Raw genomic sequence first — 115,343 nt, 5'->3', positions numbered from 1 at the left:
GGAGCTGCATGTAGGTCATTACCGCGCCAAACGCGGCGGCAAAGCCTATCAGGATCATCACGATGGTGACGGTTTTCACCGTGCGGCACATCAGCTTCGGCAGCTCGCTCCATTTGTAGTCACGGTAGATAAACATGGTGACGAAGAATGCCCACAGGCAGGCCACTGCCGCAGACTCGGTGGCGGTAAATATCCCGGAGAGAATGCCGCCGAGGATAATCACCACCGTCATCAGCCCCCACAGCGCGTCGAGAAGAATTTTAGCCGCCTGCTTAAACGGAATGCGCTCGCCTTTCGGATAACCGCGACGATGCGCAAATGCCAGACACATTACCATCAGGCACAGCCCCATCAGCAGCCCCGGCAGCACCCCGGCGATAAACAGCGAGGCAATGGAAACAGTGCCGCCCGCCGCTAAGGAGTAAATGACCGAGTTATGACTGGGAGGGATGAGAATTGCCTGCACCGAGCCGCTGGCGGTCACCGCCGCCGCATATTCCCGCGGATAGCCCTTCTTTTCCATCTCCGGGATCATCACTGTGCCGATGGACGCGGTATCCGCCACCGACGAGCCGGAAATAGCACCAAAGAAAGTGGAGGCCACGATATTCACCAGCGACAGCCCGCCGCGGATAAAGCCAACAAACACATAGGCGAAGTTCACCAGCCGACGGGCAATGCCCCCTTCAGCCATGATCGCCCCGGCGAGAATAAAGAACGGGATCGCCAGCAGAGTAAATTTATTCACCCCGCTGGTGATCTGAATCATCAGCGCTTCAAGCGGCAACTCTATCCACAGCGCCCCTACCACCGCACTTAACCCGACGGCAAACGCCACCGGCATCCCCAGCGCCAGCAGAATGGCGAGGGTGAAAAGCAAAATAAACGCGTCCATCTTTCACCCCTTAACTGTGATTACCAATCATCACCACCGGACGGCTCTCTTGCGAACCGAACAGCAGGCGTTCCACCACGAACAGGATCAGCAGCGCCGAACCCACCGGCAGCGGCAGATAGCTCTCCCCCGAGGTTAGTAACGGGAACTCCGCTACCGGCTGCTCCCACAGCTCCAGGCACAGGTGATAGCTGTACCAGAACATCAGCGCGGAAATAAGCAGCATCAGCAGGTCAACGATGCGGGCGCACAGCTGCTGCATTGCGGCAGGCAGGCGGTCGGTGAGCATGTTTACCGCGATATGCGACCCGGCGCGATAACTTACCGCCGCGCCAATAAAGGTGAAGGTCACCATGCAAATGATGGCGATGGGCTCCGGCCATGACTCACCGCGGTTCAGCACGTAGCGCGAGAAAATACCGATGGGGATCACCACCGTCATCACCAGCAGCGCCAGGCCAGCAATGGTCATGGCGAGCAGGTACAGCTTATCCATCCATCTCAGATACCAATGGGACATACATCCTCCAGGGAGCGTGCGCCGGGAAAGCCCGGCGCGGAGCGTTGCGTTACTGGACGGCAGCGATGGCGTTCATCAGATCCTGATGCTTGTCGCCAAACTGTTTACGGACGGGTTCGGTGGCTTTGATAAAGTACGCTTTATCGATCTCGTGGAACTGCACGCCGCCGGCTTTCATTTTGGCCAGCGCGTCAGTGTTGTAAGCGTTCCACAGCGTGCGCTGTTCGGCCTGGGCTTCACGGGCCAGCGTCAGGATTTTCTGCTGCTGGTCAGCGCTCAGTTTGTCCCACTTCACTTTGGAATAGAGCAGCATTTCCGGGGTGATAAAGTGGCCGCTGAGGGTGTAGTTTTTGGCAACCGGCAGGTAGTTATGCGCTACGAAGGTCGGCGGGTTGTTTTCCGCACCGTCGATGACCCCGGTCTGCATGCCGCTGAACACCTCGCTGACGCCCATAGCAATAGAGTTCGCCCCCATCGCTTTCAGCGTGGCGAGGGCCACCGGGCTACCCTGCACGCGGATCTTCTTGCCCTGCAGATCTTCCGGTTTGACGATCGGATCGCGGGTGATCAGGTTGCGGGTGCCGGAATCCATCCAGCCGAGGAACACCAGGCGTGATTTCGGGTTATTGGTCAGCTTCTCGCCGATGGATTTACCGATGTCGCCGTCGATGACCTTATGCATATGGTCTTCATCGCGAAACACATAGGGCAGCGTAAAGACTTCGATATCCGGCAGGATGGCAGCGACCGGTGCCATAGAGACACGAATAATATCTATCGCCCCCATCTGCGCCTGCTCGATCATCTGCTTTTCATCCCCCAGCACGCCACCCGGAAAGACTTTAATCTCCAGATCGCCGTTGGTTTGCTGTTTTAATTTTTCGCCCATGTTTTGCACCGCTACCACGTTCGGGTAGCCCTGCGGATGGACGTCCGCCGCTTTTATTACCTGCGCATTAACCGCAGCGGGGATCAGGAGGGTGGCACCAGACAGGCACAGGCCCGCCAGCGTTGGCAGTAATTTGAATTTCATGTGTCGGCTCCAGCAGGTATAGCGGTACGGTAAGATGTAAAACGTTGTTTTGATTTTCCGTATAAAAAATAGCCTGGCCGTAAAAAAGGCGTGGTGAAGCGCCTCACAAAAGCGATAAATTCTGAAACAGGGGTTTAAAGGGAATGCAAAGGAGGTTCAGGATGAGCGGCGTGGCCAGCCCATCCTGAGCGCCGTCACTGGCGTTTACGCAACAGATAACGGTAGGGAAGCGCGTCGGTTTGCTGGGCGAGTAAATCGTGTTCCATAAAGGTACAAAAACCCGGAATATCGCGAGTGGTTGCCGGATCGTCGGCGATAATCAGCAGCGTTTCGCCCGTCTGCATCATGCGCACCGTTTTGCGCACCATCATCACCGGCTCCGGGCAGCGCAGCCCTTGGGCATCCAGGGTGTGGTCGGGGTGTGAAAACTGGTCGGTCATTTTTCTCTCAGCTCAGTCAGAAACCGCGCTAGTTTACCCCCGCCAGGGCGTGACGCAAGCACGTTAACGGTTGCGCGTTAATTAACCATTGCAATAGCAACGTAAAGCAGTATCATGCTGCGGTTTTCGACGCTTGCGCGGTGGATTCTCCCATTGCGCAATCATGGTTTCACTGGGTTCCCTCACCCCATCGTTCAAAAAGGTTACATTATGCTGCCCTTATCGCTTCGCCAGCGCCGCACCGCGCTCGTCTGGCTGTCGCTGTTTCACTTGCTGGTGATCATCTCCAGTAACTATCTGGTTCAACTGCCGGTCTCCATCTTTGGTTTCCACACTACCTGGGGCGCGTTCAGTTTCCCGTTTATTTTCCTCGCCACCGATTTGACGGTGCGCTTCTTCGGCGCTCCGCTGGCACGACGCATTATTTTTGCCGTGATGCTGCCCGCGCTGCTGGTCTCCTACGTCATTTCGTCCCTGTTCTACATGGGAAGCTGGCAGGGGTTTGACGCACTGGCGCACTTCAACCTTTTCGTCGCGCGCATCGCCTCAGCAAGCTTTATGGCTTATGCGCTGGGACAGATCCTCGACGTGCACGTGTTTAACCGCCTGCGCCAGAATCGCCGCTGGTGGATTGCGCCCACCGCGTCGCTGTTTGTCGGCAACGCCATCGACACCCTGGCCTTCTTCTTTATTGCCTTCTGGCGCAGTACCGACCCGTTTATGGCGACGCACTGGCAGGAGATCGCGCTGGTGGATTACAGCTTCAAGGTGCTGATCAGCATGCTGTTCTTCCTGCCGATGTATGGCGTGATGCTGAATATGCTGATGCGCAAGCTGGCAGATAAGTCTGAAATGGCGACGTTACAGGCCGGTTGAGAGCACGCCGCAGAAGTTGTGATACCATGAGGAACAGTGCCGTTCCGGCAGTCTTAGGTAAAGGAATAACGCAATGCGCAATCTGGTTAAATATGTCGGTATTGGCCTGCTGGTGATGGGACTGGCGGCCTGTGATAACAATGACAGCAATGCCCCTGCACAGGGTGCAACGGCGGCAGAAAGCACCCCTTCCGGCCAGCCGGTTGAGCTGATGGACGGCAAGCTGAGCTTCTCCCTCCCGGCAGACATGACTGACCAGAGCGGTAAACTGGGTACTCAGGCCAACAATATGCACATCTACTCCGACGCCACCGGTCAGAAAGCGGTGATCGTCATTCTCGGGGATAACACCACCGAAGGGCTGGACGTGCTGGCGAAGCGCCTGGAAGAACAGCAGCGTACGCGTGACCCGCAGCTGCAGGTCGTCACCAATAAATCCATTGAGCTGAAGGGTCAGACCCTGCAGCAGCTCGACAGCATCATCTCTGCCAAAGGGCAGACGGCGTACTCATCGGTACTGCTGGGTAAAGTGGACAACAAGCTGCTGACCCTGCAGATCACGCTCCCGGCTGACAACCAGCAGGAAGCGCAGAGCGCGGCGGAAAACATCATCAACACCGTTGTGATCAAGTAATCACGCCGGCGTTGACGGGGCCTGAGGCGGTTGCGCCTCGGGCCTTTTTTTCATCCGCCATCCCAGCAGAAGCCCGGCAATACACAGCCCCGCCGCCGCCAGATAGATCACCGGAATCCCGGCATACGCCATCACCAGCCCCGCCAGCGGCCCGGTAATACCCAGCGACAGATCCATAAACACCGTGTAGGTGGCCAGCGCGCTGCCCTGGTTCTGCTGCGGCACCGCTTTCACCGCCACCACCCCGAGCGCCGGGAAGATCAGCGAGAAGCCCGCCCCGGTGAGGAAGGTTCCGGCTTTCGCCATCCAGGGATCGACCGCAAAGCCCACCAACAGCAGGCCCAGTGTCTCCACCGCAAAGCAGATCATTGAGACGTTCAACCCGCCGAGGCGATTAATGGCGTTCGGGAAAATGAGTCGCGCCCCGACGAAGGCGCAGCTGAACAGCGTCAGCGCAAAGGCCGCACCGTCCCACCCTTTCGCATCGTAAAACAGCGTAATGAAGGTGGCGATGACGCCAAAACCTGCGGACCCCAGCGCCAGCGCCATGCCGTAAAGCCAGACGCGTCCAAGCACCGCCCGGAACGGCAGCGGCTTGCCTTTGCTGGCTTTTACCGCTGCGCGCGGCAGGGCAAAGAGGATCGCCAGCAGCGCCACTGCCATGATGATCCCCGCCAGGCCCGAGAGGCCGATGGCGTGATAGCAGAGCACGCCCAGCGGCGCGCCGAGCGCCATTGCGCCATAGGTAGCAATCCCGTTCCACGAGATGACGCGACCAATATGCAGCGAGCCCACCACGCCCACGCCCCACAGCGTCGCACCGGTTCCAGCGAAGCTCTGTCCGGCCCCGAGGATCACACGCCCGAGACACAGCAGCGCCAGGCTCAGCAGCGGCCAGCCGGTGGAGAGGCCGGCCAGCAGATAGCACACGCCGCTCAGCAAGCAGCCGCACAGGCCAAACACCACGATTTTTTTCGGGCCAAACAGGTCGGCATAACGCCCGGCGTGCGGGCGCGTCAGCAGCGTGGCGAGATATTGCAGGCTGATCACCAGCCCCGCCCAGAAGGCGCTGAACCCCATCACGTCGTGGACGTAACCGGGAAGTACCGCAAGAGGAAGACCGATGGTCAGGTAGCTGGCGAAGTTAAAGATAACAACGGAGACAATACGCAGGTTGAGGCGCAACCCGCTAAGCGCAGGCTCTTCGGCATGGCCGGACATAACATTCACCACGATTTTAAAACGAGGGTTCAGTATAACGTTTTCCGATCAAAGCGGAAGCCGCACAGTTTCAGACAGCCGCCCTCCGCGTCTGGCCGCGAACGCACTACACTAAACAGGCTTACAATAAAAAGGGACTACACATGACTACACCGCAGAACGACAAGCCTGGCCTGCACATGCTGCAGAAGCTGGCCGCGCTGGTCATTATCCTCGCGGGACTCCACGCGGCGGCGGATATTCTGGTGCCGCTGCTGCTGGCCGCGTTCTTTGCCATTGTTCTTAACCCACTGGTGACCTGGTTTATCCGCCGCGGCGTCAACCGCCCGATGGCAATCACCATCGTGGTGCTGGTGATGCTGGTCGGCCTCACCGCGCTGTTTGGCGTGCTGGCCGCCTCGCTCAACGAGTTTGTCGCCATGCTGCCGAAGTACAACAAAGAGCTGACGCGCAAACTTTATAATTTGCAGGAGTATCTTCCGTTCCTGAATCTGCACGTCTCGCCGGAACGCATGTTGCAGCGCATGGACTCCGACAAGATGATGGCCTTCGCCACCACCCTGATGACCGGGCTGTCCGGCGCGATGGCCAGCATAGGTCTGCTGGTCATGACGGTGGTGTTCATGCTGTTTGAAGTGCGCCACCTGCCCTACAAACTGCGCTTTGCGCTGGCTAATCCGCAGATCCACATCGCCGGTCTGCACCGGGCGCTGAAGGGCGTGAGCCACTATCTGGCGCTGAAAACGCTGATCAGCGTCTGGACCGGGTTGATTATCTGGCTGGGGCTGATGCTGCTCGACGTGCAGTTTGCGCTGATGTGGGGCGTGCTGGGCTTCCTGCTCAACTACATTCCCAACATCGGTTCAGTGCTTTCCGCCATTCCGCCGATGATTCAGGCGCTGCTGTTCAACGGCTTCTACGAGTGTGTGATGGTCGGCGCGCTGTTCCTGGTGGTGCACATGGTGCTCGGCAATATGGTGGAGCCGCGCATGATGGGCCATCGCCTCGGCATGTCCACGCTGGTGGTGTTCCTCTCGCTGCTGTTCTGGGGCTGGCTGCTTGGTCCGGTGGGAATGCTGCTCTCGGTGCCGCTCACCAGCGTGTGCAAAATCTGGATGGAAACCACCCACGGCGGCAGCAAAATTGCCGTGCTACTGGGGCCTGGCCGACCTAAAAGTCGCCTGCCCGGATAGCAAAAAAAAGCCTGCACATGCAGGCTTTTTTATTACCCGATAACCGGGTTTATTTCAGGTTTTCCGGGAAGTTTTCCGGCAGCTCGCTGGCGGCGCAGTCGATAACGCTGTCGTTATTCGCCCCGCAGTCGCGCACAAAGGTAATGGTGGCGAACTCATCAATCACTTCGGTCGGATAGGCCGGGCCCGCATCGCGATATGACTCCATCAGCGGAATATGCTCGTTCTGGAAGCAGACGGTTTTTTCAGGATTGTTGATCACCCAGCGCGGGAAGAAGATGGTGCCGTGGAACAGTTTGTCGCCGAGGTTAGCAATCAGGCTGACGTCGGTCCCGGTCGGTTCGGTCCAGGAAATTTTATAGGTGCTTTCCCCAACGCGAACGATATACGCGTGCTGATCTTTTACCCAGCGATTACCGACGATGCCGCTGTGAATACGGTAGTCGAGGGTGTGTTCGTTTTTAACGTAGATCTCGTAATTCCAGCCGTTATCGTAGGTATAAACCAGATGTTTGCCGACGAAGCCGCTCAAATCATTTTTATCGAATGTACTCATGATGTGCCTCCTTAATCTCGATGCAGGTATGTTAACGCTTCAAAAAACGAATGAATAACGCTACTTTTAGATGAAATTCATTCATTTTTTAGATTGGTATGCATAAAACAACGCTCGAACAGTGGGCTCTTCTGGAAAGGGTAGTGGAACTGGGAAGCTTTGCCCGGGCGGCGGAAGAGACCAACCGCAGCCAGTCGTCGGTAAGCTATAACCTCGGCCTGCTGCAGGAGCGGCTCGGCGTTGCGCTACTGAAGCCCGAAGGCCGGCGCGCGGTGCTCACGCCGGCCGGTGAGCTGCTGTTGAGCCAGGTGCGTCCGCTGCTCAAGGCCTTCACCTGGGTGGAATCCCGCGCCGCCACCCTGCGCAATGGCATGCGCACGCGTCTCGATCTGGTGGTGGACAGCATCTTTCCGCGCGCGCGGCTGTTTGCCATTCTGCGCCAGTTTCAGCAGCGCTACCCACAGACCCAGGTGCACCTGACTGAAGTGCTGGAGAGTGCAGCCCTCGACGCGGCGGTCAGCGCCGGGGCCGATGTGATGGTGCTGACCCGCCGCCAGGATCTCACCGGGCGGGGCGAATGGCTGATGAATATTGATTTTGTTGCTGTCGCCCATCGCGATCACCCGCTGTTCGCTGCCCCGACGCTGGATGACGACACCCTGGCGGCCTGGCCGCTCATCCGCATCGCCGATCGCGATACCGCCAGCGAGTCCGCCAGCGAAGCCTGGACGTTCTCAACCATTGATGCCGCCGTCGACGCGGTGATGTATCAGGTTGGCTATGGCTGGCTGCCGGAGGAGCGCATCCGCCTCCAGCTGGAGTCCGGCGTGCTGCGCCCGCTGCCGCTCGATCACGGCGCACGTCGCGCCACGCCGCTGCACCTGATCGTTAAAAATCACCCCGGACCGCTGGATGAGCAGGTTGAGCTGCTGATCGCCCTGCTCGGCACGTCGTAGCACCTGCTACGCTTAGGGTCAGATGTTTCACCCTTACTGGAGCAGAGCATGAAAATCGATCTATCGGGAAAAGTGGCGCTGGTGACCGCCTCTACGGGCGGTATTGGTTTTGCCATTGCCCGGGGGCTGGCCGAAAGCGGCGCAGAAGTCGTGATCAACGGTCGCAGCGAAGCGACGGTCAACCACGCGATTCAGAAATTGCAGCAGGTCGTACCGGGCGTGGCGGTGCGCGCGACCATCGCCGATCTCAGCAGCGCCCAGGGCGTGGAAACCCTGCTACGAACCGTGCCGCAGGCCGACATTCTGGTGAATAACGCCGGTATTTTTGGCCCGCAGGATTTCTATGGCACCGATGACGAGACATGGGACAGGTACTGGCAAACCAACGTCATGTCGGGCGTGCGCCTCTCCCGCGCCCTGCTGCCGGGCATGATCAGTAGCGGCTGGGGTCGCGTGGTGTTCATCTCCTCCGAGTCGGCGCTGAATATCCCTGCCGATATGATCCATTACGGCGTGACCAAAACTGCCCAGCTGTCGCTGGCGCGCGGGCTGGCGAAGTTTGCCGCCGGTAGCGGCGTCACCGTCAACAGCGTGCTGCCGGGGCCGACCATGTCGGACGGCTTCGCCGCGATGATGCAGGATGAGATGGACAAAACCGGGAAATCGCTGGAGACGGTGGGCAAAGAGTTCGTGATGGCGAATCGCCCCAGCTCGGTGATCCAGCGTGCCGCTACCGTAGAAGAAGTAGCCAACATGGTGGTGTACGTCTGCTCAATGCAGGCCTCTGCGACCTCCGGTGCCGCGCTGCGCGTGGACGGCGGCGTGGTGGATGATATCGTCTGATGCGCCATGAAAAACGCCCCTCGCAGGAGGGGCGCCGTGGTTACTGAATGGCAACCGGCCACTGATTGAGCCGGATGCCGCGCTTCGGCGCGCTCTCCCCGAAATCCACCAGCACCGCTTTTACATCCGGGTCCATATACTCGGCGTTATCGTGCTCGACAATCACCACGCTGTTCTCCGGGATCTCATCCAGCAGATTTTGCAGCCGCGGGTTGTGCATAAAGGTGAGGTTCTGCTGGAAGCGCAGCACATAGTGATCGTCATAGCGCGTCAGCTGCAGCGCGTTACGGTGGCTCTTGTAGACGCTGTAGAGGATCTGCGTCGCGAGGCCGAGCGCGATCCCCGCCAGCATTCCAAACGCGATAATACCGCCGATGGTCACCAGGAACGGTACAAACTGCTGCGGCCCCATGCGCATCTGCTCGACGAACAGGCGCGGCGTCGCCAGCTTGTAGCCGGTCCAGAGCAGCACGGCGGCAAGGCTTGCCAGCGGAATGATGGTCAGCAGCGAGCTGAACCACAGGCCGCATACCAGCAGCAAAATACCGTGAATGAAAATGGAAAGTTTGGTCTGCGCCCCGACGCTGACGTTCACCGAACTGCGCACGATCACTGCGGTGATCGGCATCGCCCCCGCGAGGCCCGCCGTCAGGTTACCGATGCCCTGGGCGAACATCTCTTTATTCGGCGACGGTGCCGGGTGCTGTGGACGCAGCTTCTTGAGCGCCTCCTGACTCAGCAGGGTCTCCAGGCTCGCCACCAGCGCCAGCGTCACCGCCACCATATACACGGTCGGGTTCTGCCAGGCTTGCCAGTCCGGCCTCTCCAGCCCGGCCACCAGCTCGCCAATGCTGTCGAACGCCGGTAACTCAATGCGCGGCAGCTGGGTGGCCCACTGGGGATTCAGATGCGGGATAAGCAGCGTCATCGCTCCACCGGCTGCGACAGCGATCAGCGGGCCGGGGATCCAGTTCAGCGCTTTAATGCGCTTCAGCGCCGGCGTGGTCCAGAGCCAGAGGATAATCAGGCCGCCGCCGGCCACCAGCATCGCCGGCAGCGAGATCTGGGTTTGCCCGGTGAACAGTTCGCGCAGGCTGCTGCTCTCGGCCGCGCCCAGCGCCACCGGCAGCTGCTGCATGATGAGCAGAATACCAATTGCCGCCAGCATGCCTTTGATAACGCTGCCCGGCACCAGTGAGATAAACCGCCCGGCACGTACCAGGCCGAGCACCAGCTGCAGCACCCCGGCCAGCACCAGCGCCAGTAAAAACGCGGAAAATGAACCGAGGCTCTCCACTGAGGCAACGACAATCGTCACCAGCCCGGCCGCCGGGCCGCTGACAGCGAAGCGTGACGGGCTTAACGCCGTCACCAGCAAACCACCGATGACGCCGGTTAACAGCCCGGCAAACGGCGGCAACCCGCTGGCCTGAGCAATACCGAGGCACAGCGGCAGCGCCACCAGAAACACCACCAGACCGGCGGGAATGTCCTGACGCAGGGTTGCAAGATTCATGGTGTTTCTCCCTCTGACGACTGTTCGACCAGGGTTTTCAGATGCCCGGTGGCGAGATCGTACACGCAACCGTACAGACCCAGCTCGCGCCCTTCCTGCCACACCTGACGCACCGGGCCGCTTTGCGCCAGCAGCGCGAACTGCGACATCACGTTCGCCTCCACCAGCTGGTTGAGCGCGGCGGTTTCATCCTCCTCCTCGCAGGTGCGGATCCCGGCAGCGATACTGGCGCGCAGCTGGGTGATACGCCGGGCCAGTGCCGACTCCTCCTCCGCCAGCGGGCTGTCCGGCAGCGCGATGGCGGCCTGCACCCCGCCGCAGCCGTAGTGGCCGCAGAGCACCACGCGCTCAACTTTCAGGTAGTGCAGGGCATACTGCAGCACGCTCATGAAATTGTCGTCGCGGGTGTCCACCATGTTGGCGATATTGCGGTGGACAAACAGCTCGCCGGGATGTGAGCCAGTCAGCACTTCGGCAGGTACGCGGCTGTCGGAACAGCCGATCCACAGGGAATGGGGTTGCTGCTGATGAAGATATTTCTCGAAATATCCGGGGTCCCGCTGGCGACGCTGAAGCGCCCAGCTGCGATTTCTGGCTAATAACGGTTTCAGTGTGGTCACGGTGTGGCTCTCCTTAGGCAACTATTTCCACGCCCCGGCTGACATGCCAGACAAACATATCCCGGCCCGGACATTACGACGGAAAATAAGATGTAGCAGCTTCGGAGAAAAATTATCCCTGAGGAAAATCCGATAAAGAAAATTAATTAATTAGTGTCATGAAGTGTCTGTTTTTATTAAAACGAGGTAAATTCATCAATATGCTATTGCGCCAGTGCGGCATTATTTATTATAAACAAAAACAATACGTTAAATATTTATCAGCCATAAGATTTTCTTATTCGTTACTATAAAAGAGGCATCAGGTAAATTTTTGTCAACGCGCCTGAATTATCAGAACTACTAAATCATTATAGTAACTCAGGTTATTCGCTACATGGTAATTTAACCCGTAATTAAACATCAGTCATTATTTAATTGAGGATTATTCATGTTCAAGAAATATGCCTTTGGGTCGCTGGCCGCGGCAGTGTTATTAACCGGCCAGGCTCACGCTGCCAGCTATGGCGAAAACCTGGAAGGCTTCGATTATCCGTGGCCGCTGCAACATTTTGATTTCACCTCCCAGAAGCAGTCGCTGCGCATGGGCTATATGGATGTGAAACCGCAGAACGCCAACGGCAAAACCGTGGTGCTGATGCATGGCAAGAACTTCTGCGCCGCTACCTGGGAAGGCACCATCCGCGCCCTGACGGAAAAAGGCTATCGCGTGGTGGCCCCGGATCAGATTGGCTTCTGTACCTCGACCAAACCGCAGCAGTATCAGTACACCTTCCAGCAGCTGGCAGATAATACCCATCAGCTGCTGGAGAAGCTGGGCGTGGAGCGCGCCATTGTAATGGGTCACTCTACCGGCGGTATGCTGGCGACGCGCTATGCCCTGATGTTCCCGCAGCAGACCGAGAAGCTGGTGATGGTCAACCCGATCGGGCTTGAGGACTGGAAAGCGAAAGGCGTACCGTGGCGCAGCGTGGATGAGTGGTATGAGCGCGAGCTGAAAACCACGGCCGCAGGCATTAAAGCTTATGAGCAAAAGACCTATTACATGGGCCGCTGGAAGCCGGAGTACGACAAGTGGGTCGACATGCTGGCCGGGATGAACACCGGGCCGGGCAAGGAGATCGTGGCGTGGAACTCGGCGCTGATCTACGACATGATCGCCACCCAGCCGGTAGTGTATGAATTCCCGCAGCTGAAAGTACCGACTACGCTGTTTATCGGCACCGGAGACACCACGGCACCCGGCAGCGATACTGCGCCAGAGGCGGTGAAGAAAGCGGTAGGTAACTACAAAGAGCTGGGTAAAACGACGGCGAAAGCGATTCCGAATGCGACCCTGATTGAGTTTGACGGCATGGGCCATGCGCCACAGATGGAAGAGCCGGAGAAGTTTCATCAGATGCTGATCGACGATCTGGCAAAATAAAAAAAGGCTGGCATTACGCCAGCCAAAATGACTACTCAACACACACAAAAAATTAGCTTATCCGACGGTCCGCCACGCGGCGGGCCGTAATATAGTGATGCTGCCAGTAACGGTTAGATAACATTGAAATCGTTACCCCCTTACTGCTTGAGGCATGAATAAATTCATCCCCACCGATATACACCCCAACGTGGCGATGGTCCGGCCCGGTATTAAAGAACACCAGATCCCCCGGCTTTAATTGCTGCTGGCTGACCGATTTACCACGATGAATTTGCTCACCTGTAGTGCGCGGCAGCGAAAGATTAATCGAATCGCTGAAGATATGCTGCATCAGGGCCGAACAGTCGATGCCGCGGCGCGTGGTGCCGCCAAAATGGTAGCGCGTCCCTTTCCAGTTGTTATATTGCTCAAGAATACGCGACTTAATACTGCCATCGGCCAGGGATTCCTGCGGAATATAATAACTGCGTGCGGACTGATTAAAAAAACCGCCGTGCTTTATCTCTTTTGGTATTTCAAATGCCGACGCTGATGATATAAAAGCAAAACCTAATAATGCTGAGATAATAATCTTAAACATAATAATACGATGTGAGTGAGTGAGTGAGTTTTTCCTTACCGAATAAATAATGCGTGGTGCACTGTTTTTTTTGGAATGGGCGCAGTGTAAGAGCCGCTCACTTTTTCAGCAACCGATAAGCGGTCCAAAAATAGAGCGCAATAAAAACGCCCGGCCGGGAGTACCGTTCCGGGCGCGTCAGAAACGCGCTGAGGGCCTCTGAGGGGGGCCCGAATAGATGTTATGGCAGATGAGCGCTATTTCACCGTATTGAGAAGTGACGCTAATAATTCGCCAAAAGTGGTATGTGACTCAATGACGTAATCGGTCGATACTTTATCGCGGATCTGAAAACAGTCCTCTTTCAGGCTGTACACGAATACGGACATGCCATCTTCACCAATCACCAGTTTGTCGGTGAGGTTTGGATCAACGTAGATATCGTTATCGCGTGTATCAATGTTCCGAATATAAATATTTGACCATGCTGGTTCGCCAATCTCCGTCTGCGTCATTCCGTACAGGGTGAGTCCATTGTATTCAAGCCCGTCCATGATTTTAAGCATATCGGCGTAATCAGGGCGGCTTATTACCAGACGCTGAATATCTGAGTAAACACCGCGCTTCGTTTCATCCCATTCTGCTGGCGCAGGTTTGTACATTAAGTCAGCCATTGTGTCAGGCGTTACCGGGCTGGCTACCGGATAGTTATCGGAAACCATCAGAGTATTGAGGATGCCGATTATCTGATTTGTGTCGTTCATCGCGTGTTCACTTCCCTACAGGATAAATTACGCCGTTCGGCGAAGGCCATAAAACGTTAGTTCTGGCGTTATATGGGAGATCTTTGGTGATTATCGCCTGTGCTTTTGATAGCGCTGAGTGATATGGCGAGTTTTGAATCAATAACAGGTTGTCCAGGGCGTTTGTGCCACTATCATCGAGGGGGATTTTGTGGTGAACCTGCCAGCCGGACGGCACTTTACCATCAGCCAGGCGCAGCAGATTGTTGGAATCAAACGTTGATAGTGCGTCTGGGTGAGCGGAAAGCGATTTGAGGAAGTTCGGGCGAACGGAACTGTTAAACTCCCCACGAAGCGCGGCATATTCAGCGCGGTCACGACGAACATAGTTCAGTTCTGACACGCTCACATCTTCAAGCAGAACGTGTGCCTTTTTGTATTTTCCCAGATAACTTGTCAATTCTTCTGCTGCCATCGGGTTACGTATAACCAGCAGTGAAGCCGCAGCTACCATCATCCCGGATGTTGTTTCGTTCAGAACTCCGTCGTACCCCTTCACCGCATCGCCGCCCAACTGTTCGGCTGTCTTCCTGAACCCCTCAATATTGCCGTTATAGATACCGCCAGCGGCCAGCAGTCGTCCGGCTGCTTTGCTGTTGATGGTTTTTGCCGATTGGGCATGCTGAGCTGGTTCAGCAGGGCGGCTGTAGAATACCGGGCGTGTCACTTCATGAGAAATGAGATAGCTAAGCCGGGAATGAAGGCCTAATGGAAGGTCGCTGCGCAGGTCTCCTGATGAAGTCTGCACTCCCGATATTTCGGTCCCTCTCATGGTTTGCCGCAGTAAAACAGTTTTTCCTGATTTTATATCGGCCAGGGCATCCCTATATGCCATCCATGGATGGTTGTAATGGTACTGGCGATAAGGGTCGACAACGCGACTGTAGCCTGGCGGTAAATCCCATTCCCTGATGATACGATCTTGCCTGGCCGTATCGGCTAAATCACGGAAAGCCGCATCAGGGTGGCGGATGTATGGAATGTCATCAAGATAGAGCTCATCACGTGATTTTACACAGTAGTCGTGAAGCATAAATATCCCTTTATGCTTGTGGTTTTCGACATTATTATGCATCAAGAAAACAGGCAAGCTTATGATGCCTGTCATTTTTTCCCGCCGTGATCTCCACCTCTGTCAACGAAAAAACCACCCGGCAAGGTGGCTTTTTCGAAGGTTCGCAAGAGTTGACGCTCTTTTGAAGTGCGGTAACTGCCATGGAAGGAGCACAGTCACCAAAACTGTCCTTTCAGCGTAGCCTTATCGCACCCGAAACCTCAAGACTCTCCTCCTCTAAATCTGGTGCCAGTGGCGCTTTGTCGTGTCTGCCAGGGTGGAATCAAGAGAATATTTACCTGATCAGGCGCGGCAGTCGATTACCACACGGCCTTTTACCTTACCGTCGAGCAGATCGCTTGCCAGCGCAATGGCGTCAGACAGCGGCGCGGTACGGGTGATTTTTTCCAGCACGTCACGAGGCAGCAGCGCGCAGGCATCTTTCCAGGTGTCGATGCGTTTTTGCTGGCTGACCATCACGCTGTCGATACCTTTGAGCGTCACGCCGCGCAGGATGAACGGCGCCACGCTGGCCGGTAAGTCCAGCCCCTGCGCCATACCGCAGGCAGCAACCACGCCATCATAGTGGATGCCGGCACAGACGTTAGCCAGCGTGTGGCTGCCCACGGTATCTACTGCGGCCGCCCAGCGCTCTTTCTGCAACGGCTTGCCGGGATTGCTCAGCTCGTTGCGATCGATAACCTCGCTGGCCCCCAGCGCACGCAGCGCATCTGCCGTCTCTTCCACGCGTCCGGTCGAGGCCACCACCTGATAGCCCAGCGCATGAAGCAGTACCAGCGCACAGCTCCCCACGCCGCCGTTAGCACCGGTAACCAGCACCGGGCCATCCTCCGGTTTCACGCCGTGCTGACGAATGGCATTGACGCACAGCATGGCGGTGAACCCGGCGGTGCCGATCGCCATTACCTGCTGCGCGTCCGCGCCCTCGGGCAGCGGCACCAGCCACTCGGCCTTGACCCGCGCTTTACCCGCCAGTCCGCCCCAGTGCTTTTCCCCGACGCCCCAGCCGGTGAGCAGGACTTTTTGCCCAACGGCGTAATCCGGGTGCGAACTCTCAGCGACCGTGCCGGCAAAGTCGATGCCCGGCACCATCGGAAAGGCGCGCACGATGGGGCCACGGCCGGTGATCGCCAGCGCGTCTTTATAGTTGATAGAGGAAAAGTCGATATCCACGGTGACATCACCGGCGGGCAGCGCGTCATCGTTTAGCTCGGTCAGCGTGGAGGTGTAGCCGTCGCCGTTTTTATCAATCAGTACACACGTAAACATACGAACTCCTGCAGTAAGTTGCGTTACTCACGAAAACGGGAATTATTCACCGAACGCATGATAAGGGTTTTGATCAAAAAGGGTTTTCGCACCCTGAATGAACTGGTAACGCGAATAAAAAAGCCCTGCCCTGAGTGTATCGGACAGAGCCTGAGGAGCAAGTTTCACGGTGCGGAGCGGAAACTGCCCCGCTTGCTGCGGGGCTGGATAAATCAGGCGACGAAGCGATCCACCAGTTTCGCCATCGCCGCCGACTGGCCGTCAAGCATCTGGCTGGCGCTGGCTGCCTGGGAGACCAGGGCGGCATTCTGCTGGGTCACCTGTTCGAGCTGATTCAGCGCCAGATGTACCTGAGAGACGCCGAGCGACTGCTCGCTGGCAGCCTGCGCAATATCGCTGACGAACTGCTTCATCATCCCGGTATTATCTGCGGCAGCTTTCAATGCGGTGTTGGAGGCCGACACCCGCGCTACGCCCTCGCTGATTTTTTCCATGTTGTGATCCACCAGTTCGCGGATCTGGCTGGCTTCCCGGGCGCAGCGCTGGGACAGATTGCGCACTTCGCTCGCCACCACCGCAAAGCCTTTACCCAGCTCACCGGCGCGGGCGGCCTCAACCGCGGCGTTCAGCGCCAGCAGGTTGGTCTGGAACGAGATGTCGTCAATGGATTTTACGATGCGGCCAATCTGCTCACTGGAGGTGCGGATATCCGCCATGCTCTGGCTGGCCTCGCTGGACACGCGGTTAGCTTCCAGCACGTCGCGCTCCATCGCCTGCGTCAGGCGTTCGGCTTCGCTGGCGTTATCGGCGGTCTGATTAATGGCGGTGGAGATCTGCTCCATGCTGGAGGCGGTTTCGACAATCGACGCCGCCTGTTCGTCGGTGCGCTGAGCCAGATCCTGGTTACCGGCGGCGATATCGCTGCTGGCGCTGCGCAGCACACCGGCACCGGATTTGATCTCCTGCACGATGTGCTGAATGTTTTCGATCGACTGGTTATAAGCGCGGTTCAGGGCCGACAGCTCATCGCTACCCGGCACGTCCAGGCGACGGGTCAGATCGCCGTCCATCTCGTTAATGGCCCTGAGCGTGCCGGTAAGCTGGAGATGAATACTGCGTGCGACGACAACTGCAAACGTCAGTGCTATCAGTAACGCAATCAGGCTGATAGCCAGATAAGACTGCCAGTCGATGCGCGCCTGGTGCGCAAGCCGAGCGGCATGGGCCTGCAGGGTATCAGCAACGCGGTTCTCCACCTTGCGCAGCGTTTCGATGCGCTGCGTCTGGGCAGTAAACCACTCTCCAGGGTTGACGCCAAAATCACCTTCCGCCGCCTTACTGAAGGCCACCGCACGCAGATCCAGCGCCCGGGTCGCGTCCGCGGAATCCAGCGCGCTGTTCAGATCGGCGATCTGCTGCGCGGTGCTGAAGCGACGGGCGGCGATAAGCCAGGCTTCCTGTTTGCCCACCACGTCGCTGAACAGGCGGAACTGCCCGTCACCGAAACGACCCGCCGAGAAAATGTTCGACAGCAGAGCACGCTCCACGCCCGCCTGCTCTTTCAGGTTAAGCAAACTGTAATAGGCCGCCAGCTCGTTAACCATGACCCCGGAGGTAGTTAGCTGCCCCATGCCGCCGACAAAATTAAGGACGCCGGCGATGGTTTGGGTATAAAACTGAATTGCTGCCGGGGTATCAATCGATAAGCCAGCGATCGCCGTTCGCGTAGTGCTGAGTGACTGAATATGTTGATTAAATATTTTTACCGTGGCGGCAATATCGCCAGTTAATATTGCGCTGTCAGTAGCAGACAGCGTGTTATTAAAGGTGGCTAACGCGGCGTCGGTTATTTTTTGCTGAGCGGTTAATTCGCTGCGAAATTGTTCCCCTTTGGCGCCCAAATATCCGGCGCTCATACCGCGTTCACGTTGCAACTCATGAACCACATCCCCGGCGCTGCGCGCCAGCGCGGTCAGCTGGCTGATGGTATGCATCTGTTGCTCGCTCTGAATACGGCTGAGCATACCGGAGCCGGCAAACCAGCACAGCGCGATAAGCAACGGCATCAGCGCAAGAAATAACTTCATCTTCATTGAAATACGATAGATCCACGACATACGTTACACCTTATTAACCTTACTGAATAAGGGGTATATCGGTTAATTCCCTCATAACCTTTACGCTTATTCCGTTATGAATAGCGACGTCGTTATACGAATCACGCTGCATTAACCATAATTAATTAAAGGTTAATAATTATAAAGAGGTAGACTGCGATTAATGGGAAGGGAAATAACGTATTGCCCGCGCGAGTTGGCGGGCAAGAGAGTTTACGCGCTTGCCAGCGCCTCTGCGCAGGCTGCTGCTGACGCCCAGGCCCACTGGAAGTTATAGCCGCCCAGCCAGCCGGTGACGTCCACCACTTCGCCAATAAAATAGAGACCCGGCACGTTGCGGGCTTCCATGGTGCGCGACGACAGCTCATGGGTATCAACTCCGCCCAGCGTTACCTCTGCGGTGCGGTAGCCTTCGGTACCGTTCGGCTGTACGCGCCAGTTTTGCAGGGCATCTACCAGCACGCTCTGCTGGCGCGCGTTGAGCTGTTTGAGTGACACATCCGGGAACTGCTCAGGATGAAGCAGCATCAGGCACTCCACCAGCCGCTTCGGCAGATGCTGGGCGAGGGTGTTTTTCAGGCTCTGGTTGGGATGCGCGCTGCGCTGGGCGTTGAGCACCTCGTCAAGATCGGTGTCCGGCAGCAGGTTTACCGTCACGAACTCGCCCGGCTGCCAGTAGCTGGAAATTTGCAGCACTGCCGGGCCGGACAGCCCGCGATGGGTAAACAGCAGGTTTTCACGGAACAGGGTACCGTCTTCAGCCGTAATCACCGACAGCACCGAGACGCCGGAAATCACGCTCAGTTGATCCAGCAGCGGTTTGTGCAACGTGAAGGGCACCAGCCCGGCGCGGGTCGGCAGCACCTTCAGGCCAAACTGTTCAGCGATTTTGTAACCAAACGGCGACGCGCCGAGGCCCGGCATCGACAACCCGCCGCTGGCGATGACCAGGCTGTTAGCCCGCACTTCACCGCCGTTCAGGGTCAGCAGATAACCCGCTTCATCGCGCACCACGCCCAGCACTTCGCTGCGCAGGCGCAGGTTTACGCCGCCCTTCTGGCACTCCGCCACCAGCATATCGACGATCTGCTGGGCCGAGTCGTCGCAGAACAGCTGCCCGAGGGTCTTTTCATGCCAGGCGATGCCGTATTTTCCTACCAGATCGATAAAATCCCACTGGGTATAGCGCGCCAGCGCCGATTTACAGAAGTGCGGGTTCTGGCTGAGATAGGCTGCGGGTTCGACGTAGAGATTGGTGAAGTTACAGCGTCCGCCGCCGGACATCAGGATCTTGCGCCCTGGCTTTTTGCCATTATCGACCAGCAGCACCCGACAACCGGCCTGCCCGGCCTTCGCCGCGCAGAACGTTCCGGCTGCTCCGGCACCAATTACAACGGCATCAAACTGTTCCACACCCAATCCCCTTCATATTTAAGGCTGCGAATTGTAAAGATTCCGCTCTGGTCACACCAGCATGAAATCGTTTCATGTTGCTTAGCACGTTGATATAAAAGAAATAATTATTTACATCTTTTGACAGCTGTCATCGTATCGTCAAAAAAAGTCTATATTTCACTTTGCCCGCGCGACGTTTGTCCTGGATAATGCGCCGCGTTCATGACCTCAAAATGGCGTAACGTCCTATGCTACATTTGTTTGCCGGCCTGGATCTCCATACCGGGTTGTTATTGTTGCTTGCTCTGGCATTTGTTCTGTTTTATGAAGCGATTAACGGCTTCCATGATACGGCGAACGCAGTAGCAACTGTGATCTACACCCGGGCAATGCGCTCGCAACTGGCAGTCGTGATGGCTGCGGTGTTCAACTTCCTCGGCGTACTGCTTGGGGGTTTAAGCGTCGCTTATGCCATTGTGCATATGCTCCCTACCGATCTGCTGCTTAACGTCAGTTCCGCTCATGGCCTCGCCATGGTGTTCTCGATGCTGCTGGCGGCGATCATCTGGAACCTCGGCACCTGGTACTTCGGGCTTCCGGCGTCCAGCTCCCACACCCTGATTGGCGCGATTATCGGCATTGGATTAACCAATGCGCTGATGACCGGCACATCGGTGGTGGATGCGCTGAACATTCCAAAAGTCATCAATATCTTTGGCTCACTGATTATCTCTCCGATTGTCGGTCTGGTGTTTGCTGGCGGGCTGGTGTTTATTCTGCGTCGCTACTGGAGCGGCACGAAAAAACGCGCCCGTATTCACCTGACCCCTGCCGAGCGTGAAAAGAAAGACGGTAAGAAAAAACCGCCGTTCTGGACCCGCATCGCCCTGATCCTGTCTGCTATCGGCGTGAGTTTCTCACACGGTGCGAACGACGGGCAGAAAGGCATCGGCCTGATTATGCTGGTCCTGATCGGCGTCGCGCCGGCGGGCTTCGTGGTTAACATGAACGCCACGGGCTACGACATTACTCGTACCCGTGACGCAGTGAACAACCTCGAAACCTGGTTCCAGCAGCATCCTGGCGTGCTGAAACAGGCTACCGGCCTCGACCCTGTCATCCCGACGCCGGAACAGACGGTGGCGACTACCACGACGCGTGAATTCCACTGCGACCCGAGCCGGGCGTTTGTTGCCCTGGAGCGCGCTAAAACGCTGCTGGCTAACCACGACAGCTACGACAAGCTGAGCGTGGAGCAGCGCAGCCAGCTGCGTCGCATCATGCTGTGTATCGCGGATACCTCGGATAAAGTCGCGAAGCTGGACGGCACTTCGGCGGAAGATCAGCGTTACCTGAAGAAACTGAAAGGTGACCTGCTGAACACCATCGAATATGCGCCAATCTGGATCATTATGGCGGTCGCCCTGGCACTGGGTATCGGCACCATGATCGGCTGGCGTCGTGTTGCCACCACCATCGGTGAGAAAATCGGTAAGAAAGGCATGACCTACGCACAGGGTATGTCGGCGCAGATGACGGCCGCAGTGTCTATCGGGGTTGCCAGCTACACCGGGATGCCGGTTTCCACCACCCACGTGCTTTCTTCCTCCGTGGCGGGGACGATGATTGTGGACGGCGGCGGTTTACAGCGTAAAACCGTGACTAACATTCTGATGGCCTGGGTCTTCACCCTGCCAGCCTCGATTGGGCTTTCCGGTCTGCTGTACTGGATTTCGCTGCAGTTCATCTAAGCAGCAAGGTACGGTAAGAATAAGCGGGTCTTCGGACCCGCTTTTTTTTGCCTAATGCCAGATCATTAACGCAACCAGACTCACCACCACCAGCCCACACAGGGCGCTGGTGAGCAAAAACTGCCGGCGTACGCGCTCACAGCGGCGAATAAATTCATCATCGTGATGATCAAGGTAGCGCTGGGCATAGATATAGCGCACCAGGCGTACCTGTTTGCTGGGCTGACCGTGAGAGGTAAAAAAGCCGCCGCCATCGACATACTGGTACAGCAAGGGATCGCACCCGCGTAACACAACTAACAGGGCGCGTAGCGATGAGTAGTAACGCACCATATTCACTACACAAACAATGCATAAAGCCCAGAACAGCGCGACAGTGCTGATCATATGTCCTCCCCGGCTTTCACCCACAGCGCGTTGCCCCAGGACACGCGCCCCTACCCAGACCGTTAATGAAATCAGAAAGTCGAGCGGGTTCACATTTATTTACCCGAGCGGCTTATTAAATAGTGTAGGAGATCCGTTAATTTTTTTACCACAACGTTAACGCTTATCAAGGTAATGACGATGTAGTCGCGCTAACCTGGGCAAGAGGGCCGGAATTGACGGACGGACAGCCGCGCTATAAGGTAGAAATATCTTCTACAATTTAAGTCCTTACGTTATGACGTTCGCGCGATGTGGTACGCAGGACGCGGGCAAGGAGAATAGCTCAGCAAACGCGCTATTCGTTTCCTCTGGTCATCGAAAACTTATGGAAGGAGTAACACTATGGCTTACCAACACATTCTTATCGCAGTAGACCTGTCGCCAGAAAGCAAAGTGCTGGTTGAGAAAGCGGTCTCAATGGCTCGCCCTTATAACGCGAAAATCTCCCTGATTCATGTTGATGTGAACTACTCCGATCTTTATACCGGTCTTATCGACGTCAACCTGGGCGACATGCAGAAGCGTATCTCTGAAGAGACGCACCATGCGCTCACCGAACTCTCCACCAACGCGGGCTATCCGATTACCGAAACCCTGAGCGGCAGCGGCGATCTTGGTCAGGTCCTGGTTGACGCCATCAAGAAATACGACGTCGATCTGGTGGTCTGCGGCCATCATCAGGATTTCTGGAGCAAGCTGATGTCCTCCGCGCGCCAGCTGATCAACACCGTGCACATCGATATGCTGATTGTGCCGCTGCGCGACGAAGAAGAGGCGTAACGCTGTCAGCGTAAACCACCTGATAAACCGCGGCTCACGCCGCGGTTTTTTTTCATCCTTTTACCAGGCTTGGTTCAGTAAAACGCAAACGCTATAATGATTAAAAATGAAGCAGGTATGAGGTCGCTATGACAAAAAATCTCTCGCCGCTTGTGTCCGAGTTCGAAACGCAGGAACAAGCTGAAAGCTACGACCGCTGGTATCGGGAAAAAGTCGATGCGGCAATGCATAGTACTCACGCAGTCTCGTCGCATGATGACGTCATCGGTGGAGCGCGGAAGATCATCGATGAGATAAAAGCCAAGAGGAAACTGGCCTGATGCTCCCGATTCAATGGACTGAAGAAGCTAAAACGGATTTGTTTACGCTAATTTCTTTTATTGCCCTGGAAAATCCTTACGCCGCTGAATCACTTTTACAGCAAATTGACGCCGCGATCCTGCCGGCGGCAGAACATCCTTATATGTTCCGCGCAGGCAGAGTAGACGGGACACGGGAAGTGATTGCGCATCCAAACTACATTGTGGTTTATCAGGTGCGAAACGAATGTATAAGGATCATCAGCGTGGTGCACTCACGCCAACAATATCCCTGACAGTCACTCGCAAAAGTTCTGGCTACTCCGCCGTTCCCGCGTAAATATCAAACCGGTGTCCTTTGGTGACCACTGCGTTCGGTGTTGCCACCTCCGCCAGCGGCGGCGCGTAGTCCGGGCGTTTTACCACTACGCGCTTCGTTGCTAACTGGCGTGCGGGTTCGAGCAAACCGTCGGCATCCTCATCCGGCCCTACCAGCGACTGAAACACCCGCATCTCTTTTTTCACCAGCGCGCTTTTCTGCTTGTGGGGAAACATGGGGTCCAGATAAACCACCTGCGGGCGCGGGGTAATGTCGGTCAGCGCCGTCAGGCTGGAGGCGTGGATCAGCGTCAGCCGCTCGCGCAGCCACGGACCGATTTCCGTGTCCTCATACCCGCGCCGCAGCCCGTCATCCAGCAAGGCGGCGACCACCGGGTTACGCTCCAGCATCCGCACCCGGCAACCGACAGAAGCTAACACAAAGGCATCGCGCCCCAGGCCTGCGGTCGCATCGACCACATCCGGCAGATTGCTGCCCTTAACGCCCACGGCCTTCGCCACCGCCTCGCCGCGTCCGCCGCCAAACTTGCGCCGGTGCGCCATTGCGCCATCGACAAAGTCCACATAGATGCCGCCAAGCTTAGGTTCGTCGCGCTTGCGCAGTTCAAGATGGGAGGGCGTTAACACCAGCGCCATCGGGTTGTCTGCGTCATGCTCCAGCGCCCAGCGGGCCGCAAGAACAGATAAGGCGCCGTCTCCGGCGCCTGATTCATCAATTAAACAGATGTTCACGCGAATGCTCAGCCCTTGATGCCGTAGTGATCCAGCATCGCATCCAGCTGCGGTTCACGGCCGCGGAAGCGTTTAAACAGCTCCATCGGCTCCTCGGAACCGCCGCGGGTCAGGATGTTATCGAGGAACGACTGGCCGGTTTCGCGGTTGAAGATGCCCTCTTCCTCAAAGCGGGAATAAGCATCTGCTGCCAGTACGTCGGCCCACAGATAGCTGTAGTAACCCGCCGCGTAACCGCCCGCAAAGATGTGGCTGAAAGCGTGCGGGAAGCGGCCCCATGACGGACCCGGCATCACGGCAACCTGTTTCTTGATTTCCGCCAGGGTATCAAGAATTTTCGCGCCCTGTTCCGGGGTGAACTCAGCATGCAGGCGGAAATCAAACAGCCCGAACTCCAGCTGGCGCAGGATAAACATCGCCGCCTGGTAGTTTTTCGCCGCCAGCATTTTATCAAGCAGCGCCTGCGGCAGCGGTTCGCCCGTCTCGTAGTGGCCGGAGATAAACGCCAGCGCGTCCGGCTCCCAGCACCAGTTCTCCATAAACTGGCTCGGCAGCTCCACGGCATCCCACGGCACACCGCTGATCCCGGCAACGCCCGGGGTTTCGATGCGGGTCAGCATGTGGTGCAGCCCGTGACCGAACTCGTGGAACAGGGTGATCACTTCATCGTGGGTGAACAGCGCCGGTTTGCCCTGCACCGGACGGTTGAAGTTACAGGTAAGATAAGCCACCGGCTTCTGCAGTGAGCCGTCTGCCAGACGCATCTGCCCCACGCAGTCATCCATCCAGGCACCGCCGCGCTTGTGTTCGCGGGCGTACAGGTCGAGGTAGAAGCTACCGCGCAGCTCACCGCTCTCGTCGTAAAGCTCAAAGAAACGCACGTCCGGGTGCCAGACGTCGATATCCTTGCGCTCTTTAGCGGTGATGCCGTAGATGCGCTTCACCACTTCAAACAGGCCGTTGACCGCTTTCTGTTCCGGGAAGTAGGGGCGCAGCTGCTCATCGCTGATGCTGTAGAGGTGCTGCTTCTGTTTTTCGCTGTAGTACGCGATGTCCCACGGCTGCAGCTCATCCACACCGAAGGCCTGCTTCGCAAAGTCGCGCAGCTGGGCCAGCTCCTGCTCGCCCTGCGGACGGGCGCGTTTCGCCAGATCGGTTAAGAAATCGAGCACCTGCTGCGGATGCTCCGCCATTTTAGTGGCGAGAGACTTATGGGCATAGCTGTCAAAGCCCAGTAGCTGCGCCAGCTCGTGGCGCAGGGCGAGGATCTCTTCCATCACCGGGCTGTTGTCCCACTTACCGGCGTTCGGCCCCTGATCGGATGCGCGGGTGCTGTAAGCGCGATACATCTCTTCACGCAGCGGCTGGTTGTCGCAGTAGGTCATCACCGGCAGATAGCTCGGGATGTCGAGGGTCAGCAGATAGCCTTCCTGCTGTTTGGCTTCCGCCTGGGCTTTGGCCGCCGCCAGCGCGCTCTCCGGCATACCGGCCAGCTCCGCTTCGTCGGTAATCAGCTTCGTCCAGCCCATGGTGGCATCGAGCACGTTGTTGCTGTAGGTGGAGCCCAGCTCGGACAGGCGCGCAGCGATTTCGCCGTAGCGCTTCTGTTTTTCCGGCGGCAGACCGATGCCCGACAGCTCGAAGTCGCGCAGCGCGTTATCCACTGCTTTTTTCTGTGCAGTATCGAGTTTGTTGTAGTTTTCACCGTCACGCAGGTCGCGGTAGGCCTGATACAGGCCTTCGTTCTGCCCGACCCAGGTGCTGTACTCAGACAGCAGCGGCAGCGTCTGCTCATAGGCTTCACGCAGCTCGGGGCTGTTCTGCACGGAATTCAGGTGGCTGACCGGTGAAAAGATGCGTCCCAGACGATCGTCTACTTCCGCCAGCGGCTGACACAGCGTTTCCCAGGAGTACGGCGCGCCGCTGGCGACCACGGCTTCTACCTGCGCGCGGCAGTCTTCCAGCGCCTTTGTAACGGCAGGCACCACGTGCTCGGGTTTAATGGCGGAAAACGGCGGCAGTTCAAACGGCGTGAGTAATGGATTGGTCATAAGCGCAGTCCTGTCGAATAGGGTGAATGTAGCGCGCGTTCCAGCGCTTTGCCTGTGCGTCTTAGCATGGGGTTAAGTGTAGTGAATTTCAATGGCAGGCGGTACGCAACTGTGCGTATTGCGCTGTCAGGAAAGTGGGTTCATTCTGTGCCGGTGTCCAACCTGCTGTGCAGCTTAACAAGATGGTCAATGTTCTTCTGGAATACGTATTTCCGGCGATGCTAATTATCTTCATTGTCATGGTGTTTTTCATTCTGCCTTACCGACAGCGCAATCTTTCACGCCAGCGTACCGCTCAGGTTGAAGCCTCGGGTCGCAAGAAAAAAATTTCCACGGCATCGACGATGCTGCGCATTTTTGGCAGCAGTCGCAGCTACGCTGCTGACTACTATTTTGATGACCTCAACTTTTATCAGATTCGGGAAACGGGCGAAACGACGGTGCCGCTCGCGGCGATTACCGCCGTGGTGCGGGAAAGCACCCAGATTAACAACCGTTCCGTCTGGTCGGTGAGCTGGTGCATCGACGGCGACACGCATCAGGCGCGCTTCCTGCACAACTTCACCTTTTTCAATCGCAACTTCAGTGAGTTTCTTGCCGCCGTGCGGCGTGCCAACCCGAATGCTCAGGTGCGTAAACTGACCCTCTTTAGCCTGTAGCGCGGCTTGCCGTCAGGCCGGCGCACGCCTGAGGCGGTAATCCATCGCGAACTGCGGTAAACTGTCGAATAACCTGTATCAACTTCGGAATTCTTCCCGCCATGCTTAGTTACCGCCACAGCTTCCACGCTGGCAACCACGCCGACGTGCTCAAACACACCGTCCAGAGCCTGATTATCGAATCGTTAAAAGAGAAAGATAAACCCTTTCTCTACCTGGACACGCACGCGGGCGCGGGGCGTTATCAGCTGAGCAGCGAACATGCCGAGCGCACCGGTGAGTATCTGGAAGGCATCGCCCGCATCTGGCAGCGCGACGATCTGCCTGCCGAGCTGGAAGCCTATATTGGCGCGGTCACGCACTTCAACCGCAGCGGCCAGCTGCGCTACTACCCGGGCTCGCCGCTGATTGCGCGCCAGCTGCTGCGCGAGCAGGACAGCCTGCAACTGACCGAACTGCACCCGAGCGATTTCCCGCTGCTGCGCGGTGAATTCCAGAAAGACAGTCGCGCCCGCGTTGAGCGTGCCGACGGCTACCAGCAGCTGAAAGCTAAACTGCCGCCGCCGTCGCGTCGCGGTCTGATCCTCATCGACCCGCCGTATGAAATCAAAAGCGATTACCAGGCGGTGGTGCAGGGTATCAGCGAAGGCTACAAACGCTTTGCCACTGGCACCTACGCGCTGTGGTATCCGGTGGTGCTGCGCGCGCAGATCAAGCGCCTGCTGAAAGATCTCGAAGCTACCGGTATTCGCCGCATTTTGCAGATTGAACTGGCGGTGCGTCCGGACAGCGATCAGCGCGGCATGACCGCCTCCGGCATGATCGTTATCAACCCACCGTGGAAGCTGGAGCAGCAGATGACAACGGTCCTGCCGTGGCTGCATAAAGCACTGGTCCCGTCGGGTACCGGGCATACCACGCTGAACTGGGTGGTACCGGAATAAGGGTGCTGATTGCAATCATAGATGCCAGCGTGCCGACATTCCGGCCCGCTGCGCTTACACTACGCTTACTGTTTCGACGCAAATCAAGGTAACGGCCATGACCAGACATTACGACTACATCGCCATTGGTGGCGGCAGCGGCGGCATCGCCTCCATCAACCGTGCGGCGATGTACGGGCAAAAATGCGCGCTGATTGAAGCCAAAGAGCTTGGCGGCACCTGCGTGAACGTCGGGTGCGTCCCGAAGAAAGTGATGTGGCACGCTGCGCAGATCGCCGAGGCGATTCACCTCTACGGCCCGGACTACGGCTTCGATACCACCGTCAATAATTTTGACTGGAGCAAGCTGGTCGCCAGCCGCAGCGCCTACATCGATCGTATTCACGCCTCTTATGAAACGGGCCTGAGTAAAAACCGCGTCGATGTGATCCGCGGCTTCGCTCGTTTCGTGGATGCCCATACCGTGGAAGTCAACGGGGAAACCATCACCGCCGACCATATCCTGATCGCCACCGGCGGGCGTCCGAGCCATCCGGATATTCCGGGTGCCGAATACGGTATCGACTCCGACGGCTTCTTTGAGCTGCCAGCGCTGCCGAAGCGCGTCGCGGTCGTGGGTGCCGGCTATATCGCTGTCGAACTGGCGGGCGTGGTGAATGCGCTGGGTGCCGAAACGCATCTGTTTGTGCGTAAACACTCGCCGCTGCGCAGCTTCGATCCGATGCTTTCCGAGACCCTGAAAGAAGTGATGATGGCGGAAGGCCCGACGCTGCAAACCGAAGCGACGCCGAAATCGGTGGTGAAAAACAGCGATGGCAGCCTGACCCTGACGCTGGAAGACGATCGCACCTTTACCGTGGATTGCCTGGTGTGGGCCATTGGCCGCGAGCCAGCGACGGACACCTTTAACCTGGAAGTTACCGGGGTAAAAACGAACGAAAAAGGCTACATCGTCGTCGATAAATTCCAGAATACTAACGTACCTGGCATCTATGCTGTGGGCGACAATACCGGCGCCGTTGAGCTGACGCCGGTGGCGGTTGCTGCGGGTCGCCGCCTCTCAGAGCGCCTGTTCAACAACAAGCCGGAAGAGCATCTGGACTACAGCAACGTTCCGACCGTGGTCTTCAGCCACCCGCCGATCGGTACCGTTGGCCTGACTGAACCTCAGGCGCGCGAGCAGTACGGCGATGACAACGTGAAGATCTATCGCTCGTCATTCACCGCGATGTACACCGCCGTTACCTCCCATCGCCAGCCGTGCCGCATGAAGCTGGTGTGCGTGGGTAAAGAGGAAAAAATCGTTGGTATCCACGGCATCGGTGCCGGAATGGACGAGATGCTGCAGGGCTTCGCGGTGGCGCTGAAAATGGGTGCCACCAAGAAAGACTTCGACAACACCGTGGCGATACACCCTACCGCCGCAGAAGAGTTTGTCACCATGCGCTAATTATCAAGCCCCTCGCCGAGGGGCTTTTTTTGCCTGTTACGTTCTGCTCACACTCCCCAGAAAAGATCTTGCGCGCGTCCAACTCATGTAATATTTTAAATTACATGAAATCAAATAACTCATTCTCCGTCACCCTGCATCTCCTTCTGCACCTTGAGAAGGCGGGCACGCTGCTGACCTCTGAACAGATGTCAGCCTTCACCGACAGCAATCCGGCGTTCATTCGCAAGATCCTTGCGGGCCTGCGGGAAAACAACATCGTGTGTTCAATCAAAGGTCATCACGGCGGCTGGAAGCTGTGCCGCCCGATAAACAGCATCACGCTGTATGAAATTTACGCTGCGCTGGGTTCGCCCTCGCTGTTTGCCATCGGCAATCGCAACGACAATCCCGCCTGTCTTATCGAAAAAGGGGTGAACCGGGCGATGGACGGCACGCTGCTGGCCGCGGAGACGCTGATCCTCGACAGGTTCAAAGCCCTGACCCTGCAGGATATCAGCGATGAATTCATTGGTTATTTTGACAGAGAAGGAAAAGCCCCATGGTAACCGCACTTGCTTCAGCCCTGCCGGAGTGCATCCTTATTGCGCTGGCTTCCAGCAGTATCTCCATGACCATTACCCAGACCGAACTTTTTGCCCCGCTGCGCGCCTGGACCGCGAAGAAGAACGCGATGCTGGGTCATCTGTTTCACTGCTTCTACTGCATGAGTCACTGGGTCGTGTTTGCCGGCATGCTGGTCTACCATCCGCTGCTGCTGCAAAGCGGCGTGGTGGTGATTGACTGGATCATGACGGCGTTTGTCACCCTGACGCTGGCGACCTTCATCAACGGCGTGATGTTTAAGGTGTTCCAGGCCGCGATAAAAACCCACGTGATGAAGCACGACGCCCAGATCCATCTGCAACCGCACGAGTAATCGTTACGGGCGGGGCCAGCGCCCCGCTATTCAATCACCCGGTAGATCGCTTTTTGAATGCCGGCCCACTTCTTCTCGATGTCGCCGCCAGCCAGCTCGCGCTGCTGGGCCAGCTCCATCTCATGTTTCTGCCGCTTTACCACGGCGGGTGTGGTACAGAAGGCGCGCAGATACTGCTTACGCAGCGCGTTCAGCGTTTCGCCCTGGGCCATCGCGTGGCCAATCGTGGTGATCATGCGCCGGCACGGCTTCAGCTCATTCATCTGCGGGCGATAGTTGAGCAGCATGGTAAGCGTCTGATTGTTATCATTCGCCAGCACCTGCTCGGTCCAGGAGACTTTCCACTCCATGCCACCCTGTAAAAACAGACGCGCGACCTTGCTGTCGTCGCGCTCAATGGCTGAACGCAGGCTGTTTTCGTCCCAGCGAATACCCATACTGGCCAGCACGTCACGGGCGTTGGTGGTGTTAGTGTGCTGAGAGCTGGCCTCCGCACTGAGGATATTTTTCGTCGTGGCGGGTGCTGGCGGAGTGGTCGCTTCCCCGGCGATCATCAGCGCACCGATGGCAATGGTGATAACGACAATGCCTACCGCGCCCCACAGCGCGCCATAGATCAGCTGGCGACGCTCCTCTTTGCTGCGAGCATTGATTTTTTCTGGACGGTCGATGCCGCTGCGTACGTCAAAAATGTCGCCGCCAACCATGTCATTCTTCTGGCGGGCATAGTCGAGAAATTCGGTGAGGGCGCTGTCATCCACCGCCAGCAGCGCAGCGGGATTAACGCTGGTGCGCCCCTCGCTGTAAGCGCGCTGCACCGGGGAGGCGATCTCATCGAAATAGCTGTCGAGCAGCGTGGTCTGGGTCAGGGTGAGCGGCTGCTCGCTGAGTAACGCGTTGCGATACTGACGCACGTCGTCGAGAAACGCCTGCAGGGTTTTACGTGGTTCGATAAGAAATCCCAGCGAGGCCGCGCTCTGAAAAATACCGGCGTAGTGACGGGCGTACTCTTTTTTATCCACCAGCAGCAGCGCCAGTTCGCTGAACAACATGCCGCTCAGTACGTCGCCCTTCTCGGACATTTTGACCCAGCGCCGCACCTTATCCGCGCCAAACAGCGTTTTCAGGTGGTGTAGCAGCTGGGACTGATCCGGCCATGCGCGGTTGATAAGGCCACGCATCATCAATTCCAGAGCGCGGATCTGCTTTTTCGCGTCCTGCTGCGGCGCATCGGCGTGGCTATCCAGCGCGGTGCTGTAGTGCAGCAGCGGCTGCTTTTCTTTAAGCTGCTCCAGCGTAGAGACAAAGCGCAGCGCGGCGATCATCTGATTGGTGCTGACGTCCTGCCCGCTCTCATAGCCCGGCACCTGCTGCTGCAGGTGGCGCAATTGAATGGTGAACTGCGACATTTCCGCATCGTTGAGGTTGAGACGGCGCGCCACCGCGGCCCAGTTGCCGAGGTTCAGGCGTGCCACTTCCAGCTGCTCCAGAAACCAGCGCGGATCTTTGCCTTCCGCAGCGTGAATATTAAGCAGCATCAAAATCTCAACCGCTGCCTGGCGAATAATGCCGAGGCAGATCTCGAAATTCACACGAACCAACGGCTGTGCAGAACGCGTCATGATTATCCTGTCGATAAAAAACCCGGGCCGGTGGCCCGCGCGGGATTGCCCCGCTGCTGTTGTTACTGATTTTTTTGCCGCTAATGACGGCGCATAAAACATAGCTGAACCAATAATAAAGAACAGTGACACAATCAAAAGAGCCGATAAATCAGTGCTTTTACGCACAAGCCGCGTGCTTTTGGCATTACACACCAGGCAATTTCGCTTTGGTCGCGCGTTTCTCGCAATTCCCCAGCGATGCTAATCAATCTGCCTGATAAAGTGCTGGCGCAGCGGTGGATTTCAGGCTACATCTGGCAGAAAAATTCAGGAGCACACCATGCAACTACCCGACTCCGACCGCCTGACCTATCAGCAAATCACCGCCGACGACTGGCCGTTCTTTTTGCAACTCCAGCAGAACCCGGCAGTAATGCAGTTTATTGCCGATCCGCTGCCGGAAACCTTTATCCGCGAGGCGTTCACCACCCGTCTGCCGCCCTGGCAACCGGGTGCGGCGCACTGGTTGTGCCTGCTGATGCGCGATAAAGAGAGCGGCTCGCCGGTGGGGGTCACCGGTTATATTCACCGCGACAGCGATCTGGCGGAAGTGGGGTTTCTGCTCGACCCAGCCTGGCAGGGGCTGGGGTACGGCTATGAATCCCTGCGCGCGGTGTGCCGCTACGCCTTTCGCGAAGGCGGGATACGCAAGCTCAGCGCCACCGTCACGGCAGGCAATGAGGCTTCACGTAATCTGTTGATAAAAATCGGTTTTCGGCAGGAAGGTACGCTGCGGGAGAGCTGGTGGCTGCATGAAAAATGGCATGATGACTGGCTGTTTGGTCTGCTAAGACACGAGTTTCGCTGACATTTTTAGCGCCGGACTGTTCTCAAAACCGGTCGCTGTTCCGTGCTTTGTGCCAGGCTTAAAGCTACGCCAATGCATAAGGAGTCTTTATGAAAAAAGCGATTCTTGCCTCGCTACTGGCGCTGTGCGTGTCCTCTCCCGCGCTGGCTGAAGATAAACCCGGCCTGCAGGAAGACAAAGCGCCGCCGCCGCCCCACAAGCTGGATGATGGCTATCGCGGCATCGAAGATGCCCGCACCATGAACGTTGAGCATGCGAAAACCATGCATGACGGCGCCACGGTCACCCTGCACGGTAACATCACCAAAAAACTGGGCAACGATGTGTATCGCTTCCAGGACCGGACCGGCGAAATCGACGTGATGATCCCCGAAGCCGTCTTCCAGGGCAAACAGTTCAGCCCGGACGATCTGGTGCGCTTCAGCGGTTCGCTGGATAAAAAACACCAGCCGCCTCAGGTACGCGTCACCCACTTCCAGAAACAGTAATGAAACGGGATACAAGGTCGCCCTTGTATCCCCTGTTTTCAGATAAACATCCCGCCTGACACTTCCACGCGCTGCGCATTCATCCACGCCAGCTCATCGCTTAACAGCGCGGCCATCGCGTTGCCGATGTCATCCGGCAGGCCCACCCGCCCCAGCGCGGTCTGGGAGGCAATATGCTGATTCACCTGATGATTGTCGCGTACCATCCCACCGCCAAAGTCGGTTTCAATAGCGCCTGGCGCAATGATGTTGACCGAAATCCCGCGCGCGCCCAGCTCTTTCGCCTGATAACGCGTCAGCACTTCCATCGCCCCTTTCATCGCGGCGTAGGCGCTGTATCCCGGCAGGGCAAAACGTGCCAGCCCGGAGGAGACGTTGAGAATACGTCCACCATCTTTCATCAACGGCAGCAGCTGCTGGGTCAGGAAGAACGGGCCTTTAACATGAATGTTTACCAGCTCGTCAAACTGCTGCTCGCTGGTCTGTTCAAACGGTGTATTGATACCGATCCCGGCGTTGTTCAGTAAATAATCAAAGCTGTCGCGCTGCCACACCTCTTTCAGCGTCTCCTTCACACGCTGTACGAAATCACTGAATCCTGCACTTTCGGCGACGTTCAGTTTTAAAGCTGCCGCCTTAACGCCTTTTAGCTCCAGTTCGCGAACAACGTCCCTGGCTTCCTGCTCGCGGCTGTTCCAGGTAATGATGACCCCGGTTCCACGTTCCGCCAGCTTCAGCGCTGCGTTTTTCCCTAAACCGCGACTTCCACCCGTTACGATTGCGATACGTTGTGACATAGAAACCTCGTTTTTGGTGTTGTGATGATTGCTGATGAGCTTATTAGCTGATACAAAATCAATAAAGGCAGCCTGATGAGCATCACTGTTTCATTTCTGACAACAATCCGGTGAAACGATGGATAAAATTCACGCAATGCAGCTTTTCGTGCGGGTCGCCGAACTGGAGAGTTTTTCCCGTGCGGCAGACACCCTCGGCCTTCCTAAAGGTAGCGTATCGCGCCAGATCCAGGCGCTGGAAACGCACCTCGGTACGCGCCTGCTCCACCGCACCACCCGACGGGTGCAGCTCACCCAGGACGGCATGGTTTACTACGAACGCGCCCGGGATCTGCTCGCTAATCTCGACGAGCTGGACGGGCTGTTTCTTCACGATCCCGCCAGCATCAGCGGGCGGCTGCGCGTGGATACCTCGGTGGCTGTCGCAAAGAATGTGCTCATTCCCCGCCTGCCGGCCTTTTTGCAGCAGTATCCCGGTATTGAACTGGAACTCAGCAGTAGCGACCGGATGGTGGACGTGGTGCGCGAAGGCTTTGACTGCGTGGTGCGTGTCGGCACGCTGCGGGATTCCGGGCTGGTGGCGCGCCCGCTCGGTAAGCTGACCGTCATCAACTGCGCCAGCCCCGGCTATCTGGAGCGCTTCGGCTACCCGCAGACGCCGGACGATCTGGCCTCGCACGCGCTGGTGCACTATGCGCTCAACCTCGGCGTGCGCCCGCAGGGCTTTGAGATCTTCAGCAATAACGAGACGCGCTGGGTGAAAACCGGCGGCGTGCTGACGGTTAACAGCACTGAAACCTATCATGCCGCCTGTCTGGCCGGGCTCGGCATTATTCAGGTGCCGCGCACCGGGGTGCGTGAGGCGCTGCGTAGCGGAACCATGGTGGAGATCCTGCCGCAGTATCGCGCCGAACCGATGCCGGTTTCGCTGATTTACCCGCACCGGCGCAACCTGTCGCGCCGCGTCCATCTGTTCATGGAGTGGCTGACCGACGCGATGAAGGATTACGTCGACCCGTAGCGGTCTATACTTTACAAAACGCACCAAAAAAGAAGGAACAGGGACCGGATGACCCCCGAAAACGAAAAACGCCCGACGCAGGATCTCGATTACAAACCCGTCGCTCAACTTGATACCCGCACCTCAGAAGAAGAGCGGGCCAGTGAACCGAACCGCCCGCCTCAGGGCGTGATTGAAACCGCTACCGATACCGTAAAGAAAATTGAGCGCTGGCCGGTCGTGGCGCACTTCCTGCGCGCCACCGAGCGCTTTAACGATCGGCTGGGTAACCAGTTCGGCGCGGCTATCACCTATTTCTCGTTTTTATCGATGATTCCCATCCTGATGGTGTCGTTCGCGGCGGCGGGTTTTATCCTCGCCTCGCACCCGACGCTGCTGCAGGACATCTTCAATAAAATCCTCAGCAACGTCAGCGACCCGACGCTGGCCAACACCCTGAAAAGCACCATCAGCACCGCCATCCAGCAGCGCACCACGGTAGGGATTGTCGGTCTGCTGGTGGCGCTCTACTCGGGCGTGAACTGGATGGGCAACCTGCGCGAAGCGATCCGCGCCCAGTCGCGTGAGGTGTTCGAGCGCACCGATCAGGACAAAGAGAAGTTCTGGATGAAATACCTGCGCGATTTTATCTCGCTGATTGGTCTGCTGGTGGCGCTGATCATTACCCTGACCATCACCTCCGTGTCGGGCGCCGCCCAGCATCTGATTATCTCGGCGCTGTGGCTGGATAATATCGAATGGCTGAAACCGCTGTGGCGCGTGCTGGGCCTGGCTATCTCCATCTGTGCCAACTATCTGCTGTTCTTCTGGATCTTCTGGCGTCTGCCGCGCCATCGCCCGCGTAAAAAAGCGCTGATGCGCGGTACGCTGCTGGCCGCGATTGGCTTTGAGGTGATCAAAATCATCATGACCTACACCCTGCCATCGCTGGTGTCTTCCCCGTCCGGGGCGGCATTCGGTTCGGTACTGGGCCTGATGGCATTCTTCTACTTCTTCGCCCGCCTGACGCTGTTCTGCGCCGCCTGGATCGCCACCGCGCAGTATAAGGACGACCCGCAAATGCCGGGTAAAGCACACCGTTAATCCGCTGGCGGGCCGCAAAACTGGTCGCTTTTACGGTCCGCCAGACCACTTCCAGCAGATAAATCCAGCCCGTAACTTTTATTTAACCAAAACCTGGTGTTATCCACTGAAATATAAAATCTGTGAAGCATTTCATAGATGCTATTTTGCAGGCACGAAAATTATCCACTTTCAGGGTGTTTTTTGACCAGCCGCGGGATTTGTTACACATTGAAATGTCGCTTTTGCTATGCCTAATATGGCTTTTCGATCGTCAAAATATAAGAAAAGTCTATGCAAGCAACCGCCACCACCACACTCGACAACGAACACGACAGCACGCCGGCTAATTCACGCAGCAAGGTGTTGATCGCTTCGCTAATGGGCACAGCAATCGAGTTTTTCGATTTCTATATCTATGCCACCGCGGCGGTAATCGTCTTCCCACATATCTTCTTCCCGCAGGGCGACCCGACCGCAGCTACCCTGCAGTCGCTGGCAACCTTCGCTATCGCCTTTGTGGCGCGTCCGATTGGTTCGGCGGTCTTTGGTCACTTCGGGGATCGCGTTGGACGCAAGGTGACGCTGGTCGCCTCGCTGCTGACGATGGGGATTTCCACGGTGCTGATCGGCCTGCTGCCGGGCTATGAAACGATCGGTATTTTCGCCCCTATGCTGCTGGCGCTGGCCCGTTTTGGTCAGGGTCTGGGTCTTGGCGGGGAATGGGGCGGCGCGGCGCTGTTAGCCACCGAAAACGCGCCGCGCGGCAAACGTGCGCTGTACGGCTCCTTCCCGCAGCTCGGCGCGCCGATTGGTTTCTTCTTTGCCAACGGCACCTTCCTGCTGCTCTCGTGGCTGCTGACCGACGAGCAGTTCATGAGCTGGGGCTGGCGCGTACCCTTTATCTTCTCCGCCGTGCTGGTGCTGATCGGCCTTTATGTCCGCGTATCGCTGCATGAAACCCCGGTATTCGCGAAGATTGCGAAGGCGAAGAAGCAGGTCAAAGTACCGATGGGGACGCTGCTGACGAAGCACGTGCGCGTTACCGTGCTTGGTACCTTTATCATGCTGGCGACCTATACGCTGTTCTACATCATGACCGTCTACAGCATGACCTACAGCACCGCGGCTGCACCGGCCGGCCTGGGCCTGCCGCGTAACGACGTGCTGTGGATGCTGATGATGGCGGTGATTGGTTTTGGCGTGATGGTGCCCATCGCTGGCGTGCTGGCGGATCGCTTTGGCCGCCGCAAAAGCATGATTACCATTACCTCACTCATCATCATCTTTGCGCTGTTTGTCTTCCCACCGCTGTTGGGTTCCGGCAACGAAGGGCTGATCATGGCGTATCTGCTGATTGGTCTGAGCCTGATGGGACTGACGTTTGGCCCGATGGGCGCGCTGCTGCCGGAGCTGTTCCCGACCGAAGTGCGCTATACCGGTGCGTCGTTCTCCTATAACGTCTCGTCCATTCTCGGCGCGTCAGTGGCACCGTACATCGCCACCTGGCTGCAGTCGCACTACGGGCTGTTCTACGTGGGGATCTACCTCGCGGCTATGGCGGCCCTGACGCTGATCGCTTTGCTGCTGACTCACGAAACCAGCGATAAAGCGCTCTGATCGCTCTACGGCGGGTGCGCTACGCTTACCCGCCCTACAAAAAAGGCGACTGCATCATGCAGCCGCCTTTTTTATGACTTTAGCGTTTCACTATCAGCGCTTCATCTGCGACAGAATGGTCTGGCACTGGTTCTCCTGGCCTTCCGACGGCGAGATGAGCGCCAGCAGCGCGGCGGCGGGCGTAACCAGCGCACCGAGGGCAGCGGCTACAGCACCACGGGCGATCAGCGGCCCGGCTTTTACGCCGTACTGCGGGTCGTTAAACGAGCCGCGCACGTAGAGCGGGGAGCGCAGCGTCACGATACGCACGCCCTTACTTTCCGGGTCGATGGTTAAATCAAGCTGCTCGGAGGCGAAGCTGGCAGTGCCGGTGATGTTGATCAGCGCGTTTTCGGTATCAAACGCAAAAATCTGCGGACGCGCCACGCCGTTTTGCAGATTGAGGTTCGCCGCCGCGCAGTTCACCCGCACCTCATCATCGCCAAAGATCTGCCCGACCACGAAGTTACCCACGTTCAACCCGAGAATTTCCATCAGGTTGCGGCTGATAAGCCCGTCGTTCATCAGCAGCTTAATATTGCCGTTGCCGTTGCCCAGCAGCGCCGCAACCGAGTTACCGGTACCGCGGATCTCCGCATCGCCATTCATTTCACCGAGGGTTTTCTGCATCAGTTCCACATCCGGCATCAGCTGCTTAAGCTTGAGCTTACGGGCCTGAATATTGGCACTGCCCTGCATCGGTTTTTTATCGCCTTCAAGATGAATGGTGGACGAGATAATGCCGCCCGCCATGCCGAACTTCAGCGGCTCCAGGCGCAGGTCGCCATTCTTCAGGATGATATGGGTGGTGAGATCGCTGAGCGGCAGGCTGGCGCTGTGCTCGATGCGCTGGCCTTTGAAGCGCACATCGGCGTCCATCACGTCCCACTTGTCGGTTTCGAAGCGGTCATACGGCAGCACTTTGTCCGCAGGCTGGTTGCTCTTCTCGCCCTTTTTCGCTTCGGCGTTTTTGCTTCGCTCCGCGTCTTTACCGGAGTCCACGCCAATCAGCGGGCCAAGATCGGCGAGGCGCAGCTGGCGCGACACCAGATCGCCTTCCAGTTTCGGACGCGGTTTACCCTGGCTGTAGGTCAGCGAACCGTGAATGTCGCTGTCGCCGATTTTGCCGTTGAAGTTGCGGTAGTCGAACACCGAGCCTTTATCGCTGTCGATTTTCGCTACCAGGCGGCCGTTGGTTTCGAACGGCGGGGTATCTGGCAGCAGCACGCCGGTCAGTTCATACAGCTCGCCCAGCGAATCGCCGGAGAACAGCAGGCGTAAATCCACGCCGCCCATGTTCATCGGGTCATTCACCGTGCCGCTGAAAGCGACGCGGGTATTGCCGGAGCGGAAATCCGCCTGTACCGGGAACGGCGTACTTTCATTCTTCAACGCCAGCATCCCGCCGATTTTGCCGGTGCCGGTGAGCGGCTGGCCGTTGTAGCGCCCCTGCGCTTTCAGGCCAAACACGTAATCACCCACTTTGCTGTCGGCTTTTTCATTGCCGGTAACTTCATTGAACGGCAGCGGTTTGCCGAGCGGATCGACAAAGATTTCCAGCTGGGCGCGGCTTACGTCGTCATTTACGGCAATACGGCCCTGGTCAAAGAGAATGTTGTCGAGCTGGAAGGACCAGGAGGACGGCTGCTGATTCGGATCTTTTTCCTCGCTTTCCGCCAGGTCGAAGGTCCAGTTGTTGTGCTTCTCATCGAGGCGGATCAGCCTGGCATCGGGCTTAACAAATTTAATCCACGGCAGATAAACCGTTTTTGTCAGTAGCGCCAGCGGGGCGATGGTCGCTTCCACGCGCGGCAGATGCACCATCGTCACTTCGGGGATGTCCGGCGGGTTGCCGAGAATAATGTCTTCTGCGTGAATGTGCGGCCACGGCACCCAGCTGCGCCAGCCGGTTTCCTCTTTCTGACGCGCCCAGACTACGCCGAGGTCGCCGCGAATGGCGAATGGCCGGTTTAATTCAGCGGAGACTTTCTGGTTGATGGTCGGTTTGAGCCGGTTCCAGTCAAATGTCGCAATCACCACAACTATGATGACGACCAGCAACAATAAAATCCCGGTTACGGTGCCTGCTATCTTGCCTGTTCTTGTCATGCCTTTACGTCCTGATTTAACTACCTTCAGTAAAGATAGTTGAGGGAAAGGCAAACGGCATTCAGAGAAGGTTAATCAGGACATTTTCCAGGTTATCAAACGGAACCGGGCGCGACAGGAAATAGCCCTGCGCAGCGTGTGCGGGGGAGACCTGCACATCGCGCCACTCTTCTACGGTTTCGACGCCTTCGACAATGACGCCCTGGCAGTAGCGGTTCATCAGCTGCAGCAGCAGAATAAACAGATTGCGCCCTTCCGGGGTCTTACGCAGCATCATAAACAGTTCGCGCGCGACTTTAATGTAGTCGTAGCGCACTTCGCTCAGCGCGGAGAAGTTCGCCATGCCGGTGCCGAAGTCATCCAGCCAGATTGGGCCAAACTCACTGATCGAGGCAAAGGTAGAATCCTGCGGCAGGCTGATGTGCTCCACCAGCTCAAAGCGTACCCACGGCAGGTTTTCAATCAGCTTGCTCACCTTTGGCTGGCCGCGCATCGCCAGCAGCGTCGGACCGTCAACGTTTACCGAGGCCAGAATGCCGTGGCGCAGGAAAAAGTGGCTGCGCAACGTGAGCATCCGCAGCTGCTCCTCCACCACCAGCACGCGGTGGCGCACCGGTACCGATGAGAAGTAGCGGTCTGGCGCAATGCGCTGCGACGGGTTATCCGGATGGGTAACGATAGTCAGCAGCTCAACGGCCATCAGACGGCCATCAGTTTTATAGATGGGCTGGTAAGCATAATTCCGGACACACTGAAGCCAGAAGCGTAGCTCCTCGAGGCTTTCAATATTTGCCCCGGGCATAGTCAGCCGCTGCGTTACGGGGATTAAATTCATGCTAAGCGCCCTGCGTGTCCTGTGAACTACCTGGAATGGTCATAAGGTTATCGGCGCACGCCCTGAGAACTTTAAGTCCCGAACATGGCCTGGTTCCGCCCGGAAGACGCGGTTACTGTGCTGGATCACGCTTTAACGCAATAAATTTTCGAAACGCTGTTTTAGAAACCCTGGCTCACATATAGTAGTCTGATTCCTCGCTCAATATTTTAGTCAGGTTCCCCACTATGTCTGAAAAGAAGATTGCCGTGATCGGCGAATGCATGATCGAACTGTCGCAGAAAGGCACCGAGCTTAGCCGTGGCTTTGGCGGCGACACGCTTAACACTTCCGTTTATATCGCTCGTCAGGTGGATGCCGCGGCGCTGGCAGTGCAGTACGTGACGGCGCTGGGCGAGGACAGCTTCAGCCAGCAAATGCTGGATGCCTGGCATGCCGAGAACGTGCAGACCGATCTGACACAGCGTCTGGAGAACCGTCTGCCGGGGCTGTATTACATCGAAACCGACAGCAGCGGCGAGCGCACCTTCTGGTACTGGCGTAACGAAGCCGCGGCCCGCTTCTGGCTGGAAAGCGAGCAGTCTGAAGCCATCTGTGAGGAGCTGGCGCACTACGACTATCTCTACCTGAGCGGCATCAGCCTCGCGATCCTCAATCCGCAGAGCCGCACGCGTCTGATTGCCCTGCTGAAAGCCTGCCGCGCCAACGGCGGCAAGGTCATTTTTGACAACAACTATCGTCCGCGCCTGTGGGCCAGCAAAGAAGAGACGCAGCAGGTGTATCAGCAGGTGCTGACCTGTACCGATATCGCCTTCCTGACGCTGGATGACGAAGACGCGCTGTGGGGCGAAAAGCCGGTAGACGACGTGATTGCCCGCACCCATGCCGCTGGCGTGGCGGAAGTGGTGATCAAACGCGGGGCGGAGTCGTGCATAGTGTCGGTCACGGGTGATGAGAAGCTGGAGGTGCCGGCGGTGAAACTGCCGAAGGAGAAGGTAATCGACACCACCGCAGCGGGCGATTCCTTCAGCGCCGGTTATCTGGCGGTGCGCCTGACCGGCGGCAGCGCTGAAGATGCCGCAACGCGCGGGCATCTGACCGCCAGCACCGTGATCCAGTATCGCGGGGCGATCATTCCGCGTGAGGCAATGCCGCAGTAACGGCAGGCTCCAGCGTATCCAGAAGTGCGTGCGCTTACCCACCCAACGTGCCCAGTAAAAAGCCCCTCATCGAGGGGCTTTTTTTAGTTCTGTGCGGGCGGGGTCTCCGTCGCCTCTTCCGGGTGCTCCTCCGGATGCTCTTCCACGCTAGCCGGCTGCGGCGGCTCAGGCGTCATAATCCCGTCCCAGGTCGCCTGCAAATCCTTCATGTTGTACTCCGGCTCGCCCACCGGCTGGAGCAGCACCAGCGCTTTTTCCTGGGAGAGCTGCTGGCGCAGATCCTGGTTCAGCATCTCCAGCGTTAAACCGCTGAGGAATTTTTTACGCAGCTTCTGATACTGCTCCGGCGCAATATCCACCACCTGATTTTGCAGGGAACGCAGACGCTGGCCGATCAGCACATCGGTGTCGGTACGGGCGTAGGTGGCAAACAGCTTCTGCAGCTCCACGTTTTTCTGCGCGATCAGCGCATCAAACTCTTCCTGCTGCAGGCCGTTGGTACGCACGTTGACCAGCTCACGGGCGATAAGCGCCAGGTTGTTGTTCAGCTTGTCGGTCGGCGAATCCATGTTGATGCCGCACTGGGCGCGCTGGAACAGCACGCGACAGTCAAACCCGAGCTGCAAATCTTTGACGTTGTTCTTGCCGAGGTTCTGCTGCACGTGCCAGTAGAGCGCCTCGCGCGCCAGATCGGCACGCCAGTAGCGTTCCAGCGCTGCGGATTCGCGGATCGGCTGCCACGGGGTATCCCACATAATCGACAATCGGTCCTGACGCACTGCGTCCGTCAGAATAGCCACCGCATCGTGCGGCAGTGGTGAGAGCGTCGGCATCGGTGCCGGGCTTTCACGTTTTCCCTTCAGGCTGCCGAAGGTTTTATTGATTTGCTCCGACACGCTGCGGCTGTCAACGTTACCCACCACGATGAGCGTCATGGCATCCGGGGTGTACCACTTCTGGTAAAACGCGCTCAGCTGCTCAACGTCCACCGGCTGCTTCAGCTCCTCGGCCGGGTCGTGCCCTAACAGCGGCGAGCCTTTCAGTCGATAGCGCCACCAGGCGTCTTTGGTATCGACAGGCCAGGTCGCCACGCTTTCCGGCGCGGCCAGCGCCTGGTTTACGCTTTCAGGGGTGATATTCAGATTGCCGGTGCTGCTCGCCAGCCATGACAGCGACTCTTTTAACAGATCGGTGCGGTTGTTTGGCAGGCTGAGATTAAAGTGGGTGTAGTTGTACGAGACAATAGCAGGCGGCAACGGACGTTTCGGATCGACGCTCTGCTGCCACAGTGAGCGCGCCTGCACCTCAGAGAGGCTACCGGGCTGGGTCATCGCCAGGCGGGGAATAAAGTGGCTGAAGCCGCTTTGCTGCGTGCTTTCAAGCAGGGAGCCAGTGTTCACAACCAGACGGATCTCAATCCGATCGCCGGGGCGCTGCGGCGTTGCCAGCACCTGCCATTTCAGGCCGTTAGCCAGCGCGCCTTCCTGCCATGCCGGATCGGGCTGGAGCGCTTCCGCCTGCACATGACCGACTGCCGCCATCATCAGCAAACTGCCTGCTAAAAGTCGAATGGTTGTGCCCTGCATGTGAACCCCTGAAAACATTCCTGGTTAAATAATTCAAACAGCCGACCGACCGCACTGCCGGCTCGTCTGTATCAGCGTTTCAACATCGATTAGACCGCGCATTCATTAAAACGTCGCGCCGGACAGAGAAAAAACTGCGGGGAACGTCGCGTAACGCACGTTATATATCGACGGTTGAAGCGAAAAATAAAGCCAATTATGCGCAGGAGCCCGCAGCCAGGGCAAGCGGCTGCGGGCAATATGATGAAATCAGGAGGAAATTTCGCGGGCTTCTGTGCGCTCAGTACGATTATTAAGGGTATCCTGGAGCTGCGTTTCATCCAGCTCTTTCACCCATTTCGATACCACTACCGTTGCCACGCCATTCCCCACCAGGTTAGTGAGCGCACGCGCTTCGGACATAAAGCGGTCGATACCGAGGATCAGCGCCAGCCCGGCCACCGGCAGGTGACCCACTGCCGAGATAGTCGCCGCCAGCACGATAAAGCCACTGCCGGTCACCCCCGCCGCCCCTTTGGAAGAGAGCAGCAGCACCACCAGCAGCGTGATCTGATGGAAGATGTCCATGTGGCTGTTGGTCGCCTGAGCGATAAACACCGCCGCCATTGTCAGATAGATGGAAGTACCGTCGAGGTTGAACGAGTAGCCGGTCGGGATCACCAGCCCCACCACCGATTTGCGGCAGCCCAGTTTTTCCATCTTCACCAGCATACGTGGCAGTACCGACTCCGACGAGGAAGTACCCAGCACGATCAGCAGCTCTTCTTTGATATAGCGGATGAACTTAAAGATGCTGAAGCCGGTGGCGCGCGCGATGCTGCCCAGCACCAGCACGATAAACAGGATGCAGGTGAGGTAGAAGCAGAGGATCAGCTGGCCGAGCTGTACCAGCGAGCCGACGCCATATTTACCGATGGTAAACGCCATTGCCCCGAATGCGCCGATGGGCGCGAGGCGCATGATCATATTGATGATGCCAAAAATGACCTGCGAGAAGCTCTCAATCACGTTGAAAATCAGCTGGCCTTTATGGCCGAGGCGATGCAGCGCGAAGCCAAACAGCACCGCGAACAGCAGTACCTGCAGAATATTCCCGCTGGCAAACGCCCCAATCACGCTCGCCGGAATAACGTCCAGCAGGAAGGCGACAATTCCCTGCTGCTTCGCCTGCTCGGCATACACCGCCACCGCACCGGCATCCAGCGTCGCAGGATCGACATTCATGCCCGCGCCCGGCTGAACGATATTGACGATCACCAGACCGAGGATCAGCGCCAGCGTAGAGACGATTTCAAAATAGAGCAGCGCGACGGCACCGGTGCGCCCGACCGCTTTCATGCTCTCCATGCCGGCAATGCCGGTCACCACGGTACAGAAAATCACCGGGGCGATAATCATTTTAATCAGCTTAACGAAACCGTCACCGAGCGGTTTCATCGCAGCGCCCAGTTCCGGGTAGTAGTGGCCAAGGAGAATACCAATAGCGATGGCGGTCAGGACCTGGAAATAGAGACTTTTAAAAATCGACAATTTCATAGGGGGTGTCCTTGAGAGGGAATTCCACAGGCGCGGATTATGGTTGTTCGCCTGGGCGCTAAAAGTACCACCCGAAAAAGGCAGCAGAAATAAGAGTGATGCTCGTTTGAAACGAAAATGTTAAAAGCTTGAGCTGACTCGCGCCAGCTCGGCTGGAGTTACCCTGGCGTTTATGCCTGGTGCGAAGCGGGTAGAAAATCGGCTTCAAACTGCGCCGGAGGGAGCGCGCGGGCGAACAGGTAGCCCTGCGCCACCTCCACGCCTTCATCAATCAGCCACTGGCGCTGCGCTGCATTTTCCACCCCTTCGGCAATCACACTCAATTGCAGACTGTGCGCCAGGTTGATGATGGCCCGTACCATGCAGCTGTCGTCCGGCAGATCGTTGATGAAGTTTTTGTCGATTTTAATCACGTCCAGCGGCAGCGATTTCATGCGGTGCAGCTGGCGCAGGCTGGCATAGCCCATCCCGAAATCATCCAGCGCCACTTTCACGCCGGCATGGCGCAGCGGACGCAGAATGGCAACCGCCGCGTCGGGATCGTCAATCCGGCGGCTCTCTGTCACTTCCAGAATCAGGGTGCCCGGCTCGATATGGTAGCGATGCAGCAGCTCCATCACCGAAGCCACCATATCGTCGTGCAGCAGTTGCAGGGCGGAAATATTGACTGACAGCGGCATCATGATGCCGCGGCGTTGCCAGGCGGCCAGCAGACGGCAGGACTCTTCGAGGATCCAGTTGCCGATATGCACCATCAGCCCGGAGGATTCGATGCGTTCAATCAGATCGTCCGGCAGCGCCCACTCGCCGTCCGGCTGGCGCTGGCGCAGCAGCACTTCAGCGCTCACCACCTCACCGGTTTTCAGCGCCACCTGAGGCTGTAACCAGATGGCGAAGGCCTGATTGTCGAGGGCGTTCAGCAGATCGCTCTCTTCGGTAAGACGCTGCTGCGCCTCGGTCAGCTGCTGTTCATCGAAGAACTGGATCTGGTTTTTACCGGCGCGGCGCGCGCTGAGCGCCGCCGATACCGCCCGACGGTAGAGTTGTTCGGCGCTGGTGTCGCCGTAGTACATCGCGATACCGATACTGGCGGTAGGGCGCAGCGCGCTGTTTTCCAGCGCCACCGGCTCGTTGAGCGCCGCCATCAGTTTCTGGCTCAGGGACATCGCCTGCCACGGCTCGCGCACGCCGTGGGCGAGGATCGCAAAGTCGTAGTGGCTGACCTGGGCCAGCATCATGCGCGGCATCAGCTGCGCTTTCATTTTTTCTGCCAGCTGGCGCAGCAGCAACTCCCGCTGCTCATCATTCAGCGCGCCGGCGGCGTCCTGCAACGTTTCGCAGGCCACTACAATCACGGCGGTGGTCTGGTTGCCGATGACGGACTGCTCCAGCATCGCCATCAGCAGCGCTTTATTAGGGAGTGAGGTCACCGGAAAACGCGTAGTCCGGGTGTTCATCTCGTCATACTGGCGCATCGCCATCTGCTGATTGCGGTTGTAGCTGCGCACCAGCATGCCGATTTCATCATCATGATGCAGGCGCGGCAGCGCCAGCTGGTGCCCGGCGGCATCCTGGGCGTCAAGATGATTAAGCTCGCGGGCAATGCGCCGCAGCGGGTGGACGATCAGGCGGTTGATGCACCAGGTAATGGCGACCGTCAGAATAAGCGCCAGCAGAAAATAGGTCGTCACCAGCGTCGAGAGCGTGCTGAGGATAAATTTATACATGCGCCAGGAGTCGGCCTGCAGCACCAGATAGGCCAGCGGCTGCGGGTTGCCGGGCCGCTCGGTGGAGTAGAGCGGGAGCGATATCTGCACCGGAAGCTCAAACAGCCGCGCCACCATCACCGGCACCGGACGCTCGGGCAGGAAGCGCACGCGCAGCGCCTGGAACTGGTTGGGTAACACCACATCGGCGCGGGCAACAATGCCCGTGGGCTGAATGGCATTCAGGATAGCTTCCGCTTCGGGAATATTGGCTTTCAGGATGGCGGTAGAGAGCGGCTGGCGCACCGAGCGGGCGATGCTTTCCATTTGCGTGGCCGTGTTATAGCGGCTCTGTTGCACGAAGTGAAAGAGCTGGATCACGAGAAAAATAAAAATAAACACCACGGCAACGGCTGCCACCATCGCCATCTGTTTGATCGTTAATGAACGACTGACTCGCAAGTTTACTCTCCATTGATACACCGCCGGGCAGGAAGCGTCCTGCCGCGGCAGAGTATATCGCATCGGGATGGCATTTTAGCGCGCGACGTCAGACAGATTAATCCGTTTTACCAGTCAGCGTACGGCACCAGCGGCTGCGGCGGCATATCCATGTCGCCCTGCCAGCCAGCCTGAGAGTATCGCACGAAAATTAATGCGTGGCTTGGCGTATAGTCTTTCGCTTCCTGGATATCAATCCCCGCACCAATCGACCAGTTCGACGAAATTCGCCGCTCAATCAATGCCCTTGCCGTATAGCCTACACCGGAACTGCTGCTGCCCTCTTCCGGCGCGAACTTATCGGTAAAGCGGCTCAGACGCGGATCGTCATTCGCCACCGGCGCCGGGATCAGGCTCTTGATCGGGTAGCGCGGCTGGGTATTGGTTTTCGAGTGCGACCAGGAGACCGACCCGCCCAGCTCCCACGACCAGTTGTCGGTGCGCTGACGCCACACCACCGGCACCGCGAACGACACGTACTCCTGCGGGCTGTAGTAGCCGCCCTGGCCGAGGCTGTAACCGCTCAGATCCTTATCGTAGCGCCACACCATGTTATTCAGGCCGACGGTGACACGGCGGTTATTTTCATTGACCAGCTTGTAGTAGTAGCCGGTCATCCAGCGCACGCGCCAGTTATCTTCCACGTTCTTGCCGTTGAGCGAGTCGGCGCTCAGGCTCGACCATACGCCGTGCGCCTCGCCCTTGTCATAGCTCAGGCTCACCCCACCGCCGGTGGCGCGCACGCCGCCCCAGGTGGTGTTGGTGTTCGGATCGGTTTGCCCGGCGAACGCCAACATTGAGCTGGAGATCGGGCGACGATGGGCGTTGAGGGTATAGCCGAGCGGGCCGAGATCGCTGCTGTAACTCAGGCTGCCGACCACATCGACCACTTTGAAGCCCATCGGCGTGGTGCCGATGTCCATATCCCAGGTATCGTTACGCCAGCCGACGGCGACGCTGGCTCCGCGCGCGCTCTGGTTGGTGCGCCCGCTACAGTAGGTTTCGGCGCAGGTGCCCCAGTCTTCACGGTACTGCCCGCTGCTGTCGGTGCCGAACTGCCCGACGTCCATATTCACCATATCGCTGCGGAAGAACATGCGTCCGTCGTACAGCGGCGCGTCCGCCTGCAGCATGGTGGTATGCGCTTCCAGATCGGAGTAGCCCGGCGTACCGCTTGAACCCCAGTAGTCATGCATCAGGGTGACGTTCACGTCCTGCTGGCGATACTGGTCCGCTGCATCGCTGCGAATGCCGCGCTTCAGCCAGTCATCTTTCTCATCGTTGCGCGTCAGGCGCGTGAAGCTGTCGTTGTCTGCCGGGCGTTGCGTGGTGATGCCGCCCGCCACCATCGCATCGCGCCAGGTTTCCAGCGCCTGCTGGCCCTGCTGGTTTTGGCCCTGCAACCGCGCAGCATCACGCAGCACCAGCGCGCTCTCCTGCGAAGGCGGCATCGCTTTCGCCTGGGGCACAATCTGGCTGAAGGTCTGCTGTGCCGCGGCCTGCTCGCCGGTGGCAGCCTGCACCATGGCGATACGGCGCTGGCTGTTAAGGGTCAGCGGCTCGCTGCGCTGCTGCGAGGTCAGCTTCGCCAGCTGCGCCTGGGCTGCTGCATTGTCATGCTCCGCCGCCAGCACTTCAGCGATACCGAGACGGGCATCGTCGCTCTGCAGCGTGCGGGCCAGCACGTTCTGGTACTGCGCTTTGGCTTCCGCGTTATCGCCCCGCTGCTGCGCCCAGTCGGCGAGCGTCAGGTCGATGCGATCGGAGGGCGGCTGCTGGCGCAGCAGCGCAATGGCTTGCGCCTCGTCGCCGCTGTCGCGCAGACGATTCGCCTTCGCCAGCAGCTGATTGCTCTGAATGCGGTCCGCCAGCTCGGTAATATTGGCGTTCCACTGGCTGCGCGCCAGGGTGTTGAGATGATTCAGCGCGGCCTGCTCGCGGTCGCTGCCGGAGAGATACAGCCCGTAAGCATAGACCTGCTCCGGGTCGGCGGGTTTCTGCTGCGCCAGGGTGCGGAACAGCGCATCAGCCTCGCTGCGCTGCCCGGCGGCAGAGAGATCCTGCGCCAGCCGGTAAGTGATCCACACGCTGCCAGGGTCGAGCTGCAGACGCTGGCGCTGCACCTGCGCCGCCTCAGCAAAGCGCCCGGCGTTTTCCAGCGCCGCGGCCTGCTGCTCCAGTCGGTCGTTATTCAGGCTGCGGGCGATGTCATCCACGCTACGACGCTGGCTGGCGTTAAGGCTGGCGAGAAACGCTTCGGCGCGTTCCGGCGACTGGCGGCGATAAACGTTCGCCAGACCGCGCACCGCATTGCTGTTGCTGGCATCCATGCGCAGGGTTTGCTGGTAGAAGCGCTCGGCAGCAGCATCGTCTTTACGCGCCACCGCCACGTCACCCAGGCCAAGCACCGCATAGCTGTCGGTATTGTCCACGCTGCGCGCCTGCTGGTATTTACGCTCCGCGCTGGCGGTGTCGTTGGCTTTCAGCGCCGCATCGCCCTGCTCGATCAACAGCCAGTAGCGGTTGGTCTGCAACAGACTGTCCCACTTGCTGCGGCTGCTGCTCTGTGGGTCCATCGCAATGGCTTTCTCAAACTGCTGCACGGCGCGGGCGCGGTTGCCCTGTTGGGAATACGCCTGACCGAGCGCGCCCACGGTTTCGCTGTCGTTCTGTCCGGCATTGATAGCCGCTTCCAGCGGTGCCACGGCGGCAGCGCCCTGTCCGGTATCCACATCCGCCAGCCCCTGCGCGCGTGCGCGAAACGCCGGGTCGGCCAGCTGGCTCTGCTGCTGCGCCAGCTGGGTACGGGCTTTATCCACGGTTTCTCCGGAGGAGAAAACACCAAGGAAACGCTGGAGCGCGGCAACGCTCTGCGGGCTGGCCGGTGCGCCCTGTAACTGCTGATACCAGAGGGTAGCGGCGGTTTCTCGTCCGGTGCTGGAGCGCGCCATCTGCTCCAGCACAGCGTAGCCTTCATCGGGCTGGCCACTGGAGAACAGCAGCTGCGCGAGGCTGGCTTGCAGAGTGTTGTTGCCCGGCTCGCTGGCATTCAGCGCTTTCAGACGGGTAATGGCTTCGTTGCGGCGCGCCGGTTCACGGGCCACCAGCGTCCAGTATTCTACCCCCAGCTCACCGCCAGGCGGCGGGCCGCCGAACAGCTTGTCATAGGCAGCGATCGCCTCTGCGTTACGCCCTGAGGTGGAGAGCAGCCGCGCCTGCTGCAGCGCCTGGCGCCCTTCCGGCGCGGAAAGTGCCAGAGCGGTACGCGAGGTGCGATACGCTTCCGATTCCGGTGCCAGCGTTTTCAGGCGTTCCAGCTGCTGTTGCGCCTGTGCGGTGTCGCCCTGACGCAGGGTGTAGCGCAGCCGTGCAGCGATCACCTCCGGATTATCCGGGTCCATCAGCTCAAGCCGGTAGAGCGACTGGCGCACCAGGTCGTCGCGTTTGGTCGCCTCGCCGAGCCGAACCTGCTCCAGCAGCTGCTGCTGTGCAGAAGGCGCGGCAAGCGCCTGCGGCGCCAGGCTCATACCCAGCGCGATCGACAACAGCGTTAATGAGAACTTGCGCATTGCTGGCCCCACTGAGGTTGTAGCTCACCCCGTGCAGTAAAACGATAACGGTACTGGTCCCAGCCCTGACCAAACAGGGCAAGAACATAGTTGTAATAGGCATCTTTTGCCGGGAAGTTATCCACGACGCGCAGCCGCTGTTGCGCCTGGGCATCCCTGTCCTGCAGGAACGGCAGCATCGCTGCGGAGAAGCCGACCGGGCCGTCACCCTGCACGGCACCGCTCACGACGTTCACTTTTTCCGGCGGCAGGCCGTGCTGCTGAGTGCGGGACGCCATGCCTTTAAGACGCGCCAGCAGGCGGGCCTTCTGCGGATCTTTGTCATGCATCATGCCGACCCACATATAGACGCGAATGGCATCGTAGCTGCTGATAAGCGGTTTATCGATTTTCAGCTGCCAGCCCTTATCCTTTTTCCAGCTTACCCAGTCCGGCGAGAAACCCTTCGGCGCGGTTTCGCGCAGCAGCCGCAGGTTAGTTTCACGCAGCGTGGTCCAGGGCAGGCCGAAGCGGGTGAAATACATCGCCAGCTGCGGCGGCAGGTAGCTTGGGTTAAAGCGCCAGTCGGTTTTATCGGCGAAGCCGACTTTACCCGGGAGCAGCATCAGCCCCAGCCCCGGCACCTTCACCACCTCTTCGCGCGCGATGCGTGCCAGCAGGGCGCTACCGAGCGTGGTGTAGTCCTGGTGTTTCCACAGCCGCCCCGCTTCCAGCAGCGAATACGCAATCCACAGATCGCCATCGGATGCCGAATTGGTATCCAGCACCGCCCAGCTGTTTTCATCCTTGCGGCCCCACAGCCAGGCGGGGAGGTGCTCTTTGAGCGAGCCCTGCGCCAGGTTGTCCTGCGTCCAGCCCAGCAGCTTATCGAACGCCGCCCGATCGTTAGCGACCAGCGCGAAGAACAGCGCATAGCTCTGCCCTTCCGAGGTGGTAATCTGGCGAGCATCGGCCGGGTCGATCACCCGGCCATCCTCACTGACGTAGTCGGTTTTGAACTGCTCCCAGGCAGGCCAGGTGCAGGCCGCGCGCAGCGGCGCCGCCAGCATCATCAATACCGCCATTACCAGCCAGCGCGCTTTCATGGTCTTCACCTTAGTCATGCGGATCGAGGCGGCGGCGGCTCAGAATACGCAGCAGACGCCACAGTACCCAGGCCAGCAGCAGCACGCTGATCGCCGCAAAGATCGCCAGCAGGATCGGATGGTTCGCGAAGGCATACCAGATGCGGTCGAACCACGGCAGGTGGCCAACGTAGTAAACGTCACCCACGCGCAGGCTGTTCACGCCGGATTCACGGATGACGGCAACCGAGCCGAACATCGCGGCGCGTTTGCCGCTGTCGTTCAGCGCGTCGTTAAGCAGCTCGTACCCGCGCGGGCTGTCGGCCAGCAGGGCCACGACGCTGCGCTGATCGTTAAACGGCGACTGAAAACCGATCACCGCTGCCATTGGCGCATCAGAGGTGACGGTGGTCTGCACGTCTGCGGTACGATCTTTGTCGTCCGGCATGATGCCCGACAGGGACGGCTCGCGCTGCGGCGTTTTCACCCAGCTGCGGGTCGCCTGCACCAGCAGATCGATGCGTTTCTCATCCTTCAACTGCTCCGGGAGCGTGCCGACGATCAGGATATCGTGGTCACTGCCCTGTACCTTGCTGCCATCGTCGGTGATATTGAGGTTAACCGCCGGGAAACCGGTCTGCCCACCCACATTAGCCACGGCATCCAGCAGCGCGGTAACCTGTGCGGCGCTCGGCTGTTTCGCCACAACAATCGTGGTGTCCGAGAGATCGGCCATGCGGCTGAACGGGAAACCGGCGTTCGCGAACGAGCGCAGGTCCGGCATGGCGATGAAGTGATGGTATTTCGAGAAGTCGATAGTGGAATCATCGGCCACCACTACGCGGTTCTGCACCGGCTGTACGGTGACGCAGTTATCAACTGTGCCACCCGGCATCGGATTCGCGTACTGGAAGTCGAAGCGCAGCTGGTTGATGGCCCCAAGGCGCAGCGCCGGAATCGATACTTCGGTTTTGCCGTCCAGCAGTCCCTGCAACACCGGCAGACGCAGCAGCAGACGGTTGGTTTCGTCTTTGGTCGCCAGGCTGTAAGACTGCAGGAACTGGTTGTTGAGGCTGATATCCATGCGCGAATTGTCATTGGTCGGCGGCGTGGTGTAACGGTAGTTGAGCTTCATATCAATACCGTTGCTGCGCAGCAGATAGAGATCCGGCGGCAGGTTAAGCGTCAGGTTAATGGCGGCCGGCTCCAGGCCGCTCGACTGCAGCTGTTCCTCGTACGTCTTCAGCTCGCCAAAGGTAATGGCGCGATCGGTGCGCACCCAGTTTGGCGCATCGTAGGGCTGACGCGGCAGCAGCGGTTTAACGTCATTGACCACCACTTTCGAGCCGCGGAACAACACGTTGCCCTGGGCGATACCTTTGGCGGCCTGCACCAGATCCTTGTCGTCACGCCCCATCACCACCAGCAGCTTCACGTAAGGGTTATCCGGGTGGTTCATCATTTCGATGGTTGGCGCATCGACCGCCGGATGGTCGCGCAGGAAATCCGGGCGATTATCGTTGGTGGCAAACACGATGGCGTTGCGGTCCGGGAGCTGGTTGAACAGCGTCGGGAAGCTTTGACCGCGCCACATCGCGCGCGAGCCGAACCACGAGGCGACAATCGCCGCCGCCTGCTGCTGCGCCAGATTTGGCGAAGCGGCAAACACCACCGGCAGATCGACGCGGCGGGTATCGCGCGCATCAAAGAACGGCACCGGGAAGTGGGAGAGGTCGTTCTGCAGCGCCAGGCGCTGATAGGTCAGGTTCAGGGCGCTGTTGCGGCCCACGTCCATCCACAGCGTGGAGCTGGAGAGGTTTTCGCACACGTCGCGATAGTGGCCGACGAACTCCAGCCGCACGCGGTTGAAATCGGTGATGTAGAGCGGATCGATCGGCATTTGCGCCGTCGTCTTCTTACCGAGCTGCTCGCGGGTGACCGGCAGGACGCCCATCAGTTCATCGTTAAGATACACCTTGAGCTGGGACTGGGTCGGCAGCAGCGATGGCGACGGCGTGTATTCCAGATTCAGCATCGCGGAGGAGATCACCTCATCGCTGCGCATGCCGAACTCAATCGCCCCGTTCGGGTTGGTGCCGCGCAATACCATGCTGCCCGGCGGCGGCGCGATTTGCGCGAAGCTCAGGGTGACATCCCGCGTCGGCGCGTTCTGGGCAACCACCGGCGCACCGGCGCGGATCACGCCGGGCTGTACCTGGCCCTGCTGCGGCGCAGTGACCCCGGTCGCTGCTCCGACAGCATTTGCCGTTGGCGTGGCCGGCGTCAGGTTTTCCGTGCGCGTCTGATCCGGCGTCACGATCCCCTGGGTGGCGGGCGCGACGGCCGGCGCCGCTGGCGCAGCGGTGGCAGCAGGATTGGCCGGAACCACGCCCGGCGCTGCATAACTTGTTAAGGCAGGAACAGCGCTCATCCCTACCGCCACTGCACAAATCCAGGATATTTTTCTTTTCATCGCGTTGTCATCATTGTTGAGCCATAACCGGACCGGGATACTCCTCCGCCACCGCACGCGCCGGGCGACGGGGAATAAAAGAGACAATCCAGGCAACCAGCGTGGTGAGAGTACGGAAAACCAGTTTCAACGACGCAGGGGCGAACTCGGCCAGATGGCGATAGCCCCGGAATCCCATTTTGAGAATGTCGAGCAGGCTCTCCAGAGGTTTATCCTCCGGGAAACTGTCCTGCCAGAGCGCCCAGGTGTCGGCGCGTGCAAAGGTGCACTGAACAAAATCGATATGCTGCTGCGTCGTGAGCTGCCCGAGCTGCAGCCCGACTTCAGAGCCGAACACGCGCATCACCTGCGCCGGGAACACGTACTCCTGCGGGCCGCGCTTGAGCAGCAGGTTAACCTTCTGCCCTTCCAGCATCTGCGCCTGCCCGTTAATCTTCACGCCGATACCGCCATCCGAGAAGTCGTGCACGGTACAGGAGAAGAGATGGCCGTCATCGCGGGCAATGGCTGCCGGCATGCGGATTTCGACGCGGTGCGCGCGGCGCACCTGCTTGCTTTCCACCGACACCGCCACCGCGCCGCCGAGGATAATCAGGTTGTAGAACACCCACAGCAGGCTGACCAGCACGGTCAGGGTTTCGTTCTCCGGCCCGGCGAAGTAGCGCCAGATGCCGAAGCCCACCCCCACCAGGTTAATCACCACCAGCCAGAGATAGGGGCGCGAAATAACCCAGTCGATGTATTCGCTCTCAACCAGTCCGCCTTTAGCGGTCACGTTGAACTTCCCTTTATGCGGGTTAAACAGCGCCACCATCGTCGGCCGGGCGATATACCAGGCCAGCACCGTTTCGTAGATCTCACTCCAGAACGAGTGGCGATATTTGCCCTGGATTTTCGAGTTGGTCAGGCTGGCGTGCATCATGTGCGGCAGTACAAACAGCGCAATCATGATCGCCGGAGCATAGATGATATAGGCGTGCAGCAGCAGAAACGCCAGCGGGGCGGTCAGGAAGATCAGCCGCGGTATTCCGGACAGGAAGTGGAACATGGCGTTGACGTAGCACAGCCGCTGGGCCAGCTTCAGCCCTTTACCAAACAGCGGGTTATCGAGACGGAAGATCTGCACCATGCCGCGCGCCCAGCGAATACGCTGCCCGATGTGCGATGAGAGACTTTCCGTCGCCATCCCCGCCGCCTGCGGAATACGCATGTAGGCCGAGGTGTGGCCGCGGCGGTGCAGACGCAGCGAGGTGTGGGCATCTTCGGTCACGGTTTCTACCGCAATGCCGCCGATCTCATCCAGCGGGCCACGGCGAATCACGGCACAGGAGCCGCAGAAGAAGGTCGCGTCCCACATGTCGTTCCCGTCCTGCACCAGGCCGTAGAACAGCGTGCCTTCGTTCGGCGTCTGGCGGAAGCGGCCCAGGTTACGTTCGAACGGGTCCGGCGAGAAGAAGTGGTGCGGCGTCTGCATCATCGCCAGCTTCTTGTCTTTGATGAACCAGCCCATCGTGAGCTGCAGGAAAGAGCGCGTCGGCACGTGGTCACAGTCGAAGATAGAGACGAAATCACCCTTTGCATACTTCAGGGCGTTGTTGATGTTGCCCGCTTTGGCGTGATTGTGTTCGGTACGGGCGATATAGTTCACCCCGACGGTGTGGGCGAACTCCTTAAACTCCTCGCGCCCGCCATCATCCAGCAACCAGATCTGCAGCTTGTCCTTCGGCCAGTCGATGCCGAGCGAGGCATAAATGGTATTTTTCACCACGTTCAGATCTTCGTTATAGGTCGGCACAAAGATATCTACCGACGGCCAGGTGCTCATATCCTTCGGCAGCGGCACCGGCTGGCGGTTGAGCGGCCAGATCACCTGGAAATAGCCCAGCACCAGCACGATCCACGCGTACGTTTCGGCAAACAGCAGCACCAGACCGCACACCAGACTGACCGGGTCGTTCCAGTTCAGGGTTGAGGTATAGCGCCACCAGATGTAGCGGCAGGAGACGGTGAGCGACAGCACGATCAGCATCAGCGCCGAGAAGCGCCCCGGAATGCGGCGCACCAGCATAGCAATGCCCCACAGCAGGATCAGGAAGGTGAACTGCGCCAGCGGGTTAAACGGCTGGGTGACGCAGAGAATCGCCAGGATCAGCGAAAACACCACGATGACGCCCAGCACTATCTTGCGCGCGGTCTGGCTGAGATGGCCCAGCTCTTTCTTGTCATCCAGATGCTGCGTGTCCTCATTGAACCGCTGCGGCAGCGTCTCAAGCCAGGTGTGATAGCGCAGCCGCAGGCGTTGCAGCCGCGATACGGAGCGCCAGCGCGGGCCAGGCTGGCTGTGCTGCGGGTGCGTCACCAGTAGCCACAGGCTTTGCAGCAGATAACGCACGCAGTCCAGCGGACGCGGACGGTGCGGATCGATATGGGGGAACAGCACCGCGTGGCGCTCGCGAATCGCCGCCCAGCGCTGGTTTTCCAGCGGCAGCAGCGTCCAGGCCAGCACCAGCCACAGGCAACCCAGCCAGGCGCTGAACAGCGGCGTGCCGTTGCTGCGCCAGGTACGATAGTGCAGATGCAGCCGCTGGCTGGCCTGCGGCTGAAGTAACCACCCGGTGAGGCGGCTCATCCGGCTCTCCCGGAAAAGTGAAGCAGGCTCCAGTTGGCGAGGGTCATCATCTCCTCGGCGGCCAGCGCATCCGGGCGATATTCACCCAGCGGCTGTTTCGCGGCCAGGCACTCCGCCATCGATTCATCGCGATGGATCAGTATCGGCAGCAGATGGCGCTGGCTTTGCAGCCAGAGCTGGAAAATGTCGTCCTGCAGCTGGCTACCGACGCGCAGATAGTTCAGCAGAATATGGCCGTTCGGCGGCAGCGGTTGCTGGTGCAGGCGCACATGGCAGTTGGCGTCCGGGCGCACCACCACCAGCGTGTGGTCGGCAGCCTCGCTCAGCAGGCGCGTTAAGGGTGCGTTGCCGTGAGGCAGGTCGAGAATAATCCACTGCCAGCCGCCGCTGGCTTTCAGCGTGTCCAGCGACTGGCGAAACGCATTGAGCGCCGTTGAGTGCGTAGAAAGCGCCACGCGCTCATCGTCGCTCATCTGCCCGAACGGCAGTACATCCAGATGACGGGTATATCGCCACGCCGCGCTGCGCCAGTCCTCGCCATCAAGCATGGCGCGACCCCAGCCGCCGCGATGGGCGAAATCGATATTAAAGGAGAGACGTAACAGGTTGTCCGGCGAGCCATCGATCAGCAGCACCTTTTCATCGAGCATTTGCAGCGCCCATGCCAGCGCGGCAGCGACCGTCGTGGTGCCCACTCCGCCGCGAATACCCTGTAAAGCCAGAATAGCCATGGTGTTTCCTGCTACTGATGTGTCAATTCTGCCAGCAGCGGCCAGCGTTTCAACGCCGACGCCAGCTGTTCACGCTGGGAAATATCGGTGTAATCAATTTCCGGCAATGAAAATGCCCGACTTAATGCCAGAATGTCATTCTGGAAACCATAAATGTCGGCATTCTGGTTTGAGTTATTGGTGTCGTTGTTTTGCATTCAGACCGCATCCCGTTGAGAAAATCGCACGGACAGATTTAGACAGGGTTCAACTGCCAGCGAAATTTGATTTACATGCTAAATCTGATGTTCTTTAATTTCAATGTTAGGTTTATTTCCAGGCTTTCGCTAGTAAACTGAGAGACAGACAATTTTTGTTTAAGAGGGACGCATGAACCCCATATTTCCTGTTGGAATTCATTCGCTGTGGGATGAATTAAACCATATGCCCACAGGCGGCGTGTGGTGGATAAACACAGACCGGGATGACGATGCGTATCGCCTTGCTAACCAGACCATTACGGCCCAGCAGGTTGAGGCGCGTGTCGCGGTGGTAACCCAGGGAATTGCCCCCCGGGAGGTAATTCACGCGCCAGTACACGGCGGACCCGATAAAATTCGTTTATTTTCCGGGCGAAATACGCCAGATAGTCTAGACTTTTTCACCCGCGATCTTATGTCGTCGATCGATCCGCGCCATTTTTTAATTCTGGTTATTACCCCTACAAATTACTGGCAAAATATATCTTCCGCGCAGATACATAACTGGTTAAAAAAAACCAGTAGCTGGACGAAAGAAAATAATTGCACAGTTATGATTATCAACCCTGGTAATAATAGCGATAAGCAGTATTCCATGCTGATTAGCGAACACCGTTATCTGGATGGTCTCGCCAGTTTGCGTTGCCAGGGTGATGAACATCTGTTTGATGTGGCTTACTGGTGTAATGAAAAAGGCGTCAGCGCCCAACAGCAGGTGCAACTGGCGGCCTCCACCACCGCAGGCTGGAGCGTGGTACCAAAAGAAGAGAGCGCCCCGCAGCCGCGCAGCGATGAAAAACAGGTGTTAAGCCATGTTGCCGTGCTGGAAGGCGCCCCGCCGCTTTCTGAAAACTGGCTGCTGTTCGACAATAACGAAATGCTGTTCAGCGAGGCGCGTGCCGCTCAGGCCGCCACTATTATCTTCTCGCTGGCGCAAAATAATCAGATTGAAGGACTGGCGCGCCATATTCATACCCTGCGCCGCCAGCGCGGTACCGCGTTGAAAATTATCGTGCGCGAAAATCAGGCCAGCCTGCGCGCCACCGATGAACGTCTGCTGCTGGGGTGCGGCGCGACCATGATCATCCCGTGGAATGCGCCGCTGTCGCGCTGTCTGACGCTGATTGAGAGCGTGCAGGGCCAGATGTTCTCGCGCCACGTGCCGGAAGACATCAATCTGCTGCTCGATGCCATGCAGCCGCTGAAGCTGCGTGGCTATCAGCCGTGGCAGGGCTTTTGCCAGGCGGTGGGCGCGCTGATGAGTAACCCGCTGCTGCCACTGGACGGTAAAGGCGTGATGGTGGCGCTGCGTCCGGTGCCGGGTATCCGCGCCGAACAGGCGCTGACGCTGTGCCGTCCGGTGCGCATGGGCGATATTGTCACTCTTGGTGACGGGCGGCTGGTGCTGTTCCTGTCGTTCTGCCGTATCAACGATCTCGATACGGCGTTAAACCATATTTTCCCGCTGCCTGTTGGCGACATCTTCTCTAACCGCAAGGTGTGGTTTGAGGATTCGCAGATCGCGGCGGAACTTGTTCAGATGCGAAATATGAATCCAGAAAAATGGGGCAAACCGCTGGCCGGCCCCGGCGATATCAGCGCCGTTATTCGTGCCCAGCACGACGGTCACGCCTGGCGGCGTATTCCTGAGCCGGTCACGCTGCTCGATGGGTCAAATGGAGGCACGTCCGCATGATGTCCCTCGCCGATATTGTTCAGCTGGTGCTGCTGTGCGCGCTGATTTTCTTCCCGCTGGGGTTCCTGGCGCGCCACTATTCCCGGCGCATCGCGACATTCCTGCGTCTCGTGTTTGTAAAACCCCGCTATGTTAAGCCGGACGGCACCCTGCGCCGGACCTCAGTCAAGGCAGACCCTCGACATGACTAATCAGATGAAAAAGGCCCCGGTGCCAACTCCCCTGTTCCCATACTGGCGCGGTCTCTCCGGCTGGAACTTCTATTTTCTGCTCAAGTTTGGCCTGCTGTGGACCGGCTACCTGAACTTCCACGCGCTGGCGAACCTGGTCTTTATGGCGTTTCTGCTGCTGCCGATCCCGAATATCCGGCTGCATCGCCTGCGCCACTGGATCGCCATTCCCGTTGGCTTTGCGCTGTTCTGGCACGATACCTGGCTGCCCGGCCCGCAAAGTATGCTCAGCCAGGGGTCGCAGGTGGCCGGCTTCAGCGCCGATTATCTGCTCGACCTGGTATCGCGCTTCATTAACTGGCAGATGATCGGCGCGGCGTTTGTGCTGCTGGTCGCCTGGCTGTTCCTCTCGCAATGGCTGCGCGTAACGGTGTTTGTGGTGGCGATTATGGTCTGGCTCAACGTGCTGACCATCACCGGCCCGGTAATCTCCCTGTGGCCGAACGCGGGCGCGGGAAATACTACGACCATGACGACCGCAGGCGGCGGCGCGGCAGATACCGTGGCGCAGGCCGCCGGTACGCCGGTGGTGGGCGATATTCCGGCCCAGACTGCTCCGGCAAACAGCCAGAGCATTAATAACTGGCTGACCAGCTTCTACGCCTCAGAGGCGAAGCGTCAGACGCGATTCCCGGATGCGCTGCCTGCCGATTCCCAGCCGTTTGAGCTGCTGGTGATCAACATCTGTTCCCTCGCCTGGGCGGATATCGAAGCCAGTGGCCTGATGACGCACCCGCTGTGGTCGCATTTCGATATTCTGTTTAAAAACTTTAATTCCGGCACCTCCTACAGCGGCCCGGCGGCGATTCGCCTGCTGCGTGCCAGCTGCGGTCAGCAGTCGCACAAGAACCTCTATCAGCCGGCGGGCAACCAGTGCTATCTGTTTGAGAATCTGGCGAAGCTGGGCTTCTCGCAGCACCTGATGCTGGATCACGACGGCGTGTTCGGTAACTTCCTGCAAGAGATCCGCGAAGGCGGTGGCATGCAGTCTCCGCTGATGGATCAGAGCGGGCTGCCGGTCGCCCTGCGCTCGTTCGACAACTCGCCTATCTATGATGATGCGGCGGTGCTGGATCGCTGGAACAAATCTGAAGACCGCACGCAGAACCCACGTAGCGCGACCTTCTTCAACCTGCTGCCGCTGCACGACGGCAACCACCTGCCGGGCGTGAGCAAAACCGCTGACTACAAGTTGCGCGCCCAGAAACTGTTCGACCAGCTCAACACCTTCCTGACGGATCTGGAGAAATCGGGCCGTAAAGTGATGGTGGTGATTGTGCCGGAGCACGGCGCAGCGCTGGCCGGGGACAAAATGCAGGTTTCCGGCCTACGCGATATCCCCAGCCCGTCGATTACCCATGTCCCGGTCGGCATCAAGTTTGTCGGCATGAAAGCCCCGCATCAGGGCGGTATGATTGAGATCGACCAGCCGAGCAGCTTCCTGGCAATTTCTGAACTGGTGGCCCGCTCGGTGGACGGTAAAAACTTCGTGGCCGACAGCGTGGACTGGGACGCGCTGACCAGCAACCTGCCGCAGTCTGCGCCGGTATCGGAAAACGCTAACGCCGTGGTGGTGCAGTATCAGGGCAAACCCTGGGTGCGCCTGGGCGGCGGCGACTGGGTGCCGTATCCGCAGTGATGAACCGGTGAGGAGTAACCTGACCGGCTAAATACAATGCCCGACCCGTGAAAGCGCGTCGGGCTTTTTTTTGCGTACTGTGAAGCGCTTTCAATCCAGCGTCGTCTTTTGTATATCCCATTGACATATCCCATTGCACCACTAAGATAATAAGGATAAAAAACGTACAGCGCAGGAGGAGCGATGGAAAAAACCACCGTGTTTCGTAGTAATCGCAGCCAGGCCGTGCGCTTACCTAAAGCGGTAGCGCTACCGGAAGATGTCAAAAATGTAGAAATCGTTGCCATCGGCAGAACCCGGATCATCACACCGGCTGGCGAAGGCTGGGACACCTGGTTCAACGGCGATAGCGTGACGTCGGACTATATGTCTGACAGGGATCAACCAGACGATCAGACCAGGGAAGAATTTTGATGCTCAAGTTTATGCTGGACACGAATATCTGCATTTTCACTATCAAAAATAAACCGCAGATCGTGCGTGACGCTTTCAATAAATATTACGGACAAATGTGCATCAGCACCGTCACGCTAATGGAATTGATATACGGCGCAGAAAAATCACAAAACCCGGAAAGAAACCTGGCCGTCGTCGAAGGGTTTGCTGCCCGTCTGGATGTGCTTACGTTTGATAACGATGCCGCTACGCATACGGGTCAGATCCGGGCTGACCTCGCTAAAAAAGGAACCCCTATTGGAGCCTGGGACAACATGATCGCCGGTCATGCGCGTTCCCGGGGCTTGATCGTGGTAACGAACAACACGCGGGAGTTTGAGCGCGTGTCAGGGTTGCGCACCGAAGACTGGATTGCCGGATAACTTGTTCCGGGCCTGTATATATGCTGCCACAGACAGGGCTGACGTCACGTATCACGCCTGAAAACCTGAAAGCGTCTCGAAAATTTTCACGTTGTATGTGTCTGGAGGGGGTTTACAGCATACATTGCTCACCTGAGTAAAAACCAATCTTCAGGTGGCCGGTTTTCAATGATTAAAAGGGATAAAAAATCGACAATAGGGGGACCAGCCCCGCAATTTAAAATGCGTATCGACCCTGCATTACGCGAGCAGCTTGATGCCGAGGCCGCCGCACAGGGAATAAGTCTTGCCAACTGGTTTAAGAATCTGGCGCGGGAAGCGTTGAAGAAAAAAGGGATTGAACCGAAGGGGTAGCGTAGCCTGAAACTGTACCCATGCTGCACGGACACGGCGGGTGCACAAGCTTACCCGCCCTGCCCTGTTCTGCGACTCATGTGCCAACCATCTCAGCCTCATCCACGTTCATCATCCGCTTTAACCGCTGCTGATAGCACTGCAACACGCGTTCGCTGTCTCCGGCAGGCATAAACGAGGCGCGATACACTGCCTCGACGGTTCTGGCTTCGCTCTGCATCTGTGCAAACAGGCGCAGCACCACGGGTTTCGCCAGGCCCATTGCCTCGCCGAGCACCAGGAAATCTTTCCCGAGATACTCCCCGTATTGCGTTTTCATTCCCGGTGCCAGCTCGCCGTCGCCCTCTTCACAACGCAGCAGCGGCAGGGCCAGAAACCCGCTGTTAAATACCGGGGGATAAGGGGCGACGCTGACAAAATCATATATCGGTGCCAGTTCAGGCTTGCCGAGCGGCGGCAGGATCAGGCCGAAATTGCGCAGATGCATATCGTTGTTTCCCAGCAGGTATGCATAAGCGATACGCCGGAACAGATCGATTTTGAACGCCAGGTTGTCGTTAACGTTCGCGAGTAAAAAGGTTGCCAGCCGTTCATAGCTGACGTACTGCTTACCATCCGCAGCGGTTTTGCCGTACTTTTCACCGATATCCATCGCCGCGTCCAGTTGCTCCTGATGCAGCGCATTACCCTGCTCGTCACGATCGTAGCGACGGATGACGAAGGCATACTCTTCAGGATCGCCAGGTTGCGCTTTGGTAAATCGCACCAGACCGTGCGGTGGCACATCAAACCCAAGCCGCGCCATCAGGGTCATGGTGGCGTGTTCGTTTTCCGCTAAAAACGGGAACTCCGCTGGGGAAGGTTTAAGGATGTATTCCCCCTGGTGCTCAACTACGTTAAAAACCCCCTTCTCAACAATCATTTGTAGCTTGGGTTGATAGCCGGAAATGCTCATTCCCGCCTGCGCCTTCGGCAGTTCGCTGATAAATTCGTTACGGGTAAAGGGAAGCTGTGGGCTGGCACGCCCGGTGCCGGTGAGCCGCTTCAGGCCACGCGCTGAATAGCCCGTAGCTTCATCGCGCGCATTGAGCGGCGTTAACAGAATACGACACAGCGCCATTACGCCTCCTCCGGTTCGATCTGGACGGCACCAATCAGGTTTTTACCGTTATGAATAAGCATCCCCAGCAGATCTTTTTCATCAAGATGCTGTATCTGGCTGTAACGGCGCTTCAGCCAGCCTTCCGGCGCGAGAGAAACAAAAAAAGGATGCAGCGTGGCGCGCGGAAATCTACGCTGACTCACCGGCAGGCTTAATGAGAGCGGCGGCCCCTGATAATCCGCGTGATAGGTAAAGCAGAACCCTGCGTCGCTCTGCTCCAGCACGCCCACCGGTTCTCCATAGAGCCGCACGGTTACACGGCGGAGCATAGCGTCACACCCAGCGCGCGGGCTACGGCCACCACCGTGCCAAATTTCACCTGCTCTGGATCTTTGAAGACCCGCTTCAACGTAGAAACCGACACCCCGGTTTGCAGTTCCAGCAGTGCCAGATCGATGCCCAGCGCTTTCCGACGTGCGTTAAGCTGTGCGCCAAACGCGGCCAGATCGTCAATCGATGCCGCATTGCCGGGCGCGCTCTCAGCTGCTGCCGTAAGCAGTTCACTGCGCATCTTTCTCAGTTCCTCACTCACTGACTGAAGCTTCCATGTGAGCGACGTAATGACGTTATCGTTCATATAAGAACCCCGAGGTTATAATTTACCCGCAAAAGCTCATATTTAAGCCAACACGTTTCATTAAGCTTAAATATGAGCTATAGAAAATTTTATAAATCAATATAGCTCAAATAAGAACCAAAGAATACATAACAGGTCATTTAATACCCTTTCAGGAATTAAATAATAATTTAAGACCAAATATGAACCCTGACGGCCATATTCCGGGCATAAAAAAACCGGAGCATGTGCTCCGGTTGGGTTTAGCCTGCTCGTATTACGGCTGCGGCACGGCTTTCTCGCCGTTCTCGTCCTGGTCCACGGCGAAACAGGCGACCAGCTGGCCGTCGTAAGACTTAAGCTGCGGCTGGAGCTGCGTGCAGGGGCCGAAGCGACGACGGCAGCGGGCGCTGAAGGCGCAGCCCGGCGGCGGATTCAGCGGGCTTGGCAGCTCACCGGTGAGCTTGATGCGCTCGCGGCGGTCGTCCGGATTCAGGCGCGGCGTTGCGGAGAGCAGTGCCTGGGTGTACGGATGACGCGGATTGGAGAAGATCTGATCTTTGGTGCCCTTCTCCACGCAGCGGCCAAGGTACATCACCATCACTTCATCGGCGATGTGCTCCACCACGGAGAGGTCGTGCGAGATGAACACGTAAGACAGGCCCATGTCCTGCTGCAAATCCATCATCAGGTTCAGCACCTGCGCACGCACGGAGACGTCGAGCGCAGAAACCGGTTCATCGGCGATCACCACGTCCGGGTCCAGCATCAGACCGCGGGCAATGGCGATACGCTGACGCTGGCCGCCGGAGAACATGTGCGGGTAGCGGTCGTAATGCTCGGTTTTCAGGCCGACCTTCGCCATCATCGCCAGCGCTTTCTCGCGGCGCTCCTCCTTGCTCAGCGTGCTGTTGATCTGCAGCGGTTCTTCCAGAATCTGCCCCACTTTTTTACGCGGGTTCAGCGAGCCATACGGGTTCTGGAACACGATCTGGATTTTCTGACGGCGCAGCTTCTCTGCCGTGGCGTCAGGCTTAAGCAGATCCTGGCCCTGATAATAGAGCTCGCCGCCGGTCGGGATCTCAATCATGGTCAGCAGGCGACCGAGGGTCGATTTCCCGCAGCCGGACTCGCCCACCACCGCCAGGGTTTTCCCGCGCTCCAGCGTGAACGACACGCCGTCGAGCGCTTTCACCAGGCGTTCCGGGGCAAAAATGCCCTTCTTCACCGGGTAATGTTTTTTCAGGTCGATTGCCTGCAACAGCACAGGGGACAGGGCCTCATGCGTACTCATAGTTAGGCCTCCCGGCATCATCGAGTGGGTAATGACATTTTGACTGACGGCCATTATCGACCAGGTTCAGAGCCGGCTCATCAACGCGGCACTTGTCGGTGGCGTAGGGGCAGCGCGGGTTCAGCAGACAGCCATTCGGACGGTCATACTTGCCCGGTACCACGCCCGGCAGCGAGGCGAGTCGCGCTTTATCCTGAGCAAACTCCGGCAGCGCACGCAGCAGCGCCTGGGTGTACGGGTGACGCGGGGCGCGGAAGATATCGCGCGCCGCGCCGGTTTCCACCACCTGGCCGGCATACATCACGATAATTTTATGTGCCGCTTCAGCCACCAGCGCGAGGTCATGGGTGATTAACACCAGCGCCATGTTCTCTTTTTGCTGCAGCTCCAGCAGCAGCTCAATGATCTGCGCCTGGATGGTCACATCCAGTGCCGTCGTCGGTTCATCGGCAATTAACAGCTTTGGCCGACAGGCAATCGCCATCGCGATCATCACGCGCTGGCTCATCCCGCCGGAGAGCTGGTGCGGATAGACGTCCAGACGCGATGCCGGATCGGGAATGCCTACCTGGTTCAGCAGGTCGATAGCGCGCTGACGACGGGTTTTCTTGTTGCCGCCCTGATGCACCTTAATGGCTTCCATAATCTGGTAGCCCACGGTGTAGCACGGGTTAAGGCTGGTCATCGGGTCCTGGAAGATCATGGCCACTTCGGCACCCACCAGGTTGCGACGCTCCTTCTCGGAGATGCGGTTAAGATCCTGACCGTTGAAGCCGAGGTTATCCGCCATCACGCGGCCCGGATAATCAATCAGGCCCATGATCGCCAGCGAGCTGACCGATTTACCGGAGCCGGATTCGCCCACGATACCGACCACTTCGCCTTGATCCACGCTGTAACTCACACGGTCCACGGCGCGGAAGGGTGCGTCTTTGTCGCCAAAGTGCACCGATAATTTATCTACATTCAGTAACGCCATCTCGCGCCTCTCTACTGCTTGAGTTTAGGATCGAGCGCGTCACGCAGCCCGTCACCCATCAGGTTAAATGCCAGCACCGTCAGCAGGATCGCCAGACCGGGGAAGGTCACGACCCACCAGGCACTCTGTGCGAACTGCAATACGTCGGAGAGCATGGTGCCCCACTCCGGCGTCGGCGGTTGCGCACCCATGCCAAGGAAGCCCAGGGCGGCCATATCGAGAATGGCGTTAGAGAAGCCGAGCGACGCCTGAACAATCAGCGGCGCGAGGCAGTTAGGAAGAATATTGACGAACATCTGGCGTACCGGACCCGCTCCCGCCACGCGCGATGCGGTCACGTAGTCGCGGTTCACTTCCGACAGCACCGCGCCGCGGGTTAAGCGCACGTAGTGCGGCAGCGCCACGAAGGTGAGCGCCAGCGCGGCGTTGGTGATCGACGGGCCAAACACCGCTACCAGCACCAGGGCCAGCAGCAGGCTCGGCAGCGCCAGCATGATATCGACGATACGCATGATGATGTTATCGACGATACCGCCGAAATAACCGGCCAGCAGGCCGAGCACCACACCCATGATCAGGGAGAGCACCACCACCAGACAGCCGACCAGCAGCGACAGACGCGCGCCGTACATCAGGCGCGACATCACATCGCGGCCCACGTCATCGGTGCCGAGGATATGCGCCCAGGTGCCGCCGTCCTGCCAGACCGGTGGGGCCAGCAGCGCATCGCGGAACTGCTCCGCCGGGTTATGCGGCGCGATAAAGTTAGCGAATACCGCGATGATGATCATCACCACCACGTACACCAGGCCAATCACTGCGCCCTTGTTGCGTTTAAAATAGTGCCAGAACTCCTGCACGGGCGTCATCGGCACCGGCGCAGAAACCACTTTGCTTTCTGTAACTTGTGACATGATGGTCCCTTACTTCCTGTGACGTATACGCGGGTTCACCACGCCGTAAAGCAGGTCTACCAGCAGGTTAACGAGAATAATCATCGTCGCCACCAGCAGTACCCCGCCCTGCACCACCGGATAGTCACGGCGCTGCAGTGCATCAATCAGCCAGCGGCCCAGGCCCGGCCAGGAGAAGATGGTTTCGGTCAGGATCGCACCGGCCAGCATAGTGCCGACCTGCAACCCGATCACCGTCACCACTGGCAGCATGGCGTTACGCAGCGCATGGACGATGATAACGCGCATGCGGGTCAGGCCTTTGGCGCGGGCAGTACGGATGTAATCTTCACCCAGCACTTCGAGCATCGCTGAACGGGTCATACGCACGATCACCGCCAGCGGGATAGTCCCGAGCACCATCGCCGGCAGGATCATGTGCGCCAGGGCGTCGATAAAGTTGCCCTCTTCGCCCCAGATCGCGGTGTCGATGAGCATAAAGCCGGTGAGCGGGTTGGTGTCGTCGAGGAACACCATATCGCTGACGCGCCCGGATACCGGCGTCAGGTTCCACTGCACCGAGACCAGCATAATCAGCATCATGCCCCACCAGAAGATAGGCATGGAGTAGCCCGTCAGCGCCAGGCCAACGGCAGTATGATCGAAAATGGAGCCGCGTTTTACCGCTGCCAGCACGCCAACCGGAATACCGACCGCCACCGCGAAAATCATGGCGCAGACGCCCAGCTCCAGCGTAGCCTGGAAGCGCGGAACGAACTCTTCCCAGACCGGGAGACGACTCTTCAGTGAGATGCCTAAATCGCCATGCAATACGCCCCAGATATAGTGGAGGTACTGCTGCCACAGCGGCTTATCAAGGCCAAGTTCGGCCAGCAGCTGCGCATGACGTTCAGGGGAGATACCACGCTCACCGGCCATAATCATTACCGGGTCGCCGGGGATCATATGGACAAAGGCAAAGGTGAGAAGGGTGATACCGATAAACGTGGGGATAACCAGCCCCAGACGTCGGAGGATGAACTGCAACATAACCCGGATTCTCTCTCATGACGTACCGCCTGGGACGCTACGTCTGTATTGCTCACAAATGTATTTCACCCTTCCAGAGGGAAGGGAAAATGCTTCCCCCTCTCCGGAGAGGAGAGGGGGTCAGGCATAGTACTTATTATTCAACAGAGACGTTTTCGAAGTGGTGTTTGCCCAGCGGATCAACCACGTAGCCTTTCACCTCTTTACGCACCGGCTCGTATACGGTGGAGTGCGCGATGATCAGTGCCGGAGCCTGGTCGTGCATCACTACCTGAGCCTGCTTGTAGAGTTCGATACGCTTGTTGTGGTCTTCTGCTGCACGCGCCGGCTGAATCAGATCTTCAAACGGCTTGTAGCACCAGCGAGAGTAGTTGGAGCCATCTTTCGCTGCCGCGCAGCTGAACAGGGTTGCGAAGAAGTTATCCGGATCCCCATTGTCGCCGGTCCAGCCCATCATGACCGCCTGATGCTCACCCGCTTTGGCGCGTTTCAGATACTCGCCCCACTCGTAGGTAACAATCTTGGCCTGAACGCCGATCTTCGCCCAGTCAGCCTGAATCATCTCCGCCATACGACGCGCGTTCGGGTTGTACGGACGCTGTACCGGCATCGCCCACAGCTCAACGGTAAGGCCTTTATCCTGACCGGCTTCTTTCAGCAGCGCTTTCGCTTTTTCAACGTCGTAGCCGTAATCCTGCACCGCGTCGTTGTAGCCCCACATGGTCGGCGGGATCAGGTTTTTCGCGGCAGTGCCGGCGCCCTGGTAAACCGCTTTGATGATCGCTTCTTTATTCACCGCGTAGGTCAGCGCCTGACGTACTTTTACGTCATCAAACGGCTTCTTCTCGGTGTTGAAAGAGAGGTAACCCACGTTCAGGCCAGCCTGCTCCATCAGATTGATGTTGGTGTCTTTCTTCATGCGCGCGATGTCGGCCGGGTTCGGGTACGGCATCACCTGACATTCGTTTTTCTGCAGTTTGGCGTAGCGTACAGAAGCATCCGGGGTGATAGAGAACACCAGACGGTCGATCTGCGGCTTGGTGCCCCAGAAGCCTTCAAACGCTTTATAGAGAATGCGGGAGTCTTTCTGGTACTGCTGCAGCTGGAACGGACCGGTACCAATTGGGTTCAGGTCTACTTTCTCCGGCGTGCCGGCTTTCAGCATGTTGTCAGCGTACTCTTTGGACAGAATGGACGCGAAGTCCATCGCCAGGTCAGCCAGGAACGGTGCTTCAGGGCGGGAGAGAACGAACTGGACGGTTTTGTCGTCCACTTTTTTCACTTCGGTGATCAGGTCCGGCAGACCCATGCCTTCGAAGTATTCGTAGCTGCCGCCAGAAACTTTATGGTACGGGTTCTGGGCATTTTTCTGACGGTCAAAAGAGAACACCACGTCGTCGGCGTTGAACTCGCGCGTCGGTTTGAACTCTTTGTTATCCTGCCACTTCACGCCCTGACGCAGGTGGAAGGTATAGGTTTTGCCGTCTTCGCTGATTTCCCACTTCTCAGCCAGACCCGGGATCACTTCCGTGGTGCCGATTTTGAACTCAACCAGACGGTTATAAATAGGCACTGAGCTTGCATCATAGGTGGTGCCAGAGGTGAAGAGCTGCGGGTTGAAGCCTTCCGGCGAACCTTCTGAACAGTAAACCAGGGTTTTGGCGTTAACGCTTGCTGCGACAGTCATGGCTACCAGGCTCAGGCCAAACTTCAGCATCCCTGACTTCTTCAAGGAAATACTCATTATTCTGCTCCAATGTGATATGTGTTGTGTTACCCGCCGTCTTCCGACTCGCAGCTGATGCTGGTATCCGAAATACTTGAGGTGGTCCGTCAGACCTTTTTTTGTTTTTTACCCGGTCTGATCGGTGCGCCCGAAAGCGCGAATGAGGACGGGGAATCCTTTCACAATGTCGACGCAGTCGCAGTACAGACTGTCCTTAAAGTGCCCCTCACGCCCTACAATCTGTCAACAGAATGTGAAAACGTCAATACAGGTATCCGGGTTTTACAAGGAGTGTGAGGAATGGCAAACAAAGATTAAAAAAACCTCAAGCGGCTATTCCCAGCAGGGAAATTTATGCTAACGCCACAATGCCAGAACAATTGTCTGGTTAATTCACTCTGAGCAGTGGTTACCGTTTGCCCAATTTGTGAAAAATTTCTTGAACAATGATGAAGAACTGAACGAATACGATTGAAAAAACGCGGGGTGACAGCGAAATATGCTGAGGCTAACCATAAGTGAAGGTAGTTTTGCAGGTCGCTTTTCATAATAATTTTCAATGAAATATGTCACGAAATGCGAGCCAGACAGCAAAATAAACGATGGAAGTCCGTTTGCACGAAACAGCATGTGCTAAGCCATTGTAGGCAAATAGATTACGCCTGGATAAAAGGGTAGAAGTGTTACAGTGATGTTAAATCATTTTATTCCGGTGGTTCGCATTCTGGGCACTGCCACGCGTAGGGTGGGTAAGCGCAGCGTCTTCACCTTCGGTTACGCGGCAATGGCGGGTGCGCGGGCTTACCCGCCCTACATTACGCAATCTCAGAACTACCACGCGTAGGGTGGGTAAGCGCAGCGCACCCACCTTCGGTTACGCGGCAATGGCGGGTGCGCGGGCTTACCCGCCCTACATTACGCAATCTCATGAGCTACCTCGCGTAGGGTGGGTAAGCGCAGCGCACCCACCGTTCTGCCGCTCGAGTCGAACCTCCTGCCCCCGGAGGTTCTCATCCTCGTTTGCTGCATACGAAAAAGCCCTGCTCATTGAGCAGGGCTTTAAATTTGGTCGGTGATAGAGGATTCGAACCTCCGACCCCTTCGTCCCGAACGAAGTGCGCTACCAGGCTGCGCCAATCACCGAATGCGGGGCGCATATTACTGCGCACCACTTCGAGCGTCAATCCCTTAACCTAAAAAAGCCTTTTGATCGCCTGGAAAGCCAGCAGCATTACTGCGCGGCGGCGGTTTTAGCGGCGTTCACGTGGCACCAGTTGTTGTTCTGGTTGATGCCGCCGTCCGGCGAAGTGTAGCCCAGGCAGCCCAGAATGGTGTCGTACAGCTCAACGTGACGACGCGGTACTTTCATCTCCGCCTCTTTCTTCAGCTTCGCAAACGCCTGCGCGTGGTTAGGGTTCGCCAGATACTTATCCGACATCCATACCATCATCGGCACGCGGAACTGCTCCGGCGGCGCCATATGGCGCGGCGTACCGTGCAGATGCTCGTTATCGTTAATGGATTCACCGTGGTCCGCCGCATAGAAGACAATCGCCTTCTTATCGCGCACCTGGTCGATCACCTTGTCGATAAAGGTATCTACATAAAGCACTGAGTTATCGTAGGCATTGATAAACTCTTCCCGGCTGCACTTGGTATCCACGTTCACACACTCCGGTGTCCAGCGGGCGTAGCTGCGCGGGTAGCGCTGCACATAGTTATAGTGCGAGCCTTTGGTATGCAGCACGATCAGGTGCTTGCCTTCCGGGTGGTTCTCCAGCGAGTTCTGAACTTCATCTATCAGCAGCATATCGTCTACGGTTTTACCGCGGTTGCGCGGGTCTGCGCCAATCTGCTCGCGATAGGAGATGTTGTCAGCCATTGCGTTGCTGTAGAACCACATCTCGCTCTGCATAGCATACAGGTCTGAACTAAAGCCCAGCTGCTTGAGTACCGCAAAGACGTTCTGCTCTTTCAGAGTACGCTGTGGGTTGTCAGACGCCCCGCCCTGGCGCACAAACATGCAGCGCAGCGACAGCTTGGTGGCGGTATCGCAAGAATAGCCGCGGAACGCCGCCAGATTCGGCTCTTTACCCAGCTTCGGCGTGGTATCACGCTCGTAGCCCAGCATCTCCATATGATCCCAGCGCGTGGTTTCGCCGATGATAAACACCACATAGGTATCAACGAGATCCTCAGACGCGGTATAGGTGAACTTTTTCGCCGGATTCAGCAGGGAGTTGTTATCCGAGGACTCATCCACCTGCGCCCAGGCATACAGCCCCAGCGCGGAAAGCCAGTTCGACGGCAGATAGGAGTTGGCCACCACACCGCCGTAACTCGGCATATCCACGCCTGTCGCGCGCTCTACCTTTTTCTGCTGAATATCCAGCAGGCGAATCGGCGCCCAGACCAGCACACCGGCCAGCACCACCGCCAGCACGCTGCGTACGCGTTGTCCGCGGGTGCGCAGCTGACGCAGAAGAGTGTAACGGCAGCGGTTGTTCCAGATGAACAGCAGCGGCGGTGCGCTAATCAGCACGATCCACAGCGCGAATCCCCAGCCGACCACCTCTTTCGACAGGTCGATATCGGTCGTCATCACCGACGCCACGATGCCATAGCCAATGACCACGTTCAGGAAGGTCATGTAATAGCTGGCCCCGGCCGAGAACAGGACGATAAGCGACGTCAGCACCTGCCACGCGCGGCGTCCCAGTAGCGAAATCAGGCGAAGTAAGAAGAAGGTCACTAAGACGGTGGCGCAAAGCTCCACTACGGCGGCGAATCCATTCCAGGCAGTAAAATGGTCTACATAACCGTCAAAACGGCGGAAAAACACCGCGATGTTCAAAAACAGGCCGATGTATACCGCAAGCAGAAAACTCAGCTTCTGCTGGGTCATCGATTTTATGTAACTCATGCAAGCAATCCCGGAAAACAGAGAATAACAAATCCACTGCTTTGATATTCAAAGCAATCTTGTGGAAAAAAGTAAGATACGCACAGGAATCAGGAGGATTCAATCGTCAGGCGTGGCTAGTAGACCACAGCGGCGGGGAAAAGTGTCTCAGGAGATTGTGATCCGGCCCATTATTTACAAAGCAGCGGGCCGGATCCGCACTATTTGCTCAACGCGATTGTGAATGCTGTACTCACGAAGTCAGCACGTTCAGCTTCACGTCGATATTGCCACGCGTTGCATTAGAGTACGGGCAAACGATGTGCGCTTTCTGCACCAGCGCTTCCGCCTCGGCCTGATCGAGGCCCGGCAGATGAATGTTCAGCTGCACTTCAATACCAAAGCCGGTCGGCAACGGGCCAATCCCGACCTCGCCTTCGATCCAAGCATCCTGTGGGATTTTTGCTTTTTCCTGCGAGGCGACGTGTTTCAGCGCACCAAGGAAACAGGCAGAATAACCGGCGGCGAACAGCTGTTCCGGATTGGTCGCCTCTCCGCCCATGCCACCCATCTCTTTCGGCACGCCCAGTTTGACATCCAGCACACCGTCAGAGGAGACCGCGCGACCATCGCGCCCGCCTGTTGCTTTCGCCTTCGCGCGGTAAACCACTTTTTCTAAAGACATCGCTTGTTCCTTCTGTTGTGAATGTTCAGAAAGCATAGTCGCGATGCCGCATTCACGCGCTGCAACGCAAAACGCCACGCATCGGCGTGGCGTCAGGGTAACAGAGCGCGCTATCAGGCGTGGGCGTGGGTGTGATGCAGCGCTTCGCGATTTGGCTGGCGAATGGTAGTGGAGAGCGCCAGGGAGACAATCAGCAGGGCGAAGATAACCACGAAGGTGACGTAGAAACCACCGAACAGCGAGGCGATAAGCGAACCGCAGATGCTGCCGATCCCGAAGCCGAGATAAATCACGCCGTAGTTTTTCGCCAGATTGTTCAGGCCGAAGAACTCGCTCACCAGCGACGGGTAAACGGTGATGGTACCGCCAAAGTTGAAGGCAACGCAGGCAATGGCCGCGAAGAACGAGACGGCGTTCAGCGGGGCGAACAGCAGGGCCGCCATCCCAATCAGGGAGATCACCTGACCGATAGTAATCACACGGATACGGGCCATTTTATCGGAGAGAATACCCAGCACCAGGCGACCGCTCAGGTTAGCAATGGAGATAACGGTAACGGCATTGGCTGCGTCCATCGCGCTGAGCTTCACCATGCCCTGGGCAATATCTTTCGCCACGCCAATCACATACAGGCCGGACATACAGGCGGTGAGAAACATCAGCGCCAGCATCCAGTACTGCGGTTTACGCATCGCTTCCGCCAGGGTGAAGTCCTGCGCGGTCTGGCCGTTAGCACTGGTGACCGGCTGCAGCGGCGCATCTTTCATCATGAAAGCACCGAAGACGATCATGGCTGCCACCAGAACGCCCCAGACTATAAAGGTTTGCTCCAGACCGACAGCATCCAGCAACCAGGTGTTGATGAATTTGAAACCGAGGCTGCCAAGGCCGTAAGAGCCGATAGCGAAAGCGGAAACCAGACCTTTACGCTCCGGGAACCACTTCACGCAGTTGGAGAGCGTCAGCAGATAACCTGCCCCGTCTGCCAGACCCATCAGCAAGCCGGCGCATAACCAGAGCATGAGCAGATTTTGCGAATGCGCGGTGAGAAACAGTCCCAGGCCGAGCAGCAGCCCGGACGCGATAGTCACGCGTTTTACGCCAAAGCGTTCCTGCAGCTTACCGGCGACCGATGAGGAAAGCGCCAGCCCGAGGCTTAACAGGCCGAAGGAAAAGGCCACCTGACTTACCGGCGCGTCGAGTTTTTCCGACAGCGCGCCGTTGAACAGGCTCCAGGTATAGACAGAACCCAGCGCGAACTGGGTGATAATGGTCCCGATAAGGGTCAACCAGCGAGTACGGTTTGCAGTGGATGAGATGCTCATAACGGTATTCCTGTAAGGAAATTAACTGTCCTTACAATAGCGAAGGGTATTTATGCACGGGGTAAAAACGGCATGAGATGCCTCAGCGACGGAATGAAATGCATCTGAGCGGGAATGAATGACCTTGTCAGCGGCAGAAAGATTTTGATAGTGAGCACACACTATCAATGAGAGGGTTGTTAACCTTGCGATCTGTCCGTAACGCAAATGTTATCAGACGGGGCGGAAGCGGCCCCGTACAGGTAAACGGCTTCGCGTTAACGCAGCCGAGTCAGAATTTCTTTAGTTTCTCGCGCTTCGCCGCTATGCTTGCGCGAAAAATCGCGTAAAATCTCGACAATATTAACGTGTGATTTAATGCTACCGCAGAAAAGTTAGCGAGTGTTCACATCATATAGCGTGGACCTGGCAACCGCGGTGACAGGTATCAGGTGTCTTTCACGCGCTACCGCATAATTCGTCAATCTACCGGCTGCGGGGGCGTCTACGTTTCATTAACCACGCACCAATAACAATAAAACCGATACCCACCGGGCGAGCGACCCCTGCGGACCAGGATCGGAGGAGATGGCATGACGAAGTTGATCCCCTTTTCGCAAGACGCACTGATGGAACGGCCTTACAGCATGACGGGCGTCGCACTGGATGATGAAGATCTTTCTGAAGAGCTGGCGCTGCTGGGCCAGCTTACCCGCTGGCGTGAATCCGCTGGCCTGAGCCGGGCGCAGGTTGCTGAGCGCATGGGCGTTAAGCCGCCGGCAATATCGCGTCTTGAACGCAACATTACCCGCGCCACCTGGAATACGCTGCGCCGCTACGCCGAGGCCTGCGGAGTAAAAATAGCCCTGACAAACCGCCAGTAAGGCAGCCGGCGCGGTTTAAAACTTCGCGCTGAGACCAAGGTTGTAGATAAACAGGTCGCCGCTGTCGGTCGTGCCGTCGCTTTGTGACAGCGAGGTCCAGGCGGCAACGTGGCGAGTCAGCGGCATGTCTACGCCAACGCTCACATCCACCCAGGTTTCATACTGGCTGCTGGTCGGTACCAGATGCAATCCGGCCTGCGACTGCCACACATTTTCGCCAAACGGCTGGTTATAGCTGACCTGCGCCCACGGGCGCACCGGGCCAAAGAAGGAATCGACCCGCCAGCCCAGCGTGCTGACCGGGGCCAGCAGATCGCCGTCGCTGTCGTACATCGCCGTACTGCTGCCATCCCGGCGCCAGCCAGCCACCGGGCCGGTGGTAATGCGCCGCGTCACCGGGATGCTTAATCCGGCGCTGGATTGCGCCGGGTGCGCTGCGTCAAAGGCTCGCTGCCGGGAATCAATGCGCTCTGCGAGAATATCTTCATATCGGGGTTGGTGATCGCTGTCCCAGGTATACCGTGCCGCAGTATCACTCTGCGTGCTGTCAGCGATATATTCCTGTTGCCATGCATACGCGCCCTGGCTGACAGCCAGGCACCACAATATCAACGCCCTGCACGTCTGCGCGGGGCGGCCACTGCGAAAATGCGTAATCATTAAAGCGACTCCAGAAAAGAGCCGGATCCGGCGGTTAGTTTTGATTTTTAGTCGGGCATGGGGATATCCCTGCATTAACTATTGTCTCTTTATCAGACACGTCAAGCCGGGGAAAACAGAATTTCACCGTCGCGTAACCATAAGGAAAGACACGCCGATGCAACGATGCGGATGGGTCACCCAGGACCCGCTTTATATCACCTACCACGACACCGAATGGGGCGTGCCGCAACGCGATGAACATGTGCTGTTTGAGATGATCTGCCTCGAAGGCCAGCAGGCGGGTCTGTCATGGATTACCGTATTGAAAAAGCGGGAAAATTACCGCCGCTGCTTCTGTCACTTCGACCCGCAAAAGGTGGCCGCTCTCCGGCCGGAGGATGTTGATCGCCTGGTGCAGGACGCCGGCATCATTCGCCATCGCGGCAAGATTGAAGCCATCATTACCAACGCTCGTGCCCTGCTGGCAATGCAGCAAAACGGCGAATCATTTTCAGATTTTGTCTGGGGTTTCGTTGATTACCAGCCGCAGCTGACGCAGGCCACCACCCTCAGTGAGATCCCCGCCACCACACCCGTTTCCGACGCGCTCTCAAAAGCGCTGAAAAAACGCGGATTTAAGTTTGTGGGCTCCACCATCTGTTACTCCTTTATGCAGGCCTGCGGATTAGTGAACGATCACATCGCTTCCTGTCACTGCCATCCCGGGAACGGAAAATGATCCGCGCCGCGCGCAGCGACGATCTGCCCGCGCTGCTGGAACTGTGGCTGGTCAGCACCACCCAGGCTCACCCCTTTATCGACGAGAGCTACTGGCTGGAAAGTCTTGGCCTGGTACGCGAGGTGTATCTGCCCGGCGCGCAAACCTGGGTGTGGGAAGAGAATGGGCTGAAGGGCTTTATCAGCGTGATGGACGCGCGCTTTATCGGCGCACTGTTTGTCGCCCCTGACGCGCTATCACAGGGCATCGGTAAGGCGCTGATACGCCACGTCATGGCGCGCTTTCCGGACCTGAGCCTTGAGGTGTATCAGAAAAACACGCGGGCGGTGCACTTCTATCACCGCCAGGGCTTCCGCATTGAGGAGAGCGCCTGGCAGAATGAAACCCACCACCCGACGTGGATTATGCGCTGGCAGGCGGATCAAACGCCGTAACGTTTAACGCTGGCCCGGTGTATTTTTCCATCCACACCAGCGAGGAATTCGCCGCGCAGCCATTCGCCAGCCGTGACGAGGGAATATCGCGCGTCAGCACGTTCACCGCCCCGTTTTTGCATAGCCCGCCGTTTTGCGCATCGAGATCGGGCCAGGCCCCCTGATGGATACAAATGGTTCCCGGTCGGATACCGTCGGTGATCACCGCCCCGACCAGCACCTGCCCGCGATCGTTCCACACCCGCACCACGTCACCCGCTTCAATGCCGCGCTGGCGCGCATCGTCCGGATGCAGCGTCAGCGGCTCGCGGCCCGCTACGGCATACTGCTCGCGCAGGTGCGCGTAGTTAAGCTGGCTATGCAGACGGTGCGCCGGGTGCGAGGAGAGCAGCTCCAGCTGGCCCGGCTGTGCATTACCGTGCCACTCATCGGGCGGCATCCAGCTCGGATGCGGTGGGCAGTCGGTATAGCCGAATGCGGCGATGCGCTCGGAGTAAATTTCAATTTTACCGCTCGGCGTTGACAGCGGATTGGCCTGCGGATCGGCGCGAAACGCGGCGAAGCGAACAAACTGCGCGTTCTTTTCGCTCTCCGGCATCTCAATCAGTTCGTTGGCCGCCCAGAAATCGGCGAACGGCGGGAGCGTCACACCCTGCGCCGCACCGCGTTCATTCGCGATGTTATAGAAGGTTTCCAGCCACGCCAGCTCATCTTTGCCTTCGGTAAAGCGCTGCATACCGCCGGTTTCCCAGCGCTCGCTCAGTTCGGCAAAAATATCAAAATCATTACGCGCTTCACCCTGCGGCGGCACCACCTGCTTCATCGGTACCAGATGCTGGTTGCTGTAATCGCCGGTCATGGTGAGATCGTTGCGCTCGAATGAAGTCGTGATCGGCAGCACGATGTCCGCATGACGCGCCGCTGCGGTCCAGAAGCATTCTGAGATCACCACCAGCTCTGGCTTCTGCCAGGCGCGGATCAGGCGGTTGGTATCCTGGTGATGGGTGAAGTTGGCTCCGCCCGCCCACCAGATGAAGCGCAGATCCGGGAAGTGCTTATCGAGGCCGTTATGCTGGTACGCGCCGCCGGGGTTTTCCAGCGCTTCAACGATGCGCGCCACCGGGATTTTCTCTACCGCGTCGATGCCGTCCTTCACGCTCCCCTGCATTGAGGCCAGCACCGCGGCGCGGCGCGTCGGGTTACCGCCGTTAGCGAAATGATAAGACAGCCCGAAGCCGCCGCCCGGCGTACCGATCTGCCCGAGCATTGCCGCCAGCGTCACCAGCATCCAGTGTTTTTGTTCGCCGTACTGCTGGCGCTGCATACCCCAGCCGGCCATCAGGATGGTGCGGTTTTCATGAAACAGTTTTGCCAGCTCACGGATTTTTGCTTCTGAAATACCGCAGATCGGTGCCGCCCAGGCCGCGTCTTTTGCCACGCCGTCGCTGGCCCCGGTCAGGTAGTCGGCAAACCGGTCATAACCGTGGGTGCAGGCCGCAAGAAATTCACGATCGTGCCAGCCGTTTTCCACCAGCGTATGGGCGATGCCCAGCATCAGCGCCACGTCGGTGCCCATGTGCGGCGCCAGCCACTCCATGCTGTCGCCAAAGAAATCGACGGTTTCGGAACGCATCGGGTCGATGCAGATCAGTTTCTTACCGCTGCGCTTGAGCTTTTCAAACCAGCCGATGCCCTGCTCGTCCGAGGCGTTCCAGGCAATCTTCAGGGTATTGAGCGGATTGGCGCTCCACAACACCACCACATCGCTGTGCTCCAGCACCAGCGGCCAGCTGGTCTGCTGCTGATAAACTTCGTTACCGCCCACCACGTAGGGCATGATCACCTGCGCGGCACCGGTGGAGTAATCGCCCAGGTGACCGGTATAGCCGCCCGCCAGGCTCATGTAGCGCTGCAGCAGCGTCGCCGCTTTATGGAATACCCCGTTAGAGCGCCAGCCGTATGACCCGGCAAAAATGGAGGCCGGCCCCCAGGTATTGCGGATGCGGCGATGCTGGGTATCAATCAGTTCAAGCGCCTCGTCCCAGCTGATGCGCACATACTCATCGTCTCCGCGCACCCCCTGCGGCTTATCCGGTGACGCGAGAAAGCCCTTGCGCGCCATCGGATAGCGCACGCGGGTTTTGCTGTGTACCTGGTCCGGAACCGCGGTTTGCAGTGAATTAAGATGACGGCTCTCCAGCGCACCGCGGGAGGCGATAACGCGCTCGCCGTCGGTTTCGACCAGCATGGGTCCCCAGTGGGCGGCGGTTAATACCGGTTTAGAAGATGATGAATTAGCCAAAACGCGCTCCTGAGTAACGTATGCAGGCGAAGGCGGCGCGATACCGCACTCTTTATGGTTTATTGTCCGCGGTGCTGACAGACGTTGCGCCTGCACCAGCAATCAGAACGAACTTGCAAATTAAGACGAAAGGCATGAATTTTCATCACATTTACAGGGCATAATCAACCGCCGCTTTAAAGGTGGTTTAGCAAAATAAGTAATTAAGGAAAAACAATGAAAAAACGTGTGGTTATTATTGCTGCTGCGATCAGCGGCGCGCTGGCCCTTTCTGGCTGTACAACTAATCCCTACACCGGCGAACGTGAAGCAGGTAAATCCGGCATCGGCGCAGGTCTGGGATCGCTGGTTGGCGCGGGCGTAGGCGCACTCTCCTCCTCCAAAAAAGACCGCGGCAAGGGCGCGCTGATTGGCGCAGCGGCAGGCGCGGCGCTGGGCGGCGGTGTCGGTTACTACATGGACGTGCAGGAAGCAAAACTGCGCGACAAAATGCAGGGAACCGGCGTGAGCGTGACGCGAAATGGCGACAACATCATCCTTAACATGCCGAACAACGTGACTTTCGACAGCAGCAGCGCCACCCTGAAACCGGCGGGTGCCAATACCCTTACCGGCGTGGCGATGGTGCTGAAAGAGTACCCGAAAACCGCCGTTAACGTAGTGGGTTACACTGACAGCACCGGTGGTCAGGATCTGAACATGCGCCTGTCGCAGCAGCGTGCCGACTCCGTTGCCAGCGCGTTGATCACCCAGGGCGTGGCATCCAACCGCCTGCGCACTTCCGGCCTTGGCCCGGCGAATCCGATCGCCAGCAACAGCACGGCAGAGGGCAAAGCCCAGAACCGCCGCGTTGAGATCACCTTAAGCCCGCTTCAGTAAGGCGTAGCGCCGTTCGCCCGTCGGCGGGCGGCCGCTTCCCGCGTTAATTCCCCGTCGTACTTTCATCCCGCGCGCAGAAAGGCTTATTATTCAAAATTATGCCTGACATCCGCGACAGGCGACGACGAGGACCGCCATGACCCGAACCCGCCCGACCATCAGCGATGTCGCCAGAGCGGCAAAGACCGGTAAAACCAGTATTTCCCGCTATCTGAACGGCGAAAAACATCTGCTGTCGCAGGCGCTGCTGGCGCGCATTGAACAGGCGATTGCTGACCTCGACTATCGTCCGAATCAGATGGCGCGCGGCCTGAAGCGTGGCCGTACCCGGCTCATTGGCCTGATCATCGCCGATATCACCAACCCCTACTCCGTGGACGTGCTGAGCGGTATCGAAGCAGCCTGCCGTGAAAAAGGCTTTACCCCGCTGGTGTGTAACACCAACAACGAGGTAGACCAGGAGCTGCACTATCTCGACCTGCTGCGCAGCTACCAGGTAGAGGGCATCGTGGTGAATGCGGTCGGAATGCGCGAGGAGGGACTGAACCGCCTCCAGCAGTCGGCGCTGCCGATGGTGCTTATCGACCGAAAAATCCCGGACTTCGCCTGCGACGTTGTAGGGCTGGACAATACCCAGGCCGCCACCACCGCCACCGAACACCTGGTCAGCCAGGGATTTGAAGCGATGCTGTTCCTCAGCGAACCGCTCGGCACCGTCAATACGCGGCGCGAGCGCCTCGCCGCCTTCCACCATACTCTGAGCCACCATCCCGGTGTCATCGCACAGAATGCAGAAGTCACGCTGCACGACAGCGAACGGCTGGACAACGCCCTGCGTCAGTTCCATACCGCGCATCGGGGGATGCGCAAGGCGGTTATCACTGCTAACGGTGCGCTGACACTGCAGGTCGCTCGCGCTCTGAAGCGCATCGGGCTGCACTGGGGGGCTGATATTGGCCTGCTGGGCTTTGACGAGCTGGAATGGGCAGAGCTGGCCGGCGTCGGGATCACTACCCTGAAACAGCCCACCTGGCAGATGGGCTATGCCGCGCTGGAGCAGGTGGTGAAGCGTATCGAAGGCAGTCAGGACGCGGTACGCGAACAGGTCTTCTCCGGCGAACTCATCGTGCGCGGCTCCACGTCTCGCTGACACACGCCCCGTGACGGCGATCATAAATTCGGCATCCCATCCTTCTCTTTGGAACCGGTTCCATCTAGCGTAATAGTTAATGTTACCCAGATGTAAACGCGCCGGAGATACCGATGCCGAGAGAAATTATTGTTGTAACAGCCGCTTATGGAACCGATCGCATTCAGGCAGCGGGTGGCCAGGGCAACCTGCTGCCGATCATCGCCGACGCCGGTGCCGACGGCGTAGAAATCCGCCGCGAACTGCTTAGTGCTGCCGAACTCGATACGCTGCCCGCGCTTGGGCAGAGCATTATTCAGCGCGGGCTGTTCGCCTGCTATTCCGCCCCGGAACCGCTGTGCACGCCCGACGGTATACTCAACCCGGCCTTGCCCGCCCTGCTGGGCGAAGCCGCGCAGCTAAACGCCCGCTGGCTGAAAGTCTCTCTCGGCCACTTCCACACTGCCGCTTCACTTGCCCCGCTTAAAGGCTGGCTGGTGCAGTACAGCGTGGCGCTGGTGGTGGAGAACGATCAGACCGAATGCGGCAGGCTTGACCCGATGCAGCGTTTTCAGACCGCGGTTACGGCTCAGGCGCTGCCGGTGACGCTCACCTTCGATATGGCCAACTGGCTGTGGGTGGGCGATGCTCCGCACGAGGCCGCGCGCCAGCTCGCCCCGCTGGTGAGCTATATCCACGTCAAAGCTGCCGTACCGCATCACTATCACTACCGCGCCGTGGCGCTGGATGACGCCACCGCCGAATGGCGCGATCTGCTGCGCCTGCTGCCGGTTGACGCGCCGCGCGGCATCGAGTTTCCGCTGGAAGGCCGCGATCTGACCGCCGTCACCCGCCATTACGTCAATGTGCTACGCGAGGAGTAAGCGATGCATAACTCACTGGATGTCATCACCCTGGGCGAAGCGATGGCGATGTTCGTCGCTACCGAAACCGGGGATCTCGCTGAGGTGGAGCACTTTATTAAACGCGTTGCCGGGGCAGAGCTGAACGTGGCGACCGGGCTGTCCCGCCTCGGCCTGAAGGTGAGCTGGGTCAGCCGCGTAGGCAATGATGTGCTCGGCCAGTTCGTGCTTAACAGCCTCGAAAAAGAGCGCATTTCAACCCAGGGCGTCACCATCGACGACCGTTATCCGACCGGTTTTCAGCTTAAATCAAAGGTTGAAGATGGAACCGATCCCAGCGTGGCCTATTTCCGCAAAGGGTCTGCCGCCAGCCACCTCAGCACGGACGATTTCAACGCGCCGCTGTTCTACAGCGCCCGCCATTTGCACCTGAGCGGCGTGGCCGCTGCGCTGTCGTCCAGCTCGCTTGAACTGCTCAACCATGCGGCGCGGGCCATGAAATCCCAGGGCAAAACCATCTCCTTCGACCCCAACCTGCGCCCGGTGCTGTGGGAGAGCGAGGCCACCATGATCCGTGAACTCAACCAGCTGGCGTTTCAGGCCGACTGGGTTCTGCCGGGCCTGAAAGAGGGCACTATCCTCACCGGGCAGAGCACGCCGGATGGGATCGCTGATTTTTATCTCGAACGCGGCGTCCAGCTGGTGGTGCTGAAAACCGGCACTGACGGCGCCTGGTATAAAACCGCCCGTGGCGAGCAGGGCGCAGTGGCGGCAATCAACGTCGATAACGTGGTGGATACCGTCGGCGCGGGCGATGGCTTCGCGGTCGGCGTCATCAGCGCCCTGCTGGAAGGAAAAACCGTTGAACAGGCCGTGGTGCGCGGCAACCGTATCGGCGCACTGGCGATACAGGTACCCGGCGACAGCGAAGGACTGCCGACCCGTGAACAGCTTGGCGAGGCATAACAACATCACCCGCCAGTCACCTTTTACCGTGCATCGGCCTCTGCCCTACAGCCCGGTTCGATGCTGCCCGCAACCTGCGAGGAAAGACGATGAAAAGCGCAACAAATGCAGCAAAACGCTGGTGGTATATCATGCCCATCGTGTTTATCACCTACAGCCTGGCCTATCTGGATCGCGCCAACTTCAGCTTCGCCTCGGCTGCCGGGATCAACGAGGATCTGGGTATCACCAAAGGGATCTCCTCCCTGCTCGGCGCCCTGTTCTTCCTGGGCTATTTCTTCTTTCAGATCCCCGGGGCGATCTACGCCGAGCGCCGCAGCGTGCGCAAACTGATCTTCGTGTGTCTGATCCTGTGGGGCGGCTGCGCCTCACTGACCGGCGTGGTGAATAATATCCCGCTGCTGGCCGCCATCCGCTTTATCCTCGGCGTGGTCGAGGCGGCCGTGATGCCGGCGATGCTGATCTACATCAGCAACTGGTTTACCAAATCAGAGCGTTCACGCGCCAACACCTTCCTGATCCTCGGCAACCCGGTGACAGTGCTGTGGATGTCAGTGGTCTCGGGCTATCTGATTCAGGCCTTTGGCTGGCGCGAAATGTTTATCATCGAAGGCATCCCCGCAGTGCTGTGGGCCTTCTGCTGGTGGGTACTGGTGAAAGACAAACCGGCGCAGGTCGGCTGGCTGTCAGCGCAGGAAAAGGCGGCGCTACAGGCGCAGCTGGAGAAAGAGCAGCAGGGTATTAAAGCGGTGCGTAACTACAGTGAAGCTTTCCGGTCGCGTAATGTAGTGCTGCTGTGCATGCAGTACTTCGCCTGGAGCATCGGCGTTTACGGCTTCGTGCTGTGGCTGCCGTCGATTATCCGCAGCGGCAGTGAAAATATGGGCATGGTGGAAGTCGGCTGGCTGTCCGCCATACCGTATCTGGCCGCCACCATCGCCATGATCGTGGTCTCCTGGGCCTCAGACAAAATGCAGAACCGTAAGCTGTTCGTCTGGCCGCTGCTGCTGATTGGCGCGCTGGCGTTCATCGGCTCGTGGGCCGTAGGCGCGGACCACTTCTGGATCTCCTATACCCTGCTGGTGATTGCCGGCGCGGCGATGTATGCCCCTTACGGCCCGTTCTTCGCCATCATCCCGGAGATGCTGCCGAAAAACGTGGCGGGTGGCGCGATGGCGCTGATCAACAGCATGGGCGCGCTCGGCTCCTTCGTTGGCTCCTGGGTAGTGGGTTACCTGAACGGGTCAACCGGCAGTCCGTCAGCATCCTATATATTTATGGGGGTGGCGCTTTTTGCCTCGGTATGGCTTACTTTGATTGTTAAGCCTGCGACAAATCAGGCACTTCCCGCAGGCGCTCGCCACGCATAAGACGTGGGCGGCTATGTGCCGCCCCGCTATCTCTTCTCACTTAATCGATCTACGGAGTACCGCATGAAGCCGTCCGTTATCCTCTACAAAGCGCTGCCAGATGACCTGCTTGCCCGCCTGGAGCACCATTTCACCGTCACCCGGGTAGACGACCTCAGCCCGGAAACCGTCGCGCAGCACGCCGACGCCTTTGCCAGCGCCGAAGGGCTGCTGGGATCGAGTGAAAAAGTGGATAGCGCGCTGCTGGAAAAAATGCCCGGACTGCGGGCCACCTCGACGGTTTCCGTGGGCTACGACAACTTTGATGTCGACGCGCTCACCCAGCGCGGCATTTTGCTGATGCATACCCCCACCGTGCTGACCGAAACCGTGGCCGATACCATGATGACGCTGGTACTCGCCACTGCCCGTCGTGCGCTGGAAGTAGCCGACCGCGTAAAAAACGGCGAGTGGACCGGCAGCATTGGCCCGGACTGGTTCGGCATCGATGTGCACCATAAAACGCTCGGTATCGTCGGGATGGGCCGTATCGGCCTGGCGCTGGCCCAGCGCGCGCACTTCGGCTTCAGCATGCCGGTGCTGTACAACGCCCGCAGCCATCACCGTGAAGCGGAAGAGCGCTTCAATGCCCGCTACTGCGATCTGGACACCCTGCTCGCCGAGTCCGACTTTGTCTGCGTGGTGCTGCCGCTGACCGAGGAAACGCGCCATAAATTCGGCAAAGCGCAGTTTGCGCGTATGAAAAACTCGGCCATTTTCATCAATGCCGGACGCGGCCCGGTGGTTGATGAACAGGCGCTCATCGACGCGCTTAAATCGGGCGAAATCCACGCTGCCGGGCTGGATGTGTTCGAGCAGGAACCGCTGCCGGCAGACTCTGAGCTGCTGAAATTACCTAACGTGGTGGCGCTGCCGCATATCGGTTCCGCCACCCACGAGACGCGCTACAACATGGCAGCCTGCGCCGTGGATAACCTGATCGACGCGCTGCAGGGCAAGGTGGAAAAAAACTGCGTAAATCCGCAGGTTTTGAAATAACAGTGCGTTAACGAGGGTTCCGCTGGCCGCGGCCCCTCGATTTTTCCTTTCTTTTCTGTTCTGCGAGTCCGCTTCCAGGGTTTCACGCCCCTGCGTATCTGCAAATCGTTCCCCGCCTGTTAACCTATTTGCCAAACAGGGACGGGGATTGATAGTATGGTGAATGAAAAATGGACGCCCCATACGCGCCTTCACGTAGTGAAACAACTGGTGCTGGACGGCAAGGTTCGTACTACCGGCAGCGCGCTACGCCATGCGCTCGCCGCAGGCTATCGCGAGCCGGCACTACAGCAGATGTGTGACGTCATTTTGCGTCTGCAGCCCGATGACTTTTATAAAAGCATGACGACACTGGCCGATCACAGGATTTGGCAGGACGTCTGGCATGGTCATGACGGTGACACAGCGCTTTATATCAAACTGACCGTCATAGACGATCTGTTAATCGTCTCTTATAAGGAGCTATGAATGAAATGTCCGGTCTGCGGCGGTGCAGAACTCATTCATGACACCCGCGATATTCCCTGGGTCTATAAAGGCCAGCAAAGCCTGTTGCCCGCTATTACCGGTGACTATTGTCCTTGTTGCGGGGAAATCATCCTCAATGAAGAACAAAGCAACCGCTATGCACGTGCTATCCGCGAAGCGAAAAAAGCGATAAATGCCCGGCACATCGATCCGGCATTTATCGCCCGGATACGGCAAAAAATGGCGCTGGACCAGCGAGAAGCAGCCGCGCTTTTCGGTGGTGGGGCTAATGCATTCTCACGCTATGAAACCGGCAAAACGCAGCCGCCACTGGCAATGATTAAGCTCTTCAAGCTGCTGGATAAGCACCCCGAACTGATGGCGGAAGTCAAAACGCTGTAATAAAAAAGGGCCGCATTTGCGGCCCTTTTCACAACGCTTACGCGGTTACTGCATCGCGTTGGTAGCGGTAGTATACGCCTGCGTGAAGGCGCGGTGCTGTTCAGCCAGCGGGCCGATCAGCGTGTTGTACTGGCTCGCCTGTTCGGAGGTCGGGAACTGAATGCCGTTGGCTACAAAGCCAACCTGGGCTCCCTGCTGGGCGATAAAATCACCGACCTGCACCAGCTGCTGGGTGAAGGTCTGCGCGGCCGGGATCAGCGGCTGCATGGCGTTGGCCGGCGCGGTCACGACTTTATCGTAAGCCTTATCATAAACCGGCTTAAGTTCTTCATTCTGCTTCAGGCCGCTGCGGGCGTTGTCGGCCTGCATTTTTGCGCTCTGCAACTGCTGGCTCAGCACGTTGAGGGAACCGTTCGCCTGACGCAGCGCGTCGCGCTGGGTCATGTAATCCTGCGGCACACGAATACCGTTCACGCTCTCTACCACCGGACGAATACCGGCATCCATCGCCTGATTCAGCTGCTGCGAGTAGCCGTACAGAATGGCGTAATCAGAGACGAACGGGCCAAACTGTTTTTTCTGATCGGCAGTCAGGGTGGGGAGACGCTCACCGCTGCGCATCACGCTATTTTGCAGAAAATCGATAAACGCTTTGCGCTGATCGCCTTCCTTATCAAAGCACCCACTCAGACTCACTACCATCAGCAACGCCGCAATCGGCGCGAACCAGCGAGAGCAGGACTTACCTGTCGCCATTTTTATACTCCTTTCAACCGTATTGGCGGCACGCGCGTGCCTTTAACGCCCACAAGAATAGTCCAGGTGGGGCCTCACATGATACCCCTTCAGGCAACTCTTTTCCCGCCGTACACCATGTGCGCGGATCATTAACAATCCTGTGATGCGATGTTCAGAGGAACCGAGGATCTTCTACGATCCTTATGCATCATTTATATGATGATTTACAAAAAAATACTCAGGCAGCCTCGATCTTGATTATTCAATCGGTTATATCGATCGCAACTGCATGAGCAGGCACTGGTTGTGCATAAAATGCTGTTTTAGATCAAATTTATTTTCGCTGTGACCTGTGATCGTTTTTTTACCGACTATTCTTAAATGGCTTCTTAGTTGTTCACGTTCCCGCTGTGTGAGGTATGAGGAGTTCTCAATGGAATATAAAGAGCCTATAGCTGAGTTGTTGAGTAGTCTGGAACAGATTGTTTTTAAAAGTGAATCCGATACGCTTGTTCGCACACAAAAGCCTGCATCCCTGACAGAATTCGAACAGGTTCGAAAGAGTACAGGCCTGAAAATAGATGATTTCGCACGTGCGATGGGAGTGAGCGTGTCAATGGTGAAAGAGTGGGAATCGAAGCGTGTAAGACCCTCTTCTACCGAGCTGAAACTCATGCGCCTGATTCAGGCGAATCCACGTCTCAGCAAGCAGTTAATGGATTAATTTGTCGTACCGGTTCTTCATGAAACCCCGCCAGCGCGGGGTTTTGCGTTTTCTGAGCGAAAAAAAACCCGCCGTGAGGCGGGTGAACTTAGTGAAATGACCGTTTGCTGTAGCAAACTTTTGATTATGTAGTTGTCATGTCAGGCCAGATATCAGCAGCTGTCAGACAGGATGCAGTGGTCTGTTGACGCCGCATTTCGGGTTACCCCGGCTTTATCTGCTCCGCCCTGGCTCAAGGCGGTTTACCTGAACACGATGGCTATTTTACCCGCCGCGTCGCCAACAAAAATTAGTTGAAGCCGTAGCAGGGGGCAATTAAACGCGCCCCGGTGCCAGATTAGGAATACGGCGGGGATATGACGACGAAAAAAACCCGCATTACGCGGGTTTTTCGTGTGGCAGGGCCGTTACTGCAGGATGGAGATATCCGCCACCTGCAGGAACAGCTCGCGCAGCTTAGCCAACAGGGTCAGGCGATTAATACGCACCTGCTGATCCTCTGCATTTACCATTACCTTCTCGAAGAACTCATCCACCGGCTCGCGCAGCGAGGCCAGTTCGATCAGCGCATCCTGATAGCGTCCTTCCGTGAACAGCGGCTGCAGCTTGTCACGCATCACTGACACCTGCATCGCCAGACGGATTTCCGCATCGTCTTTCAACACCGACGCGTGAACCGTATCGTTCAGCGTTTCATCCGACTTCGCGAGGATGTTAGACACGCGCTTGTTGGCCGCAGCCAGCGCAGACGCTTCTTCCAGAGTGCGGAAGTGGGACACGGCTTTCATGCGCGCATCGAAATCTGCCGGACGGGTCGGACGACGCGCCAGCACCGCCTGGATGGTGTCCACGGTGTAGCCCTCTTCCTGATACCAGGCGCGGAAGCGGCCCAGCATAAAGTCGATGACGTCATCGGTAACGTTCGCATTGCTGAGTTTGCTACCGTAAAGGCGCACCGCTTCTTCGGTCAGGGTCTGCAGATCGAGCGGCAGGTTTTTCTCAACGATGATGCGCAGCACGCCCAGCGCGGCGCGGCGCAGCGCGAACGGATCTTTGTCCCCTTTCGGATGCTGACCGATACCGAAGATACCCGCCAGGGTATCCATCTTATCGGCAATCGCCACGGCACAGGCTACCGGGTTGGATGGCAGATCGTCGCCCGCAAAGCGCGGCTGATACTGCTCGTTGAGCGCCACCGCCACGTCTTCAGCTTCGCCGTCGTGACGCGCGTAGTGCATGCCCATCACGCCCTGGGTGTCGGTGAACTCGAACACCATGTTGGTCATCAGATCGCATTTGGAGAGCAGCCCGGCGCGGGTGGCATGATTCACGTCCGCCCCAATCTGACCCGCAATCCAGCCGGCCAGCGCCTGGATACGGTCGGTTTTATCGCGCAGGGTACCCAGCTCTTTCTGGAACAATACGGTTTCCAGACGCGGCAGATGATCTTCCAGACGTTTTTTACGGTCGGTATTGAAGAAGAACTCCGCATCCGCCAGACGCGGACGTACGACCTTCTCGTTACCAGAGATAATCTGATGCGGATCTTTGGATTCGATATTGGCGACGAAAATGAAGTTCGGCAGCAGTTTGCCGTCGTTGCCGTAAACCGGGAAATACTTCTGGTCGCCCTTCATGGTGTAGACCAGCGCTTCCGCCGGCACCGCGAGGAATTTTTCCTCGAAGGTGGCCGTCAGCACCACCGGCCACTCCACCAGCGACGCGACCTCTTCCAGCAGGCTGTCGCTGAGATCGGCATTACCACCAATCTGGCGCGCCGCGGCTTCCGCGTCTTCTTTGATTTTAGCTTTGCGCAGTTCGTAGTCGGCGATGACTTTGCCGCGCTCCAGCAGAATTTGCGGGTACTGATCGGCATTATCGATAGTGAACTCCGGCTCGCCCATAAAGCGGTGGCCACGGATCACGCGGTCGGACTGAATACCCAGAATCGTGGCCGGGATCAGCGCATCGCCCAGCAGCAGGGTCACCGTATGTACCGGACGCACGAACTGTACTTCTGACGCGCCCCAGCGCATCAGTTTCGGGATCGGCAGCTTCGCCAGCGAGGTGGCAATCATGTTCGGCAGCAGTGTCTGGGCGCTTTCGCCTTTCACGTGCGCGCGATAGACCAGCCACTCGCCTTTGTCGGTCACCAGGCGGTCGGCCTGGTCAACGGTGATACCGCAGCCGCGCGCCCAGCCTTCCGCTGCTTTGCTCGGTTTACCTTCAGCATCAAAGGCCGCAGAAACCGCCGGGCCACGTTTTTCTACTTCGCGATCCGGCTGGGACGCCGCCAGGTTTGCGACTTTCAGCGCCAGACGGCGCGGCGCGGCAAACCACTTCACCTCACCGTGGGCAAGGCCCGCAGCGTCAAGTTCAGCGGTAACGTTGGCAGCAAAGGACTCAGCCAGGCTGCGCAGGGCTTTTGGTGGCAGCTCTTCAGTGCCAATTTCCACCAGAAAGGTTTTTTCAGACATGGCAGCCTCTTATTTGTTCTTGTTGCACATCGGGAAGCCGAGGGCTTCGCGGGAAGCGTAATAGGCTTCCGCCACTGCTTTGGTCAGCGTGCGGATGCGCAGGATATAACGCTGACGTTCCGTCACCGAGATCGCCTTGCGGGCATCGAGCAGGTTGAAGCTGTGGGCTGCTTTCAGAATACGTTCGTAGGCCGGCAGCGGCAGCGGGTTTTCCAGCGCCAGCAGCTGCTGTGCCTCTTTCTCATACTGCTCGAAGCAGGTGAAGAGGAAATCCACATCGGCGTATTCGAAGTTGTAGGTGGACTGCTCCACTTCGTTCTGGTGGAACACGTCGCCGTAGGTGGTTTTACCCAGCGGGCCGTCGCTCCAGACCAGGTCATAAACGCTGTCTACGCCCTGAATGTACATGGCAAGGCGCTCAAGACCGTAGGTGATCTCGCCGGTTACCGGTTTGCACTCCAGGCCGCCGACCTGCTGGAAATAGGTGAACTGCGTCACTTCCATCCCGTTGAGCCACACTTCCCAGCCCAGACCCCATGCACCCAGCGTTGGGTTTTCCCAGTTATCTTCCACGAAGCGAATGTCATGAATCGTCGGATCCATGCCCAGCTCTTTCAGCGAGCCGAGGTACAGCTCCTGGATGTTTTCAGGCGACGGCTTGATGATCACCTGGAACTGGTAGTAGTGCTGAAGACGGTTCGGGTTTTCGCCGTAGCGACCGTCGGTCGGACGACGAGAAGGCTGAACGTAGGCTGCTGCAATAGGCTCCGGGCCAAGCGCGCGCAGACAGGTCATTGGGTGTGAGGTGCCGGCGCCCACTTCCATGTCCAAAGGTTGAACAATGGTGCAGCCCTGGCGAGCCCAGTAATCCTGAAGCGTCAGGATAAGGCCCTGGAAGGTCCTGGTATCAAACTTTTGCATAATATTTCGTGCTGGATACGTGGTTGGGAATGGAAGCGGTCAGTATACCCGTTGACCGCAAGATATACAGCCTCAATCCTTGCGCAAAAGCCGGGTTAAGCGCCCGAATAGCGCGCTTAGCGCATGGAAAGATGCAAAAACGCGCCTTTTTCATCGAAAGTGCAGGTAAACCCTTCATCCCGCACGGTATAGCCACGCAGTTCATAGCTGCGCTGGAAAGATTCGATATCAACCACGCTGACACCGCGACGGTCGGTGTTGTAGCGGTACGAGGCTTTATCAATGCACAGCTGCGTCATCTGGAACGGTCGTGGCGGCACGCCGGGGGTGGCGGTTGCCTGCTGCGTCTGCGGTGCCGGGGTATTGCATCCCGTCAGGCTGCTCAACGCAAGCAGGATCGTCAGGCCGCAGCGGAGGGGGGCGATCATCATTTTTTGTTATCGTTCCGTTAACTCACTATTCTGATTAGGTTCTGCCGTCTGACAGAGTAGTTATTGTGTAAAGCGCCGCCGCCGCTGACAACGGCGGGCGATAAATCTCAGACAGATCCTGGTTAAAGGCGTTCCCGCCCTGCGTAACGTCGTGCGCCGGGCATTATTGAGGATGGTACAGAGGCACTGATGCAGCAAAAAATTTACTGGATTGATAATCTTCGCGGGATCGCGTGCCTGATGGTGGTGATGATTCACACCACGACCTGGTACATCACCAATCCGGGCAGCATCAGTATGCCGAACTGGGAGTGGGCCAACGTGCTTAACTCCGCTTCACGCGTCAGCGTGCCGCTGTTCTTTATGATTTCAGGCTATTTGTTCTTTGGCGAACGCAGCGCGCAGCCGCGCCATTTCCTGCGTATTGGCCTCTGTCTGGTGTTTTACAGCGTGCTGGCGCTGCTTTATATCTGGCTGTTTACCTCGATAAACCTTGAGTTGGCGCTGCGCTACCTGTTCCAGAAGCCGGTGTTCTACCACCTGTGGTTTTTCTTCGCCATTGTCGTGATTTATCTGGTGTCGCCGCTTATTCAGGTTCGTCAGGTGAATCCGATAATGCTGCTGGTGTTGATGGCGGTGACCGGCATCATTGCGAACCCCAACACCGTGTCGCAGAAAATCGGCGGGGTCGAATGGCTGCCGGTGAATCTCTATATTAACGGCGATACGTTCTACTACGTGCTTTACGGGGTATTAGGCCGTGCGATCGGCACGCTGGAGACGCAGCGTCGACGGCTGACGTGGCTATGCGCGGCGCTGTTTGCCGGCGCGGTACTGGTGATTTCGCGCGGCACGCATCATGAATTGCTGGCACGCGGCAACTTCGCCGACACCTGGTATCTCTATTGCGGGCCAATGGTGTTTATCGCCGCCGCGAGTCTGCTGGTGGTGGTAAAAAATACCCTGGATACGCGCCCGGTGCCGGGCCTGAGCCTGATTTCTCGTCACTCGCTGGCCATCTACGGTTTCCACGCGTTTATCCTGCATGCGCTGCGCACCAGGGGCCTGGAGCTGAAGGCCTGGCCGCTGCTGGATATCGCGTGGATATTTGGCGCCACGCTAACCCTGAGCCTGCTGCTGTCGATGGGATTACAGCGTATCGACCGCCGCCGCTACGTCAGCTAACACGCTGTCGCGCGCGGTAGAGCTGGCGCGGGGAGGAAAAGCCCGCCGTCGTGGCTGCCTGCTCAACGCCCTGGCCCTGCAGCAGACACTGCTCTGCCAGCGCCAGCCGCAGCTGCTCCAGATAATCGCGCACGCTGATGCCCAGATGCTGTTGAAACAGGCGCGTCAGATGCCGGGAGCTGACGTGCGCACAGGCGGCAATCCCCTCAAGCGACCACGCCGCCTGCGGGTTGGCCGCCAGCAGATCCTGCACCCGGTGAATTGCCGGGTGAATGTGATTGCGGTAGCGCAGCCAGGGTGAGAGCTGCGGATCGTCCCCCGAACGGCGGAACCAGACCACCATTTCACGCGCAACTTCCAGCGCTACCCGCGGCCCACACAGGCGGTGGATCAGGTGCAGCGCCAGGTCGATACCAGACGTAATGCCTGCGCTGGTCCAGATACCGTTATCTTCGACAAAAATGCGGTTATCTTTCACGATAGCGCCCGGTGCCGCGGCTTTCAGGCGCGCCAGTACATCGTGATGAGTTGTGCATTGCACGCCGTGCATCAGCCCCGCTCGCGCTGCCAGCAGGGCCCCGGAGCAGATACATACCAGCGAGATATCGCCCCGTTGAACCGCAGGCTGTAGCCGGGTCAGCCAGCGACGGATCGCCTCCGCCTGCGGGGTATCGAACAGCCGCGTTGAGTCGGTCACGCCCGGCAGCACCAGCAGGCTACCGGGCGGTAACGACTCCGGCAGCGGAACGATACCGCCGATGGTCAGGCCCAGCGAGGTGGCAACCTCCGGCTCGGGTCCGATGTAGTGCAGCGTGAAATGCTCCGCAGCGAGAGCAAAGGCTTCCGCCGGCCCGGTCAAATCCAGCGCCAGCACGCCGGGGAGCATCACAAACCAGACGTCAGTTTTCATGTTAACAGTTCCAGACACGCGGAGACGGTAAGCGGCGTGGCGAAGCGCCCGGCCAGCACAGTTTCAGTGCGGTGCCGCAGCGCGTTGACGTCCAGGGTTATCCCCTGATGGGTCATGGGAAACGTCAGGGTCGCTTCGGTGACAAACGTCACCCGATACCCCAGATCGGACGCCACGCGCGCGGTAGTTTCACAGCACTGCTCGGTACGAATACCGCAGATAATGAGGTGATTACAATCGCGCTGTCGCAGCCAGCGATCCAGTCCGGTATCGGTGAAGGCGTTATGCACGTGTTTTTCAAAGGTCACTGCCGGCGTATGGGTCAGAAACGGCATGGGTTTGACGTAGCCAGAAGCGTGGGAGAACACCCCTTCGCCTTCAACATGAAAAATATCCACAACGGGGATGTGTCGCGCCTGAGCGCCGTTTAGCAACCGGGTCAGCGCCTGCTGGAATGCCGGAAAATCCGTCTCCTGCCAGTAGTCACGATGGAAAAAAGAACACTGGGTATCAATGTTAAGCACGGCGCTACGGGACATTTCTGGACTCCTTATCAACAGGGTATAACCCAGTCTGACAGGCGTTCGCCACCAGAATAAGACCAGAAAAGGACATGAAGCGGGCGTTTCAGGACAGACACGCCAGGATAAGCGCAGCCGTGGAGCGCGCCGCTGAGCCAGCCGGTCAGCGACGCGTTGAGGTCAGGCCATCAGCGGTAACAGCTGCTGATAAATCTGGCGGAAAGTGGCGCGTCGCCCGGCATAGCGCTCGTGACGCGCCGCGTCAGGTAGGTGCTGCTGCTCCAGCGGCAGGTGCGGTAGCAGTTCATTCAAGGCTCGCCCCTGTGACAAGGCAACCTGCGCCAGACGTGCGGCCCCCAGCGCCGGCCCGACATCGCCGCCGGTGCGATAATCCAGCGGCATTCCGCTGATATCGGCCAGCATCTGCCGCCAGTAAGGGCTGCGCGCCCCGCCGCCGATAAGCGTTACGCTCCCGGGCCTTACCCCGCAGGCGTGAACCGCATCCATCCCCTCTGCCAGCCCGTATCCAACCCCCTCCAGCACCGCGCGCGCCAGTTCAGCCGGGCCGTGCTGATGCGTCAGGCCAAAAAAGACGCCCTTCGCTTCAGGATTGTTGTGCGGCGTGCGTTCCCCGGAGAGATAAGGCAAAAACCACACCGCGCCCGCGTTGTCATCGGCCTGCTGCGCTGCAGCAAGCAGCGCCGGTACGCTCGCCACACCGGTCAGTTTTGTCGCCCAGTCGAGGCAGGATGCCGCACTGAGCATCACCGACATCAGATGCCAGCGGTTCGGCAGCGCATGACAGAAGCTGTGCATCGCCTGCTCCGGCTTGCTGCGAAAACCATCGCTGACCGCGAAGTAAACCCCCGACGTGCCGAGCGACAGCATTGCCTGCCCGCTCTCCACCATACCGATGCCCACGGCGCCCGCCGCGTTATCTCCCCCGCCTGCGACCACCGGCACGGCGGGCATCGCCCACGCCTGCGCGACGTCATCTTTAAGCACGCCGGTGATTTCACTGCCTTCAAACAGGGCGGGCATATGGGCGCGCGTCAGCCGGCAGGCATCGAGCATTTCATCGCTCCAGTCGCGCTGCGCCACATCCATCCACATTGTTCCTGCCGCGTCGGACATATCGCTGGCGAATTCGCCGGTCATGCGCAGCCGCAGATAGTCCTTGGGCAGCAGCACCTTATCAAGCTGGCGGAACACGTCTGGCTCATGGCGCGCTACCCACAGAATTTTCGGCGCAGTGAAGCCGGGCATCATCAGGTTGCCGGTGATCTGACGGGAGGCAGGCACCGTCTGCTCCAGCAGGGCGCACTCTTCCGCGCAGCGTCCATCGTTCCACAGGATGGCCGGGCGCAGCACCCGCTGCTGGCGATCAAGCAGCGTTGCGCCGTGCATCTGCCCGGCCAGCCCCAGCGCTTTCACCTCACGCAGCGAGTGCTGTGCGCCCAGTGCGCGCATCGCCCGATCCGTTGCCTGCCACCACTGCTCCGGGTCCTGCTCTGACCACAGCGGGTGCGGACGCGACACCGTCAGCGGTGCGGTACTGGATGCCAGCACCTCGCCCTGCTCATTGAGCAAAATCGCTTTTACGCCCGAGGTACCGAGATCGATGCCGATATACATAGCGGCAAGCTCCTTATCAAGGCGCCACGGTTACCGTGGCGCTGCGCGGTTATTTATCAAACAGATAGTGGTTAACCAGGTTCTCTAATAGCTCCTGATGCCCGCTCTGATGGCGCGGTGCCAGATTATGTTCCCCCGCATACTGCGCCAGTTCGGCGAGGCTCATCTGCCCTTTGAGGATTTGCTGACCCAGCTCGCCGTTCCAGCCCGCGTAACGCTTCGCCACGCGTTTATCCAGCTCGCCTGACTCAATCATACGCGCAGCCACTTTCAGGGACAGCGCCATGGTGTCCATCGCGCCGATATGCCCGTAAAACAGGTCGTACTTATCGGTACTCTGGCGGCGCACTTTGGCATCGAAGTTCAGGCCACCGGTGGTGAACCCGCCCGCTTTGACGATTTCATACAGCACCAGCGCGTTCTCCTCAACGCTGTTGGGGAACTGGTCGGTATCCCAGCCGAGCTGCATATCGCCGCGGTTAGCATCCACCGACCCGAAAATACCCAGCGCGATGGCCGTGGCGATTTCATGGTGGAAAGAGTGGCCCGCCAGCGTTGCGTGGTTAGCTTCGATATTGAGTTTGATCTCTTTTTCCAGCCCGAACTGTTTCAGGAAGCCGTACACCGTCGCCACGTCATAATCATACTGATGCTTGGTCGGCTCCTGCGGCTTCGGCTCAATCAGCAGCGTGCCGCGAAAACCAATTTTATGCTTGTGCTCAACCACCATCTGCATGAAGCGGCCAATCTGCTCGCGCTCCTGTCGCAGGTCGGTGTTGAGCAGGGTTTCATACCCTTCACGCCCGCCCCACAGCACGTAGTTTTCGCCGCCCAGTTTATGGGTGGCGTTCATGGCGTTCACCACCTGGGTGCCAGCCCAGGCAAAAACCTCCGGGTCGGGGTTGGTCGCCGCGCCTGCGCCATAGCGCGGGTTGGTGAAGCAGTTCGCCGTTCCCCACAGCAGCTTCACGCCGCTTTGCTGCTGTTTTTTACCCAGCACGTCTACCATCTGGGCAAAATTGTTCTGGTATTCGCGCAGCGAGCCGCCTTCCGGCGAGACATCGACATCATGGAAGCAGTAGTACGGCACGTTCAGCTTGTGGAAGAATTCAAACGCCACATCGGCTTTCTGTTTCGCCAGCCCCAGCGCGTCTCCCGCCTGTTGCCACGGGCGTTCAAACGCCCCGACACCGAACATATCCGCGCCGTTCCAGCAGAACGTATGCCAGTAGCAGGCGGCAAATCGCAGATGCTCTTCCATACGCTTGCCCAGCACTTTTTCGTCCGGATTGTAATGGCGAAACGCCAGAGGATTGCTTGTTTGCGGGCCTTCATAGCGTATACGTTCAAGCTGATCGAAATAAGCGTGCATAGTTAACTCCATCGTCGGGGAAACATTGTTATGAGCTGATGGAATTATTCTGGGTATCCGCTCTGCATTGCTCAATTACGTTATTTAACACTGCAATTAAGAGAATACCCAAACGTGCGCTGGCTCGCAAAATCGCGGGTTATTTACTGCGGCAGCGCTTCCGCTTCGCGCTGCAATAATTATTTTATTTATTTTAAAATACGATCGCGGTCATAAATCAGGAAATAAACCAAAAAACATAAAGCCGGGATAAAAATCTGTAATTGCGCCACTGCAGTAACGCGTTAAAAATTCCACCGGTGTTATTTGCATCATTCTTTACTTTTTATTTGTCAGAAACCGAAAATTCACCCTACTACAGGTATTAACAATATGAAGATAAAGAAACTTTTCCTCACGCTTTGCGCCTCGCTATTGCTGACCAGCTTTGCGGGTCAGGCAAAAGACATTAAAATCGGTATGGCTATTGACGACTTACGTCTTGAGCGCTGGCAAAAAGATCGGGATATTTTCGTCAAACAGGCGGAGTCGCTGGGTGCCGACGTTTTTGTACAGTCCGCCAATGGCAATGAAGAAACGCAAATGTCGCAAATTGAAAATATGATTAACCGCGGCGTTGATGTACTAGTGATAATTCCCTACAACGGTCAGGTATTAAGTAATGTCGTCAAGGAAGCGAAGCAGGAAGGGATCAAAGTACTGGCATATGACCGCATGATTAATAATGCGGATATCGATTTTTATATTTCGTTTGATAATGAAAAAGTGGGGGAATTACAGGCGCAAAGCCTGATCGAAAAGGTGCCTGAGGGCAATTATTTCCTGATGGGCGGCTCGCCGGTGGATAATAACGCCAAGCTGTTCCGCGCCGGTCAGATGAAAGTGTTAAAACCGCTGATTGACGGCGGAAAAATTAAGGTGGTGGGCGACCAGTGGGTTGATGGCTGGCTGCCGGAAAACGCGCTGAAAATCATGGAAAACGCCCTTACCGCTAACAATAACCATATCGATGCGGTGGTGGCATCTAACGATGCTACAGCAGGAGGCGCAATCCAGGCACTGAGCGCTCAGGGGCTGGCCGGTAAAGTTGCGATTTCCGGTCAGGACGCCGATCTCGCCGGCGTAAAACGTATTATCGCCGGCACCCAGACCATGACGGTCTATAAACCCATCACCGAACTGGCGACCACGGCGGCAACCATCGCCGTAGAGCTAGGCAACGATAAAACACCGAAGACTGACGCCACGCTGAACAACGGCCTGAAGGATGTCCCCTCCCGTCTGCTGACGCCTGTCGAAGTGGATAAATCCAATATCGACAGTACGGTCATTAAGGATGGTTTCCATAAGAAAAGCGATCTCTGACCGGTACGCCCCTCCCGCAGAAAGAGGGGCGTCTGGTGCAGCAACAGCACCGTTTGCGGAGGGGTTATGCCTCACTTACTGGAAATGAAAAACATCACTAAAACCTTCGGCGTGGTAAAGGCGCTGGACAACATCAGCCTCGCGCTGGATGCCGGCGAAGTGGTGTCGCTGTGTGGAGAAAACGGCTCCGGCAAATCGACGCTGATGAAAGTGCTGTGCGGCATCTATCCGCACGGTAGCTATCAGGGCGAGATCTGGTTCGCCGGTGAGAAGCTGGAGCCGGCCCACATTCGTGATAGCGAGCGCAAAGGCATTGCGATTATCCATCAGGAGCTGGCGCTGATTAAGCACCTGACGGTGCTGGAAAACATCTTTCTTGGCGCGGAGATTTCCCGGCGCGGCGTGCTTGATTACGATGCCATGACGCTGCGCTGCGACAAGCTGCTCTCGCAGGTTAACCTGCGGGTTTCTCCGCACACGAAAGTCGCGGATCTGGGGCTTGGCCAGCAGCAGCTGGTAGAGATTGCTAAAGCGCTGAACAAGCAGGTGCGGCTGCTGATCCTCGACGAGCCTACGGCTTCCCTGACCGGGCAGGAGACCACCCTGCTGCTGGATATTATTCGCGACCTGCAGCAGCACGGTATCGCCTGTATCTATATCTCCCACAAGCTCAACGAGGTGAAAGCCATCTCGGACACCGTCTGCGTGATCCGCGACGGGCAGCACATCGGTACCCGCAGCGCCGCCGGAATGCGCGAGGAGGAGATCATCACCATGATGGTGGGCCGCGAGCTGACCGCCCTCTATCCGACCCGGCAGCATCAGCCAGGCGAAGAGATACTTCGGGTGGAGCATCTCACCGCATGGCATCCGGTGAACCGCCATATTCGACGAGTCAACGATCTCTCTTTCTCGCTACGGCGCGGTGAAATCCTCGGCGTCGCCGGGCTGGTTGGCGCCGGACGAACCGAAGCGGTGCAGTGCCTGTTCGGCGTCTGGCCGGGGCGGCGAGAAGGTACGTTCTATATCGACAATCAGCCGGTGGAGATTTCCCATTGCCAGCAGGCCATCGCGCACGGCATCGCCATGGTGCCGGAAGACAGAAAAAAAGACGGCATCGTGCCGGTGATGCCGGTCGGCCAGAACATTACGCTGGCAGCGCTCGGCCAGTTCGCCGGGCCGCTTAGCGCCCTGGATGACGCCGCCGAGCAGCTTTGCATTACACAGTCCCTGCAGAAACTGAAAGTGAAAACCGCGTCGGCCGCGCTGGCGATTGGCCGACTAAGCGGCGGCAACCAGCAAAAAGCGATACTGGCACGCTGCCTGCTGCTCAACCCGCGAATTCTCATTCTTGATGAACCGACGCGCGGCATTGATATCGGGGCCAAGCAGGAGATCTACAAACTCATCCACCAGCTGGTGCAGCAGGGCATCGCCGTGATCGTTATCTCCTCTGAGTTACCGGAAGTGCTGGGGCTCAGCGACCGGGTACTGGTGATGCACGAAGGTCAGCTCAAAGCCGATTTACCTAACCACAGCCTGACGCAGGAGCAGGTGATGGAAGCCGCACTCAGGAGCGAACGTCATGTCGAAAAGCAACCTGTCTGACCTGAAAATCGCCGCCCCGCTGATGACGCCGGGCGGACGCCTTAAATCCATGAACCTTCAGGTGTTCGTTATGATCGCAGCCATCGTGGCGATCGTGCTGTTCTTTACCTTTATGACTGACGGGGCGTATCTCAGTGCGCGTAACGTCTCCAACCTGCTGCGCCAGACGGCTATCACCGGCATTCTGGCCGTCGGGATGGTCTTTGTGATTATCTCTGCCGAAATCGACCTGTCGGTTGGCTCAATGATGGGGCTGCTCGGTGGCGCGGCGGCGATTTTCGATGTCTGGCTCGGCTGGCCGCTACCGCTGACGGTGGCAGTAACGCTGCTGCTCGGCTTGCTGCTGGGTGCCTGGAACGGCTGGTGGGTGGCCTACCGCAAAGTGCCGTCGTTTATCGTGACGCTGGCGGGCATGCTGGCCTTTCGCGGCATTCTTATCGGCATTACCAACGGCACCACCGTCTCGCCCACCAGCGCGTCCATGTCGCAGATCGGGCAGAGCTATCTCGCAGACAGCATCGGCTTTCTCATCGGTCTGCTTGGTCTGCTGCTGTTTATGGCCTGGCAGTGGCGCGGCCGCCAGCGTCGCCATTCATTGGGGCTGGCAGCACAACCTGCTCGTGGTGTCGTTGGCAAGCAGGCTCTGATTGCGGTGATTGTGCTTGGGGCGATCTGGCTGCTCAACGACTATCGCGGCGTACCGACGCCGGTACTGATTCTGGCGCTGCTGATGCTGGCGGGCATGTTCATGGCAACGCGTACCGCCTTTGGCCGGCGTATTTACGCCACCGGCGGCAACATCGATGCGGCGCGACTGTCGGGTATCAACGTTGAACGCATCAAGCTGGCGGTATTTGCTATCAACGGTCTGCTGGTGGCGGTGGCAGGTCTGATCCTGAGCTCGCGCCTGGGAGCCGGGTCGCCGTCAGCCGGGAATATTGCTGAGCTGGACGCTATTGCCGCCTGTGTGATTGGCGGCACCAGCCTGGCAGGCGGTATCGGCAGCGTAGCCGGTGCCGTGATGGGCGCATTTATCATGGCCTCGCTCGATAACGGCATGAGCATGATGGACGTCCCGACGTTCTGGCAGTACATCGTGAAAGGCGCAATCCTGCTGCTCGCGGTATGGATGGACTCCGCTACCAAGCGCCGCGCCTGAGCCGAAAACTTTGCCTGTATCACACTGCCTGCCCGCCACCCGCCGGGCGGGCGTTGAATATGCTATTGAAGTAGAGGACAAGCTCTCAGGAAAACCATCACATGTTCGGGAAACGTCATCGCATTACGCTGTTGTTCAACGCCAATAAAGCCTATGACCGTCAGGTGGTGGAGGGCGTTGGGGAGTATTTGCAGGCGTCCCAGTCGGAGTGGGATATTTTCATTGAAGAGGATTTCACGGCGCGGATTGAGAACATCAAAGAGTGGCTGGGAGACGGCGTCATCGCCGATTTCGACGACCCGGATATTGAGCGCTTGCTGGGGGATGTCGAGGTGCCCATCGTTGGCGTGGGCGGTTCCTATCATCAGCCGGAGCACTATCCGCCGGTGCATTACATCGCCACCGACAATCACGCGCTGGTGGAGAGCGCGTTTTTACATCTCAAAGAGAAAGGCGTACACCGCTTCGCTTTTTACGGCCTGCCCGCCTCCAGCGGCAAACGCTGGGCCGCAGAGCGCGAACATGCGTTTTGCCGCCTGGTGGCGCAGGAGCAGTATCGCGGCGTGGTGTATCAGGGGCTGGAGACCGCCCCGGAAAACTGGCAGCACGCGCAAAACCGCCTTGCCGACTGGGTGCAGACGCTCCCACCCCAGACAGGCATTATCGCTGTAACCGACGCCCGCGCCCGCCATCTGCTCCAGGTCTGCGAGCACCTGCACATACCCGTGCCGGAGAAGCTGTGTGTGATCGGCATTGATAACGAAGAACTGACGCGCTATCTGTCGCGCGTCGCGCTCTCCTCGGTGGCGCAGGGCACGCGTCAGATGGGCTACCAGGCGGCAAAACTGCTGCATCGTTTGCTGGATAACGAAAATATGCCGCTGCAGCGCGTACTGGTGCCACCGGTGCGGGTGGTAGAGCGCCGTTCTACCGACTATCGCTCACTGAACGATCCGGCGGTGATTCAGGCGATGCACTACATTCGGAACCACGCCTGCAAGGGTATCAAGGTGGAACAGGTGTTAGATGCGGTGGGGATTTCGCGCTCCAATCTGGAGAAGCGTTTTAAAGAGGAAGTGGGTGAAACCATCCATGCGGTGATCCACGCCGAAAAACTGGAGAAAGCGCGCAGCCTGTTAATTTCCACCTCGCTTTCCATCAACGAAATATCACAGATGTGTGGCTATCCGTCGCTGCAATATTTTTATTCGGTATTCAAAAAAGAGTATGGCACCACGCCGAAAGAGTATCGGGAGCGGCACAGCGAAGTGGCGGTGTTACCCTGATTACCGCGTCGGGTAATTCCGGAGGCCGGAAGGGAGGCTGGCCGCTGGAAATAAAAAAACCTGGCCGTTGCGCCAGGTTTTTCAGTTACCAGTTAGCTTAGTTCGCCGGCATCAGGTTGCGATTGTCCTGATACATGGCAAACAGGTAGTTATTGTAGCTTTTCCCTTTCGTGGAATAGCCCTGCAGCTTGTGGATCATCTTACTGGCAGTGACTTCCTGATCCGCACGACGCAGCTGGGCGCGTGATTTGCGGAACGAACTGTAAGCCTGATGGGTGTTCAGGTTCATGGCGTAAGCATTGACCGACTCTTTCACCGTTTTATAGTGCAGGTAGCCTTTCACTTTTCCCGGCTCGCTGTTGCAGTGACGCTGCGAGCAGCGCATACCGAACAGATTATTATTGGTGCGCGCCAGTTTCGACGTGCCCCAGCCGCTTTCGGCCGCCGCCATCGTGGCTACCATGCTGGTCGGGATGATGTCCACGCGCTCAAGCAGCGTATTCCAGGGAATATGACGCGTGTTACCGCTCCATTTCACTTTGTAGCGCTGGGTAATATCTTTCATGCGTGCGCGTTCAGAAGGCGACCAGCGTTTCTCATACTGTTTTGAGATAAGCCAGTTACGCTCAGCGGTAATCGCTGCATTTTGACTGGTAATGAAGGGCATCACTGTCCGGAGAAACGCTTTTTTTCTTGGGGTCCCGGAAGGGTATTTTCGCAAGTCAGGAAGTGAACTGCTTACACTATTGCGAGAATACTCTTTTTTACTACTAGCCAGCTTCTTACCATGTACTTTTGTCACTCGGTGCTGATGACTCGATGTTTTGTCATGCTGGCTTGCCAGCACTTCACCCGATAAACCGAAGGTGAATAACACGAGTATCGCAGCCCCGAATCGTCGGATTCGAGTCGATATCATTAGGTCTCCTGGTCGGATAGACGCATCCCAACACCTTATTTTTAATCGAAATTCAGGATCTGAATCCCAAATCATACCAAAAATAATACTCGAGGGCACGTTTATGAATAATCTAATTCCTAAAACTTGTCACGTAGGTTTTTCATAACACCCTGATAAATTAATAAAAAAATTTCATTTATGTTCATATACGCCATTAAGTGAGCTGGATCACTCAACCTCACGTTTCATCCCCTTTTCTCATCGTCCAGGATGAGGCTGCAGCCCGCGCCAGCTGCGACAATGGATAAAAAACGTACCGGAGATCGCGATGAAAGCTGCTGCACTCACCCTGCTCATTTTCCCGATGATGGGCTGGGCAAACTGGTCGTCATCTGGCCTGCCCGATTTTACTGCCCAGAGTAGCGGGTTGTTTGTCAGTAAGGGCGAATTGAAAAAAGGCAGTCATCCGTTAACGTTCACGACCAACGGTGCCTGCTGGCAACCTGCTACGGCGATAAAACTGAATCAGGTGCTGTCGCTGATGCCCTGCAACGACGCGCCGCCGCAGTGGCGGTTGTTCCGCGACGGGCTGTACAGCGTGCAGATTGATACCCGCTCCGGCACGCCAACTCTGTTGCTGAGCGTGGCGCAGGCGGAAGACAACGCCCCGGCGGAGATAGCGCGCCAGTGCCCGACATGGAACGGAAAACCCGTCACCTTAGAAGTGGGTGATACTTTCCCGGAAGGCAGCGAGGTCAGGGATTTCTACAGCGGTGCTACGGCACCGGTGCGCGACGGGAAAATCACCCTGACGCCCGCACCTGCCAGCAACGGTCTGCTGCTGCTCGAAGCGGCGACCACCGCCGCGCCAGCGCCCTTTAGCTGGCAAAACGCCACCGTCTATTTCGTGCTGACCGACCGCTTCGCCAACGGCAACCCGCAGAACGATAACAGCTATGGCCGCCGTAAAGATGGCATGCAGGAGATCGGTACCTTCCACGGCGGCGATCTGGCCGGGCTGACCGGCAAGCTTGACTACCTGCAGGCGCTCGGCGTTAACGCCCTGTGGATCAGTTCGCCGCTGGAGCAGATCCACGGCTGGGTGGGCGGCGGCACCAAAGGTGATTTTCCACACTACGCCTATCATGGCTACTACACTCAGGACTGGACGCGGCTGGACGCCAACATGGGCACCGAAGCCGAGCTGCGTCAGCTGGTGGATGAGGCGCACCGGCGTGGAATGCGCATCCTGTTTGACGTGGTGATGAACCACACCGGCTACGCCACGCTGGCGGATATGCAGGAATTTCAGTTCGGCGCGCTTTATCTGAATGCCAGCGAACGCGAAAAAGTGCTCGGTCAGCGCTGGAGTGACTGGCGTCCCACCGGGAATCAGACCTGGCACAGCTTCAACGACTACATTAATTTCAGCAACAACGCAGCGTGGGAAAAATGGTGGGGTAAAGCCTGGGTGCGCACCGATATTGGCGCTTACGACAGCCCGGGCTATGACGACCTGACAATGGCGCTGGCCTTCTTACCGGACCTGAAAACCGAATCCACCGCGCCCTCTGGTCTGCCGAATTTCTATCAGCACAAACCGGATACCGCCGCCCGAATCATGGCGGATGCCACGCCGCGTGACTATCTGACCCACTGGCTGAGTCATTGGGTTCGTGAATACGGCATCGACGGTTTTCGCGTCGACACCGCTAAGCACGTTGAGATGGACGCGTGGCAGCAGCTGAAAACCGAGGCCAGCGACGCACTGACAGCCTGGAAAGCGGCCAATCCGGCGCAAAAAATTGACGACGCGCCGTTCTGGATGACCGGCGAGGCCTGGGGTCACGGGGTCATGCAGAGCCGTTACTATCAGCATGGCTTCGATGCGATGATCAACTTCGATTATCAGGAGCAGGCGGCGAAAACGGTCGATTGCCTGGCGAACATTGACCCTGTCTGGCAACAGATGGCGGAAAAGCTGCAAACGTTCAATGCGTTAAGCTACCTCTCCTCACACGATACGCGTCTGTTCCGGGAAGGCGGCCAGCAGGCTGCGGAGCTGCTACTGCTGGCTCCGGGCGCGGTGCAGATCTTTTACGGGGATGAAACCCTGCGCCCCGTCGGCCCGACCGGCTCCGATCCGCTACAGGGCACCCGCTCGGACATGAACTGGCAGGACGCTGACGCGGCGCAGGCAGCCACCGTGGCGCACTGGAAAACGCTGGGGCAGTTCCGCGCACGACACCCGGCGGTTGGCGCAGGCACGCAGACTACGCTGCCGGTGAAGCAGGGCTATGCGTTTGTGCGCGAACACGCCGGGGATAAGGTGCTGGTGGTCTGGGCCGGGAAGCGAGAATGAGTCGCGCAGCGGTAAATGCGTAACGCGCCGGGGCGGTTAATCACGAGATACTCGCCCCACCGCTGCGCTTTATGAAGTAAAAATCCAGTAAATATGGATATGTCAGCATTAACGACTGGCATCCAGCATGGGCGGCGATTTGCACCTCGCAGGCTGTAGCGTTATGGTGAGCGACTTTACCACTTTGTACGACAGATCAACCGCTATGACGTTTTCCCTTTTTGGTGACAAATTTACCCGCCACTCAGGCATCACTCGCCTGATGGAGGATCTCAATGATGGCCTGCGCACCCCAGGCGCCATCATGCTCGGCGGCGGTAATCCGGCGCAAATTCCGGCGATGAACGCCTACTTTGAATCTCTGCTGGGGGAAATGCTACAAAGCGGAAAAATCACCGAGGCGCTGTGCAATTACGATGGCCCACAGGGCAAGAATGCGCTGCTCAACGGGCTGGCGCAGATGCTGCGTGAAACCTCGGGTTGGGACATTGGACCACAGAATATTGCGCTGACAAACGGCAGTCAGAGCGCGTTTTTCTACTTGTTTAACCTGTTCGCCGGGCGACGCGCCGACGGCAGCACCAAAAAAGTGCTGTTCCCGCTGGCGCCGGAGTACATTGGTTATGCCGATGCCGGGCTGGAAGAGGATCTCTTTGTTTCCACGCGGCCGAACATTGAGCTGCTGCCGGAAGGCCAGTTCAAATATCACGTTGATTTCGAGCACCTGCACATTGGCGATGATACCGGCATGATCTGCGTGTCGCGCCCCACCAATCCCACCGGCAACGTGATTACCGATGAAGAGCTGATGAAGCTGGACGTGCTGGCGAATCAGCATGGCATCCCGCTGGTGATCGATAACGCCTATGGCGTACCCTTCCCTGGCATTATCTTTACCGACGCCCGTCCGCTGTGGAACCCGAATATTATTCTGTGCATGAGCCTTTCCAAGCTCGGCCTGCCGGGCAGCCGCTGCGGTATTATCGTGGCGAATGAGAAAATCATCTCCGCTATTCGCAATATGAACGGCATCATCAGCCTGGCGCCGGGCGGTATCGGCCCGGCGATGGCCTGCGAGATGATTGAGCGCAACGATCTGCTGCGCATGTCGGAAACGGTGATTAAGCCGTTTTACCAGCAGCGGGTACAGGAAACAGTGGCCGTGATCCGTCGCTATTTGTCACCGGCGCGCTGCCTGATCCACAAGCCGGAAGGCGCGATTTTCCTCTGGCTGTGGTTTAAAGATCTGCCGATCACCACCGAGCTGCTGTACCAGCGCCTGAAAGCGCGTGGCGTATTGATGGTGCCGGGCGACTACTTCTTCCCCGGCCTCGATAAGCCCTGGCCGCACACCCACCAGTGCATGCGCATGAACTATGTACCGGACCCGGAAAAAATCGAAGCGGGCGTCGCTATCCTCGCTGAAGAAGTGGAACGCGCCTGGCAGGAAGCTTCTCCGAACAGCGCAATGTGAACACCTGCGGCCTTCCACCTGGAAGGCCGTCTCATGTTTTCGTGCTTGCAAAAAAATCTTATTTTTCAAAGTGAATATTTGCTGCGTCACACAGGTAGTGCATAAATAAAATAACGCAATATCAATTAACCTTAAATTAAAAAATAATTAACCATTGCGTAACATCGTTTAAAGGCTTACTACTAGACCAAACGGTAAATATTTAACTAATTGATTTTATTTATTGTTTATATTAAATCCTCAACTCTTAAATTTTATTAAATTTGATCCATATCTCGATCAAAAATAATTCTGTATATATTTATCTGCCGCAGTAGCTACCGCTTAATTACCATTTACACTTATTACTACGCCGTCCGGCGTTTAATTCTGTGGAGTATGGTTATGGCTTCTAATAACGTTAGCCACCTCAGCGTCATCGCAGTGGCGGTACTTCTTGCATTCTCTCTGACTGCCTGCAGTGGAAGCGGCGGCGGTTCCCATCACACAGCCAGCAATAATCCCCCCACCGGGACTGACGGCGGAGACGGATCGGGCGGTGGTTCTGGCGGCGGAAGCGGTGGCTCCGGTGGCGGTTCAGGCGGCGGTTCAGGCGGTGGCTCCGGCGGCGGTTCAGGTGGTGGCTCCGGCGGCGGTTCAGGCGGTGGCTCCGGCGGCGGCACCGGCGGTTCAACCGCAGGCGTGAATACGATCCTTGGCGACGTCGGCGATACCGTCACCAGCGTCGGCACCACGCTCGATGATCTCGGTAGCCAGTTACCCAACGACAATCCGGTCACCTCAACGGTCTCAACCACCGTTAGCGGGCTGGGTAGCGCGGTGCAAACCACCGGCACGGGTATCGCCACCGGTATTGGCGACCCGACAAATGCTAACGGCGTCGGCACCACGGTGAAAGGCGTCACCACTACCGTCACATCGCTCGGAAACACCGTCTCCGATGTCGGCACTCACCTCGCCAGCTCGACCGCCACCACGCCGCTGGGCGGGGTAACGGGTGTGGTCGGCTCGGTGGTCAACAGCACCGGTGAAGTGGTGAGCGGCACCGGCGGCGCACTCACCTCCGTGGTACAGAGCAGCGGCGTCACCAAAGTGACCACCGGTACAACATCACTGGTGAATCACACCGTTAACGGCGTGCAGGGTGTCACCCAGGGCGTCGGCACGACAACCGGGCTGGGTACGCCGGTCAATAACCTGTTAACCAGCGTTGGTACTTCCGTCAGCGGCGTCGGCACCAAAGTGGGCACCGGCAGCCCGGCGTTAAGCGGCGTCGGCCAGGTAGTACAGAACCTGGGGCAGACCGTCACCGACGTGGGCGGGCTGGTGAAACCCACCGCCAGCAGCGGCGGTTCCAGCGGTAGCGGCAGCGCGGGCGTCGCCGCAGGCGCTGGCGTCAGCGTTGGACAAGGCGGGCTCGCCGCCGCCGTCGGCACTACCCTCAATGGCGTAACCTCCGGCCTGACCGCAGGCCTGGCAGCCAACGTCAGCAGCACATCCACCAACACCGGGACCGGCAGTACCACAACAACAGGGCCGATCAGTGGCCTCACCACTACCCTTGGCGGGATCCTGACGCCAAAGAGTAAGTAATCACCCTTTAGCGCCCCCGGCAACCGGGGGCGTTTTCCACAGCATGACTGCTCAGCCCATTCCGGGCGTTTCGGGAAAGGGATCGCACTATGAAAATGCCACTCTCTGCCGTGCTCTTATGGAGCGCCGTATCGGGCGCTGCGCTTGCCGATACGCTTCCTGCGCTGATTGATACCGCTAACCCCGCCAGACCCGCGCGTGCCGTGCCAACGCCGCAATCCCAGGCGGAAAACGCACCTCGCGTGAGCGTGCCGAAATCTGCCGCCGCGCTGACTCCTGACACACCGATCCGCGTCGGTCATATCCAGTTTATTGGCGGCACGGTGTACTCCCTGAATTCGCTGCTGGCACCCTTTCGCCCCCTGGCGGGCAAAACCGTACCGCTGAAGACCATCGTCAGGCTGGCGACAGAGATTACCGAGCGCTACCGCGCTGACGGCTATCCGCTCTCTTACGCCTGGCTACCAGACGATAACTTTCACAACGGCATCATTAAAATCGTGCTGGTCGAGGGTTACGTGGCGCACAGCGATGTGAAAAGCAACAACCCGCGCACTGCAGCACGCCTCACCCGGCTGGCGACGAGCATCATGCAGGAGAAACCGCTGCGCCAGGAGACCTTCGAGCGCCACAGTATTCTGATGACCCGCACGCCGAATACCAAAGTGGATGCCAGCGCCCAGTTGCCAAAGAACATCTACGGGGCCGGGGTCATGCAGGTGCAGGCCACCGAGCCGCGCCTCTGGGATCTCTCCTCCACGCTGGATGCGCGTAAGGGCCAGAACATGGCGCTGGTGAATGGCTCGCTCAGCAATCTGACCAGTTATGGCGACCAGCTGGGCGTCGCCACGCTGGTACCGCTGGATAACGACACGGATAAAACCTATTTTGGCCTGAACTGGCAGCAATTCCTCAACGATGACGGGCTGTCGATGCAGCTCAAAGGCAGCTACTACCGGGACGACCCCAGCGACTACGATCCGCTGCTGTATCTGCCGAACGACATCACGCTCGAAGCCCGGAAAAAGGCGACCCAGTACACCGGCGGAGCCAGTCTGAGCTACCCGCTGATCCTGACGCGTAAAAAGCAGCTTGGCGTCACCGGCGGCATTGATTACAGCGATCGCCGCAACGACTACGACCTGCGGGCGCGCGGCTTCGGGGAAACCCTCGACCTGCCCGGCGAGAGCCAGCATGTGCGCTATCCGGCGCTGGAATTTGGCGTAAACGGCCTGCGCGAGTGGGAGAAAACCAGCGTCAGCGGACGCCTGACCCTGCGTCAGGGCGTGGACGCGCTGGGTGCCAGCGCCTCGCCGTCTCAGGGTACCGATCTTGATTTCACGCTGTGGAAAAGCAACCTCGACGCCGCCTGGCTGATGGCGGAAAAGTGGCGGCTTTCCGGTGCGCTGGAGGGCGCCTGGTCGGATAACGATCTACCCGAAACCGAGCGTGTCAGCTTCGGCGCGCAGCGCTTCGGACGGGGTTACCCGGATGGTGAAGCGAGCGGCGACTATGGCTATGGCGGGCAGATTGAGCTGCGCTATCTGCACATGCGCAAAGAGAGCACCTGGCTGAGCACGGTGCAGCCTTATCTGCTGGCTGACACCGCGCGCACGCGTTTCAATCAGCCCGCGTTCCGCGGTCAGACGCTGGGATCGGTAGCGGGCGGCGTGATGTTCGGCGATAACCGTCACTACAGCCTGACGCTGGAAGCAGCACGGCCCACCGGCGATCTCCCGTCCGATGCCAGCCGCCGCGACTGGCGTTACAGCCTGACGGTAAGCTGGAATTTCAATAACTTGCGGTAAAGAGCGGACGCGTAATCATTACGCTCCTTTACAGATGCGATGGAAAATCTCGACCATACTTAAACCATCGCTTCGGTTACGGGAATCACTATGCGTCAATTTATTGGCTTCGACATTGGTGGAACGCACGTCAAGCATGGCCTCATCACTGAAGAGGGTGAGGAGCTGCACAGCGACGAGTATGACACTCACTACGATCTGGACGAGTTTAAAACGCACTGGCAAAAGGTGGTGCGCGAGTATCAGGACCAGCATGAGATCGCCGGTATCGGCGTCAGTTTCCCCGGCTACATCAATCCGCATACCGGCGAAATGCCGAAGGCCGGATCGCTGGACTTTATGGACGGCGTTAATCTGCTGGAGCTGTTTGGCGAGCTGACCGATCTGCCGGTGACGGTGGAGAACGATGCCAACTGTGCTGCGCTCGGCGAGCAGTGGCGCGGCGCCGGGAAAAAGTATGATTCGCTAATTTGCATGACCATCGGCACCGGGATCGGCGGCGGTATTATCCTTGAACGCCAGCTGATGCGCGGATCGCACTTCCGCGCCGGTGAATTCGGTGTGATGCCGGTGGGCGATAACGGCGAAAACATGCATGAGATCGCCTCCGCGCGCGCGCTGACTGAGGCCTGCCGCCAGGCACTGGCGCTGCCGGCTAATGAACCGCTGCACGGCAAAGAAATTTTTGAACGGATGGAAAACGACGGCCACCTGCGTGAAGTGGTGGAGCGCTGGGCCGCCTACCTGGCGCGCGGCATTTACAGCGTGGTGGCGCTGTACGACCCGCAGGTACTGCTGATTGGCGGCGGCGTCAGCCAGCAGAAAGAGCTGTATCCGCTGCTGGAACGCCATCTGGAAAAATACACGTTCTGGGACGCGTTGCGGGTGCCGGTGCATCCCTGCGAGCTCGGCAATCAGGCTGGCCGCCTCGGTGCAGTCTGGCTGGCAAGCCAGAAGCAGAAATAGCGTTACGGAGGGGGTTCGCGTTAAACGGTGGGTGCGCGTCGCTTACCCACCCTACAACTGCGCCTTCCCGTAGGGTGGGTAAGCGTAGCGCACCCACCATAAGCCCATAAGCCGACGCGTGGCCCCATCCGGCATTAAACCGCCGCGCCACGGTGAACGGAACCTCGCCGCAATCCCATACACCTCGCGCCGAAACGGTAGCTCCGTTGTAAACGGCGGATACGCAAACCCACCCTGAATGTACGCCCTATGCCTCCTTCCGGCTGAATAACCGCTCATCGCGCAACAGGTGGGTATTTCCTTTGCGGCGGGTAAAGCCGATGCGGTCGAAATACTCCAGGATCTGAATCGCCAGCTTGCGGCCCACGCTCAGACGATCGCGGAAATCTGCCGCCACCGTTGACCCCTTATCACGATCCAGATCGCGAATCATATCGGCAAACTGCACAATCCGATCGTTACGGTAATAACGATCTTTGACGATCGCGGTAATCAGCCCCTGCTGGGCGGCACGGCGTAGCAGCAGACGCGTCTCCTGCTCGTCCTCACCCACTTTCGACGCCACGTCGCGCACCCACCAGGGGTCATCACCAAACAGCGGCCTGATACGGTCCCAGCGCGCCTGCTGCTCCTGGCTGAATCCGGCTTCATGGCCCGGCAACGAGAGCCAGCCCTGCTGGCTTTGCAGCTCGCCCGCCTGACGCATGGCATCCAGCAGCGCCAGTACCAGCGCCTCAGGCTCGGTGGGCAACGCCATGCGCCGCAGACGTTCCCGGCCCGGCCCCGGCTCGTCGGCATGCTGTTCGTGGTAACGCGCGAGGGTGGTCAGCAGCGTGGTTTTCCACTCCTGCGCCAGCGCATCGCTGACCAGCATCCCACCCGCTTCAATACCGCTCACCTGCCCGACCAGACGACGCAGCCCGGCATCGCTCAGCTGCCGCGCCCACGCAAATGCCTCAAGGCGCACCGCGCCGCGATCCAGATGCCGCGCCAGCGCGTGCTCATCCGGCGTCGCCTGCGCCAGCTGCATCAGCCAGGCCAGGTACGCCGGCTTGCGTTTCCCGCGCCGCGGCGAGTCGACGAGGATCACCCGCGCTCCACCGAGGGTCGCCCGGGCGGAGATATCGCGCAGGATCAGACGATCGTTATCCGCCACCCACAGCGGCGTATCAAACACCAGCTCCGCCAGGGTGTCGGTGAGCAGCGAGACGCGGCCCGTCACGTGGCTTGCCGCGTGATGCACATGCACCGGCTGCCACTGGCTCAGCGGCGCATCCGCGCGGAGTTCAACGATGACCCGCTCCGACGGCGCGTCGGGTTCGCGCGCCAGCAGCCAGTCACCGCGGTGCACCGCTTCTTTCTCTACGTCACCGCTGATGTTCAAAGCGATACGCTGCCCGGCATGCGCATCGGTGGCAGGCTGGTTCTGGGCGTGCAGGCCGCGCACGCGCACCGGCGTAGCGGCTCCCGTTAACCAGAGGGTATCGCCCACGCTCACCGTGCCCGAGAGCGCGGTTCCGGTCACCACCAGCCCGGCGCCCTTCACCGTGAAGGCGCGGTCAATCGCCAGACGAAAACGCTGATGCTCCGGGTGCGGACGCGGGGCGAGCTGCCGCAGATGCTGTTGCAGCTCCGCAATGCCCTGCTGCTGCGCGGCGGCGGTGACAAACAGCGCCACATCATGCCAGCCCTGTGCTTCAAGGGTGTCGAGCACTGCGGCGCGCACCTCTGCGATACGCGCTTCGCTGACGCGATCGGCTTTGGTCAGCGCGACGGTGATGGCTGGCTGTCCCGCCAGGCGCAGGATCGCCAGATGCTCGCGCGTCTGCGCCATCACCCCATCGTCGCAGGCCACCACCAACAGCGCATGGTCGATGCCGCCTACGCCCGCCAGCATATTGGCGAGAAACTTCTCATGGCCCGGTACGTCGATGAAGCCGAGCACGCGTCCGTCGGGCTGCGGCCAGTAGGCATAACCCAGATCGATGGTCATGCCGCGCTTTTTCTCTTCCGGCAGCCGGTCGGCATTCACGCCGGTGAGCGCTTCCAGCAGGGTGGTTTTTCCGTGATCGACGTGTCCGGCAGTGGCAATAATCATTTCAGCAACATCTCCATCAGGCTGGTATCCGCGTCCAGGCATCGGAGATCCAGCCACAGCCGCCCGTCGTACAGTCGGCCAATCACCGGCACTGGCAAGTCACGCAGCGCGCGCGCGAGCGCCTGCAGCTCGCTGCCGCGTCCGTTATGAGGGGTTAAGGTGATGGCGGCAGAGGACAGCCGGTCAACCGGCAGTGAACCGCTGCCGATCTGCGACAGGCACGGTTCCACCGTCACCGCGAAGCGTTCGCCAAAGCGGGCCTGAAAATGGGGGGCGAGACGCGTGGCCTGAGCGTGGATCTCGTCTGCGCTGCGGGTCAGCAGCCGCAGCGTCGGCAGACGTTGCGCCAGTGTTTCCGGGTGGCGGTACAGGCGCAGCGTGGCATCCAGCGCGGCGAGGGTCATTTTATCGGCGCGCAGCGCGCGTTTGAGCGGATGCTGCTGTAGCTTCTCAATCAGCGCCTTT

The 115,343-nt window shown here is 58.2% G+C and carries 103 protein-coding genes and 1 tRNA gene (2 of these 104 only partly in view); 49 read left to right on the top strand and 55 right to left on the bottom strand.

Annotated features, from left to right (window positions below):
- The 4 genes from KFZ77_RS01095 to tusA all read right to left on the bottom strand — a co-directional run.
- Positions 1-895: the 5' portion of a TRAP transporter large permease gene (locus tag KFZ77_RS01095; RefSeq protein ID WP_031521900.1), read on the bottom strand. 392 nt of this gene lie to the left of the window's left edge; only the first 895 of its 1,287 coding nucleotides appear in the window; it begins with the start codon at positions 893-895; its stop codon lies beyond the left edge, outside the window.
- Positions 896-905: 10 nt separating this feature from the next.
- The gene (locus tag KFZ77_RS01090) at positions 906-1,415 is read right to left on the bottom strand and encodes a TRAP transporter small permease (RefSeq protein ID WP_031521902.1); all 510 of its coding nucleotides are present in this window, start codon (positions 1,413-1,415) and stop codon (positions 906-908) included.
- A 49-nt stretch (positions 1,416-1,464) separates the two neighbouring features.
- Positions 1,465-2,448, bottom strand: coding sequence for a TRAP transporter substrate-binding protein (locus KFZ77_RS01085; protein ID WP_031521903.1), 984 nt, complete (start codon positions 2,446-2,448; stop codon positions 1,465-1,467).
- A 194-nt stretch (positions 2,449-2,642) separates the two neighbouring features.
- Positions 2,643-2,888, bottom strand: coding sequence for a sulfurtransferase TusA (gene tusA / locus KFZ77_RS01080; protein ID WP_031521905.1), 246 nt, complete (start codon positions 2,886-2,888; stop codon positions 2,643-2,645).
- Positions 2,889-3,098: 210 nt separating this feature from the next.
- Here tusA and KFZ77_RS01075 point away from each other — a divergent pair, with 210 nt between their 5' ends.
- Together KFZ77_RS01075 and KFZ77_RS01070 are read left to right on the top strand one after the other, a co-directional pair.
- Positions 3,099-3,764 carry a 7-cyano-7-deazaguanine/7-aminomethyl-7-deazaguanine transporter gene (locus KFZ77_RS01075; RefSeq protein ID WP_031521907.1) on the top strand — a complete coding sequence of 222 codons (666 nt, stop codon included), beginning with the start codon at positions 3,099-3,101 and terminating at the stop codon, positions 3,762-3,764.
- A 73-nt stretch (positions 3,765-3,837) separates the two neighbouring features.
- Positions 3,838-4,398: a DcrB family lipoprotein gene (locus KFZ77_RS01070; RefSeq protein ID WP_031521909.1), complete on the top strand. Its 561-nt coding sequence runs from the start codon at positions 3,838-3,840 to the stop codon at positions 4,396-4,398.
- Here the strand turns inward: KFZ77_RS01070 and KFZ77_RS01065 are convergent, their stop codons facing one another.
- Positions 4,399-5,619, bottom strand: a complete 1,221-nt coding sequence (locus KFZ77_RS01065) for an MFS transporter (RefSeq protein ID WP_031521910.1) — start codon at positions 5,617-5,619, stop codon at positions 4,399-4,401.
- Between the two features lie 143 nt (positions 5,620-5,762).
- Here KFZ77_RS01065 and KFZ77_RS01060 point away from each other — a divergent pair, with 143 nt between their 5' ends.
- Complete coding sequence (locus KFZ77_RS01060) at positions 5,763-6,812, top strand: AI-2E family transporter (protein WP_264385229.1); 1,050 nt, start codon at positions 5,763-5,765, stop codon at positions 6,810-6,812.
- 49 nt (positions 6,813-6,861) lie between these two features.
- On the opposite strand, the gene KFZ77_RS01055 is transcribed toward KFZ77_RS01060, so the two are convergent.
- The gene (locus KFZ77_RS01055; RefSeq protein WP_264385228.1) at positions 6,862-7,368 is read right to left on the bottom strand and encodes a phenolic acid decarboxylase; all 507 of its coding nucleotides are present in this window, start codon (positions 7,366-7,368) and stop codon (positions 6,862-6,864) included.
- A gap of 98 nt (positions 7,369-7,466) precedes the next feature.
- Here KFZ77_RS01055 and KFZ77_RS01050 point away from each other — a divergent pair, with 98 nt between their 5' ends.
- Positions 7,467-8,324, top strand: coding sequence for a LysR family transcriptional regulator (locus KFZ77_RS01050; protein WP_264385227.1), 858 nt, complete (start codon positions 7,467-7,469; stop codon positions 8,322-8,324).
- A 48-nt stretch (positions 8,325-8,372) separates the two neighbouring features.
- Positions 8,373-9,167 carry an SDR family NAD(P)-dependent oxidoreductase gene (locus KFZ77_RS01045; protein WP_264385226.1) on the top strand — a complete coding sequence of 265 codons (795 nt, stop codon included), beginning with the start codon at positions 8,373-8,375 and terminating at the stop codon, positions 9,165-9,167.
- 40 nt (positions 9,168-9,207) lie between these two features.
- Here the strand turns inward: KFZ77_RS01045 and KFZ77_RS01040 are convergent, their stop codons facing one another.
- Both KFZ77_RS01040 and KFZ77_RS01035 read right to left on the bottom strand, forming a co-directional pair.
- Positions 9,208-10,683, bottom strand: a complete 1,476-nt coding sequence (locus KFZ77_RS01040) for a SulP family inorganic anion transporter (protein ID WP_264385225.1) — start codon at positions 10,681-10,683, stop codon at positions 9,208-9,210.
- Complete coding sequence (locus tag KFZ77_RS01035; protein WP_264385224.1) at positions 10,680-11,303, bottom strand: carbonic anhydrase; 624 nt, start codon at positions 11,301-11,303, stop codon at positions 10,680-10,682. The genes KFZ77_RS01040 and KFZ77_RS01035 overlap by 4 nt, the downstream gene beginning before the upstream one ends.
- Positions 11,304-11,733: 430 nt before the next feature.
- Here KFZ77_RS01035 and KFZ77_RS01030 point away from each other — a divergent pair, with 430 nt between their 5' ends.
- Entirely contained in the window at positions 11,734-12,729 is a 996-nt protein-coding gene (locus KFZ77_RS01030) for an alpha/beta fold hydrolase (protein WP_264385223.1), read from the top strand.
- Between the two features lie 52 nt (positions 12,730-12,781).
- Here the strand turns inward: KFZ77_RS01030 and KFZ77_RS01025 are convergent, their stop codons facing one another.
- The 6 genes from KFZ77_RS01025 to KFZ77_RS01000 form a co-directional block, all read right to left on the bottom strand.
- Positions 12,782-13,312: an NlpC/P60 family protein gene (locus KFZ77_RS01025; RefSeq protein ID WP_081826926.1), complete on the bottom strand. Its 531-nt coding sequence runs from the start codon at positions 13,310-13,312 to the stop codon at positions 12,782-12,784.
- A 236-nt stretch (positions 13,313-13,548) separates the two neighbouring features.
- Positions 13,549-14,055: a YrhA family protein gene (locus tag KFZ77_RS01020; RefSeq protein ID WP_264385222.1), complete on the bottom strand. Its 507-nt coding sequence runs from the start codon at positions 14,053-14,055 to the stop codon at positions 13,549-13,551.
- A gap of 7 nt (positions 14,056-14,062) precedes the next feature.
- Positions 14,063-15,127, bottom strand: a complete 1,065-nt coding sequence (locus KFZ77_RS01015; RefSeq protein WP_264386226.1) for an HNH endonuclease signature motif containing protein — start codon at positions 15,125-15,127, stop codon at positions 14,063-14,065.
- A gap of 324 nt (positions 15,128-15,451) precedes the next feature.
- Positions 15,452-16,438 (bottom strand): acrylyl-CoA reductase (NADPH), encoded by a 987-nt coding sequence (acuI, locus tag KFZ77_RS01010; protein WP_031521931.1) that lies wholly within the window; start codon positions 16,436-16,438, stop codon positions 15,452-15,454.
- Positions 16,439-16,650: 212 nt separating this feature from the next.
- Complete coding sequence (locus tag KFZ77_RS01005) at positions 16,651-18,555, bottom strand: methyl-accepting chemotaxis protein (protein WP_264385221.1); 1,905 nt, start codon at positions 18,553-18,555, stop codon at positions 16,651-16,653.
- Between the two features lie 213 nt (positions 18,556-18,768).
- A complete protein-coding gene (locus KFZ77_RS01000) occupies positions 18,769-19,968 on the bottom strand; it encodes a BaiN/RdsA family NAD(P)/FAD-dependent oxidoreductase (protein ID WP_264385220.1) in 1,200 nt (399 codons plus the stop codon).
- Positions 19,969-20,198: 230 nt separating this feature from the next.
- Here KFZ77_RS01000 and pitA point away from each other — a divergent pair, with 230 nt between their 5' ends.
- Entirely contained in the window at positions 20,199-21,701 is a 1,503-nt protein-coding gene (gene pitA, locus KFZ77_RS00995) for an inorganic phosphate transporter PitA (protein WP_031521935.1), read from the top strand.
- Positions 21,702-21,752: 51 nt separating this feature from the next.
- On the opposite strand, the gene uspB is transcribed toward pitA, so the two are convergent.
- The gene (uspB, locus tag KFZ77_RS00990; RefSeq protein ID WP_031521936.1) at positions 21,753-22,088 is read right to left on the bottom strand and encodes a universal stress protein UspB; all 336 of its coding nucleotides are present in this window, start codon (positions 22,086-22,088) and stop codon (positions 21,753-21,755) included.
- Between the two features lie 384 nt (positions 22,089-22,472).
- Here uspB and uspA point away from each other — a divergent pair, with 384 nt between their 5' ends.
- From uspA to KFZ77_RS00975, 3 genes are all read left to right on the top strand, one after another.
- Positions 22,473-22,910: a universal stress protein UspA gene (gene uspA / locus KFZ77_RS00985; protein ID WP_031521937.1), complete on the top strand. Its 438-nt coding sequence runs from the start codon at positions 22,473-22,475 to the stop codon at positions 22,908-22,910.
- A 128-nt stretch (positions 22,911-23,038) separates the two neighbouring features.
- Positions 23,039-23,230, top strand: coding sequence for a type II toxin-antitoxin system RelB family antitoxin (gene relB / locus KFZ77_RS00980; protein WP_264385219.1), 192 nt, complete (start codon positions 23,039-23,041; stop codon positions 23,228-23,230).
- Complete coding sequence (locus tag KFZ77_RS00975) at positions 23,230-23,505, top strand: type II toxin-antitoxin system RelE/ParE family toxin (RefSeq protein WP_264385218.1); 276 nt, start codon at positions 23,230-23,232, stop codon at positions 23,503-23,505. The genes relB and KFZ77_RS00975 overlap by 1 nt, the downstream gene beginning before the upstream one ends.
- Positions 23,506-23,527: 22 nt before the next feature.
- Here the strand turns inward: KFZ77_RS00975 and rsmJ are convergent, their stop codons facing one another.
- Positions 23,528-24,280 carry a 16S rRNA (guanine(1516)-N(2))-methyltransferase RsmJ gene (gene rsmJ, locus KFZ77_RS00970; protein ID WP_264385217.1) on the bottom strand — a complete coding sequence of 251 codons (753 nt, stop codon included), beginning with the start codon at positions 24,278-24,280 and terminating at the stop codon, positions 23,528-23,530.
- 8 nt (positions 24,281-24,288) lie between these two features.
- On the bottom strand, positions 24,289-26,331 hold the full coding sequence (gene prlC, locus KFZ77_RS00965; RefSeq protein ID WP_264385216.1) for an oligopeptidase A: 2,043 nt from the start codon (positions 26,329-26,331) through the stop codon (positions 24,289-24,291).
- Positions 26,332-26,513: 182 nt separating this feature from the next.
- On the opposite strand from prlC, the gene KFZ77_RS00960 reads away from it, so the two are divergent.
- From KFZ77_RS00960 to KFZ77_RS00940, 5 genes are all read left to right on the top strand, one after another.
- Complete coding sequence (locus tag KFZ77_RS00960) at positions 26,514-26,990, top strand: hypothetical protein (RefSeq protein ID WP_264385215.1); 477 nt, start codon at positions 26,514-26,516, stop codon at positions 26,988-26,990.
- A gap of 101 nt (positions 26,991-27,091) precedes the next feature.
- Complete coding sequence (locus KFZ77_RS00955) at positions 27,092-27,934, top strand: 23S rRNA (adenine(2030)-N(6))-methyltransferase RlmJ (RefSeq protein WP_031521943.1); 843 nt, start codon at positions 27,092-27,094, stop codon at positions 27,932-27,934.
- 97 nt (positions 27,935-28,031) lie between these two features.
- Positions 28,032-29,384, top strand: coding sequence for a glutathione-disulfide reductase (gene gorA / locus KFZ77_RS00950; RefSeq protein WP_264385214.1), 1,353 nt, complete (start codon positions 28,032-28,034; stop codon positions 29,382-29,384).
- Between the two features lie 104 nt (positions 29,385-29,488).
- On the top strand, positions 29,489-29,932 hold the full coding sequence (locus KFZ77_RS00945) for an RrF2 family transcriptional regulator (RefSeq protein ID WP_264385213.1): 444 nt from the start codon (positions 29,489-29,491) through the stop codon (positions 29,930-29,932).
- Positions 29,926-30,303, top strand: a complete 378-nt coding sequence (locus KFZ77_RS00940; protein ID WP_264385212.1) for a DUF1360 domain-containing protein — start codon at positions 29,926-29,928, stop codon at positions 30,301-30,303. Before KFZ77_RS00945 ends, KFZ77_RS00940 begins: the two co-directional genes overlap by 7 nt.
- Positions 30,304-30,329: 26 nt before the next feature.
- Here the strand turns inward: KFZ77_RS00940 and KFZ77_RS00935 are convergent, their stop codons facing one another.
- Positions 30,330-31,925, bottom strand: coding sequence for an STY4199 family HEPN domain-containing protein (locus tag KFZ77_RS00935; protein ID WP_264385211.1), 1,596 nt, complete (start codon positions 31,923-31,925; stop codon positions 30,330-30,332).
- A 322-nt stretch (positions 31,926-32,247) separates the two neighbouring features.
- On the opposite strand from KFZ77_RS00935, the gene KFZ77_RS00930 reads away from it, so the two are divergent.
- Positions 32,248-32,775, top strand: a complete 528-nt coding sequence (locus KFZ77_RS00930; RefSeq protein ID WP_031521952.1) for a GNAT family N-acetyltransferase — start codon at positions 32,248-32,250, stop codon at positions 32,773-32,775.
- Positions 32,776-32,864: 89 nt separating this feature from the next.
- A complete protein-coding gene (locus KFZ77_RS00925; protein ID WP_031521954.1) occupies positions 32,865-33,263 on the top strand; it encodes a YdeI family stress tolerance OB fold protein in 399 nt (132 codons plus the stop codon).
- A gap of 38 nt (positions 33,264-33,301) precedes the next feature.
- On the opposite strand, the gene KFZ77_RS00920 is transcribed toward KFZ77_RS00925, so the two are convergent.
- Entirely contained in the window at positions 33,302-34,060 is a 759-nt protein-coding gene (locus tag KFZ77_RS00920) for an SDR family NAD(P)-dependent oxidoreductase (RefSeq protein ID WP_031521955.1), read from the bottom strand.
- A gap of 118 nt (positions 34,061-34,178) precedes the next feature.
- Here KFZ77_RS00920 and KFZ77_RS00915 point away from each other — a divergent pair, with 118 nt between their 5' ends.
- The 3 genes from KFZ77_RS00915 to KFZ77_RS00905 all read left to right on the top strand — a co-directional run bounded on the left by KFZ77_RS00915 (position 34,179) and on the right by KFZ77_RS00905 (position 37,763).
- A complete protein-coding gene (locus KFZ77_RS00915; RefSeq protein ID WP_264385210.1) occupies positions 34,179-35,081 on the top strand; it encodes a LysR family transcriptional regulator in 903 nt (300 codons plus the stop codon).
- Between the two features lie 48 nt (positions 35,082-35,129).
- Positions 35,130-36,164 carry an inner membrane protein YhjD gene (gene yhjD, locus KFZ77_RS00910; protein WP_031521958.1) on the top strand — a complete coding sequence of 345 codons (1,035 nt, stop codon included), beginning with the start codon at positions 35,130-35,132 and terminating at the stop codon, positions 36,162-36,164.
- 273 nt (positions 36,165-36,437) lie between these two features.
- The gene (locus KFZ77_RS00905) at positions 36,438-37,763 is read left to right on the top strand and encodes an MFS transporter (protein ID WP_264385209.1); all 1,326 of its coding nucleotides are present in this window, start codon (positions 36,438-36,440) and stop codon (positions 37,761-37,763) included.
- 93 nt (positions 37,764-37,856) lie between these two features.
- On the opposite strand, the gene KFZ77_RS00900 is transcribed toward KFZ77_RS00905, so the two are convergent.
- A complete protein-coding gene (locus tag KFZ77_RS00900) occupies positions 37,857-39,911 on the bottom strand; it encodes an AsmA family protein (RefSeq protein ID WP_264385208.1) in 2,055 nt (684 codons plus the stop codon).
- Positions 39,912-39,972: 61 nt separating this feature from the next.
- Positions 39,973-40,746, bottom strand: a complete 774-nt coding sequence (pdeH, locus tag KFZ77_RS00895) for a cyclic-guanylate-specific phosphodiesterase (protein WP_031521963.1) — start codon at positions 40,744-40,746, stop codon at positions 39,973-39,975.
- Between the two features lie 227 nt (positions 40,747-40,973).
- On the opposite strand from pdeH, the gene kdgK reads away from it, so the two are divergent.
- Positions 40,974-41,906 (top strand): 2-dehydro-3-deoxygluconokinase, encoded by a 933-nt coding sequence (gene kdgK / locus KFZ77_RS00890; RefSeq protein WP_264385207.1) that lies wholly within the window; start codon positions 40,974-40,976, stop codon positions 41,904-41,906.
- A gap of 83 nt (positions 41,907-41,989) precedes the next feature.
- Here kdgK and KFZ77_RS00885 read toward each other — a convergent pair whose 3' ends face one another.
- The 9 genes from KFZ77_RS00885 to bcsR form a co-directional block, all read right to left on the bottom strand.
- The gene (locus tag KFZ77_RS00885) at positions 41,990-43,492 is read right to left on the bottom strand and encodes a M16 family metallopeptidase (RefSeq protein ID WP_264385206.1); all 1,503 of its coding nucleotides are present in this window, start codon (positions 43,490-43,492) and stop codon (positions 41,990-41,992) included.
- Positions 43,493-43,741: 249 nt separating this feature from the next.
- Complete coding sequence (locus tag KFZ77_RS00880; RefSeq protein ID WP_031521969.1) at positions 43,742-45,028, bottom strand: dicarboxylate/amino acid:cation symporter; 1,287 nt, start codon at positions 45,026-45,028, stop codon at positions 43,742-43,744.
- Positions 45,029-45,198: 170 nt separating this feature from the next.
- On the bottom strand, positions 45,199-47,196 hold the full coding sequence (gene hmsP / locus KFZ77_RS00875; protein WP_264385205.1) for a biofilm formation regulator HmsP: 1,998 nt from the start codon (positions 47,194-47,196) through the stop codon (positions 45,199-45,201).
- Between the two features lie 107 nt (positions 47,197-47,303).
- Positions 47,304-50,804 carry a cellulose synthase complex outer membrane protein BcsC gene (gene bcsC / locus KFZ77_RS00870; RefSeq protein WP_264385204.1) on the bottom strand — a complete coding sequence of 1,167 codons (3,501 nt, stop codon included), beginning with the start codon at positions 50,802-50,804 and terminating at the stop codon, positions 47,304-47,306.
- Positions 50,786-51,889, bottom strand: coding sequence for a cellulose synthase complex periplasmic endoglucanase BcsZ (bcsZ, locus tag KFZ77_RS00865; RefSeq protein ID WP_264385203.1), 1,104 nt, complete (start codon positions 51,887-51,889; stop codon positions 50,786-50,788). The genes bcsC and bcsZ overlap by 19 nt, the downstream gene beginning before the upstream one ends.
- A gap of 10 nt (positions 51,890-51,899) precedes the next feature.
- A complete protein-coding gene (gene bcsB, locus KFZ77_RS00860) occupies positions 51,900-54,341 on the bottom strand; it encodes a cellulose biosynthesis cyclic di-GMP-binding regulatory protein BcsB (RefSeq protein ID WP_264385202.1) in 2,442 nt (813 codons plus the stop codon).
- Between the two features lie 10 nt (positions 54,342-54,351).
- Positions 54,352-56,970, bottom strand: coding sequence for a UDP-forming cellulose synthase catalytic subunit (gene bcsA, locus KFZ77_RS00855; RefSeq protein ID WP_264385201.1), 2,619 nt, complete (start codon positions 56,968-56,970; stop codon positions 54,352-54,354).
- A complete protein-coding gene (gene bcsQ / locus KFZ77_RS00850; RefSeq protein ID WP_264385200.1) occupies positions 56,967-57,701 on the bottom strand; it encodes a cellulose biosynthesis protein BcsQ in 735 nt (244 codons plus the stop codon). The genes bcsA and bcsQ overlap by 4 nt, the downstream gene beginning before the upstream one ends.
- 11 nt (positions 57,702-57,712) lie before the next feature.
- Entirely contained in the window at positions 57,713-57,898 is a 186-nt protein-coding gene (bcsR, locus tag KFZ77_RS00845; RefSeq protein WP_264385199.1) for a cellulose biosynthesis protein BcsR, read from the bottom strand.
- A gap of 172 nt (positions 57,899-58,070) precedes the next feature.
- Between bcsR and bcsE the strand changes: the two genes are divergently transcribed.
- The 6 genes from bcsE (at position 58,071) to KFZ77_RS00815 (ending at position 62,677) form a co-directional block, all read left to right on the top strand.
- The gene (gene bcsE, locus KFZ77_RS00840; RefSeq protein ID WP_264385198.1) at positions 58,071-59,636 is read left to right on the top strand and encodes a cellulose biosynthesis protein BcsE; all 1,566 of its coding nucleotides are present in this window, start codon (positions 58,071-58,073) and stop codon (positions 59,634-59,636) included.
- Positions 59,633-59,827, top strand: coding sequence for a cellulose biosynthesis protein BcsF (gene bcsF, locus KFZ77_RS00835; RefSeq protein ID WP_031521981.1), 195 nt, complete (start codon positions 59,633-59,635; stop codon positions 59,825-59,827). Before bcsE ends, bcsF begins: the two co-directional genes overlap by 4 nt.
- Complete coding sequence (gene bcsG, locus KFZ77_RS00830) at positions 59,820-61,505, top strand: cellulose biosynthesis protein BcsG (protein WP_031521983.1); 1,686 nt, start codon at positions 59,820-59,822, stop codon at positions 61,503-61,505. The genes bcsF and bcsG overlap by 8 nt, the downstream gene beginning before the upstream one ends.
- A 183-nt stretch (positions 61,506-61,688) precedes the next feature.
- Positions 61,689-61,919: a type II toxin-antitoxin system VapB family antitoxin gene (gene vapB, locus KFZ77_RS00825; RefSeq protein ID WP_031521984.1), complete on the top strand. Its 231-nt coding sequence runs from the start codon at positions 61,689-61,691 to the stop codon at positions 61,917-61,919.
- Positions 61,919-62,323 carry a type II toxin-antitoxin system tRNA(fMet)-specific endonuclease VapC gene (gene vapC / locus KFZ77_RS00820; protein WP_031521986.1) on the top strand — a complete coding sequence of 135 codons (405 nt, stop codon included), beginning with the start codon at positions 61,919-61,921 and terminating at the stop codon, positions 62,321-62,323. Before vapB ends, vapC begins: the two co-directional genes overlap by 1 nt.
- A gap of 168 nt (positions 62,324-62,491) precedes the next feature.
- Positions 62,492-62,677 carry a toxin-antitoxin system HicB family antitoxin gene (locus KFZ77_RS00815; RefSeq protein WP_264385197.1) on the top strand — a complete coding sequence of 62 codons (186 nt, stop codon included), beginning with the start codon at positions 62,492-62,494 and terminating at the stop codon, positions 62,675-62,677.
- A gap of 76 nt (positions 62,678-62,753) precedes the next feature.
- On the opposite strand, the gene KFZ77_RS00810 is transcribed toward KFZ77_RS00815, so the two are convergent.
- From KFZ77_RS00810 to KFZ77_RS00755, 12 genes are all read right to left on the bottom strand, one after another.
- A complete protein-coding gene (locus KFZ77_RS00810) occupies positions 62,754-63,797 on the bottom strand; it encodes a type II toxin-antitoxin system HipA family toxin (protein WP_264385196.1) in 1,044 nt (347 codons plus the stop codon).
- Entirely contained in the window at positions 63,797-64,108 is a 312-nt protein-coding gene (locus tag KFZ77_RS00805; RefSeq protein WP_264385195.1) for a HipA N-terminal domain-containing protein, read from the bottom strand. The genes KFZ77_RS00810 and KFZ77_RS00805 overlap by 1 nt, the downstream gene beginning before the upstream one ends.
- A complete protein-coding gene (locus KFZ77_RS00800) occupies positions 64,093-64,350 on the bottom strand; it encodes a helix-turn-helix domain-containing protein (protein ID WP_264385194.1) in 258 nt (85 codons plus the stop codon). The genes KFZ77_RS00805 and KFZ77_RS00800 overlap by 16 nt, the downstream gene beginning before the upstream one ends.
- A 322-nt stretch (positions 64,351-64,672) precedes the next feature.
- Positions 64,673-65,689: a dipeptide ABC transporter ATP-binding subunit DppF gene (gene dppF / locus KFZ77_RS00795; protein WP_031521997.1), complete on the bottom strand. Its 1,017-nt coding sequence runs from the start codon at positions 65,687-65,689 to the stop codon at positions 64,673-64,675.
- The gene (dppD, locus tag KFZ77_RS00790) at positions 65,676-66,668 is read right to left on the bottom strand and encodes a dipeptide ABC transporter ATP-binding protein (protein WP_264385193.1); all 993 of its coding nucleotides are present in this window, start codon (positions 66,666-66,668) and stop codon (positions 65,676-65,678) included. The genes dppF and dppD overlap by 14 nt, the downstream gene beginning before the upstream one ends.
- 11 nt (positions 66,669-66,679) lie before the next feature.
- Positions 66,680-67,582 (bottom strand): dipeptide ABC transporter permease DppC, encoded by a 903-nt coding sequence (dppC, locus tag KFZ77_RS00785; protein WP_264385192.1) that lies wholly within the window; start codon positions 67,580-67,582, stop codon positions 66,680-66,682.
- Positions 67,583-67,591: 9 nt separating this feature from the next.
- Complete coding sequence (gene dppB, locus KFZ77_RS00780; RefSeq protein WP_031522002.1) at positions 67,592-68,611, bottom strand: dipeptide ABC transporter permease DppB; 1,020 nt, start codon at positions 68,609-68,611, stop codon at positions 67,592-67,594.
- A gap of 136 nt (positions 68,612-68,747) precedes the next feature.
- Positions 68,748-70,355, bottom strand: coding sequence for a dipeptide ABC transporter periplasmic-binding protein DppA (gene dppA, locus KFZ77_RS00775; RefSeq protein WP_031522003.1), 1,608 nt, complete (start codon positions 70,353-70,355; stop codon positions 68,748-68,750).
- A 1,048-nt stretch (positions 70,356-71,403) separates the two neighbouring features.
- Positions 71,404-71,480 (bottom strand) — tRNA-Pro (locus KFZ77_RS00770).
- A gap of 88 nt (positions 71,481-71,568) precedes the next feature.
- Positions 71,569-73,260: a kdo(2)-lipid A phosphoethanolamine 7''-transferase gene (gene eptB, locus KFZ77_RS00765; protein WP_264385191.1), complete on the bottom strand. Its 1,692-nt coding sequence runs from the start codon at positions 73,258-73,260 to the stop codon at positions 71,569-71,571.
- 232 nt (positions 73,261-73,492) lie between these two features.
- Complete coding sequence (locus KFZ77_RS00760) at positions 73,493-73,924, bottom strand: organic hydroperoxide resistance protein (protein WP_031522007.1); 432 nt, start codon at positions 73,922-73,924, stop codon at positions 73,493-73,495.
- A 113-nt stretch (positions 73,925-74,037) separates the two neighbouring features.
- The gene (locus tag KFZ77_RS00755; protein ID WP_264385190.1) at positions 74,038-75,249 is read right to left on the bottom strand and encodes an L-lactate MFS transporter; all 1,212 of its coding nucleotides are present in this window, start codon (positions 75,247-75,249) and stop codon (positions 74,038-74,040) included.
- Between the two features lie 626 nt (positions 75,250-75,875).
- Between KFZ77_RS00755 and KFZ77_RS00750 the strand changes: the two genes are divergently transcribed.
- Positions 75,876-76,112, top strand: a complete 237-nt coding sequence (locus KFZ77_RS00750; RefSeq protein WP_035891273.1) for a helix-turn-helix domain-containing protein — start codon at positions 75,876-75,878, stop codon at positions 76,110-76,112.
- A 15-nt stretch (positions 76,113-76,127) separates the two neighbouring features.
- On the opposite strand, the gene KFZ77_RS00745 is transcribed toward KFZ77_RS00750, so the two are convergent.
- The gene (locus tag KFZ77_RS00745; RefSeq protein WP_264385189.1) at positions 76,128-76,772 is read right to left on the bottom strand and encodes an autotransporter outer membrane beta-barrel domain-containing protein; all 645 of its coding nucleotides are present in this window, start codon (positions 76,770-76,772) and stop codon (positions 76,128-76,130) included.
- 157 nt (positions 76,773-76,929) lie between these two features.
- Between KFZ77_RS00745 and tag the strand changes: the two genes are divergently transcribed.
- Complete coding sequence (gene tag, locus KFZ77_RS00740; protein ID WP_264385188.1) at positions 76,930-77,493, top strand: DNA-3-methyladenine glycosylase I; 564 nt, start codon at positions 76,930-76,932, stop codon at positions 77,491-77,493.
- Positions 77,490-77,927: an N-acetyltransferase gene (locus KFZ77_RS00735; protein ID WP_264385187.1), complete on the top strand. Its 438-nt coding sequence runs from the start codon at positions 77,490-77,492 to the stop codon at positions 77,925-77,927. The genes tag and KFZ77_RS00735 overlap by 4 nt, the downstream gene beginning before the upstream one ends.
- Here the strand turns inward: KFZ77_RS00735 and KFZ77_RS00730 are convergent.
- Entirely contained in the window at positions 77,896-80,229 is a 2,334-nt protein-coding gene (locus KFZ77_RS00730; protein WP_264385186.1) for a molybdopterin guanine dinucleotide-containing S/N-oxide reductase, read from the bottom strand. The genes KFZ77_RS00735 and KFZ77_RS00730 overlap by 32 nt on opposite strands.
- A gap of 216 nt (positions 80,230-80,445) precedes the next feature.
- Here KFZ77_RS00730 and KFZ77_RS00725 point away from each other — a divergent pair, with 216 nt between their 5' ends.
- The 8 genes from KFZ77_RS00725 (at position 80,446) to KFZ77_RS00690 (ending at position 87,344) form a co-directional block, all read left to right on the top strand.
- Positions 80,446-81,108: an OmpA family lipoprotein gene (locus tag KFZ77_RS00725; protein ID WP_031522019.1), complete on the top strand. Its 663-nt coding sequence runs from the start codon at positions 80,446-80,448 to the stop codon at positions 81,106-81,108.
- A gap of 136 nt (positions 81,109-81,244) precedes the next feature.
- Complete coding sequence (locus tag KFZ77_RS00720) at positions 81,245-82,258, top strand: LacI family DNA-binding transcriptional regulator (RefSeq protein WP_031522021.1); 1,014 nt, start codon at positions 81,245-81,247, stop codon at positions 82,256-82,258.
- A 113-nt stretch (positions 82,259-82,371) separates the two neighbouring features.
- Complete coding sequence (locus KFZ77_RS00715; protein ID WP_264385185.1) at positions 82,372-83,121, top strand: sugar phosphate isomerase/epimerase family protein; 750 nt, start codon at positions 82,372-82,374, stop codon at positions 83,119-83,121.
- 3 nt (positions 83,122-83,124) lie between these two features.
- Entirely contained in the window at positions 83,125-84,066 is a 942-nt protein-coding gene (locus KFZ77_RS00710; protein WP_264385184.1) for a sugar kinase, read from the top strand.
- 89 nt (positions 84,067-84,155) lie between these two features.
- Positions 84,156-85,436: an MFS transporter gene (locus KFZ77_RS00705; protein WP_264385183.1), complete on the top strand. Its 1,281-nt coding sequence runs from the start codon at positions 84,156-84,158 to the stop codon at positions 85,434-85,436.
- Between the two features lie 63 nt (positions 85,437-85,499).
- Positions 85,500-86,474, top strand: a complete 975-nt coding sequence (gene ghrB / locus KFZ77_RS00700) for a glyoxylate/hydroxypyruvate reductase GhrB (protein WP_264385182.1) — start codon at positions 85,500-85,502, stop codon at positions 86,472-86,474.
- Positions 86,475-86,630: 156 nt separating this feature from the next.
- Positions 86,631-86,942 (top strand): type II toxin-antitoxin system MqsR family toxin, encoded by a 312-nt coding sequence (locus KFZ77_RS00695; RefSeq protein ID WP_264385181.1) that lies wholly within the window; start codon positions 86,631-86,633, stop codon positions 86,940-86,942.
- Positions 86,943-87,344 carry a type II toxin-antitoxin system MqsA family antitoxin gene (locus KFZ77_RS00690; RefSeq protein WP_264385180.1) on the top strand — a complete coding sequence of 134 codons (402 nt, stop codon included), beginning with the start codon at positions 86,943-86,945 and terminating at the stop codon, positions 87,342-87,344.
- A 45-nt stretch (positions 87,345-87,389) separates the two neighbouring features.
- Here KFZ77_RS00690 and KFZ77_RS00685 read toward each other — a convergent pair whose 3' ends face one another.
- Positions 87,390-88,100 (bottom strand): DUF3053 domain-containing protein, encoded by a 711-nt coding sequence (locus KFZ77_RS00685; protein ID WP_264385179.1) that lies wholly within the window; start codon positions 88,098-88,100, stop codon positions 87,390-87,392.
- A 415-nt stretch (positions 88,101-88,515) separates the two neighbouring features.
- Between KFZ77_RS00685 and KFZ77_RS00680 the strand changes: the two genes are divergently transcribed.
- The gene (locus KFZ77_RS00680) at positions 88,516-88,806 is read left to right on the top strand and encodes an HTH-type transcriptional regulator (protein ID WP_031522035.1); all 291 of its coding nucleotides are present in this window, start codon (positions 88,516-88,518) and stop codon (positions 88,804-88,806) included.
- A 407-nt stretch (positions 88,807-89,213) separates the two neighbouring features.
- Here KFZ77_RS00680 and glyS read toward each other — a convergent pair whose 3' ends face one another.
- The 3 genes from glyS to KFZ77_RS00665 all read right to left on the bottom strand — a co-directional run bounded on the left by glyS (position 89,214) and on the right by KFZ77_RS00665 (position 92,635).
- Positions 89,214-91,283, bottom strand: coding sequence for a glycine--tRNA ligase subunit beta (glyS, locus tag KFZ77_RS00675; protein ID WP_264385178.1), 2,070 nt, complete (start codon positions 91,281-91,283; stop codon positions 89,214-89,216).
- A gap of 9 nt (positions 91,284-91,292) precedes the next feature.
- The gene (gene glyQ, locus KFZ77_RS00670) at positions 91,293-92,204 is read right to left on the bottom strand and encodes a glycine--tRNA ligase subunit alpha (RefSeq protein ID WP_031522039.1); all 912 of its coding nucleotides are present in this window, start codon (positions 92,202-92,204) and stop codon (positions 91,293-91,295) included.
- 116 nt (positions 92,205-92,320) lie between these two features.
- Entirely contained in the window at positions 92,321-92,635 is a 315-nt protein-coding gene (locus KFZ77_RS00665; protein WP_264385177.1) for a YsaB family lipoprotein, read from the bottom strand.
- 189 nt (positions 92,636-92,824) lie between these two features.
- Here KFZ77_RS00665 and KFZ77_RS00660 point away from each other — a divergent pair, with 189 nt between their 5' ends.
- Positions 92,825-93,820, top strand: a complete 996-nt coding sequence (locus tag KFZ77_RS00660) for an acyltransferase (protein ID WP_031522043.1) — start codon at positions 92,825-92,827, stop codon at positions 93,818-93,820.
- On the opposite strand, the gene KFZ77_RS00655 is transcribed toward KFZ77_RS00660, so the two are convergent.
- The 4 genes from KFZ77_RS00655 to xylA all read right to left on the bottom strand — a co-directional run bounded on the left by KFZ77_RS00655 (position 93,813) and on the right by xylA (position 98,258).
- Positions 93,813-94,730, bottom strand: a complete 918-nt coding sequence (locus tag KFZ77_RS00655) for a GlxA family transcriptional regulator (protein WP_264385176.1) — start codon at positions 94,728-94,730, stop codon at positions 93,813-93,815. The two genes, KFZ77_RS00660 and KFZ77_RS00655, sit on opposite strands and share 8 nt — an antisense overlap.
- A complete protein-coding gene (locus KFZ77_RS00650; RefSeq protein WP_264385175.1) occupies positions 94,727-95,269 on the bottom strand; it encodes a cysteine hydrolase family protein in 543 nt (180 codons plus the stop codon). The genes KFZ77_RS00655 and KFZ77_RS00650 overlap by 4 nt, the downstream gene beginning before the upstream one ends.
- Before the next feature lie 162 nt (positions 95,270-95,431).
- Positions 95,432-96,886, bottom strand: a complete 1,455-nt coding sequence (gene xylB / locus KFZ77_RS00645; protein ID WP_264385174.1) for a xylulokinase — start codon at positions 96,884-96,886, stop codon at positions 95,432-95,434.
- A gap of 49 nt (positions 96,887-96,935) precedes the next feature.
- Positions 96,936-98,258 carry a xylose isomerase gene (gene xylA, locus KFZ77_RS00640; protein WP_264385173.1) on the bottom strand — a complete coding sequence of 441 codons (1,323 nt, stop codon included), beginning with the start codon at positions 98,256-98,258 and terminating at the stop codon, positions 96,936-96,938.
- 372 nt (positions 98,259-98,630) lie between these two features.
- Between xylA and xylF the strand changes: the two genes are divergently transcribed.
- The 4 genes from xylF to xylR all read left to right on the top strand — a co-directional run bounded on the left by xylF (position 98,631) and on the right by xylR (position 103,676).
- A complete protein-coding gene (gene xylF, locus KFZ77_RS00635) occupies positions 98,631-99,623 on the top strand; it encodes a D-xylose ABC transporter substrate-binding protein (RefSeq protein WP_031522051.1) in 993 nt (330 codons plus the stop codon).
- A gap of 66 nt (positions 99,624-99,689) precedes the next feature.
- Complete coding sequence (locus KFZ77_RS00630) at positions 99,690-101,231, top strand: xylose ABC transporter ATP-binding protein (RefSeq protein ID WP_031522052.1); 1,542 nt, start codon at positions 99,690-99,692, stop codon at positions 101,229-101,231.
- Positions 101,209-102,390 (top strand): xylose ABC transporter permease XylH, encoded by a 1,182-nt coding sequence (gene xylH / locus KFZ77_RS00625; RefSeq protein WP_264385172.1) that lies wholly within the window; start codon positions 101,209-101,211, stop codon positions 102,388-102,390. Before KFZ77_RS00630 ends, xylH begins: the two co-directional genes overlap by 23 nt.
- A 101-nt stretch (positions 102,391-102,491) precedes the next feature.
- A complete protein-coding gene (xylR, locus tag KFZ77_RS00620) occupies positions 102,492-103,676 on the top strand; it encodes a D-xylose utilization transcriptional activator XylR (protein WP_264385171.1) in 1,185 nt (394 codons plus the stop codon).
- A gap of 97 nt (positions 103,677-103,773) precedes the next feature.
- On the opposite strand, the gene KFZ77_RS00615 is transcribed toward xylR, so the two are convergent.
- The gene (locus KFZ77_RS00615; protein ID WP_072002011.1) at positions 103,774-104,595 is read right to left on the bottom strand and encodes a protein bax; all 822 of its coding nucleotides are present in this window, start codon (positions 104,593-104,595) and stop codon (positions 103,774-103,776) included.
- Positions 104,596-104,905: 310 nt separating this feature from the next.
- Here KFZ77_RS00615 and KFZ77_RS00610 point away from each other — a divergent pair, with 310 nt between their 5' ends.
- From KFZ77_RS00610 to KFZ77_RS00590, 5 genes are all read left to right on the top strand, one after another.
- The gene (locus KFZ77_RS00610; RefSeq protein WP_264385170.1) at positions 104,906-106,939 is read left to right on the top strand and encodes an alpha-amylase; all 2,034 of its coding nucleotides are present in this window, start codon (positions 104,906-104,908) and stop codon (positions 106,937-106,939) included.
- 205 nt (positions 106,940-107,144) lie between these two features.
- Positions 107,145-108,413, top strand: coding sequence for a valine--pyruvate transaminase (avtA, locus tag KFZ77_RS00605; RefSeq protein WP_406678795.1), 1,269 nt, complete (start codon positions 107,145-107,147; stop codon positions 108,411-108,413).
- A 384-nt stretch (positions 108,414-108,797) separates the two neighbouring features.
- Positions 108,798-110,006, top strand: coding sequence for a collagen-like triple helix repeat-containing protein (locus KFZ77_RS00600; RefSeq protein ID WP_264385169.1), 1,209 nt, complete (start codon positions 108,798-108,800; stop codon positions 110,004-110,006).
- A gap of 89 nt (positions 110,007-110,095) precedes the next feature.
- Positions 110,096-111,814, top strand: coding sequence for a ShlB/FhaC/HecB family hemolysin secretion/activation protein (locus tag KFZ77_RS00595; RefSeq protein WP_264385168.1), 1,719 nt, complete (start codon positions 110,096-110,098; stop codon positions 111,812-111,814).
- Between the two features lie 90 nt (positions 111,815-111,904).
- Positions 111,905-112,780 (top strand): ROK family protein, encoded by an 876-nt coding sequence (locus tag KFZ77_RS00590; RefSeq protein ID WP_031522066.1) that lies wholly within the window; start codon positions 111,905-111,907, stop codon positions 112,778-112,780.
- Positions 112,781-113,027: 247 nt separating this feature from the next.
- Here KFZ77_RS00590 and selB read toward each other — a convergent pair whose 3' ends face one another.
- Both selB and selA read right to left on the bottom strand, forming a co-directional pair.
- Positions 113,028-114,878 (bottom strand): selenocysteine-specific translation elongation factor, encoded by a 1,851-nt coding sequence (gene selB, locus KFZ77_RS00585; protein ID WP_264385167.1) that lies wholly within the window; start codon positions 114,876-114,878, stop codon positions 113,028-113,030.
- Positions 114,875-115,343, bottom strand: the final stretch of a protein-coding gene (gene selA / locus KFZ77_RS00580) for an L-seryl-tRNA(Sec) selenium transferase (RefSeq protein ID WP_264385166.1). 923 nt of this gene lie beyond the right edge of the window; only the last 469 of its 1,392 coding nucleotides appear in the window; its start codon lies beyond the right edge, outside the window; it ends in the stop codon at positions 114,875-114,877. Before selA ends, selB begins: the two co-directional genes overlap by 4 nt.

The sequence above is a fragment of the Siccibacter colletis genome (assembly GCF_025914095.1).
Classification (GTDB): Bacteria; Pseudomonadota; Gammaproteobacteria; order Enterobacterales; family Enterobacteriaceae; genus Siccibacter; species Siccibacter colletis.
This window is presented reverse-complemented; position numbering and strand designations above follow the sequence as displayed.

Bases quoted from the DNA above. Each gene is read 5' to 3' on its own strand.
- KFZ77_RS01090 (WP_031521902.1), bottom strand. From the start codon at position 1,415: ATGTCCCATTGGTATCTGAGATGGATGGATAAGCTGTACCTGCTCGCC.
- KFZ77_RS01085 (WP_031521903.1), bottom strand. From the start codon at position 2,448: ATGAAATTCAAATTACTGCCAACGCTGGCGGGCCTGTGCCTGTCTGGT.
- tusA (WP_031521905.1), bottom strand. From the start codon at position 2,888: ATGACCGACCAGTTTTCACACCCCGACCACACCCTGGATGCCCAAGGG.
- KFZ77_RS01075 (WP_031521907.1), top strand. From the start codon at position 3,099: ATGCTGCCCTTATCGCTTCGCCAGCGCCGCACCGCGCTCGTCTGGCTG.
- KFZ77_RS01070 (WP_031521909.1), top strand. From the start codon at position 3,838: ATGCGCAATCTGGTTAAATATGTCGGTATTGGCCTGCTGGTGATGGGA.
- KFZ77_RS01065 (WP_031521910.1), bottom strand. From the start codon at position 5,619: ATGTCCGGCCATGCCGAAGAGCCTGCGCTTAGCGGGTTGCGCCTCAAC.
- KFZ77_RS01060 (WP_264385229.1), top strand. From the start codon at position 5,763: ATGACTACACCGCAGAACGACAAGCCTGGCCTGCACATGCTGCAGAAG.
- KFZ77_RS01055 (WP_264385228.1), bottom strand. From the start codon at position 7,368: ATGAGTACATTCGATAAAAATGATTTGAGCGGCTTCGTCGGCAAACAT.
- KFZ77_RS01050 (WP_264385227.1), top strand. From the start codon at position 7,467: ATGCATAAAACAACGCTCGAACAGTGGGCTCTTCTGGAAAGGGTAGTG.
- KFZ77_RS01045 (WP_264385226.1), top strand. From the start codon at position 8,373: ATGAAAATCGATCTATCGGGAAAAGTGGCGCTGGTGACCGCCTCTACG.
- KFZ77_RS01040 (WP_264385225.1), bottom strand. From the start codon at position 10,683: ATGAATCTTGCAACCCTGCGTCAGGACATTCCCGCCGGTCTGGTGGTG.
- KFZ77_RS01030 (WP_264385223.1), top strand. From the start codon at position 11,734: ATGTTCAAGAAATATGCCTTTGGGTCGCTGGCCGCGGCAGTGTTATTA.
- KFZ77_RS01025 (WP_081826926.1), bottom strand. From the start codon at position 13,312: ATGTTTAAGATTATTATCTCAGCATTATTAGGTTTTGCTTTTATATCA.
- KFZ77_RS01020 (WP_264385222.1), bottom strand. From the start codon at position 14,055: ATGAACGACACAAATCAGATAATCGGCATCCTCAATACTCTGATGGTT.
- KFZ77_RS01015 (WP_264386226.1), bottom strand. From the start codon at position 15,127: ATGCTTCACGACTACTGTGTAAAATCACGTGATGAGCTCTATCTTGAT.
- acuI (WP_031521931.1), bottom strand. From the start codon at position 16,438: ATGTTTACGTGTGTACTGATTGATAAAAACGGCGACGGCTACACCTCC.
- KFZ77_RS01005 (WP_264385221.1), bottom strand. From the start codon at position 18,555: ATGTCGTGGATCTATCGTATTTCAATGAAGATGAAGTTATTTCTTGCG.
- pitA (WP_031521935.1), top strand. From the start codon at position 20,199: ATGCTACATTTGTTTGCCGGCCTGGATCTCCATACCGGGTTGTTATTG.
- uspB (WP_031521936.1), bottom strand. From the start codon at position 22,088: ATGATCAGCACTGTCGCGCTGTTCTGGGCTTTATGCATTGTTTGTGTA.
- uspA (WP_031521937.1), top strand. From the start codon at position 22,473: ATGGCTTACCAACACATTCTTATCGCAGTAGACCTGTCGCCAGAAAGC.
- relB (WP_264385219.1), top strand. From the start codon at position 23,039: ATGACAAAAAATCTCTCGCCGCTTGTGTCCGAGTTCGAAACGCAGGAA.
- KFZ77_RS00975 (WP_264385218.1), top strand. From the start codon at position 23,230: ATGCTCCCGATTCAATGGACTGAAGAAGCTAAAACGGATTTGTTTACG.
- prlC (WP_264385216.1), bottom strand. From the start codon at position 26,331: ATGACCAATCCATTACTCACGCCGTTTGAACTGCCGCCGTTTTCCGCC.
- KFZ77_RS00960 (WP_264385215.1), top strand. From the start codon at position 26,514: ATGGTCAATGTTCTTCTGGAATACGTATTTCCGGCGATGCTAATTATC.
- KFZ77_RS00955 (WP_031521943.1), top strand. From the start codon at position 27,092: ATGCTTAGTTACCGCCACAGCTTCCACGCTGGCAACCACGCCGACGTG.
- gorA (WP_264385214.1), top strand. From the start codon at position 28,032: ATGACCAGACATTACGACTACATCGCCATTGGTGGCGGCAGCGGCGGC.
- KFZ77_RS00945 (WP_264385213.1), top strand. From the start codon at position 29,489: ATGAAATCAAATAACTCATTCTCCGTCACCCTGCATCTCCTTCTGCAC.
- KFZ77_RS00940 (WP_264385212.1), top strand. From the start codon at position 29,926: ATGGTAACCGCACTTGCTTCAGCCCTGCCGGAGTGCATCCTTATTGCG.
- KFZ77_RS00935 (WP_264385211.1), bottom strand. From the start codon at position 31,925: ATGACGCGTTCTGCACAGCCGTTGGTTCGTGTGAATTTCGAGATCTGC.
- KFZ77_RS00930 (WP_031521952.1), top strand. From the start codon at position 32,248: ATGCAACTACCCGACTCCGACCGCCTGACCTATCAGCAAATCACCGCC.
- KFZ77_RS00925 (WP_031521954.1), top strand. From the start codon at position 32,865: ATGAAAAAAGCGATTCTTGCCTCGCTACTGGCGCTGTGCGTGTCCTCT.
- KFZ77_RS00920 (WP_031521955.1), bottom strand. From the start codon at position 34,060: ATGTCACAACGTATCGCAATCGTAACGGGTGGAAGTCGCGGTTTAGGG.
- KFZ77_RS00915 (WP_264385210.1), top strand. From the start codon at position 34,179: ATGGATAAAATTCACGCAATGCAGCTTTTCGTGCGGGTCGCCGAACTG.
- yhjD (WP_031521958.1), top strand. From the start codon at position 35,130: ATGACCCCCGAAAACGAAAAACGCCCGACGCAGGATCTCGATTACAAA.
- KFZ77_RS00905 (WP_264385209.1), top strand. From the start codon at position 36,438: ATGCAAGCAACCGCCACCACCACACTCGACAACGAACACGACAGCACG.
- KFZ77_RS00900 (WP_264385208.1), bottom strand. From the start codon at position 39,911: ATGACAAGAACAGGCAAGATAGCAGGCACCGTAACCGGGATTTTATTG.
- pdeH (WP_031521963.1), bottom strand. From the start codon at position 40,746: ATGAATTTAATCCCCGTAACGCAGCGGCTGACTATGCCCGGGGCAAAT.
- kdgK (WP_264385207.1), top strand. From the start codon at position 40,974: ATGTCTGAAAAGAAGATTGCCGTGATCGGCGAATGCATGATCGAACTG.
- KFZ77_RS00885 (WP_264385206.1), bottom strand. From the start codon at position 43,492: ATGCAGGGCACAACCATTCGACTTTTAGCAGGCAGTTTGCTGATGATG.
- KFZ77_RS00880 (WP_031521969.1), bottom strand. From the start codon at position 45,028: ATGAAATTGTCGATTTTTAAAAGTCTCTATTTCCAGGTCCTGACCGCC.
- bcsC (WP_264385204.1), bottom strand. From the start codon at position 50,804: ATGCGCAAGTTCTCATTAACGCTGTTGTCGATCGCGCTGGGTATGAGC.
- bcsZ (WP_264385203.1), bottom strand. From the start codon at position 51,889: ATGAAAGCGCGCTGGCTGGTAATGGCGGTATTGATGATGCTGGCGGCG.
- bcsB (WP_264385202.1), bottom strand. From the start codon at position 54,341: ATGAAAAGAAAAATATCCTGGATTTGTGCAGTGGCGGTAGGGATGAGC.
- bcsA (WP_264385201.1), bottom strand. From the start codon at position 56,970: ATGAGCCGCCTCACCGGGTGGTTACTTCAGCCGCAGGCCAGCCAGCGG.
- bcsQ (WP_264385200.1), bottom strand. From the start codon at position 57,701: ATGGCTATTCTGGCTTTACAGGGTATTCGCGGCGGAGTGGGCACCACG.
- bcsR (WP_264385199.1), bottom strand. From the start codon at position 57,898: ATGCAAAACAACGACACCAATAACTCAAACCAGAATGCCGACATTTAT.
- bcsE (WP_264385198.1), top strand. From the start codon at position 58,071: ATGAACCCCATATTTCCTGTTGGAATTCATTCGCTGTGGGATGAATTA.
- bcsF (WP_031521981.1), top strand. From the start codon at position 59,633: ATGATGTCCCTCGCCGATATTGTTCAGCTGGTGCTGCTGTGCGCGCTG.
- bcsG (WP_031521983.1), top strand. From the start codon at position 59,820: ATGACTAATCAGATGAAAAAGGCCCCGGTGCCAACTCCCCTGTTCCCA.
- vapB (WP_031521984.1), top strand. From the start codon at position 61,689: ATGGAAAAAACCACCGTGTTTCGTAGTAATCGCAGCCAGGCCGTGCGC.
- vapC (WP_031521986.1), top strand. From the start codon at position 61,919: ATGCTCAAGTTTATGCTGGACACGAATATCTGCATTTTCACTATCAAA.
- KFZ77_RS00815 (WP_264385197.1), top strand. From the start codon at position 62,492: ATGATTAAAAGGGATAAAAAATCGACAATAGGGGGACCAGCCCCGCAA.
- KFZ77_RS00810 (WP_264385196.1), bottom strand. From the start codon at position 63,797: ATGGCGCTGTGTCGTATTCTGTTAACGCCGCTCAATGCGCGCGATGAA.
- KFZ77_RS00805 (WP_264385195.1), bottom strand. From the start codon at position 64,108: ATGCTCCGCCGTGTAACCGTGCGGCTCTATGGAGAACCGGTGGGCGTG.
- KFZ77_RS00800 (WP_264385194.1), bottom strand. From the start codon at position 64,350: ATGCGCAGTGAACTGCTTACGGCAGCAGCTGAGAGCGCGCCCGGCAAT.
- dppF (WP_031521997.1), bottom strand. From the start codon at position 65,689: ATGAGTACGCATGAGGCCCTGTCCCCTGTGCTGTTGCAGGCAATCGAC.
- dppD (WP_264385193.1), bottom strand. From the start codon at position 66,668: ATGGCGTTACTGAATGTAGATAAATTATCGGTGCACTTTGGCGACAAA.
- dppC (WP_264385192.1), bottom strand. From the start codon at position 67,582: ATGTCACAAGTTACAGAAAGCAAAGTGGTTTCTGCGCCGGTGCCGATG.
- dppB (WP_031522002.1), bottom strand. From the start codon at position 68,611: ATGTTGCAGTTCATCCTCCGACGTCTGGGGCTGGTTATCCCCACGTTT.
- dppA (WP_031522003.1), bottom strand. From the start codon at position 70,355: ATGAGTATTTCCTTGAAGAAGTCAGGGATGCTGAAGTTTGGCCTGAGC.
- eptB (WP_264385191.1), bottom strand. From the start codon at position 73,260: ATGAGTTACATAAAATCGATGACCCAGCAGAAGCTGAGTTTTCTGCTT.
- KFZ77_RS00760 (WP_031522007.1), bottom strand. From the start codon at position 73,924: ATGTCTTTAGAAAAAGTGGTTTACCGCGCGAAGGCGAAAGCAACAGGC.
- KFZ77_RS00755 (WP_264385190.1), bottom strand. From the start codon at position 75,249: ATGAGCATCTCATCCACTGCAAACCGTACTCGCTGGTTGACCCTTATC.
- KFZ77_RS00750 (WP_035891273.1), top strand. From the start codon at position 75,876: ATGACGGGCGTCGCACTGGATGATGAAGATCTTTCTGAAGAGCTGGCG.
- KFZ77_RS00745 (WP_264385189.1), bottom strand. From the start codon at position 76,772: ATGATTACGCATTTTCGCAGTGGCCGCCCCGCGCAGACGTGCAGGGCG.
- tag (WP_264385188.1), top strand. From the start codon at position 76,930: ATGCAACGATGCGGATGGGTCACCCAGGACCCGCTTTATATCACCTAC.
- KFZ77_RS00735 (WP_264385187.1), top strand. From the start codon at position 77,490: ATGATCCGCGCCGCGCGCAGCGACGATCTGCCCGCGCTGCTGGAACTG.
- KFZ77_RS00725 (WP_031522019.1), top strand. From the start codon at position 80,446: ATGAAAAAACGTGTGGTTATTATTGCTGCTGCGATCAGCGGCGCGCTG.
- KFZ77_RS00720 (WP_031522021.1), top strand. From the start codon at position 81,245: ATGACCCGAACCCGCCCGACCATCAGCGATGTCGCCAGAGCGGCAAAG.
- KFZ77_RS00715 (WP_264385185.1), top strand. From the start codon at position 82,372: ATGCCGAGAGAAATTATTGTTGTAACAGCCGCTTATGGAACCGATCGC.
- KFZ77_RS00710 (WP_264385184.1), top strand. From the start codon at position 83,125: ATGCATAACTCACTGGATGTCATCACCCTGGGCGAAGCGATGGCGATG.
- KFZ77_RS00705 (WP_264385183.1), top strand. From the start codon at position 84,156: ATGAAAAGCGCAACAAATGCAGCAAAACGCTGGTGGTATATCATGCCC.
- ghrB (WP_264385182.1), top strand. From the start codon at position 85,500: ATGAAGCCGTCCGTTATCCTCTACAAAGCGCTGCCAGATGACCTGCTT.
- KFZ77_RS00695 (WP_264385181.1), top strand. From the start codon at position 86,631: ATGGTGAATGAAAAATGGACGCCCCATACGCGCCTTCACGTAGTGAAA.
- KFZ77_RS00690 (WP_264385180.1), top strand. From the start codon at position 86,943: ATGAAATGTCCGGTCTGCGGCGGTGCAGAACTCATTCATGACACCCGC.
- KFZ77_RS00685 (WP_264385179.1), bottom strand. From the start codon at position 88,100: ATGGCGACAGGTAAGTCCTGCTCTCGCTGGTTCGCGCCGATTGCGGCG.
- KFZ77_RS00680 (WP_031522035.1), top strand. From the start codon at position 88,516: ATGGAATATAAAGAGCCTATAGCTGAGTTGTTGAGTAGTCTGGAACAG.
- glyS (WP_264385178.1), bottom strand. From the start codon at position 91,283: ATGTCTGAAAAAACCTTTCTGGTGGAAATTGGCACTGAAGAGCTGCCA.
- glyQ (WP_031522039.1), bottom strand. From the start codon at position 92,204: ATGCAAAAGTTTGATACCAGGACCTTCCAGGGCCTTATCCTGACGCTT.
- KFZ77_RS00665 (WP_264385177.1), bottom strand. From the start codon at position 92,635: ATGATGATCGCCCCCCTCCGCTGCGGCCTGACGATCCTGCTTGCGTTG.
- KFZ77_RS00660 (WP_031522043.1), top strand. From the start codon at position 92,825: ATGCAGCAAAAAATTTACTGGATTGATAATCTTCGCGGGATCGCGTGC.
- KFZ77_RS00655 (WP_264385176.1), bottom strand. From the start codon at position 94,730: ATGAAAACTGACGTCTGGTTTGTGATGCTCCCCGGCGTGCTGGCGCTG.
- KFZ77_RS00650 (WP_264385175.1), bottom strand. From the start codon at position 95,269: ATGTCCCGTAGCGCCGTGCTTAACATTGATACCCAGTGTTCTTTTTTC.
- xylB (WP_264385174.1), bottom strand. From the start codon at position 96,886: ATGTATATCGGCATCGATCTCGGTACCTCGGGCGTAAAAGCGATTTTG.
- xylA (WP_264385173.1), bottom strand. From the start codon at position 98,258: ATGCACGCTTATTTCGATCAGCTTGAACGTATACGCTATGAAGGCCCG.
- xylF (WP_031522051.1), top strand. From the start codon at position 98,631: ATGAAGATAAAGAAACTTTTCCTCACGCTTTGCGCCTCGCTATTGCTG.
- KFZ77_RS00630 (WP_031522052.1), top strand. From the start codon at position 99,690: ATGCCTCACTTACTGGAAATGAAAAACATCACTAAAACCTTCGGCGTG.
- xylH (WP_264385172.1), top strand. From the start codon at position 101,209: ATGTCGAAAAGCAACCTGTCTGACCTGAAAATCGCCGCCCCGCTGATG.
- xylR (WP_264385171.1), top strand. From the start codon at position 102,492: ATGTTCGGGAAACGTCATCGCATTACGCTGTTGTTCAACGCCAATAAA.
- KFZ77_RS00615 (WP_072002011.1), bottom strand. From the start codon at position 104,595: ATGATATCGACTCGAATCCGACGATTCGGGGCTGCGATACTCGTGTTA.
- KFZ77_RS00610 (WP_264385170.1), top strand. From the start codon at position 104,906: ATGAAAGCTGCTGCACTCACCCTGCTCATTTTCCCGATGATGGGCTGG.
- avtA (WP_406678795.1), top strand. From the start codon at position 107,145: ATGACGTTTTCCCTTTTTGGTGACAAATTTACCCGCCACTCAGGCATC.
- KFZ77_RS00600 (WP_264385169.1), top strand. From the start codon at position 108,798: ATGGCTTCTAATAACGTTAGCCACCTCAGCGTCATCGCAGTGGCGGTA.
- KFZ77_RS00595 (WP_264385168.1), top strand. From the start codon at position 110,096: ATGAAAATGCCACTCTCTGCCGTGCTCTTATGGAGCGCCGTATCGGGC.
- KFZ77_RS00590 (WP_031522066.1), top strand. From the start codon at position 111,905: ATGCGTCAATTTATTGGCTTCGACATTGGTGGAACGCACGTCAAGCAT.
- selB (WP_264385167.1), bottom strand. From the start codon at position 114,878: ATGATTATTGCCACTGCCGGACACGTCGATCACGGAAAAACCACCCTG.